The sequence below is a fragment of the Actinomycetota bacterium genome (assembly GCA_035765775.1).
In the GTDB taxonomy this organism is placed as follows: domain Bacteria; phylum Actinomycetota; class CADDZG01; order JAHWKV01; family JAOPZY01; genus DASTWV01.
In genome coordinates this window covers 1-83,296 of record DASTWV010000024.1, presented here as the reverse complement: position 1 = coordinate 83,296, position 83,296 = coordinate 1, and the positions used below count along the sequence as shown (strand labels likewise).

The following is an 83,296-nucleotide window of genomic DNA, read 5'->3' as shown; positions in this document are numbered from 1 at the left end:
GGAATTCGACAAGCTCGCCATCCCGACCGCCACCCAGCGCCAGGCCTTCGACCTCATCGGCTCGGCCATCCCCACGGTGCTCAAATGAGCTGTAGACAGAACGCTCGGTCCTTCAAAAGACAAACCCCCTGCTCAGCAAGGAGTTTGTTCACGTTCCGCCGAGCAACTCCGGTCTAAAGTACATACCGTCAACCCAGCCCGCCCACCCCTTTCTTTCTGGAGCCATGCACAGACTTCATTCTGGCGCGCTCGGGCGCGCCCATGAGCGGCATAAACCGGTTTCGCCCCGACATTCGTCACGCTATGCGGGCTCAACTACCCCTGCGGGGTTCCACGGCCGCGACCTGCGCCTTCATCCAGCAACCGCGAGGAAGGAGCTTTGGCTGTCGGGAATTCTGCTGGCAATCACCCTCATAGGTCTGGTGTTATTCGGGCGGGACGAATTGTTAGCTTTGGCGTTCAGGATAGGACGGCACAAGATATCGGATACCGTGGAACAAGCAGCCTTGATTCCGATGCTTGCCTTCCTGCTGTTCGGCAACGTTGTGTACCAGCTCGAGCGCATCGGGTACCTCTCCCGTCTCGCGGGCCACAGACCGGTCCCGCAGCGCCGCCTCACGTCCTTCGAGGGCTCGGGCCTGCCGCCACTCGTCACCTTGGTGCCTTCCTACCGGGAAGAGCCCCAGGTGGTTGCCCAGACGCTGCTGTCTGCAGCCCTGCAGCGCTATCCCAACCGGGTGGTGCTGCTGATCGATGACCCACCGGCGCACGATCCGGAAGGACAGAGGGCACTCGACCGGGCACGGTTGCTGCCCATCGAACTCCAGCGGTACCTGGAGCGTCCTGCCAGCCGGGTGCGGGCGGCCAACGCCGGTTTTCATGACCGGATGGCCAGCGGCGGCTGCGACCGCGCGGCGGAGACCATCCGGCTGGCCGGCCTGTGGGACTGGATCTCCGGCTGGTTCATGCAGGCAGCCAACGATGCGCCGGTGACCAGCCGTACCGACTCCTTTTTTGCCGAGCACATCCTGCGGGCACCGGGGCGTGAAGCTGCGAACCGGGGGGCCGAGCTGCGCGCGCTGGTACGTGCCGCAGCCCCGCTGGACGAGGCGGCTCTGCGCGCTGATCTCACCGGACTCCGCAACCGCTTCAGCTGCGACCTCACCAGCTTCGAGCGCAAGCGGTTCGTCAATCTCTCCCATGAGCCGAACAAGGCCATGAATCTGAACACCTACATCGGCCTGATGGGCCAGTCCTGGGACTACGTCGAGCGATCCGACGGGGTACATCTCGTGGCCTCGCCGGGGGATTCGGGCGATCTCGTGGTGCCCGGCGCCGCGTACGTCATCACCCTCGATGCCGACAGCCTCCTGGCGCCCGACTACGCCCTCCGTCTGGCTTACGAGATGGAGCAACCAGAAAATCAGAAGGTCGCGGTCATGCAGACGCCCTACTGCGCCATCCCCAATCCGGCGGGCACGCTGGAGCGGATCGCGGGCGCCACCACGGACATCCAGCACCTGCTGCACCAGGGCTCGAGCACCTACGGCGCCACGTACTGGGTAGGCGCCAACGCGCTCGTGCGCCGCTCGGCTCTCGACGACGTCCGCACCCTGGACTGGGACCGTGGGTTCCCGGTGGCCCGATACATCCAGGACCGCACGGTGATCGAAGACACGGAGTCGAGCATCGACCTCGTCCACGCCGGCTGGCAGTTGCACAACTACCCGGACCGGTTGGCGGTCAGTGCCACCCCGCCGGACTTCGGCGCCTTGGTCATCCAACGGCGGCGTTGGGCCAACGGGGGCCTGATCATCCTGCCCAAGCTGTTCCGCTACCTGTTCGCTCGGCCCCGAAGCGTCCGCAAGATCGCGGAGACGACGATCCGGTTCCACTACCTGTCCTCGATCGCCGCGGTGAACATCGGCCTTCTGGTCCTGCTGTCCTACTCGTTCCCGCGCGGATCGGTGAGCCCGTGGCTCCCGCTCCTGGCCGCCCCCTATTTCCTGCTGTACGCCCGGGACCTGAGCCACCTGGGCTACCGGTCCTCGGACGTCGTGCGGGTGTACGCGCTCAACCTGGCGCTGGTGCCGATAAACCTGGCCGGCGTCGCAAAATCGATCCACCAGGCCACCACACGCACGAAAGTCCCCTTCGCCCGCACCCCGAAGGTGGCCGACCGGACCCGGGTACCGGCCCGCTACGTCGTCTTCGAGCTGGCGATGCTCGGCTCCTGGAGCGTGGGTGCTGCCGGCGATGCGCTGGCCGGGCGGTGGGGACACGCGGCATTCGGCCTGGCCAACATCGCCCTCCTCGCCTACGGCCTTGCCGCCTTCATCGGCGTCCGCCCCGCCCTCGCGGACCTGATGGCTCCGCTCAGCCCGCGCCCGCGGCTGCTCCCGAGAGGAGCAGCGGACGCGGACCCCGGACCCCTCCCGCCGCGGGATGAGGACCACGCCAACGCGGACCCCGAAGCCGCCACCCGCGGCGCGGCGTAGCGGGGTGGGGCGCTTTGCCGGGGAACGTCTGCATCCAACTGCTGATCACAACGCTACCGGGGCCGAACCGGCCCCGGCTCCAGTGTCAGTTGGTTCGGGTCCCGCGGCTCGGGCCCGCGTACTACGCGCAGGCCCATCCCGGCCGCCAGGCCGGCAAAGGCGACGACGCCCAGGCCGAGTGCGACCACCTCTCCCAGCCCGGAGCCGCTCTGGGTGCCCAGGGTGGAGGCGGCGCCCAGGGGGTGCTGGTGGCTGCGCCAGGCACCCGCCGTCAGGAGGGCCAGCGCCCCAGCCAACCCCAGGAACGTCAACTGCACGACCCGCAGGGCCTTGCGCTGCCGAGGCAGCGGCGGGCTGCCCCGGCGGGTCTTGCCCGACATCGCACGCTTCATGGCGTCACCCTAGCGCGCTCAAAAACCAACGCGGGCCCGGAAGCAGCAAGGGCGGGCCCGGAGGCCCGCCCTTCACGCCAACCAGCGCCGCGGTTACTTCTTGGCCTTCGGCTTCGCCTTGGCGGCAGCCGGCTTTACCGCGGGCTTTGCCGCGGGCTTTGCCGCGGGCTTGGTGGCCGGCTTGGCCGGGGCCTTGGCGGCAGTCTTCGCCGCCGGCTTGGCGGCGGCCTTCGCAGCCGGCTTCGCCGCGGCCTTGGCCGGAGCAGCCTTCGCCGCGGCCTTGGCCGGAGCAGCCTTCGCGGCAGGCTTCGCAGCAGCTTTCGCCGTAGCCTTGGCGGCCGGCTTGGCGGTGGCCTTCTTCGCCCCGGACTTCGCTGCGGGTTTGGCGGCGACCGCCTCCTTCAAGCCCACGCCCGCCTTGAATACGGGCACGTTGGTGGCGGCGATCTTCACGCTCTCGCCCGTCCGCGGGTTGCGGCCCGTGCGGGCCTGGCGCGAACTGACCCGGAACGTCCCGAAGCTCGGGATCGTGACCCGGTCGCCTTTCTCCAGTGCATCGGAGATCGTGTCGAGGAGCGCGTCGATGACGCCCGCCACCTTGACCCTTGACTCATTGGTCGATGCGGCGACGTGGTCAACCAGGTCACTCTTGTTCATGCTTTGCCTCCCAATGTGTGCCGAGTGTCTGCCGGGAAACTACCCGCCTCAGTGAGTAAACCTCATGAACGTTGCCGAGTCAAAGATTGTCCGCCATAAATTTCGCCCACCCGGCCGCCCGGGCTAGGTCCAGAGCCCGCAGCCGACAACGGGTTCCCGGGATCAGGCCCTCGCTAGCGGGGCTCGCAGCGTCAGCTCCCGCGCTAGGTTGGGGCCGAAATTCGGCGGGCAGCACGCGGGCTACGGGGAGGTAGGGATGGGGGAATTTGCATCGGTGGGTCCGGCCGGCGGGGTCCCGGAGGGGACGATCGCCGGCTACACCGTAGGATCACGCCGGATCGCCATCGCGCGCGCCGAGGGCCGGCTCTTTGCCTTCGATGACCTGTGCACGCACGCGATGTGCTCCCTGGCCGACGGCGAGCTGGAGGGTGCCACCGTCCTCTGCCCCTGCCACTACGGCCAGTTCGACCTCGCCACCGGCGCGGTCATCGACGGCCCGCCTCCCGGGCCGATCCGGGTGTTCCCCGTCCGGGAGATCGACGGCGAGATCCAGGTGGGAACCTGAGCAGCCCCCAAGCGGGCACCTGCCGGCGGGGTCCCTACAAGCCGGCGGCGATCGCCTTCCCCAGCGCGACGGCAGCGCTCTTGAGGGCGCTCGGGTCGGCGGGGGCAGGCGTCGTTCCCTGGAACTGCCCCCGCACCAGGACGGCGCGCCCGTTGCGGATGAAGGTCAGCTGGTGCAGGGAGGCGAAGTAGTAGGCGGCATCGCCCACCCCGGCAACCGCCACGCCGCCCGGCTGCTTGCCCTGGAAGGCGCTGGCCTGCGTGTTGACCAGCGCCCAGATCTGCACGCCGGACACGCCCACCGGGGACGCGGTGAGGGCGAACTCGCAGATCGGGACCAGGGCGAAGGTGCCCCCCACCCCGGCTGCCGCCGTGCCCCCGAAGGCGGCCGACACCTGAGCGGCCGTTGCCAGGGTGCAGGCATCGGCCAGGGGCGAGGACCGCACCAGCGGAGCCGGCGACGCGACCGTCGGGGACGGGGCCCCCACCCGGGCAACCGGTTTCGCCCCCGAACAGGCGCTCAGCACGCCCGAGCCGGCAACTGCCACGGCGACCCACGCCCTTCCCGCTGCCCTCACGCGGGCAGGCTACCCGAGGGCCCGGCGGAAGAACCCCCACATGCCCACGATGCTGAAGGCCAGGACGAACGCCGACAGCACCACAATGCAGAGCCACACGTGGATGTGGGGCACCTGCGGCGTCATCGCCCCGCGCAGGCCCTCACTGACGTAGGTCAACGGGTTGACCGCAGTCACCACCTGGAACCAGCGCAGGTGGGCGAGCGAGGGCCAGGGGTACTGGCTGGCGCCGGTGAACAGCAGCGGGGTGAGGATGAGCGCAAACATGATGTTGATGCGGTTGGGCGGCACGAAGGTGCCGAGCACCAGCCCGAGGGCGGAGCCCACGATGCAGCCCAGGAGCACGATCGCCACGACCTCCGGGGCGTTCGATGACTGCCAGGGGATCGTGCCCAGGATCAGCACGCCCACCGGGAACATGACCACTGAGGCCACGAGGGCGCGCAGGGAGGCGTTCACGATCTTCTCCAGCGCCACCAGGCCCACCGGCAGGGGCGCCAGCAGGCGGTCCTCGATCTCCATGGTGTAGGAGAACTCGAGCACCAAGGGGAACGCCGTGCTCTGCAGGCCGGTCAGCACGGCGGCGAGGCCGACCAGGCCGGGGAACAAGACCTGGGCGTAGCCGTTCTGGGCGTAGCCGAGGTCGGTCAGGATCTTGCCGAAGACGAAAAGCAGGAACAGGGGTTGCAGGATCACCTGGGCGAGGAAGATGGGCAGCTCGCGCCCCGTGACGTAGGAATCGCGCCCCAGGACGGCGAAGAACGCCCGGGATGGAGTGATGGGGTGGGCCTCGGTGCTCACCGCAGCGCCCGGCCGGTCAGGTGGATGAAGACGTCCTCCAGGGTGGGCTCGCCGGCGCTGAACCCGTCCAGCGCGGCTCCCGAGCCGTCGAGCGCGGCCACGACCGGCCCGATCAGCGTCCCGGTCTGGCCCTCGACATAGAGCCGCAGGTGCTGGGCATCCCCGGCGCCATCGGCCGATGCCTGCCCGGCGCCACCGGCCGCGCCGAGCCGCTCCAACCGCACCACGCCGGGAAGGGCCTCCAGGCGGGCCTGGGCGGCCTCGGCAGCCGAGGGCGACGACACCGCAAGCGAAACGTCCAGCGTCCGCTCGCCGGGCAACTGGCGGATCAGCGCCTCGGGTGTGTCCAGTGCCAGCAGCTTGCCCCGGTCCATGATGCCGATCCGGTCGGCGAGCGACGCCGCCTCGTCCATGTCGTGGGTGGTCAGCAGGATGGTCGTGCCCGCATCCTGGAGCTCGCGCACCCGGTCCCACACGAAGAGGCGGGCGGCCGGGTCCAGACCCGTCGAGGGCTCATCCAGGAAGAGCACCGCCGGGGCGTGCATGAGCGCCCGGGCGATCATCATCCGCTGGGACTGGCCGCCCGAGAACATGGCCGGCTTCTCGTCGGCCCGCTCCCCCAGGCCGAACTGGGCCAGGAGTTCCTCCGCCCGCGCCCGGCGCACCGCACGGGGCACGCCGTGGTACGCGGCGTGGAACAGCAGGTTCTGCCTCACCGACAGCGAGCGGTCGAGGTTGTTGCGCTGCGGTACCACGCCGAGGATGCGGCGGGCCGCCACCGGGTCGGTGCGGACGTCCACCCCGCCCACCCGGGCAGTCCCCCCGGTGGCCCGGACCCGGGTGGTGAGGATGCCCACCGTCGTGGTCTTCCCGGCTCCATTCGGTCCCAGCAGCCCGAAGACCTCGCCGCGGGCCACCGTAAACGAGATGCCGTCCACCGCCTGGACTTTCGACTTCGGGTACCGCTTGGTGAGGTCGGCCACCTCGACGGCGGGTGCCTCGACGGGTGCCTGAGAGGGGTCCTGGACGACCCCGGCCACAGTGCTCATCGAGCCATGGTGCCACGGTTCTGGCCCCGTTCCGGCGCACTCCCGGTCCCAACCCGGGGGCCCATCCCCGGCCTCAGTTCCGGCCCCTCCCCGCAGCTACACTGCCGCGCATGGAGCCGCCCTTCGTCCTCGACCCCATCGGCGCGGTGGTCCACAGCCACCCGGACGACGTGCTGAAGGACCAGTGGCATTCCCTGACCAGCGAGATCCACGTCCGGGAGGACCTGGCCGATGGCCTGCAGGCCATCGACGGCTTCTCCCACCTGTTCATCCTGTTCTGGATGCACCGGCTCCCGCAGGAGGCCCGCGCCCGGCTGCAGATCCAGCCCCGGGGCCTGCTGCGCCTCGGGCTCACGCCCGAGGAACTCCCGACCATCGGAGTGTTCGCGTGCGACGCGCCTCCCCGGCCCAACCCGATCGGGCTCTCGATCGTCGAACTGATCGGCCGGCGGGGCACCGTGCTGACCGTCCGGGGGCTCGACGCCTTCGCCGGGGCCCCGGTCATCGACATCAAGCCGTACACCAAGGACCGGCTGGTGGCGGACCTGCAGGAATCGGGCTGGCACGCCGAGCTGATCGCCAAGACCGGCGCCCGCCGGGTCTGAGGACCCGCCGGCAACGACCTACCCCGGCGGTTACAGCTCCAGGGCCGCCTGGTCCGGGGCGGGACCCGGGCGCCGGCGCCGGGGCGCCACCTCCACGTCGTCGTCCGGCCCGGCGAGCGGGTACTCGACGATGGCCACCACCCGGCTGGCCATGAAGCGGGCAGAGCGGACCGCCTGGCCGGAGCGCGTCACCTCGACGACCTCCACCGTGCCCCGGGCGATGCTGACATCGACCCGCCTGCCCGCCTTGGTGGCGGTGACCTCGTAGGTGCGGGTGCCGTCACCGACATCGACCACCACCTCGACCCGGTCCCCGCGCACGCGGGGAACTCTATCGAGAGCCTACCCGTCCCTGCCATCCGGGCCCCCGTCCGGCACCCCATCCGGCACCCCTTCGGTGCCGCCATCCGGGGCGCTGGCGAACGTCTTCACGATGGCCAGCACCGCCTCGCCGTAGGCACCGGCCTTGGCGGGACCGATGCCGGGCACGGCCAGCAGGGAGGCGTGGGTGGCCGGGCGGTTCCGGGCGATGATCCCGAGGGTTGAATCGTGGAACACGACGTAGGCCGGGAGGCTGCGCTCGGAGGCCTCCCGGCGCCGCCATTCCTTCAGGGCCACCAGCAGTGGGGTCTCCGGCTCGGCGGGCCGCTTGCCGGGCGCCGGGGCACGCCCCAGAGCAGCGCGGCCTCCGGCTCCCGGCGCCTGGCCCGGCGCTTCCAACTCGGCCAGGAACGGCGAGGCGGCACCTCGCCGCCGGGGGCCGTCGTCCCGGGACGACGCCCAGGACAGCTGCAGGTGGCGGCGGGCCCGGGTGATCCCCACGTAGAGCAGCCGGCGCTCCTCTGCCCGCTCCTCGGGCGAGTCGGCCAGGGCGAAGGGCAGCTCCTTGTCCTCCAGACGGGGCAGGAAGACGGCATCGAACTCCTTGCCCTTCGACCGGTGGTAGGTCAGCAGCTGCACCCCCCGGCCCTCCTCCTCGGGGGCGAAGCGCCGGCGCAGGTCGGCCACGAAGCCCATCACCCCGCCCTCGGCACCCTCGGCGGCGTAGCCCTCGGCCAGCTCGGACAGCCGGGCGAGGTCCGCTTGGCGGGTGGCCTCGTCGCCCCGGGTCTCAGTGTCGGCTCCCGGCCGGTAGCCCACCTGGCGCAGCGCAGCGCCCACTGCGGGCACCACCGGAGCGGACGGGGATGCCCGGCGGAGGAGGTTGAGTACGGACTTGGCGGCCGGCCGCCGGAGGAACGCCGCACCGGCCACCTGGTACGGGATGCGCGCCTTGGCCAGTGCCTCCTCCAGCGGCTCTGAGCGCCCGTTGATCCGGTAGAGCACCGCCATCTCCTCCCAGGGGGTCCCGGCGGCGTGCAGCCGGCGGCACTCGGCCACGATCGATGCCACCTCCTCGGCACCGTCCGGGAACCACCGCACCGAAGGCGCCGGCCCGGCGGGTCCATCCGGCGGCGGGGCTGCCGCCCGCAGGCGGCGGGGTTCGGCGCCGAAATGCACCACCAGGCGGTTCGCCAGGGCGAGGACCTCGGGAGTCGAGCGGTAGTTGTCGGTCAGCCGGACCACCCGGCAGCCCCGGTAGCGGGCGGGGAAGCCCACCAGGTAACGAGACGTGGCGCCCGTGAACCCGAAGATGGACTGGTAGTCGTCGCCCACCACGCACAGGTCACTGCGCTCCCCCACCCAGGCCTCCAGCAGGGACTGCTGCAACAGGTTCACGTCCTGGTACTCATCCACCGAGAATGCCCGGTACCGGCTGCGGATGGCCCCGGCGGCGGCACCGCCCCCCTCGAGCAGCTCCAGGGTGCGCTCCAGGAGATCCTCGAAGTCCAGGAGGCCGCGCTCGCGCTTGCGGCGCTCGTAGGTCCCGTACAGGCCCGCCATGATCTCGGGCGGCAGCGGCGGCTTGCGGTCCCCCAGCATCTCCAGGTACCGGTCGGGCGGGATCCGGCGGTTCCGGGCCCACTCGATCTCGGTGGCCACGTCCCGCGAGCTCACGAACTTGTGCGGCGGGGGCAGCCGGGCGGTCAACGGCGCCAGCAGGGCAGCCTTCGTGGGCAGCAGCTCGGCAAAGGCGCCGGTCAGGGCGCCGTGCTGCGCCCGGGCCTCGGCGTGGAAGGTCTTCACCCGGGCCCCCGCCACTCCGAGCGCCGCCAGCCGGGACTCCATCTCCCGGGCGGCCTTGTCCGTGAAGGTGACCGCCAGGATCTCCTGGGCGGCGAACGCCCCGCTGGCGACCTGGTGGGCGATGCGGCGGGTGATGGTGGTGGTCTTGCCGGAGCCGGCGCCCGCTAGGATGCATACCGGCCCGCGGGTGGTCGCGACCGCGGCCGCCTGCTCCTCGTTCAGCCCGTCGAAGATGCCCCGACCCGGGTCCTGGCCCATGCCTGACACCCTACCAGCGGCGCCCGACATGGCAGGTACATATGTTCGGTCAGCCGGCGTGCTCCTGCACCAGCGCCAGCAGTTCGTCGCCGTACTCGCGCATCTTGGCGGGGCCGACACCGACGATGTTGCGCAGAGCCACCGGGGTGGCCGGGCGGAGCCGGGCGATCAGCCGGAGCGTCTGGTCCAGGAGCACCCGGTAGGGCGGCAACCCCCGGGCGCTGGCTTCAGCGGCGCGCCAGTCGGTGAGCGCGGCCAGCAGGGCGGCCTCCTCCGCGCTGCGCGCCACCGGCGGCCCGACCGGGGGCGGCCCCCCCGCACGGCGCTCGGTGTCGGCAGCCACCACAGCCAGCACAGCGTCGATATGGGGCTCCTTGCTGGCCCCCACGCCCGGGATGCCCCGCAGGGAGGCCGCGGTGGCCGGCCGTACCTGGGCGATCAGACGCAGCGTCTCGTCGAAAAACACGCGGTAGGGGGCGACCCCCAGGCGCTCGGCCTCGGCGCCCCGCCACTCCTGTAGGGCGGCCAGCAGCGCCTTCGAGTCAGGGCTCAGGTCGCGGCGGTCGACCGGGGCCGGGACCGGGCCGCAGTGCTCCCCGATAAGCCCCACCAGCGTCGGGCCGTAGCTTTCGACGGTGCGGGGCCCCACGCCGCCCACCCGGGCGAGCGCGTCGGTGGTGCGGGGTCGGGCCCGGGCCAGCATGTGCAGCGTCCCGTCCTGCAGGATCCGGTACGCAGGCACGCCGCGCCGGGTCGCCTCGGCCTCACGCCATGCCGCGAGCGCGGCAGTCAGATCCTCCTCGGAACGTTTGTCGTCCACCAGCGCCCCCCCAGATTCCATGTGTGCTCACGATACAGCGCGCACGGCCATCGACGACAACACGTGATGGAAATTCTTGGACACATGGTCGCCGCACGTATGCTGGAGGGGCGATGACGTGGGCTTTCGTCCTCCGCCCCCAGGAGATGGCCACCTACCGGCGGTGCCGGCGGGCGTGGGACCTGGGCGCCCGGATCCGCCAGAACTACATCCCGGCGGTTTCCTCCCGGCCCTTCGACTTCGACAAGGCGATCCATGACGCCCTCGCCGTGTACTACTTCCCGGCCATGGACGACTGGGACCGCAGCATCGTGCGCCCGCTGGCGCTCAAAGGCTTCTCGCGCTCCATGGCCGAGCAGGTGGGGCACTTCGAGGAGGCAGCCCCCCTGACGCCCGAGCAGGAGCGGGATTTCGAGGAGGCCAGCGCCCTGGGCAACTCGATGTTGAACGGGTACTTCACCTGGTCGGCGCCGCTGGACACCTTCGCCTCCATTTTCTCCGACCAGGAGTACTGGGCCCCCATCCCGGATCCGGACACACCGGGCTCCGACCTCGCCACCCACCTCGGCCGGGAGATGCGCTACCTGGGCCGGGTGGACCAGCTCTTCTCCGACCACAACGACGAATACTGGATGGCCATCCACCGCCTCGTCGGGAACCGGTGGTTGGACGACGACGACCTGTTGCTGGACCTCGATGGCCTGACCGCCCTGTGGGCCACCGAGCTCACCTACCCCCAGCTCCGCATTGCCGGGACCGTCTACAACGAGCTGCGCATGGACCTCGACACCGAGGAGGCCAGCGCCGAGGGGGCCACGACCGGGATGGCGGCCTGGGCCACCACCGATGGGCGGACGATGCGCCGGCCCCGCCACATCCACACCCGGCGCAGCCCGATCTCGCCCGACGAACCCGGGCCGGGCGCCGACGTCCCGGGAGGCGACGCCGCCACCGACCGCATCACCGAGCGCTACACCGGCGAATGGTTCCGGCGCACCTTCGTGCGCCGGGCGCGGGGGTCGGTCCGGGCCGTGGGCCCGAACGCCGCCGCCGAGGCGCGCGAGGTGGCCGATCCCGGCCTGGCGATCTACCCGAACCCGAGCCCGGACAACTGCCGGGACTGTGCCTTCCGGGCGCCCTGCCTGGCGATGAGCGCCGGCCTGGACGCCGGGCTCCTGCTGGATACCGCGTACCGGCATCGCACCGAGGAGGAGGGCGAAGAGGAGCGGCTGCGCTGGTCGATCGGCCGGGCGCAGACCCGGGCATCGATGAGCGGCAAGGATTCCCGCCCCAACACCGTCAACTTCCACTGGGGATAAGCGGGCCCCGCCAACCGAGGCGGGGGACATTCGTCCCGCAGCCCGGGACAGATGTCCCCCAGTTCCCTGTTGAGGCCGGGCGGCCCCTACTGGCTCTTCCCCTCCCCCACATCGGGGCCCGGGCTCGCGGGCGGGGCGGCGGAGGCCGGCGAGGGCTGCGGGATCGCCAGCCCCTGCCAGTTGGCGGTCGAGGGATGCGCCCGCCCCGCCGGTCCGCTCCCGAACGCCGCCAGGATGTTCTCGGTCACCCGCACCACCGTCGGCCCCGGGCAGGGGAAGGCACACGGTGTCGGGACCATCTTCGGCACCCAGTTGAGCGTCCCGCTGGCGAAGACCCCCGCCCCCGAGGGCGCCGTGTAGTACGTCATGTCGGCGTAGTCGGCCCGCTTCTGGCACACCAGCGGGGAGCGGGCCAGGACGGTCACATTCCGGGGCCCGGGCGCCTTGGGGTCGAAGTGGTCGTACTCCGTGCCGACGAGGTCGGTCAGCTGCGTTCCCTGCGCCACCCCGGTGCCGGCGAAGAGCCACGACGAGGGGTCGGTGATCACCATGTCGGCCGTCACCGGGTTGCACTGGTAGTAGTCGCCGATGATGGCGCTCTCCGGCAGGCTGTTCGGCGGGTCGCGCCAGGCCACCGGCGTCACATCGGCGTTGTCCTTGCCGTTGAGCGGGTCCTCGGCGGCGGCCTTGTAGTCCACCTCCAGCCGGTCCGGGCCGTTCGGTGAGGGCTGGAAGCGGATGTGGCGGTAGATGGCATTGGCGCCGAAGAACACCAGGTTGATCCCCTGGTTGACTGCCCCCTGCAGCCCGGTGCGCATCGCCAGGGAGTAGTACTCGTCGTGGCCGAGGGACAGGAAGGCCTTATGGGCCAGCAGCAGCTCGGGGTGCTGGTCGAGGTCGACATCGGTCGAGTAGGTCACGTCGAGGCCGAGGGACTCCATGAGCGAGACGACGTGGAGCTCGTTGCCCAGGAAGTCGCCCGAGCCCGTGCCCAGCGTGTACGGCCGGTCGAAGCTCACGATGCGCGAGCGGCTGGCATACCCGCCCGGGCCCTGGTAGAGGTCGTAGCCCCCGTAGAGGTTGTAGGCCTGCCAGGTGGTCACGTCGTTGTCGATCTCGTACGCCGCCGTCGATCCGTCGTTGCGGATCGTCAGCGGGACGTAGGACTGCCACCCGGTGCTGGCCACCAGCTTGAACAGGTAATCCCCCTCTGGCCACCCCGCACCGGTGGGCACGGTCAGCGACGGCTGCCAGGCGCACGAGACGGTGTTGACCCCGGGAGTGAGGGCGCACGCGGTCTGGGTCACGCCGGGCAGCTCGGGCGACGACCAGATGTGGCGGCCCTGCGCCCCGCTGTAGTAGCCCATGCGGTAGGCATCGACGTGGAAGGTGGGCGCGCCGGTCGAGACGAAGAGCGTCGCCGACCCGCCGGCGTTGATACTGACCGCGTTGGCGTAGCCCTCGATCTCATGGTTCTTCGCCGGCTTGGTGAGGAGCCAGTCCCGGGTGCCGGGCTGGGCGTTCTCGGTGACCACCCAGTCGGCGGTGGGCGCGCCCGGGCCGAGGGCGCCCACCCCGGCCAGGGGACCACCGCCCGACGCCCGGGCGGGCGGGAGGGCGGCCGGGGACTGCTGGGTCGGGGTGGCGCCGCCCACTTTGGCATTGGCGGGATTGTTTACGTTGGCGTCGTCGCCCGCTCCGGCGGCCGGCGTGGGTGAGACCGCGTGCGGGGCTGGTTGACCGTGCGAGCTGTTGACCACCAGTGCGCCCGCCCCGATGACTGCCACCACCAGCATGGCCAGGCCGACCGCGAGCAGGCGCCAGTAGGTCCTCGAGTCGGGCGCCCCGTCCTTGGGGCCGCCCGGCGTCGGGGGATGCAAACTCACGCCGTCGGGGCCCCTCCGGCGCCTGCCCGGCTCCCGGTACCGTTGTCGGCCGGCGCGGCGGGTCCCGCCCCGTTCGTCGCCGCCTGGTTCTTGTCGTTGTGGGTGGCGCCCTCGAGCGACCCGTTCTCGTGCGGGCCGTCCTCGTGCGAGCCGGGCAGCACGTGCACCCCGCCCTGGACCAGGACGCCCACCATGTCCCCCGGGCGGGCTGCGCCCGCCGCCCCCGCAGGGACACGGGCCACCAGGTCGGTCCCCGGGCGGGCGCCCGAGGGCTGCAGCTGGAGACGCACGACCGCCTCATGCCCGTGGTAGTCCACCCGGGAGACGGCGGCCAGCGGGCATCCCTCCGGGCAGCGCTCGGGCGGGCGGATGGCCAGCTGCTCCGGGCGGATGAGGATCGTCGCCCGCGCCCCCGCCGGCATCCGGCCGGGGCAGTCGAGGCACAGGGCGCCCAGGGGGGTGTCGGCGTTGTCGCCGTCCACCATCGTGCCCGGAAGGAAGTTGGCCATGCCCACGAAGGCGGCCACCTCGGCATCGGCGGGTGAGTCGTAGAGCTCACGGGGGGTCCCGGCCTGGACCACCCGGCCGGACCGCAGGACGGCGACCACGTCGGCGATCGACAGGGCCTCGTCCTGGTCGTGGGTCACCAGCACGGCGGTGGTCCGCTCCGCCTTCAGCACCTGGCGGACGTCCTGGCGCAGGCTCTGGCGCAGGCTGCGGTCCAGGGAGGCGAACGGCTCGTCCAGCAGCACGATGCGCGGCCGGGGCGCCAGTGCCCGGGCCAGGGCCACCCGCTGCTGCTGGCCGCCGGACAGCTCGTGCGGGCGCCGGTTCCCCAGCCCGGGCAGGCCCACCAGCTCCAGGACCTGCTCCACGCGCCGGGCCCGCTCCCGGCCCCGGGGCAGGCCGAAGGCGATGTTGGCCGACACGCTGAGATGCGGGAAGAGGAGGCCCTCCTGGGGGACGTAGCCCACCCGCCGGCGTTCGGGAGCCATCCACCGGCCGGGACCGTCGACGCAGTCCCCGCCGATGTACACCTGCCCGGCGTCGGCCCGCTCGAAGCCCGCCAGGATCCGCAGCAGGGTGGTCTTCCCGCTCCCCGACGGGCCGAGCACCGCCGTGAGGGACCCGGGCGCCACCCGGAGGTCCACCCCGGCCAGCACGGCCGTGGCGCCGAACGCCTTGCGGACCCCATCGGCCGAAAGCTCGGGCTGGTGCACGTCCACCCCGGCGTCCATCACGGGTGGCTCCCGCCGGCGAGCGCGCCCAGCCGGCGGGTCAGCAGGAAGGTGGGAACCCCGGCGACCAGCACGATCAAGGCAGCATACGGGGCGGCGGCGCCGTAGGAGAGGTTGGTGGCGTAGTACCAGAACTGGGTCGCCAGCGTCTCGGCGCCGGTCGGGCGCAGCAGCAGGGTGGCGGTCAACTCGGTCGCGGTGGTGAGGAACACCAGCGCGAACGCGGCGCCCAGGCCGGGCGCGATGGCGGGCAGCGTGATCCGGAAGAAGACCTTGGCCGACCGGGCGCCCAGCGAGCGGGCCGCCTCCTCCACCCGCTGCGACGCGGCCATGAGGGCGGACCGCACCGCCACCAGCGCCAGGGGCAGGAACAGCACGGCGTACGCCGCCAGGAGCACCCAGGAGGTCTGGTAGAGCGCGGGCAGGTAGCTCAGGGCGAAGGAGACCAGCGCGAGCCCGACGACCACGCCGGGCAGCCCCTGGGCGAGGTGGGCAACCCGGTCGAGGGCCATGCCGAGGCGAGTCCGGCGCCGCACGGCGAGCACGCTGACCGGGATGGCGAGCACGGTGGTGGCGGCGGCGGCGGCCCCGGCGTAGGCGACGGTGTGCGCTGCAGCCGACAGGATCGAGGCCGGGGGCAGGGTGGTCGAGCTCCCCTTCAGCATCCAGTAGACCAGCACCCCCGCCGGGATCCCCACCCCGAGGACCACCAGCACGCCGAAGCCCGCCAGGACCGGGATCGCTGCCCGCCCGAGGCTGGCCCGCCGGCCTTCCCGGGCGACGCCCGAGCCCAGCCGCTCGTACCGGCCGCGGTGGACCAGCAGGAACTCGCCCGCCAGCAGCAGCATGCTGAGCAGCACCAGGACCAGCGCCAGCGCCGAGGCCGCCGGCGCGTTGAAGCCCAGCTGCAGCTCGGTGAAGATCGTGGTGGTGAAGGTCTGGTAGCGCATGATGGCGAAGGCGCCGTAGTCCGCCAGCAGGTACAGGGCCACCAGGAGGCACCCCCCGAGGAGCGCCGGGCGCACCTGGCGCAGGGTCACCCGGAAGAAGGTGGCCACCGGCCCCATCCCCAGGCTGGCGGCCACCTCCTGCTGGCCCGGGTCCGCCCGGCGCAGGGCGGCCACCACGGGCAGGTACACGAAGGGGTACAGCGACAACGTCATCACCAGCACTGACCCAAGGTAGCCGTGCACCGTGCGGAACGCCGACTGCCAGGCGTAGCCCATGACGAATTCGGGGATGGCGATCGGCAGCACCACGAGCACGCCCCAGGCCCCCCGGCCGGGCAGCCGGGTGCGCTCGACGCACCAGGCGGTGGCCAGGCCGATGGCCGCCGCCAGGACCGTGACCGCCACCACCAGGCGCACCGTATTCCAGAGCAGCTGGCCCACCAGCGGCCGGAAGACGACGTGGGCCACACCCGCCCAGCCCAGCTTGGTGGTCTGGAAGACCAGGAAGGCGGGAGTGAGCAGCACGAGGGCGCCCACCGCCAGGCCGGCCAGCCCGGTCACCACCACCGGGCGCCGCATGCGCCCCGCAGGCCGGCTGACCGTGGGTTCGCCGGTCTGGGGGGCGGCGAGGGCGGCACCCATCAGAGCAGGCCCACCTGCTGCAACAGGGCGAGGGCGCCCGAGCCGTCGCCCAGGTCGGCGACCGACAGCGGCGGGGGCGCCAGCCCGGACAGCGGCGTGGCCACCTTGGTGGTGGTGACGCCGGCGGCGATCGGGTACTCGTAGCTCTCGCTGGTGGCGATGATCTCCTGGGCCGGGGCGCTGACCAGGAAGGCGAGGAAGCGCTGGGCGGCGGCCTGGTGCGTGCTGGAGGCGAGCACCGCCGCCCCCGAGATGTCCACCAGGTTGCCGGGGTCCCCGGGCTTGAAGAAGGCTAGTGCGGAGTGCATCGCCGAGGCCCCCTGTTCGTCGCGCAGGCGGTACCAGTAGTAGGTGTTGACGATGCCCACCTGGACGTCGCCCCGGTTGACGGCGGCCACCAGGGACTCGTTGTCCTCGTACCGGGTGGCGTTGGCCTTCAGCCCGTCCAGCCAGGACGTGGCGGCGGCCTGGCCGTCGACCTTCACCACGGCGGCGACGATGGGCTGGAAGTCGGTCTCGCTGGGCGCGAGGCCCACCTTGCCCTTCCAGGCCGGGTTGGCCAGGTCCAGGACCGAGCCGGGCAGCTGGCCGGGCGTGAGCCTGGCGGTGTTGTAGACCAGCGCCCCGGCCCGGGCCGAGACGCCCACCCAGTCGCCCTGTGGCGAGTCGTCGGTGCTGGACACGGCGGCCAGCGTCGGTGGGTCGACGGGAGCCAGGAGGCCCTTGGCCTGCAGCGCCTCCAGCGGTGGGGAGTTCTCGGCGAAGTAGAGATCGGCCGGGGAGCGGGAGCCCTCCTGGAGGATCTGGTTGGCCAGGATGCCCTCATCGTCGGTCCGGACGTGGACCGCCTGGCCGGTCTGGGCGGTGAACTTGTCCACCAGCGCCTGCACCGTCTGGGCGTGCTGGCCGCTGTAGAGCGTGAGGGCGGGACCCCCGGCGGCGTGGTGCGCCCCGCAGGCGGTCCCGGTCAGGGCCAAAACGAGCGCAGTTGTCAGAACCCCCGGCCCGAAGCCCCGCATTCGGCTCTCCTAAGACCATTTCTAAAGTGACCTTAACGAATTCACTTAGGCTACCCTGACCATAGAGCGGGAGGGCGCGAACGGTCAAGCGCCGGTGGCGGGTGGTGGCGGACGCGGGCGTCAGGCCAGGGGCTTCAGGCCGTGGTCGTCAGGCAGGGGGTGTCAGCTGTACAGGCGCTCGATGTCGGCGGCGTACTTCTCCATGATGATCTTGCGGCGGACCTTGAGGGTGGGGGTGATCTCCTCGGCGTCCTGGGTGAAGTCCTTGGGCAGCACGGCCCACTTCTTGATCCCCTCCGCTTTCGACAGCTCCTGGTTCAGCCGGCCCACCGCTGCCCCGACCGCGTCCAGGACGGTCTGGTTGGTGGCCAGGGCCTCGGGGTCGCTGACGCCCAGGCCGTGGTCGGCCGCCCACTTGGGAGCCACTTCGGCGTCCAGGGTGATGAGGGCCACAAGGTAGGGCCGCCGGTCGCCCACCACCAGCGCCTGGGAGATGAGCGGGTCGAACTTGAGCTTCTCCTCCAGCACCTGGGGCGCCACGTTCTTTCCGCCGGCGGTCACCAGGATGTCCTTCTTGCGGTCGGTGATGCACACATAGCCGGCCTCGTCGAACCGGCCTACGTCGCCGGTGCGGAAGAACCCGTCGGCGGTCATCGCCGCCGAGGTGGCGGCGTCGTTGTGGAAGTACCCCTGGAAGACGTTGAAGCCCTTCACCAGCAGCTCGCCGTCCTCGTCGAAGCGCACCTCGACGCCCGGAATGGGCGGCCCCACCGTCCCGATCCGGGGCCGGTCGGCGGGGTTGACCGCCAGCGGCGCCGTGGTCTCCGTGAGCCCGTAGCCTTCGACCAGGTTGATGCCCAGCGAGTGCACGAAGGCCAGCACCTCGGTGGAGATGGGGGCACCGCCGGTGACTGCGATGACGCACGCGTCCATGCCCAGCTCGTGGCGGAGCTTGGAGAGCACCAGGTGGTCCAGCCGCTTGTGGCGCTTCGCCAGGCCGGGTGGGATGGGCTTGCCGGCCTGGGTCAGGCTCACCCGTTCCTTGCCGGTGGCCACCGCCTTGTTGATGAGGAACTTCTTGACCGCCGACTGCTTGGCGATGTTGGCCTGCACCCCGGTGTAGAACTTCTCGTATACCCGGGGGACGCCCCCGAAGAGGGTGGGCCGGCAGTCCTTCAGGTTGGACACCAGCTTCTCCACCGACTCGGCGAACCAGATCTCCGCCCCCATCGACAGGCCGCCCCACTCGCCCATCAGGCGCTCGAAGACGTGGCTGAGCGGCAGGTAGGAGATCATGCGGTGCGCCGCCTGGTCGGTGTCCAGGTGCATCACCGCGATGTTGACCCCCACGGTCTTCGTGGCGTTGGCGTGGCTGAGCATCACGCCCTTGGGCTCCCCGGTCGTCCCCGACGTGTAGATCACGGTGGCGGTGTCCTCGGGCTTCACCGCCGCCATGCGGGCCTTGAGCTCGGCCGGGTTGGCCTCGCCGTACTCCTGGCCCCGGCGGCGGAGCTCGCCCCAGGACAGGACGCCGGGATTGTTGTCGGAGCCCTCGCCGGTGATGACCACCACGTGGGCCAGCTTCGGCAGGCGGTCCCGGACCTCAGCCACCTTACCCAGCTGGGCGGCGTCCTCCACGATGGCCACGGTCGACTCGGAGTCACCGATGACGTGGCCCACCTGGCGGGGTGAATTGGTGACGTAGACCGGGGCGGTGGCGGCCCCGCACAGCTGGACGGCGAGGTCGGCGATGATCCACTCCGGCCGGTTCCTGGAGAGCAGGGACACGCAGGAGCCGGCCTCCACCCCCAGGCTGAGCAGCCCGTTGGCGATATCGGCCACCTGGGCGCCAACCTCGGCCCAGGTCATCGTCGACCACGTGTCTCCAGACTTCGTCCGCATCGCCGGGCTGCTGGGGGACGCCGTGATCCGGTTGGTGAACAGCTCGACGAGTGTGGCACCTGACACTACGGACATGGCCGACCTCCTTGCTTCCGGCTCGCCATCCGGTCTGCTGTGCTCCTGCCGGAAAGCCGCGCTGACAGAAGGATTATCGCCCTTTCCCGGTGACACTGGCCGGGTGCGGGCTCAGGCGGAGCGGAGGTGCCGACCGGCGAGGGCCAAGCGCTCCGGGGGCGGCGGGTGGCTGGCCAGCAGGTAGGCCCACCGGGAGGGCGCCAGGTCGCTCAGGTTGCGCAGCGCCAGGTCCCGCTGCAGGGCGGCGAAGGCGTCGGCATCGCCCGTGAGCTCCAGCGAGTCCAGGTCCGCCTGGCGCTCCCAGGCCCGTGAGCACCACCCCAGGGCCGGGAGGGCGGCTGCCTGCAGCACCACTGCGACCGCGACCGCCACTACCAGCGCCGCCGGGTCGGTGGCGCCGCTGACCCCCAGAGCCCGCTGTGCCCCTGCTGCCGAGAGGAGCCGGTCCAGGACAAAGAGGGCGGGCCCGAGGCCCACCGCCGCCAGTCCCAGCAGGCGCAGCACGTGGCGCCGCCGCCAGTGGCCCAGCTCGTGGGCCAGCACCACGAGGGTGGCGGCCGGCTCGTAGTCGGCCAGCAGCGTGTCCCACAGGACGACCCGCTTGGTGCGGCCGAGCCCGGTGAAGTAGGCGTTGTGCTTGGCGGTACGCCGGCTCGCATCCATCACCAGCACCGAGCGGATCTCGACGCCCGCCCGGTCGGCCAGCTCCTGGGTGCGCGCCCGCAGCTCCGGGTCGTGCAGCGGGCGGAAATGGTTGAACAGCGGCGAGATCACCGCCGGGGCCACCATCACGAGGAGGGCCAGAAGCAGCGCCCCGCCCACCCAGGCGACCAGCCACCAGTGCGCCAGGCGGGTGACCCCGGCGAAGGCCAGGGCGGCTGCGATCCCCAGGACCACCGACAGGATGAGCTCCTGGATCTGGTCGCTTGCCCACTGGGCGGTCGAGGTGCGGGAGAAGCCCCAGCGGCGCTCGTAGCGGAGGCGCCAAGCACCGAACGGCAGGTCGATCAGGGTGCCGGCCAGGACGATGCCGGCGGCCACCGCCACGACGGCGAAGGCACCGTGGCCGAGGCGCAGGCGGGCAACCATCCGGGGGGCGACCCTGCCCACCACCGCCCCCGCCAAGACGGCGACCCCGATCGCGCTCTCCAGGATGCCCATGCGCCGGGCGGGCCGGCGGTAGGCCCGGGCGTGGGCGATCTCCTCCTCGCTGAAGAACGCCCGGGCGTCCGCCGGCAGGCGGCGGTAGGCGTTCAGATGACTGCCGAGAGGCGGTTCGACGTCACGAAATCCTGCGTCATGGTGAACGCCTCGCGGGTGAGCGCCCGGGTCTTGCGGGAGAAGATCACCGCCAGCTCCCGGCGGCCGTCCGGGTAGTGCAGGAAGACCTTGATCGTCGAGGCGTCGATCTCGACCTCGTTCCACGACGACGGCGTGAGGCCCCGCAGGCGCTTGGTGGAGCAGGTCCCGGAGTTGGCGATCAGGATGCCGTTGATCCCCCAGAAGAACGGGACGTGCTTGTGGCCGGACAGGATCAGGTCGATGTCCAGGGTGGTGAGCTGGGCCAGAAGGTCGCCGGCATCCATGACGATGTTGCGCTCCCGGCCGGTCCCCGGGACGGACACCAGGTGGTGGTGGATGGCGAAGATCTTGATGTCCTCCCGCATGGCGGGGGGGTCCTCGAACTGGCTGCGCATCCACTGGTAGCGATCCCGGCCGACCCGGCCCTCGTCCAGGTCGGGCTCGGAGGAGTCCACCCCCACCACGACGAAGCCGGTCGCCCGCAGGCGCTCCGCCCGCTGGGGGTCGAACGCCTGGCGCAGCCGGGAGAAGCGCTCGCCGAAGTACTGCTCGAAGTGCACCCAGCCCACGTTGCGGGCGTCGTGGTTGCCCGGGATGATGATCTTGGGGGGCTCGATCTGGGCCAGGATGGCGGCGGCTTCGACGTACTCGTCCTCGTAGCCGGCGGCGGTGACGTCGCCCGCCACCACCACCACGTCGGGGGCCATGCGGTTGATCGCCTCGATGACCTTCGCCATCACGTCGTGCTGGAAGGTGACCTCGCCGGCGTGGAGGTCGGAGATATGGGCGATGCGTAGCGGGATTTGCGAGTAGGCCACGTGGTTTCCGCAGAGGGGCGCTCCCCGTAGGATAGTCGGCGGGAACGAGGTCGGGGCGCGGAGAATGCCGCACAGTCTGGTGCAGTCCTTGCAGCGGGTGCCGGAGTTTGCACCCCTGGACGAACGCAGCCTCCTGGCCATCGTCGGCGAGAGCATGAACCTCGTCTGGCGCGACGGCAGCATCATTTTCGAGCCGGGCCTGCCCGGCGACGCCCTCTACATCGTGCTCACCGGCGAGGTCCTGATCGACGACGGGGCCGGGCAGGTGGTGGCCCGGCTCGGGGAGGGCGACTTCTTCGGCGAGATCTCGCTGCTGCTCAACACCACCCACCACCGCCGGGCCCGGGCGGTCGGCGAGTGCGAGCTGCTGGTCCTGCCCCGGGACGCCTTCTTGAATGTGCTGCAGACCAACGGGCGCCTGGCCGAACACTTCGACGCCCTGCTGCACGCCCGACAGCCCGACGGTGAGGAGGACATCACCGACCTCGCCGAGTAGCCCGGCCAGAGAACGGAGGCACCATGCCGTACCCGCGCAAGCTGCTGAACCCGGGCGAGGAGATCGCCTTCGACCTGCACCCGCACTGGTGGTACTTCTCCGGGCTGGCCCTGGCGGCGGTGGTGATCCTCGCCGGGGCGGTGGCCACCCCCATCCTGCTCAACGGCCAGACCGAGACCGTGGTCGCCCTGGTGGTGGCCGGGCTCGGCCTGCTGTGGGTGATCTGGTTCCTGGCCAAGTTCTTCGCCTGGCGTACCACCCACTTCGTGCTCACCACCGACCGGCTCATCGTGCGCTCGGGGGTCTTCGGGCGCCAGGGCCGGGAGATCCCGCTGGAGCGGGTGAACGACCTGTCGTTCCACCAGAGCCTGTTCGAGCGCATGGTGGGCACCGGCGACCTGGTCATCGAGTCCGCCGGCCGCCAGGGCCAGGACGTCTTCAGCCACCTGCCCCACCCGGACCGGGCCCAGCAGCAGATCTACACCCAGATGGAGAACAACCGCCAGCGGGTGGAGGGTGGGGGCCGCCCGGAGGTGGCGTTGCAGGACCGGACCATCCCGGAGCAGATCAGCGAGCTGGCCCGGCTGCGGGACGCTGGCGTCCTGACCGAGGCCGAGTTCCAGGCGAAGAAGGCGGACCTCCTGCAGCGGATGTAGGCGCCCGCGGGCGGACTCGTGGGTCCGAGGCGGGGGACATTTGTCCCACTGCCCGGGACGAAAGTCCCCGACCTCAGTCGAGGGGCCCCATGCCGCCCTCGGGACGGGCACGAACCCGGGAGCGAGCCGGCTTAGGTGTCCAGCAGCCAGTCGTCCGGGAGCCGCTTCCGGGCCGGCTTGCGCTGCCCCTGGGCTTGTCCCTGACCCTGACCCTGCCCCTGGCCGCCGACTGGCCGCTGGGCCGGGCTGCCCGCCTGCTGGCCGGCGCCGCCCACCCGGTTGGCCCGGGTGCGGGCCACGGCCGAGCGGAACTCGGCCTCGCTCTCGCCGGACAGCAGGCGCCGGGGCCGGCTGTTGGCCGTGCTGCGGGCGAACGAGGGGCGGTCGTCCGACGGCCCGGCCCCCTGGGGGCTCGGCGCCGTGCGCTCCGCCCGGGTGCCCCGCTCGCTCCGGTCCCCGCCGCTGCGGTCACTCCGTTCGCGGGCGATGCCCGCGGAACGCTCCCGGCCCCCTCCGGACCCAGCTCCCGGTCGACCTCCCGACCCAGCTCCCGACCCAGCTCCCGACCCGAGGCTCCCCCAGAGGTTCGGCCGCCCGCCCACCGGCTGGCGCTCCTCCGCCTCCGGCGCCGGGGGGGCTGCGCCCCGCCCAGGGGGGCCGGTGCGCGTCGGCCGGGCGGTCAGCACCGTGGGCGGGCGCGGGGGTGACAGGCGCTCCGGGGCCGGGGGGGCCTCCTCGGCGGTCCCGCCGGGCTCCGCGGCGCGCCAGGCAACTTCGGCGGTGTTGGGGGTCATGGCTTTCACCGCGCGGGTCTCGGTGTCGAAGGTGAACTGCGCCTCCCGGGCCTGGCCGCGCACCGAGTACCGGAAGGTCACCTCCCAGCTACCGTTGCGGCGGACGGCCGTCCAGCCCTCGTGGGGGCCGGTGCTCGAGGCCCCGCCCTTGCGGTCCCTGAGGTTGGCCGCGATCGCCTCGCCCACCGTGAACCCGGAACGCCCGGCCCGCGGGCGGACGATGGTCCCGGCCCGCACCGCCTCGACGATGCCCTCCCGTTCGGCCAGGATCGGCCCCACGAAGCGCTCGATCCACGCCACGTCGGTGCCCGCCATGCGGGCGACATCCTGCACGCTGCGGCCCTCGCGCAGGTGGCTCTGGATCTCCTTGGGGGTGAGCCGGCTCCGGCCGCTGCGCGCCGGCATCTCGCCGGTGGGCGCACCGGCCACGGCCTCGGAGGACAGCGCGATCTCCTCCCCGATGGGCTGGGTTTCCCTCGCCGCCGCCTCGTCCTGGCGCCGGACCACCTCTTCGACGGTCTGGAGGAGCCGGTCGTCGATGGCGATGCTGAAGCCGCCGCTCTTCACACCTTTCTGGCGGGAGAGGATCAAACTACGCAGATCAGTTGTGAATCCAACGAGATAGAGTTTTTGCACCGGCCCCCTCGGTCCGCGCGCCGCCTAGGCACGCTAATCAAACGACGGATTCTTCGCGCTTTCAAGCATCCTATGCGGGCCCGGGCAGCCCTGCGGAGCGTGGGGGGGACACCGGGCGCGTGCGCCCGGGCACAGGGGCGTTCAGCCCGCTTTGCGGCGGAAACGTAGAGGCGGGGCGAGACCGGCCCCCTGCAGGGTGCTGACGGCCCGCTCCTCCTCATCGTCGAGGACGACGGGGCCGCTCTTGGGCAGCAGCAACGCCATCACGAAGCAGTCGGTGCAGTGCTCGGATTCGTACATTTCACACTGCTGGCAGTCGATGATCATGACGCCTCCTTCCGGTCGTTGGGACTGTTGGCAGAACGGTTGCCTGGACGGTTGGGGGTGCGGTGCCCGGCCGGGACCGGGTTGCGCCGGCGGGGAACCGGCATGCCGAGTTCCCGGAAGAGCGACCCGACCTCCGGCTCGCAGAGGCCGTCGTGGTAGCCCCGCAGGTACGCCATGCGCAGGTACCAGCCGAGCTGCTCGGCCAGTTCCCCGGGCTCGCCGTCGGCGGCGAACACGCAGCTCCAGACCTCGGCCATGCGGGGGTCGATGGCCATGGCCAGCCGGAGCCCGTTGCCCAGCGCCCCCTCGGTCTCCTCGGCCCACTCGTCGCTCATCCGGCGCTCCCGTTGCTCTCGTACCGGCCCCGCCCGGTGCGGGGTGGCAGGAACGACGATACGGAGGGGGTATGACAAAAAACGGCCCCTTCTTGGCGGGGGCCGAAAAAACCTTTGAAAAGTTCCGGGCGGGTCGGGCGGCCCACGCCGGCCCGGCGTCAGTTCATCGAGAGCACGATGCCCAGCCGGCTGAAGCGCTTGAGGAAGTCCTCCCGCGGCTCGCCAGCCAGCACCGCCAGCTTGTCGACATCCCGCTGGCGGACGAACACCAGGGTCTCGGTGTCGCCCCGCTGCATCTGGATGTACTCCAGGTACTCCACCAGTGGGTGGTAGTTGGCCTCCTCCAGCTTGCGCAGGCGCTCGAGGTCGAGCCCTACCCGGGCAGTGGCGCCGTCGATGAGCCCCCGGAGCGCCTCCCGGTCGGGGTCCGACCGCCGCTCGAGCCCGTCGCCTTGCTGGGAGGCCCGCTCGGCCCCCCGGTGGGCTGGGACGCCGTCCACCGGCGAGGTCGCCCGGCCCCGGCCCCGGGAGCGCAGCCACCAGCCCAAGCCGGCGGCGCCCAGCACGCCGGCGCCGATGACCACCCAACGCCTGCGCCGTCTCACGAACTGGACCTCACGGATTCGACCTCACGGACTCGACGCTACCACCGGGGCGCTCCCGGGCGCACGGCCCGTGGGCGATAAGCTTTTCCCGAGACCCGACCAAGTACCACACCGAGTACCAGGCTGCGTGCGGGCCGCGCGGGAGGAACCCCATGGGCGCCACAGTTGTCGATCTCCTGGAGCTGCCCGTCCCCGCTGGGGGGCGGGTGCTGGTGGCCAACGACCTGCACCTCGGCGGGCATGGCTCCCACCAGCCGGTCGAGGACCTCACCGCCGCCATCGAGCGGGCCTCGGGCCCCGGCGTGCTGGTCTTGAACGGCGACATCATCGAGCTAGCCCTGGGCACGCCCCCGGACATCCGGGCGGTCCTGCAGCACGAGGGCCGCCTGACCGCCGCGGTGCGCAGCTTCGCCGCCGGCCCGGGGCGCCGGGTGGTCTACCTGCTGGGCAACCATGACTCCCGCCTCGCCTGGGACGGCGGCGCCGCCGGGGCGGTCGCCGAGGCCTTCGGCTGCGACCTGGCCCTCGCCCTCGAGCTCGAGATCGAGACCGGATCGGGCACCCGCAAGGTCCGGGTGGAGCATGGGCACCGCCTCGACCCGCCCAACGCCTTCACCGATCCCCGGGATCCCCTGGACATCCCCTTCGGCCTGCATGTCACCCGGCACCTGGGCCCGGTGGTCACCCACTACGAGATCTTCGACGACTCGGTGAACCTGGCGGATGGCCTGGCCTTCCCCCGCTACGTTGCCTCCCGGCTGACCTTCCGGCGCTTCGCCCGCCACCTGAAATGGCTGGCCCTGCCCTTCCTGGTCGCCCTGCTGCTGAAGCTGCCCCTCACGCTCACCCTTTTGTCCAAGACCGAGATCGGGGCGCGCATCGCCCGGTGGCCGAACCCGTTCCTGTTCATCGGCGGCCTGGTGGTGGCCGACCTGGTGCTGGTGGTGGCCGCCATGGCCCTGGCCGCCTACGCGGTGTGGGAGGCGACGTCCAACGTGGCCATCCTCTCCGCCCGCCGGGGGCGCAACGACGCCGCGCGTGCCGATGCCCTGGCCCGCGTCCGCGAGGGCTACGCCGGCATGATCACTGGCCATACCCACCTAGCCGAGCTGGCCCCCCTGGGTGACGGGTTTTACGCCAATGCCGGCTGCTGTGCCGAGGCGGTCGAGGAGAGCCGGAGCCGGCTGGGGCCGCTGCCCGTCTTCCGGTCCGTGCGCCAGACCTCGTGGGTCGAGCTCGAGGCGGGCTCTGACCTGCACGTCCGCCTGGTCTCCGGCCGCCAGCCGCTCCCGGCGGGCTCCGCCCTCGAGCGCCTTGCGGTGCGGCCCGAGCGCGCGAGCCCCCGCCCGGTGGTCGTCGCCTCCCTACCGGGCGGGCCGTCCTGGCCCCCGCCCACCGAGCGGGTCGGCCACCAGCGGGTGGTGCGAGCCCGGGCGGCCACGGCCATCGCCCTGGTCGGGCTGCTCAACCTCGCCTCGGCCGCCGTGCCGCCCCTCTTCGTCCGCCTGCACTGGCTGCGCACGATCGTCCCCCTTGCCGTCCCGGAGGCCGCCGCTGCCCTGGTGGCGCTCGCCGGCCTCGGTCTGCTCTTCCTCTCGGGAGGCGTCCGGCGGGGCGGGCGGCGGGCCTGGGGAACCGCACTCGTCCTCCTGGGCGGATCGGCGGTGCTGCACCTGGCGAAGGGCGTCGAGGTCGCCGCGGCGATCCTCGCCCTCGCGGTCGCGGCCTACCTGGGGAGCCAACGGGCGGCGTTCCGGGGTGGGGCGGCCCCGGGCGGCTTCCGGGTGGCGTTCCGCACCGCAGTGGCCGGCAGCATCTCGGTGATCGTGGCCGCCACCGTCGCGGTCGAGGTGGTCATGAAGCCGCGGCTGCCACTGGGGCGGGCGGTCGCCGCGGTGACCGGCCGGCTGGTGGGCGCCCAGTCCGTGGCGCTCCCCGACCGGCTCAACGACTTCCTCAGCCCGGTGATGCTGGCCGTGGCTGGCGGGCTGGTCGCCCTGGCAGCCTGGACGATCTTCCGCCCGGTGCACGCCGCCCGGCGCCGCCCGGGTTCGGGCCTCGCCCGGGCCCGCGAGCTGGTGGAGCGCTACGGCGACGAGTCCTTCAGCTACTTCGCGCTGCGCAGCGACAAGGAGCTCTTCTTCTCGGGCGACACCGTCGTGCCCTACTCGGTGGTGGGCCGGGTGTGCGTCGTGTCCCCCGACCCGGTGGGCCCGAGCTGGGAGCGGGAGCAGGCCTGGGAGGAGTTCCACCGCTACGCCGACGCCCGGGGCTGGCCGGTCACGGTGTTGGGGGCGTCGGACGACTGGCTGCCGATCTACCACTGCGCCGGGATGCGGGAGCTGTACGCCGGCGACGAGGCGATCGTGGACTGCCACCGCTTCGACCTCGACCATGCCCGCTGGGAGGACCTCCGCCGGCGCGTGGCGGGGCCCGCCGCCGCCGGGTACCACGTCGAGTTCCTGAGCCCGGCCCACCTGGATCCCTTCGTGGAGTCCGAGCTGCGCGGCCTGGCGACCGAGTCCCACCGGCCGACCAGCGAGCGCCGCTTCTCGATGACCCTCGGCCGGCTTTTCGACCCGCAGGATGACGACATCGTGCTGGCGGTGGCCGTCGGCCCGGACGGCCACCCGGCCGCCCTCGCCCAGTTCGTGCCCGCCCCGGCGATCGGCGGCTACACGCTGGACCAGGTACGCCGGACCACCCGGGCGGTCCCCGAGGAGCTGACCGACCTGCTGATGGTGCACACCATCCGGCACCTGGGCGACATCGGCGTGCGTACCCTGAGCCTCAACTTCTCCGTCACCCGGCGCACCATCATCCGCCGCGAGGCCGACGGGCTCGGCGGCCGGGCGCAGCGCTGGCTGCTGGAGCAGCTCTCCCGGGCGATGCCCGTGGAGCACCCCTGGGAGCCGGACGAGGCCTACGAGCCGGCCTGGCGCCCCCGGTATTTCGTGTACGACGGGCGCGGCCACTTCCCGGCCGCCGCCATGGCGGTGGTGCGCTCGGTGGCGAAGGGGCCCTCCCCGGTGGTGGGCCCCACCCCGGTCCCGGTGGGGCCCCGCCCGGCCGATGGCCTGTTTGAGGTCAGCGAGGAGCGAGGCGGTTGGACGCCTGGCGCAGGCGGGTGAGGCACCCGGCCGCCCGGCCGGAGTCGAGCGACTCCGCCGCCTGAGCCAGACCCTCTGCCAGGTCGGCAGCACGGTCGCAGGCCACCAGCGCGGCCGCCGCGTTCACCATGGCGAAGTCCCGGGCCGGCCCCGGCTCGCCGCTCAGCACCGCGGTGGTGACCGCGGCGTTCTGCGCCGGGGTACCGCCCTTCAGGGCCTCCCGGGCGACGGTGGCCAGGCCGAGCGCCGCCGGATCGATCACGCCCTCGTGCACCGCACCGCCCTTCAGTTCCCACACGGTGGTGGGGCCGGAGAGGGTGATCTCGTCCAGGCCGTCGCACGCGTGCAGCACCAGGGCGTGGACGCTGCCCGTGCGCGCCAGCACCTCGGCCATCTTGGGGGCCATCGCCGGGTCGGAGACCCCGAGCGCCTGGTGCCGGGCGCCCGCCGGGTTGGTGAGGGGCCCCAGGAAGTTGAAGACGGTGGGCACGCCGAGCTCCCGGCGGGGCGGGCCGGCGTGGCGGTAGGAGGGGTGGAAGACCGGGGCGAAGCAGAACCCCATGCCCGCCTCGTCGATACAAGCCGCAACGGCATCGGGCCCCAGCTCGATCCTGACCCCGAGGGCCTCCAGGAGATCGGCGGAGCCGCACGCGCTGGAGGCCGCCCGGTTGCCGTGCTTGGCCACCTTCCCCCCGGCGCCGGCCACCACGAACGCGGCCATGGTGGAGGCGTTGATGGTGCCCACCCGGTCCCCGCCGGTGCCGCAGGTGTCCACCACCGGCCCCCAGGCCGGGTCGAGCGGGACGCGCAGCGCCCGCCGGCGCATGGTCGCCACCAGGCCGGCGATCTCGTCTACGGTCTCCCCCTTGGTCCGGAGGGCAGCGACGAAGGCCCCGAAGACCGGCGGCGAGGTGTCGCCCGCCATGATCTGCTCCATGGCCCACGCGGCCTCGTCCTGGGTCAGGGCGGTGCCGGTGAACAGCCGACCGAGCACGGCCTGCCAGGTCAGATCCATGGCGGCGATTCTAGTGGTGCCTCGCGGGCCGGAGTCACCCTCGCCCGGCAGGCTCATGGCGACCGACATGGCACCGCGCCGCCGGCTTACGTCCCGCGCAGCTGTGCCAGCGCCGGGTGCAGGTCCTGGCGCCACAGCCGGGTAGGGGCGAAGAAGTCACCCCGGCCGGCGATCCGCTCGCAGGCGGTGGCGATGGTGAACTCCTCAGGCAGGAACTCTTCCTCCAGCTCCTCCCAGGCCAACGGCATCGACACCGGCGCCCCGGGATAGGGGCGCACCGAGTACGGGGCGACCAGCGTCTTGCCCTTGGCGTTCTGGTTGGCGTCGATGAACACCTTGCCCGCCCGCCGGGGGATCGACGGCTCCAGGGTGGCCTTCTCCGGGTAGACCGCGGTGATGAGCCGTCCGACCCCGGTGCAGAACTCCCGCACCTCGGGGTAGGTGTGGCCGGGAAGGAGGGGGATGAAGATCTGCACGCCCGACCCACCCGATGTCTTGGGCACCGCCCGCAGGCCGAAGCGCTCCAACACCGTATGCACCAGGCGCCCCACCGCCCGGACGTCGTCGAAGGTGATGGGCTCGTGGGGGTCCAGGTCGATCACGGCGAAGTCCGGCTGGTCGAGGTTGGGCCACACGCTGGTCCAGGCGTGGCACTCGACGCTGGCGATCTGGGCCAGCCACACCAGGGTGGCGACGCCATCGGGCACCACGAAGTCGATCGTCTTCGGCGTGCCGTCGGAGCCGCCCGACGGCACCGGCACGGTACGGACCCACTCCGGGGCCCCCTTGGGCGCCTGCTTCTCGTAGAACGCCTCGCCGTAGATGCCATCGGGCACCCGCTGCATCACGACGGGCCGGTCGCCCAGGAAGGGCAGGAGCACCGGGGCGACGGAGTCGTAGTAGGCGATGAGGTCGCCCTTGGTGTAGCCATCGTCGGGGAACAAGACCTTGTCGAGGTTGGTGAGGCGTACCTCCCGGGGTCCCTCCCGTAGGATGAACGCCGGCCCCCGCGGCTCGAGGCGCAGGGGGTGGGGAAGGAACGGCCGGGCGTAGACAACCTCGCCCGGCGCCGGCTCGCGGTCGGCTCCCGCCGCCGGCGGCTCCAGCAGCCGGGCGAAGCGGCTCCCCGCCCGCCCGGGGGCGGCCAGCGGGAGGCCCCCGGAGCGCAGGTCGGCAAGGATGGCCTGGTGTGAGGTCTCCCAGCGCTCCTCGGAGATCATCGTCATGGCGAAATCCACGTCGAAGCTCGCCTCGGCCAGGGGCCGGATGCGCACCGACCCCTCGCCGTAGGGCACATGGGTGATCTCACCCGCGGGGCCGAAGCGGTTGTCGGTGAAATGGCAGTGCAGCGGCCACAGGTGCTCGGGGCGGAACTCCCGGGCCACGAAGGCGAACAGCGCCCGGAAAGCGTCCACCGATCCCAGCCCGCCGCCCGACACCGCGTGCACGTGGGCGAAGTCGATCACCGGGCTGCAGAACGGGTGCTCGGCCACCACGAGGGCGATGTCGCCCAGGCTGCCGAACTGCGATTTGCGCCCGGGGGTCTCCAGGCCAAGGCGCACCCCGAAGCCGGCGATGCGGGGGCCGAGGTTGTCGAGGGCCGCCGACACCCGCCGGTGCACGGCGTCGGGATCCACCGGGGCATCGGTGCCCCCGGACAGCGAGCCCGGGTGGCACACGACGATCCGGGCCCCCATCAGCGACGCCAGGTGGCAGGAGTGGTGCAGCGCCCCCAGGTGCTGGGTGAGGCGCTCCGGGTCCTCGGTGGTGAGCTGGGCGAAGTAGGGGGCGTGCACCGACAGCGCCACCCCGGCATCGGCGGCGAGCGCCCCCAGGCGTTCCGCCTCGGGTTCCTTCAGGGTGAACTCCTTGACGAACTGCACCTCGCAGGCGGCGTAGCCCCCCGCCACCACCGCGTCGATGGAAGCCTGCAGGTCCTTGGTGTCCTTGAGCCCGGCGATGCCATAGCGGACCAGGCGCACTAGCCGGGCTCCCGGCGGGATTCGTAGGCGGCGATCTCCGCGATGTTGGCTGCCTCGTCGGCGTCCGGCTCGCCCACCGCCAACCAGGCGGCGACGATCTCCCGGGCGACCTCGGGCTCGGTGCGCTGGAGGCTCAACACCAAGACGTTGGCGTCGTTCCAGCGCCGGGCACCCTCGGCGATCCAGGGCTCCCAACACAGCGCCGCCCGCACGCCCGGCACCTTGTTCGCCATGATGCTGGTGCCGGTGCCGGTCCAGCACGCCAGCACGCCCAGGTCCGCCTCCCCCGCGGCCACCGCCTCGCCCACCCGGCGGGCGACCTCGGGCCAGGCCCCCGTGGGCAGCCGCTGCACCGTCACTCCCCGGCGGCCGAGCTCGTCCACGACGGCGTCCAGGACCAGCCCCTCGTCGTCGGCCCCCACCAGCGCACGCGGGTTCCCGGCGTGCGAGGTCGCGAAATCCGGGATCTCCACCCCCTCCTCCCCTATCCTCGTGGCAGCCCATGGCATGGACTCGGCCGCAGCGCCGCCGGCTACCGGCGGCCGTCACCATTCTGATGGCAGCACTGATCCTCGGCGCAACGAGCCTCCTGCTGCCGGTTGCCGCCACCGCTGCGGCGCCCTCGGCGGCCCCTTCCCCCCTCCCAGGCCCGGATGCGAACCCCCTGCCAGCGCCGCTGGGGGTGGCATCGGGCATCCTGGTGGACCCTACCAACGGCAAGGTGTTGTGGTCGCAGGACGACACCGTCGCCCGGGCGCCCGCCAGCCTCACGAAGATCGCCACCGCGCTCACCGTCCTGCGCCGCGCCAACGTGGGCGCGGTGGGGACGGTCACCAACGACGCGGTCAACGTGGGCGGGTCGGAGCTCGGCCCGCCGGCGGGGACGACCATGACGGTCGGCGACATGCTCTGGGGGCTGCTGATGGTCTCGGGCAATGACATGGCCCTGGCCCTGGCCCACACCCTCAGCCCAGACGGCACGGTGGCGGGCTTCGTAGGCCTGATGAACAGTGACGCCGCCACCGCCGGGGCCACCGGGAGCACCTTCGTGAACCCGCACGGGCTCGACGCTCCCGGGCACCAGTCCACCGCCCGGGACCTGGCCCTGCTCACCATGGAGGCCATGCGCTACCCGCTCTTCGCCCAGATCGTGGCCACCCGCCAGCACGTCCTCGTGTGGGGCGGCGGCGCCCACCTGCTCACCAACCACAACAAGATGCTGGCGCAGTTCCCGGGCACCATCGGCGTGAAGACCGGGTACACCTCCGAGTCCGGCAGCGCCCTCGTCAGCGAGGTCACCCGGGACGGGCAGACGCTCCTGGCGGTGGTGCTGGGGGCGCACACGCCGGCGGGCTACAAGGACTCCGAGGCCCTGTACAACTGGGGCTTCACCAACCTGGGCACCCTGGAGGCGCAGGCCACCGACACCATCACGCCCACCCCGCTGCCCGCCATCCCGCTCCCCCGCCCGGCCGCCGCCCCGGCCCGGGCCGCCGTCAATCCCGGTCAGGCCGACGCCGCGACGCCGTCCCGCCCGGTGCCCGCCGCCCAGCCGGTGGGGCACCCGACAGGGACCCTGGACGACGTCCTCCTGGCGGCGCTCGCCATCTCGTTCCTGGCGGCGATGGTGGTCACCCGCCGGGCCGGGGCCGAGGTCGGGTAGCCCAGAGCCCGGGCTCCGGTTCCTGTGAGCATCAAACACCGTCACGGTGGTTGAGCGTCACAAGAACGGTCCCGGCGCCGGATCAGGGCACGTACAGCGTCGCCGTATCCCCCGGGTGCACGGTGATGTCGGGTTCCGGGTCCTGCAACAACACTTTGGCGGTGGTGCAGCCCGAGCCGCCCGAGGTGTTCACCACCGTGACCGTCAGGCTGACGCCCTGGAGCTGGGTCTGCGCGGCCGAGCACGGCTGCCCCGTAACCGACGGCATCGGGAAGGGCGGCGGGCCGGAGCTGACGGTCAGCGTCACCGCCGATCCCACGGGGATGCGTACCGGGGGCAGCGGGCTCTGCGCCATCACCGTGCCCGAGGCGATGGTGGCGCTGGCCTGGTAGACCGGGTTGACCGTCAGGCGAGCGCCCTTGAGGGCACCGGTGGCGGCGGCCAGATTGGTGTTGGTGACGCCGGGGACGGCGGTCAGCTCCGGGCCCTTGGACACGTTCAGATTCACCGGCGTGCCGGCAGCCACGGAGTTGCCGAAGTCGGGGTTCTGGTCGATGACCGTGCCCGAGGGCACCGTGGGGCTGAAGGTCTGCGTCACGGTCCCCACGGGGAGCCTGGCCGCCTGAATGGCTTCCTCGGCCGCGGTAAGGGTGACTCCCTTCACCAGCGGGACCGCGCGCAGGTCCGGTCCCTTGCTCACCAGGAGCTTCACCGTGCCGCCCCGGAGGGCGAAGGGGCCGACGGCCAGCACGGATGACTTGTGGCCCACCACCATCCCCTTCGTCTCGGTGCTGAACGTCGTCTCCACCGAGGCATGGAGCCCGGCGTGCTTCAGCCGGGACACGGCCGTGGCCTGGTCCACTCCCGCCAACGACGGCAACGGCCGCACCATCACCACCCCGGCGCCGATCAGGATCACCAGGACGGCGGCGATCACGGCGATCACCCGTGGCCACCTCCGGCGCCGGCGCCCGACGGGGGCCACCACCATCGTGGCGCCCGCCCCGCCGCCCGCCTCCCCGGCCACCATCGAGGTCATCTCGGCGGACAGCTCGGACAGCGGCGGGGCGGCCGGGAGGTCCTTGGTCGCCGATGCCAGATCCGCCCGCATGGCACCCGCCGAGGTGTAGCGTTCCGCCGGGTCGATCTTCGTGGCGCCGGCCACCACCCCGTCGAGCGGAGCCGCATCCGGGGCCTCGATCGACGGGGCGGGCACCGCAGTGTGCAGGTGCTCCTGCAGCACGTGTGCCACGTTGCCCTCGAACGGCGGGGCGCCGCACAGTAGCTCGTAGAGCAGGCAGCCGGTGGCGTACAGGTCCGCCCGCCCGTCCACCGCATCGCCCCGGATCTGCTCAGGGGCGGCGTAGGCCGCGGTGCCCACCAGCTCCCCGGTGTTGGGGTCGATCTCCGAGATGCGGGCGATGCCGAAGTCCGTGACCTTGACCTGGCCGCTGGCAGTCACCAGCACGTTCTCCGGCTTGACGTCCCGGTGCACCAGTCCGGCGCCGTGGGCGGCCTCCAGGGCGGCCAGGAGCTGGTCCACGACGGCTGCTGCCTGGGCGGGCTCGAGCCGGCGCCGCTCGGCCAGGATCTGGCGCAGCGTCGGCCCGCGGACGTACTCCATGACCATGAAGTACGAGCCCTCGTCGGTCCCCGAGTCGTAGAGCGTGACGACGTTGGGATGCTGGAGGCGGCCGGCGGCGTGCGCCTCGGTGCGGAAGCGTTCGACGAAACCGGGCCGGGCCGCCAGGGCGGCCGGCAGGACCTTGACCGCCACGGGGCGCCCGAGATTGGTGTCCCGGGCCCGGTACACCTCGCCCATCCCACCGCCGCCGATGCGCGCGGCGACCTGGTACCGCCCGGCAATCATGTCGGGCAGGGGGCTGCGGCTCATCAGCCGATGCCCTTCGCTTCCAGTTTCTTCACCTCGGCGACGAACTGGGCCTGGAGAGCCGACAGCTGTTGGGTGACCGCGGTGAGGCTGACCCCGAGCTCCTTGACCTGGGCGCTCGAGGCACCGGCGGCGCTCTGCGCCTGGGTCACCCCGGTTTGCAAGGAGCTGATCGAGTGCTGGACGCCGGTGATCTGGGTGCCCAGGGCGGACAGCTGGCCGCCCAGCGACTGGCTCGTGGCGGTCACCGCCGAGCTGGCCGCCGACGCGTTCTGGTTCGCCGCCGACGCGCTCTGGCTGGTCGCGGAGACCGCCTGGGCGAGCGCGGCGACCTGGCCCCGGAGCTGGTCCATGCCGGAGGTGTCCTGCACCACCTGGGTCTTCGTGACGGTCTCGGTCACGACCTTCGGGGGCCGGGAGGCACCCACGGAGGCGCTCTGCCAGGCCACCGCCACCAGGACGATCCCCACCACGGGAGCGGCCACCATGAGCCACGGTCTGAGCGTGGTCCTCACCCCATCACCTCCGATGCCACGCTACCGTGCCGGGTCGGCCATCCCTCGGCAATCTGCGCCCATCTGCCCGCCATCTGCCCGCCATCTACGGCACCCGGGCGGCAAACCGGTCCCGCAGGGCCAGCACGTCGGCCACGTACTGCCGGGTCGCCCGGTACATACCCCGGGCGCGGACCGACGCCAACCCTTGGTAGTACCCGGCCACCGCCAGCTTCTGGTCGCCACCCCCCGCCTTCAGCAGGTAGGCGAGGAACGCCACGCCGGCCTCGACGTTCGCCTGCACGTTGGTGGCGTCCACGCTGTGGCCCACCAGATTGACGCCGGTGAAGCTGGCGGTCCCCGGCTCCAGCTGCATCACGCCGACCGCCCCGGTGGGGCTCACCACCTTCTGCTGCCAGCCGGACTCCTGCCAGGCCAGGCCCTCGGCGAGGGCCGGGTCGACGCCATCCGCCTTGGCGTAGTAGACGAGCAGGCCCTCCACGGTGCCCAACACCGGCAGCGGGATCTGCAGCACCTGGCCAATCCGGATGAAGTTGGGGTCGGCCAAGCCGTTGATCGAGGCCAGTACCTGGGTGGTGAGCTGGTTCGCCGCCGCGATCGAGCCGAGCGTCTCCCCCTTGGTCACCGTGTGGCTGGTGAACGGAAGCGGCAGCGGGGTAGCGGGCCTCGGCAGCGCGGTGGCGGGCGGCTTCGCCGGCGACGCGGCAGGCGCTGCTGGAGCCGCAGCACTCGGGATGTGCAGCGTCGTGCCGGCCAGGACCCGGTTGGGGTCGGGCAGGTGGTTGGCGGTGGCCAGCGCCTGCGGCGTGGTGGCGAAGTGCCGTGCGATGGTCCAGAGGTTCTCGCCCGGGCGCACCACGTGGCTGACATCCGACATGCCGGCAACGGCCAGCGCGGCGACCACCCCGAGTGCGGGGAGGCTGCGCAGGAGACCCCGGCCCGATCCCGCCCTGCTTCGGGCGACCGCCGGCGGTGCTGTGGGGGGACTGTCCGGCACGATCCGCCCTTCCTCCGAAAGGGATCGAAGGGTAGCAGACCTTAACAGAAGTAGTCAACTAGTGATTGTTGTTCACAGAGACCACACAGGGAGGTTTCGGCGGGACGGGAACGAGCCGCGCCCGGGACGCGTGCGGCGAGGAACTGCCGCGGCGATCCAACGACATGGTTTGGGGTCGGGGCTCAGCGCCCTACGCGTCGAGGACTTCTGCCTCGCCGTTGCGCAGGACGGGCGATTCCCGCGTGTTGAGAGTCTCGAAGGCGTAGGTCGTGAAGCCCTCCCCGGAGCCCAGGATCCAGGCACGAGTGGTGAGCGTCTCGCCCGGGAACACCGGCTTGGAGAAGCGCACCCGGATCCGGCGCAGCCGGGCGGGGTCGCTGCCGCACGCCCCGTCCAGGATCACCTTGCCGGCGAACGCCATCGTGCACATCCCGTGCAGGATGATGCCCGGCAGCCCCGCCGCCTCCCGGGCGAACTCGGGATCGGTGTGGATCGGGTTGTGGTCGCCGGAGGCTTCGGCGTAGCGGTAGGTCTGGTCTTCGTCCACCTTCTGGACCGCCGAGAAGGCGATCTCCGGCTCCGGTTGGGGCTCGGAGGCTGCCCCCTTGGCCCGGGAGCCGCTGCCCCGAACGAACATGAGGCTGCGCACCTCGGCGGCGAGCACACCGTCGGCGTTGGTGAGCGACGTGTAGATGGTGAAGGTCTCGCCGCTGTCCTTGGTCTCGGTGCTCTCCAGCGATCCGGCGACGCTCAGCGTGTCACCCGGCCGGATCGGGGCATGCAGGATGTGGTCTTCCTCGCCGTGGACCAACCGGGCGAGGTTGACCCCCAGCTCGGGGTCGAACAGGACGGCGGCCAGCACCCCTGAGGAGGGCACCACCGGGAAGGCGGGCGGGGCGACGGGCGCGTCGCCGGCGAAGGCGGGGTTGTCCTCGTTGGTGGCCGCGGCATAGGCGCGGATGGCCTCGGCGCTCACCTCGTAGGTCGACACCGGGTACGTCCGCCCCACCAGCTCCGGGTTGATCGGCATGCCACCTCCTGAGACCAAGAAGGAGGGATCTTGTCACACCTCGCGGCGGCGGAAGCTCCCCACGGCGAACCCGAACACGAGAATGCCCCAGAAGGCGGCCCACACGATGTAGGGGGTGGCGGGTGCCGATGCGGCGAAGAACGGGTTGGCCGCCGCCTGGGTCCGATCGGAGCCCAGGACCCCGGCAATCACCGAGACCGGCTCCAGGGCGTAGATGGCCCCCCGCCAGAGGCCGTCCGAGGGCATGATCAGGCGGGTCAGCGCCCCGACGTCCTGGATGCCGTGGTTGTTCAGCACCTGGCCGATCGCCAGGGCGATGCCCCCCATCCACGCCAGCATGAACCCGCCCAGGGCGATCACTCCTCCGGCCACCGGCGAGAGCCGGGTCGAGATCAGCGTGGTGAGCGTGAGCGCGGTCAGCGTCTCGGCGGTCAGGAAGACGATGAACTGGATGGGGTGGGGCGGGTGGTAGCCGGTGGTGAGGTCCACCACGATGAACTCACAGGCACTGGCGACCGTCACGTAGATCGTAGCCAGCACCCCGAGGCCCAGCCACTTGCCGGCCAGGACCTCGATGCGCCGGACCGGCCGGGTGAGCACGGCCAGCGCCACACCCGACTCCAGCTCGCCGGCGATGCTCGGAGCGGCCATGAACACCGTCGAGATGGCCAGCACGAAGCTGAAGGCGAACATGACAAAAATGAGCAGCTGGGAGATGACCAGCTTCTTCTCGGACGGCCCCAGGCGGGGGCGCCCGTTGACGACCTCGTGCGCGATGGTGTTGAGGCGCCAGAAGCCGAAGCCGGTCACGGCGATCCCGACGATGGTGATGATGGCCAGGGCGAGGACGAGCCGCTTGCGGGAGGCCTCCCGCACCGTCGCCTTGGCAATCGTCAGCACCGCGCTCACCGCTCGCCTCCGAGCAGCTCCATGAACCGCTCCTCCAGGCTCTGGTGGCGGGGCTCGACGGCGTACACCCGGCCCCCGCCCGCCACGATCTCAGCCACCACCTCGGGCACCACGTCGGGCCCGACCCCGCCGATGGCGATCCAGATGGGCTCGTGGTCGAAGACGGCGCTGCCCGCGTCCAGGGTCCCGAAGCGGGCCAGCCGCTCGACCCCCGGGCGATCCAGCCCGGCCACCCGGATGCGCACGCCCGCCCCGGCCAGCAGCGTCGCCAACGGGCCGCTGGCAATCACGGTGCCGTGGTGGACCACGGCAACCCGGTCGCAGACCTGCTCCACCTCGCTCAGGAGGTGTGAGTTGAGGAACACCGTCACGCCCCGCTCCTTCAGGTGCCTGATGACATCCCGGACGTCCCTGCGCCCCACCGGGTCCAGCGCCGAGGTGGGCTCGTCCAGGAAGATCACCTCGGGGTCGCCCAGCAGCGCCACCCCGAGGCCGAGGCGCTGCTGCATGCCCTTGGAGAAGGTCGCCACCCGGCTGTGGGCCCGCTCCGCCAGGCCGACGGTCACCAGGGCCCGCTCGATCTCGCCCTGCCACCGCGCCCGGGGCAGCTTGGCCAGCTCGCAGTGCAGGCGCAGCACCTCGTACGCCGACAGCCATGCCGGGTAGCGGAACAGCTCCGGGAGGTAGCCGATGCGGCGCCGGGTGGCCGTGTCGCCCGCCTGGGCGCCCAGGACCCAGGCCTCCCCGCCGCTGGGCCGGGCGAGGCCCAGCAGCAGCTTCACCGACGTCGTCTTGCCTGCGCCGTTGGGTCCCAGGAACCCGAACACCTCGCCCCGGGGCACGCTCATCGTCAAACCGGCGACGGCGGTCACGGTCCCGTAGGTCTTCGTCAGCCCCGACGTCGTGATGGCGTCGTCGGCAGGTGCGGGCTGCTCCACGCTGCCCGCCAGCCTACCCCCGGGATCGGCCCCCGAGGCCGGCCGGGTGCTGGTCGTGCTCAGTGCATCGACCGGGCGATCGCCACGACCGCCGAGTCGCTGAGGGCACCCACCACAGCGCACACCAGCCCGTGGCTCTGCCAGATCACGGCACTGGCGATGCCGGTGGAGTCCCCGATCAGCAGCCCGGGCGACCCGTTGATATCCACCGAGCTCGACTCGGCCAGCGACGTGGGGATCGGGATCGGCAGGGTCGAGGACGGGCTGCCGAGGGCCTTGATCTGTGCCGCCAGCGCCGGAGGCATGCCGGGGAGCGAGAGCAACGCCCGCTCGTACTCCGCCACCGACGGACCGTCGGAGTAGAGCGCCGGGGCCTTCATCTGCACCACCATCGCCTCCGGCAGGTTGCCCAGCAGGCCGGACAGCTGCCCCAGGCGCCCGCCGCCGGCGGTTCCGGACACCGACGTCGACTCCGAGCCGAAGCCCAGCGACCCCAGGTCCAGGCTGCCCACGATCTCCACCACGCCCGGCCCGGCCTGCAGCGTCAGCGTGCTCCCGTTCAGGTCGGCGGGCAGCGCCGGCAGGGTCCGGCCCAGCTGGCCGGCGGTCCCCGACGCCGTGGCGGCATTGAAGGTGAACGATCCCTGGCCCTGCGTGATCACGATGTAGTTCGGCGTGCCCTTGACGGACGGCGGCAGCGTCCCCCAGCTCAGCAGGTGCAGCCCGCTGTCCGCCTCGGCGGTGGCAGCACTCGCGGTCTCGGTCACCGATGGCGCCTTGAGAGAGTTCACCGACCCGAAGCCACTGAGGTGAGGTAGGGAGGTCAGGCTGGTGAGGTCGAAGGTCACCGGGGCGAAGGTCTCGGGCTGGAAGATCTTGATCAGGTTGCCGGCCGCACCGGTGGCCACCAGGCCGGCCATGAGGGCGGCGACCAGGCCGAGCACCGAGCCTACCCGGAGCACCCGGCGGGACTGCAGGGCCAGGCGGCCCCGCAGGGCCTCGGCGAAGCCGGGCTTGGGCGGCACCCGGGTGGGCTCGTTGGCCCGCAGGGTGCGGAGGGCGGGCAGGGGGTCGGCGGCGTCCGCCCGCGGCACGCTGAGCGCGGCCTGGGCGGCGGCCGCCTGCGCGGCCAGCGCCTCCCGTTCGGCCGAGCAGGTGGCGCACGCCTCGACGTGGCTCCGCACGTCCGCGGGAACCTCCTGGGGCTCGTCGAGCATGCGGCGCAGGTCGCCGCGGTCCGGGTGCCTACTCATGACTCCACCTCTCGCTTGAGGCGTGCCTCGGCACGCCGGAGCACGGTTCCTACCTGGCTGACGCCGATACCCAGCGCCTGGGCCACCTCGGCATACGACAACCCGCTGTGGCGCAGAGCGAGCGCGCCGGCGGCTTTGGGCGGGAGCCGGCGCATGGCCGCCCGCACCCGGTCACGGTCGAAGCGGCTCTCCACAACCACCTGGGGATCGACTCCCCACTCCCCTGCCTCCGGCCGGCGGACCCCGTCGGCCTGCTCCCGCCGCTCCCGTCGCCTGCGGCCCCGCACCCGGTTGAGGGCGGTGTGCCAGGCCGCCCGGTGGAGCCACGCCGGGGCGTAGTCCGCAACCGGTGAGTGGCTGCGGTGGAAGGCGAGGAACACCTCCTGGGCCACGTCCTCGGCCTCGGCCCGGTCACCCAGCACCCGGGCGGCGATGCCCACCACCTTGGGATATTCGGCCACGAAGAGGTCGTCGAAGGCCCGGGCCATGCCGCCCGAGGGGGCCACGGAATCAGCTCCTCCCGGGATGCTCACTGCCGCCACGTTGCCTTCCATCGCCTGATCAGCACCGCCGGGCCCGCTTTTGTGACACCGCTCATCATCTGCGGGACCAACCCAAACCCCCGCCCTCGGCCGCCGGGCAGGGACGCTCGCTAGGCCTCAGCACCCTCGACCAGGCCCACCAACCCCTTCTCGTCCAGGATCGGGATCCCCAGGACCTCAGCCCGGGCCAGCTTGGAGCCCGGGCTCTCGCCCACCACCACGTACGAGGTCTTCTTCGACACGCTCGACACCACCGCCCCCCCGGCCCCGACGATCAGCCGGGTGGCGTCGTCCCGGGACAGCGAGGGCAGGGTGCCCGTCAGCACGAAGCTCATGCCCACCAGTGGCCCGGTCACCGAGACCCGCTCCTCGGCCAGCACGACCCCCGCGGCCCGCAGCTTCTCGATGATCGCCCGGTTGCGTTCCGAAGCGAACCAGGAGGCCACCGAGGCGGCCAGCACCGGCCCCACGCCTTCCACGGACGCCAGCGCCTCCTGGTTCGATGCTGCGGCGGCCGCGATGGTGTCGATCGACCCGAACTCCCGGGCGAGGTCCCGGGCGGTGGGCGGCCCGACGTGGCGGATGCCCAGCCCGACGAGCACCCGGGTGAGCCCGCGCCCCTTGGACGCCTCCAGTGACGCCAGCACCTGGTCGGCCTTCTTGTCGGCGAACAGCGGCAATGACAGGAGCTGGTCCCGGGTCAGGAAGTACAGGTCCCCCGGGTCCCGGGCCAGCGCGCGGTCCCACAACTCGAAGATGGTCTTCTCGCCCAGGCCCTCGATGTCCATCGCCGAGCGCCCGGCGAAGTGGATCAGGGCCTCGACGCCCCGGGAGGGGCACGCCTCGTTGGGGCAGCGCCACACCTTCTCACCCTCGGGACGCACCAGGGCGGTGCCGCATACCGGACAGGCGGACGGCATGACAAACGGCCGCTCCGCACCGGTCCGCCGGGACGCCACCGACTCGACCACCTCCGGGATCACGTCCCCCGCCCGCCGGACGAGGACCCAGTCGCCGATGCGGATGTCCTTGCGGGCGATCTCGTCCTCGTTGTGCAGCGTCGCCTGGGACACCGTCGCCCCCGACAGGATCACCGGGTCCAGCCTGGCGAACGGGGTGACCGCCCCGGTGCGGCCCACATGTACCAGCACGTCCAGCAGCTGGGTGGTCTTCTCCTCGGGCGGGAACTTGTAGGCGATGGCCCACCGGGGGCTCTTGGAGGTGTACCCCAGCTCCTCGCGCTGGGCCAGCTGGTCCACCTTGGCCACCACGCCGTCCGCCTCGAAGGCCACGTCGTGGCGGTGCTGCTCCCAGTGCCGGCAGAAGTCGTAGACCCCCTCCAGGTCGGTCGCCAGCCGGGTCTCGCCCATCACCCGGAAGCCGAGGCGGGTGAGCTCGGCCATCTGCTCGGAATGCCGCTCCACCCGGGATCCACCCTCCCGGCGCCCCACCCCGTGGCACAGCAGGCCCAGGGTGCGCGACGCGGTGACCGCCGGCGACTTCTGGCGCAGCGACCCGGCGGCGGCGTTGCGCGGGTTGGCGAACACCCGCTGGCCCTCCTCGGCCAGCTGGGCGTTCAGCTCCCGGAAGCCGGATGCGGGCATGTAGATCTCGCCCCGCACCTCCAGGAACGGCGGAAACGATGTGCCCCGCAGGCGCAGGGGCACCGAGGGGATGGTCCGCACGTTGGCGGTGATGTCCTCACCCACCCGGCCGTCACCCCGGGTGGCGGCGGACACCAGGAGCCCGTCCACGTAGGTCAGGTCCACCGCCGCGCCGTCCACCTTCAGCTCGCACCAGTAGTCGGCCACGCCGCCCAGCACCTTCTCCACCCGCTTGCCCCAGGCCACCAGTTCCTCGAAGCTGAAGGCGTTGTCCAGCGACCACATCGGCGACGGGTGCTCGGCCGGGGCGAAGAGGTCGGAGGGCGCCGCCCCCACCCGCTGGGTGGGCGAGTCCGGCGTGACCAACGCCGGGTCCGCCTCCTCCAGGGCGGCAAGCTCCCGCATGAGGGCGTCGTACTCGGCGTCGGAGACCTCGGGGTCGTCGAGGACGTGGTAGCGGTACGAATGGTGCTCCAGAGCCGCCCGGAGCTCGAGCACCCGGGCGGCGGGATCCTCCTGCCCGCTCACGCCGGGCGCCCGGGCGCCGGCACGATCTCCAGCTCCCCCCACACCCCGATGTGCGACTCCGCCATGATCACCACCCCCCGCAGGCTTCTATCATCCAGGCGCCGGTGCAGCCGTATTGTCGCCTCCAGCGCCCGTTCGACATGCGTCGGGTGCAGCATGGCCAGCCCGATGGCGCTGGCCGCGGCGTCCGCCACCGCCCCGTGGTCGGCCAGCACGGCCACCACCCGGGCGTGGCCGATGCCGGGGTTGACCCGGCTGCGACCGGTGGACGAGTAGAAGGCGTAGGGCCGGCTCCCCACGATGCGCACCGCCAGCCCGGGCCGGGCTGACCCGGTGGGCGGCTCGACCACGTAGGTCTGCGGGCGGTTGTGCAGGGCGAAGGTGTCCCCCTCGGTGGAGACCACGACGTGCGGCGCCCGCTCGGCCAGGTCGCGGGCCACCGCCTCGGCCAGGGCGCCGGGGAAGGTCAGCATCGGGCCGATGCCCGCCGCCTCGGCCGCCGCCCCCATCGCCCGCACAATCGGCGGTGCGCCGGCCGCCACCGGCACCGGCACGAACGAGGTGGCGAACTCCGAGTGCGTCGCCACGTAGGCCTCCAGCTGCTCGGTGTGGTGCAGGCCCACGATCCGGGCATCGTCCTGTAGGCGCTCCCGGAAGTGCTCCGGGGCGCCCACCCGCAGCTGCAGGTCCCCCACCGGCAGTTCGAACCAGGTGAACGACCCCGGCCGGAGACGGTTGAGCAGGCCCACCGGGCCCCGTCCCCTAGCCGGACCGCTCGATGGTCCCGCCGCCCATAACCAGTTCCCCGTCGTAGACGACGGCGGCCTGCCCGGGTGCCGGCGGTGGCTGGGGCTCATCGAACAGGAACGTTCCCGCCCCCGCCCCGTCCGTAACCAGCGTGCCCGGGGCCTCCGGCCCCCGGTAGCGGGTCATGGCCGCGCCCCGGACCTCGGCCCCCCCGCTGCCCGCACCCCCCCCGGCCACCAGCGACACCCCGGACAGCTCCAGGCACCGCACCGTGGCGCCCCCCGCCGGCCCCACCACGAGGGCGTTGTCGGCCGCCCGCACCTCCCGCACGTAGAGCGGCAGCCCGACGCCGACGCCCAGCCCCCGGCGCTGGCCGACCGTGTAGTGGGCGAAGCCCCGGTGGGTGCCGATGCGCTCGCCGGCGGCGGTCAGGATCGGCCCGGGCTGCGACCCCTCGGGGACCGCCTCCCGCAGGAAGGCATGCACGTCGCCCCCGGGGACGAAGCAGATCTCTTGGCTCTCCGGCTTGGCAGCGGTGCGCAGCCCCAGGGAGGCGGCGATCTCGCGCACCTCGGCCTTGGCGTACTCGCCCACCGGGAAGCGGGCGCTCTCCAGCTCGGCCTGGTCCAGCATGTACAGCACGTAGCTCTGATCCTTGGACCGGTCCCGCGCCCGCAGGAGCTGCCGCCCGCCCGCCCCGCCCGCCACCCGGGCGTAGTGGCCGGTGGCCAGCACCGCCGCCCCGAAGGTGCGCGCCCGGGCCAGGAGGGCGGAGAACTTGATCGAGCGGTTGCAGGTGATGCACGGGTTGGGGGTCCGCCCGGCGGCGGCGGCCGCCACGAAGTCGTCCACCACGCTGCGGGCAAAGGCCTCGGCGAAGTTGAAGACGTAGAACGGGATGTCCAGGACCTGCGCCACGCGGCGGGCATCCTCGGCGGCGTCCAGCGAGCAGCACCCGCTCTCGTTGTTGGCGGCGCCATTAAGACCTACGCCGTCCCAGAGCTTCAGCATGATGCCGATGACGTCGTACCCCGCGTCCTGCATGAGGGCGGCGGCCACCGAGGAGTCCACGCCGCCCGACATGGCCACCACGGCCAGCGGGCGGGTACGCGCCGCGCTCATGCCCGGGCGCCGACCGCGCTCCCGATCGAGCCGATCCCCCGGAGGCGCTCGACGATGGGCGGCAGCACCTCCAGCACGGTGTCCACGTCCTCGTCGGTGGAGGCCCGCCCGAGCGACAGGCGCAGCGACCCGTGCGCCAGCTCGGGCCGCACCCCCATGGCCAGCAGGACATGGGACGGCTCCAGGGAGCCCGAGGTGCAAGCGGAGCCGCTGGAGGCGGCCACCCCCTTGGCGTCCAGCATCAGCAGCAGGGATTCGCCCTCGACGCCCTCGATGCAGACGTTGACCGTCCCCGGCACGCGGGGGGCGCCCGCCCCGTTGACGGTGACCGCCGGGAGGGCGGCGACGCCGGCCTGCAACCGGTCGCGCAGCGCGGCCAGCCGGGGGCCCTCGGCGGCGACCTCCGCGGCCGCCATCTCGGCCGCCACCCCCATGCCGGCGATGCCCGCCACATTGGGCGTGCCCGAGCGCAGGTCGCGTTCCTGGCCGCCCCCGTGCAGGATTGCCTCCAGCGGGGTCTTGCGCCGGACGTACAACGCCCCGGTCCCCTTGGGCCCGCCGATCTTGTGGGCAGCGAACGACGCCAGGTCCACCCCCAGGGCGCCGACATCGACCGGGACCTTGCCCAGCGCCTGCACGGCGTCGGTGTGCACCAGCGCCCGCGAGTGCCCGTGGGCCAGGGCGGCGGCTTCCGCCACCGGCTGGAGGGTCCCCACCTCGTTGTTGGCCAGCATCAGGGACACCAGGGCGGTCTCCGGGCCGAGTGCCCGCCGGAGCGCGTCGAGGTCCACCACGCCGTCGCCGTTGACCGGGAGGAAGGTCACCCGGAACCCCTGCTTCTCCAGCCATTCGGCGGCATGGAGCACGGCGTGGTGCTCGACCGCCGCGGTGATGACGTGGTTGGCGTTGGGCCGCATCGCCCGGGCACGGAAAGCTGCGCCTTTGATGGCGAGGTTGTCCGCCTCGGTGCCGCCCGCGGTGAAGACGATCTCGGACGGCTCCGCCCCGATGGCCGCCGCCGTGCGCTCGCGCGCCTCCTCCAGGCCCTTCTTGGCCTCCCGGCCTACCGCGTAGACGCTGGAGGGGTTGCCGAAGGCCGAGCGGAGGAAGGGGAGCATCTCCTCCACCACCGCGTCCAGTACCGGGGTGGTGGCGGCGTAATCGAGGTAGGGCACCGACCCATCATACGCGGTGCCCAGAACCGCCCTTGAGTGCAGAGTGGGCGCCCAGATGCGCGTCCGCCGGGATGTCCAGGCCCGCGTTCTGGCCGGTGCTGGGCGGCGGGCCGTAGGGGCCGGACGGGCCCGACCGTGGCCCCCGCTGGGCCGCTGCCGGGAGGATGACCGAGAACGTGGTCCCGATGCCGAGCGTCGAGGCCGCCTCGATGCTGCCGTTCATCGCCTCGACCAGCGAGGCCGCGATCGCCAGGCCGAGGCCGGCACCGCCGGGAGACTCCGACCGGGCCTTCGAGCCCCGGAAGAGGCGCTCGAACACGTGGGGCAGCTCGTCCGGGGCGATGCCCGGCCCCTGGTCGGCCACCTCGATGCGCACCAGGTCTCCCCCCTGGCGGGCACGGATGCCGATGGGCGCCCCCTGGCCGTGGCGCACCGCATTGGTCACCAGGTTGGTGAGCACCTGCAGCAGGCGGTCGGGGTCGGCCAGCACGCACAGCTCGGAGGGCACGTCGACGGTGACCTGCCCCGGGCTGGTCAGCATCCCGCGCAGCAGGGCCTCGCCCACCACCAACTCCACTTCCACCACGTCGCGCCCCAGGGGCATGCCCTCGTCCAGGCGGGCAAGCAGCAGGAGGTCCTCCACGATGCGGCTCATGCGGTCCAGCTCCTCCACCGCGATCGACATCGAGCGGCGGCCCGCCACGGTGCCGACATCCATCGCCAGCAGCTCCAGCTGGCCGCGGACGACCGTCATCGGGGTGCGCAGCTCATGGCTGGCGTCCGAGAGGAACCGGCGCTGGCCCTGGAAGGCCACCTGCAGCCGCCCGAGCATGCGGTCGAACGCCTCCGCCAGGCGCCCGACCTCGTCCAGGGGGCCGGCGCCGCTTACCCGCTTGGACAGGTCGTCGGTCTCGGAGATCGACTCGACCTCCCGGGACATCCGGGCCAGCGGCCGCAGGGTCCGGCGCACCGCAATGAACCCGAGGAAGGTGGCGAACACCAGCCCGATCACGCTGGCGAGGGCCACGTCCTTCAGCAGGGAGCCGAGGTTGTGGCTGATGATCTGCGACTCGGAGGCGCTCACCAGGACGATGGCCACCGGTTTCCCGCCCTCGCTCACCAGCTCCCGGTACACCCGCACGGTCCCGTGGTTGCCCTTCACCGAGAACCAGGTGTCCCGGTCGGAGGTCAGCAGCTGGCGCAGGCTGGCCGAGGGGAGGGCGTCCTTGATGTTCAGGCCCTGGGAGTACAGGAGCTGGGTGGAGGAGATGAGCACGGCAGCACCCTGGCCCTGGGGCAGGGCCTGGTCCGACAGCCACTTGCGGGTCTCGGTGGTGAACGCGGTCGGCTGGTCCTGGCCGGCGGCCAGGTCGGCGTTCAGCTGCTTGGGGACGACGCTGTTGAACGACTGGGCGACGGCGAAGAGTGCCTTGTCATCCCCCCCGGTCACCTGGGCGCGGGTGAACTGGATGGCCAGCCCGGCCACAACGACCAGGGTGGCGGTGACCAGCAGGGCATAGATGGCGGCGACGCGGAACGAGAGGGGCAGCGCCCTCTTTCGCCCTCCGCGGCCCCGCGTCACGGTCGCCACTCAACGATGCTAACGCCCTTGGAGCCCACGCAGCCCGCGCGTTCCCGCAGGTCCGGGCGGGTCGCAGCGCGCTACCGTGCGGCGCTGCGGCTCTCGGGCAGGGTCTCTTCGGGAACCACGAAGCGGTAGCCCAGCCCCCGGACGGTCTCGATGAAATCGGCGCCGATCTTGCGCCGGAGGGCGGCGACATACACCTCGACGACGTTGGAGCCCGGGTCGAAGTCCACCTTCCACACCAGCTGGAGCAGCTTGCGCCGGGAGAGGACCTCGCCCTGGTGGCGCAGCAGGTTGGCCAGGAGGGTGAGCTCACGGGCCGAGAGGAGCACCTCTCTGCCGTTGAGCGACGCCCGGTGGGCGGCGAGGTCGACGCTGAGCGGGCCGGCCTTGAGGGTGGTGCCCTCCTCGGCGATCACCCGCAGGCGGGCGCGGATCCGGGCGGCCAGCTCCTCAACCGAGAACGGCTTGGTGATGTAGTCGTCGGCGCCCGCGTCCAGCCCGCCCACCTTGGACGTGGTGTCGTCCAGCGCGGTGAGGAAGATAACCGGGAGCCGTCCCTTGATGTTGCGGAGCTCCTGCAGCACCTCGAGGCCGCCCATGCCGGGGAGGATGAGGTCCAGGAGCACCATCTCGACGTCCAGGCTGCGGGCCAGCTCCAGCCCGGTCTCGCCGTCGGGGGCGGAGGTCACCAGGAACCCGCGGGCCTGCAGTCCCTGCTCCACGATCGATCGGATGCGAAAATCGTCCTCGATCAGCAGCACATGGGTCACTCGTCGCCCCTCTTTCTCCGCTGTTGTTCCGCAGGCTTCGCCGTCAGGAAATCCCTGCGGGGTCGCCGATCCGGTCGATCGAGCCGGCCAACCGTGTGCCAACCCCACGATTCGGTTTCATCTTCGGCTGATCACGAGGATTCCTTAAACCCTAACTTAGGGTTTTTTCATCCCCCTAGCGGTGGTGAGACTCGCCGGGGGAGTGAAATATCCGTTACTGGGGGATTTGCTGCCCTCAGCGCTGCGCCTTGCGGCGGAGGATCTCCTCGGTGAGCTTGGGCACCACGTCGAAGAGGTCACCCACCACTCCGAAATCGGCGAGGGCGAAGATCGGCGAGTCCGGGTCCTTGTTGATGGCGACGATGGTCTTGGCGGTCTGCATCCCCGCCCGGTGCTGGATGGCGCCCGAGATCCCCACCGCGATGTAGAGCTGGGGCGACACGGTCTTGCCGGTCTGGCCCACCTGGGCGGCATGCGGGTACCAGCCGGCGTCCACCGCCGCCCGGGAGGCGCCCACCCCACCGTCGAGGGCGTCAGCCAGGGCCTCCACCAGGGCGAAGTTGGCCGGGTCCTGCAGGCCGCGGCCGCCGGACACGACGACGGGGGCCTGGTCCACGGCCGGGCGCCCGGCGCCCGAGGTGTCCACCCGCTCCACCACCCGGGCGCGCCGGGCGGCTTCGGGGAGGGCCACGGTGACCATCTCCTCGGCAGGGGATCCCGGCGTGGCGGCTGCCGCCTCGACCGCCGGCACGGCGTTGGGCTTCAGGCAGATCAGGAATGGGCCCGCCCGCAAGGTCTTGCGTACTACCACGGCCCCACCGAAGGCCGGATGCTCGGCCACCGGCGCCCCTCCCTCGATGGTAATCCCGGTCACATCGGCCAGCACCCCGGCGCCCAGCCGGGCGGCCACTCGGGCGGCAACCTCCTTGCCCAGGGGAACGCTGGCGAACAGCACCCCCCAGGGCTGCCGGTCGGCCACCAGCCCGGCCACCATCGCCACCAGGGGGGCGGTCTGGAACTCAACGGCCTCCTCCCCCGCCCACACCAGCACGGTGCCCGGACCGTAGCGGGCGACCACCGGCCCGGCCTGCTCCCAGCCGGGGCCGGCGAACAGGGCCACGGCCTGGCCCCCGGTCCCGGCGGCCAGCGCGCGGGCGGCGGTGAGCAGCTGGAGGGAGACCCGGGAGACCGCGCCCCGCTCGTGGTCGATGACCACCCAGACATCGGCAGCCATCAGATGAAGTGCTCCTCCTGAAGGAAGTCGGCCAGCTTGATGTGGGCATCGCCCGCTTTGTTGTCGACCACGATGGTGCGCCGGGCCGATGCCCGGGCGGCGACACCCAGCACCCGGCTCTGCGACCCCTCGAGGCCGACCCGGGCGGCATCGATGCCCGCCTCGGCGACACCCAGCACCTCCACCGGTTTGCCCTTGGCGGTCTGGATGCCCTTGAAGGACGGGTAGCGGGGCTCGTTGGCGCCCCAGTTGACCCCGATCACCGCCGGCATCGCGGCCTCGATCACGTCGTACCCGTTGTCCCGTTCCCGGTGGATGCGCACCGCCGCGCCGTCCACGGTCACCACCTTCGCCGCCATGAGCCCGGGCAGGCCGAGGAACTCGGCCAGGGCGGGCGGGACCAGGCTGGTGCGGGCGTCGGTGGACTCCGACCCGCACAGGATGAGGTCGAAGGGCCGCCCCGCCAGCACCATGGACAGGGCGTAGGCGACCGCCAGCGCGTCGGAGCCGTGCAGGGCGGGATCGGTCAGGTGGATCGCCCGGTCGCAGCCCATCGAGAGGGCCTTGCGGGCGGCCTTGACCAGCGCCCCCTCGGGTCCGGCGGTCACCACGGTCACCTCGCCGCCGTGGGCCTCCTTCAGGCGGAGGGCCTCCTCGACCGCCACCTCGTCCACCGGCCCGAGAATGGCCTCGACGCTGTCCCGGTCCAGGGTGAAGTCATCCGGGTCCAGGATCTTGTCCGCGGCGGTGTCCGGCACCCGCTTCACGCAGACCGCGATGGCCAGAGGCATCGGCGGAGTCTACCGGCCCACGAAAGTGGCTTTGCCCGGCCCCTGCTGCGTGAAGCTGGTGGCCCCGCGGTGCCAGTCCTCGGTCCCGAACAGCATCGAGAAGAGGCTGCGCTCCAGGTCGAGCCCGGCCGTGGTGGCGCCGGTGGCGGCGTCGATGGCCTGTTTGGCGGCCCGCAAGGCGATCGTCGGCCCGTCGGCGTAGCGGGTGGCGGCTCCGAGGGCCTGGTCCAGGAGCTCGCCTGCCGGGAACACCGCGTTGGCCAGGCCGATGGCCAGCGCCTCGTCGGCCTTCACGTGCCGCCCGGTAAAAATCAGTTCCTTGGCCCGGCCCGCTCCCACCAGCCCCGGCAACCGCTGCGTCCCGCCCGCGCCCGGGATCAGCCCCAGCTGGATCTCGGGCAGGCCGAAGGTGGCCCGGTCCCCGGCGAGGCGCAGGTCGGCGGTGAGGGCCAGCTCGCACCCGCCGCCCAGCGCGTACCCGTTCACCGCGGCAATTGTCACCTGGGGCAGCCCGGCGAGGCCGCGGAAGGCGGCGTCGAGGTCGGTCCCGTAGGCATGGACCTCGGCGACGGTCATCGCGGCGAACTCCTCGACATCGGCACCCGCCGAAAAATGGCGGCCGCCCCACAGCACCACCGCCCGCACCTCCCCATCCCGGGCGAGCGCAGCGGCTGTGGCGGCCAGCTCCACCACCATCGCCCGGCAGAGGACGTTGAGCGGCGGGCGGCGCAGGTGGACGACGGCGACCGCGTCCCGGCGCTCGATCTCGACGAACTCGGCCACCGCTTCCCCCTCTACCTCGAATCGCCTATCTCAACTCGCCGGGCTCTATGATCGCCCGGTGGCTGGCCCGCCGACGGGGGAACCCGATCTCGACGCCCTCCGTCGCCGGCTCCTGCCGGCCGAGCCGCCGCCCGCCGCGGCGAGCGGCGGGATCCCGGCGGCGGTCCTGGTCCCCATCGTCGCCTCGCCGGAAGGATCGTACCTAGTGTTCACCGTGCGCAGCAGCGCCCTGGGGGCGCACGCCGGCGAGGTGTCGTTCCCGGGCGGGCGGGTGGAGCCGGGCGAGACCACCCGGGATGCCGCTCTGCGGGAGGCCAAGGAGGAGTTGGGGATCGTGCCCGGGAGCGTCGACCTCCTGGGCACCCTCCCGTCGGCTGGCACCCGGGTCAGCGGCTTCCACATCACGCCCTGGGTGGGCGCCCTGGCCCTGGCGGGCGGGAGCCCGCCCCTCCTGGTACCCGACCCGGGCGAGGTCGCCGAGGTGCTGCGCATCCCGATCCACGCCCTCCGCGCCCCGGGGGTCCGGCGGGTGCAACGCTTCATCCTGGGTCCGGCGGTGATCCACTCGCCCGCCTTCGACGTGGGCCAGGTGACGATCTGGGGGGCCACAGCCCGGATCCTGGACAAACTGCTGCCGTTGCTTGTTGCCTGATGGAGCTGGCTATTCGGTAGTGTTTGCCCTGCCTATGTGCCGGAACCCTGTGCGACGATGCCGGAAGCTGCTCGCGCTGGGCGCGCTGCTCGCGCTCCTGGTGTCACCGCTCGCCGCAATGTCGGCGGCACTGGCCGCCACCCCGCCCGCCACCCATGACGTCACCCTGAGCGAAACCGCCTACAGCCCGGCCTCGCTGCAGGTCACCGTCGGCGACACGGTGAACTGGACGGTCCCCTCCGCCCTGGCCGGCGGCTCGCACACCGTGTCGTCCGACAATGGACTGTTCGGGTCCGGAACGCTGTGCACCGGCCTGCTGTGCCTGGGCGGGGCACAGAGCTTCTCGCACCAGTTCACGGCGGTCGGCACCTTCCACTACCACTGCAACTTCGTGCCCGGGATGGTGGGCACCGTCGTGGTCGTGGCGCCCCCGTCGCCCTCGCCGTCGCCTGTCCCCTCCCCCTCGCCCACGCCGGCTCCGTCGCCCTCGCCGAAGGTGACGGCCACAGCCACCCCGTCGCCGTCGGTCTCCACCACGGCCACGCCGAGCGCCACGGTCACGCCCACCTTCAGCCCCTTGCCCACCGACTCTCCGGTCCCCGTGCAATCCGTGCTGGGCGCGCCCCCGGCCACCACCAAGAAGGGGAAATCGGCGGCCTCGGTCGTCGCCTTGGTGGCGGCGGCCATCGCCATCGTCTGCGCCGTCGGCCTGCTCGCCCTGCGCCGGACCGGCGGCTGGTGATGCGCCGGGCGCGCCGCGCCCTGCTGGCCGTGGTGCTGAGTGCGTGTCTGTTGAGCACGGCTTCCGCCCTGGCCGCCACGCCCAGCCCCGGCCCGGGTACTCCCAGCACCACGGTCACGCCCTCGGTCATCCACGGCGGCGCCCCACCCGGCGAGCGCAACCCGCTGGAGGGTGCCCTGGCCGTCCTCGCCATCGTGGTGGTGGCGGCGGCCGGCGTCTTCGTCTACGGGGTGATCCGCAAGGGCCTCTGACCGATCCAGGCGGCGATCCCGGCCACCACGGTGGCACCACGGTGGCATCGAGGGAGATCCCAGGTTTACGACCCGCTCGCCTCCAGGCTGGTCTGGCCCATCATCCGGGCCACCTGGCGGGCGGTCGAGACCTGCACCGCCTCCTCCATCTGCTGGGCGAACACGGTGTCCATCGAGCTCGACGCGGCCGGCCGCATCCGCTGCAGGGACTCGGTGATCTCCGGCAGGCGCTCCATCGGCATGCCGGCCTGGACGAAGGGCTCCCAGACGTACTCCTCGAACACGGTGACGAACCGCTCGGCGATGTGGCGCAGGTCGGCGGCCAGCTCCTCGTACTGGTTGAGGACCGTGGCGAGGGGCACGCCGGCGGAGGCCAGCTCGGCGCCGTTGCGGATGAGCCGGGGGCTCGGCGCCACGTAGCCGTCCTGGTCCGGGCGCAACAGGCCGAGACCGATGGCCCGCTGCAGGAGGGCGGGCTGGTCCACCACTTCCGGGAACATCTCCTGCAGGCGCTCGATGTTGAAGTGCCCGGGCTCCTCATCGCTCCAGGGCGCCATGAGCGCCTCTTCGAAGCCCAGGACGTCCTGCAGGCTGCGGCCCTCCTCCCAGGCGTCCAGCAGGCAGGCGATGGCGGCGAGGGAGAAGCCCCGGTCCTGCAGGTTGTCGGTGTACTTCAGCCGGGCGAGATGGCCTTCGTTGTAGTAGCCCACCCGGCCGACCATGCGGGGCGGCGGCAGGATGCCCCGGGTCTGGTAGGAACGGATATTGCGCGTGGTGGTCCCGGCCTCCCGGGCCAGGTCATCGATCGTCCACTCCTTCTCCATGTCGCACCCCTCCTTCCCGCGGCCACCCAGGACGCGGGCGACACCTACCAACGTAACATGTTTCCATGTTACCGTGCCCCCCTGGACTCGGCACGCATTTCCTACCGCCCGCAATGACTCTCTCAGCCGATTGTGAGGATCCCGTCTCAGGATGCGCTCAGGGGATCCTCAGCCCAGCCGGCTCAATTCGTCGGGCGAGAGGCGCACCACCCGACGTCCCCGGGCGCGCAGCGCCTGCAGGTCGCCCAGGGCCTGGGCGGCGATGAGGTCCCCGAAGCTGTAGGGCTGCCCCGGGATCGGCAGGTCGACGGCGTGGGTGTCCTCCACCACCTGGAGGAACACGCCGGTGTCGGGGCCGCCCTTGTGGAGCTGGCCGGTGGAGTGCAGGAAGCGGGGGCCGAAGCCCACGGTGGTGGCCACATGGCGCTGGTCGCGCAGGGCCAGCCGGGTGGCCTGGAGGCCGGCAGCCCGCTCGGGCGTGCGCTGCAGGTAGGCCTGGATGCCGAGGTAGTCGCCCGGACCGGTCTGGCCCTCCTTCGCCACACTCCCCGGATCCACCTGCCCGGCCGCCGCGGCGCCCCCCGCGGCCAGGATGTCCCGGGTCGCCTGCTTGGCCTCCTCGACATTGGGCTGATCGAAGGCGTTGATCCCCAGCACGTAGCCGGCGACCGCAGTGGCGAACTCGAAGCGCAGGATCTCCGCCCCCAGCCGCTCCGGGCTCCCCGCCTCCAGGCGCACCACCGGGTGGCCGGCCGCCTGGAGGGGTTCGAGGGCGGGGTGGTCCCCCAGGGCCACGAAGAGCCGGTCGGAGCCATAGACCGACGGGTCGCCGAGGGTCTCCCCGGGGACCGGGACGATGCCCTTGCCCTCCTTGCCGGTGGACTCGGCCACCAGCTGCTCCACCCAGTCGCCGAAGGTGTCGATGGCCGCCGGCAGCACGAAGGTCAGCTTGTCGCGCCCCGCCCGGGCAGCCTCTCCCATCACCGCCCCCAGCCAGGCGCCCGGATTCTCCGCTGCGGCCCGGTCACCGGCCAGTTCGCCTGCCATCGCCCCCGCCGAGCCGAGCAGCGCCTCCAGATCGGCGCCGATCAGGGCGGCGGGCACCAGGCCAAACAGCGAGAGGGCCGAGTACCGCCCCCCGAGATCGGTCGGGTTGCGGAAGACCGCCCGGAACCCCCGATCGGTGGCCAGCTGGTCCAGGCTCGTCCCGGGATCGGTGATGGCCACGAAGCGGTCGCCGATGGTCGGCGTCGCCCCCAGCCGGGCCCAGAAATGCTCCATCTGGGAGCGCGTCTCCAGCGTCCCGCCGGACTTGCTGGCAACGATGAACAGGGTGGCGGACAGGTCCAAAGCGTCCTCCACCGCCCGGATGGCGGCGGGATGCGTGGTGTCCAGCACGGTGAGGTCCAGAGCCCCGGCGGCGCTGCCGAAGGTCCGGGCGAACATCTCGGGGGCCAGGCTGGAACCCCCCATGCCCAGCAGCAAGGCGTGGGTAAAGCCGTCGGCGGCCGCCTGCCGGGCGAACGCCTGCAGCTCGCCCACCTGGCCGCGCATGGCCGTGGGCAGCGTCAGCCAGCCGAGGCGGTTGGCGATCTCGGTGGGATCGGGCTTCCAGACGGTGTGGTCGTAGCGCCAGATCCGGGCGGTCACCTGCTCGGCGTCCATCCGGTCCAGCCGGTGCTGCACCGCCTCGGCGAGGGGCCCGAGGGGGCCGAGGGGGCCGAGGGTGGCGGGGTCAAACGGGGCCATAGTTGTCCTCCTCAGGATCTCGATGGTGCCGGCCCGGCCGGCCTGGCGGGGCCAGTCCGGGCGGTCGCTGGATCGACGGTCCGGTTCCAGGCCCGGATCACCGGGTAGTCGTGCTCGTAGCCGAGGGTACCCACCCCGGCGGGGTCGAGCGCCAGGTGCTGCCCGGCGCTGGCCGGCATCCCGATCCAGCGGGCGGCCAGGATGCGCAGCACGTGGCCGTGGGCGAACAGGGCGACGTCGCCCCCGGCCGACCGGGCCTCGGCGATCACCCGATCCGCCCGCTCCCCCACCTCGTCCACCGTCTCCCCACCCGGCACCCCGTCCCGCCACAGCGACCACCCGGGCCGCTCGGCGAGGATCTCATCGGTGGTCCGCCCCTCGTAGGCGCCGTAGTTCCACTCCTCCAGATCGGGGCACAGCTGGGCGGCGTCACCGAACCCAGCCAGACGGCAGGTCTCCTCCGCCCGCTGCAGCGGGCTCACCAGCACCCGGGCAAACTGCCGCCCGGCCAGCAGCCCGGCCAGGGCGGCGGCCTCCCGCCGGCCCTGCCCGGTCAGGGCCACATCGGTGCACCCGGTGTGGCGTCCGTGGATCGCCCATTCGGTATCGCCATGGCGCACAACGACCAGTTCGCTCGTGAAGGGCACGGCCTGAGGCTACCGCGGGTCGTTTAGGGTGGGCACATGGCGCCCGACTACATCCTCCCCGAGGGGGAACCCGGCGAGCTCCGGCCCCAGGTGATCTCGGTGACCCCCACCCGGTACCCGCAGATCGCCGAGGCGGTCCTGCGCTCGGGGGCGGTGCTCGGCCCACCGGGGGCGGCGGACGGCCTGATCTGGACCGATCCCGACGACACCGAATCGCTGGCGTCGATCCTCATCGGCTCGCCGGCCCGCTGGGTGCAGCTGCCCTACGCCGGCGTGGACCGGGTGGCCCGGGAGGGGCTGCTGGACCACGAGCGCACCTGGACGTCGGCCAAGGGCATCTACGGCCCGGCCGTGGCGGAGCACGCCCTGGCCCTCATCCTCGCCGCGTCCCGGGGCCTGCCCCAGTACGCCCGGCGCCACTCCTGGGCAGAACCCGGAGAGGTCCCTGCCAGCCGCCTCGCCGGCCGCAAGGTGCTCATCCTCGGCACCGGCGGCATCGGCCGGGCGCTGTCCCGCCTGCTGGAGCCCCACGAGCCCATCATCCTGGCCGTCAACCGCAGCGGCACACCGATGGCGGGGGCATCGTCCACTACGCCCGTCGCCGAGCTGCCCGGGCTCATCGGCCAGGCCCATTTCGTGGTCATCGCCGCCCCCCTGACCGAGGAGACCGAGGGCATGTTCGACGCCGGGCTCCTGGGCGCCATGAGCCGCCAGGCATGGCTCATCAACGTGGCCCGGGGGAAGCTGGTGGACACCGCGGCCCTGGTGGAGGCCCTCGCCGGGCGGCGCATCGCCGGCGCCGCCCTGGATGTCACGGACCCCGAGCCGCTCCCCGACGACCACCCGCTGTGGGCCATGGACAACGTCCTCATCACGCCACACGTGGCCAACACGTGGGACATGGCGCTCATGGACCTGGCCGCCCGGGTGGAGCGCAACGTCATCGCCTTCATCCACGGCCAGCCCCTGGAGGGCGTGGTCGACGTGGACCTGGCCTACTGAGCGGTGCCGGAACTCGTCGTCCTGCTGGACGAGGACGGGAGGGCCATCGGTACCGCCCCCAAAACCGCGGTGCACCACCGGGACACGCCCCTCCACCTGGCGTTCTCGTGCTACGCCATCGACGCCGCCGGCCGGGTGCTCCTGGCCCGCCGGGCAGAGAGCAAGGCGACGTGGCCGGGCGTGTGGAGCAACAGCTGCTGCGGCCACCCCCAGCCTGACGAGCCGCTGGTACGCGCCGTCCGGCGCCGCCTGGCGGATGAGCTGGGGATCGGGGAGGCGTCGGTGGACGCCATCCTCCCCCGGTTCCGCTACCGGGCGGCGATGCCGTCGGGAGTCATCGAGTACGAGGTGTGTCCCGTGTTCCGCGCCACGCTGGCGGCGGGAGTTGCCCCGTGGCCGAACCCAGACGAGGTCGCTGAGACCGCGTGGGTGCCCCTGACCGCGCTCGCCGCCCGCCCCGAGAGCGACATCAGCCCATGGTGCGCGGCCCAGGTACCCGAGCTCCTGGCCCTGGGTGACGACCCCCGGGCGTGGCCCGCAGCCCGTCCGGCCGACCTCCCGTTCGGCGGTGACCCGGCCTACCCGTGCTCCTGCGGCACTAAGGGTTTGAACACGTCCGCGAAGAGAACTGGGGACTAATTTCCGTCTTTTTGGCGGAAATAAGTCCCCAGAACTTACGACAATCGCGCCGAAGGTCGCCCTCAGATCGCCGGGGCCTCCCGGTAGATGCCGAATGGCCGCTTCAGGGCGGCCACCATCTCGCCCAGCGTGCACTCGGCCCGGGCGCAGTCCAGCAGCGGCCCCATTAGGTTCCCGCGAGGGTTGCCGGTCCCCCGCGCCGCGGCACCCAAGGCCAGGAGGGTCCCCTCGACCGCCCGGGGCTCCCGGCCCGCCTTGCGCTTGGCCAGCGCCTCCACCTGACGCGCCTCGGTGTCCGGTGGGATCTCCAGGAGCCCCACTTCCCGGCCCCGCTCGGCCCGGGTGAAGCGGTTCACCCCCACCACCACCTTGCGGCCCTGCTCCACCAGGCGCTGGTAGCGGAAGGCGGCGTCGGAAATCTCGGCCTGGAAGAAGCCGTCCTCGATGCCCCGCAGCATCCCCGGGAGGATCGCCCCCTCCCCCATCTCCTCGATCCGGCGGAAGTACCGCTCGGCGTCCGCCTCCACCCGGTTGGTCAGTGCCTCGACGAAGTACGACCCCCCGAGGGGGTCGGCCACGTTGGCCACCCCGGTCTCGTAGGCCAGGATCTGCTGGGTGCGCAGGGCCAGCTCGACCGCCTCCTCAGTGGGCAGGGCCAGCACCTCGTCCAGCGAGTTGGTGTGCAGGGACTGGGTGCCCCCCAGCACCGCGGCGAGGGCTTCGAACGCGGTCCGCACCACGTTGTTGTAGGGCTGCTGGGCGGTCAGCGAGCACCCGGCGGTCTGGGTGTGGAAGCGCAGGCGCAGCGCCCGCTCGTCGGTCACGCCGTAGCGCTCCCGCATCCACCGGGCCCAGATGCGGGGGCGGCCCGGAACTTGGCGATCTCCTCGAAGAAATCCATGTGCGAGTTGAAGAAGAACGACAGATGCAGCGCCACCTCGTCGGGGGTCATCCCCGCCTGCACGCCCAGCTCGACATGGGCGAACCCCGACGCCAACGTGAACGCCAGCTCCTGGGCGGCGGTCGAGCCCGCCTCCCGGATGTGGTAGCCGGAGATCGACACCGGGTGGTAGCGGGGCACCTGGTCCCGGCAGAAGACCATGAGGTCGGCGGTCAGCCGCAGGTGCGGCTCCGGCGGGTAGATCCACTCCTTCTGAGCGATGTACTCCTTCAGGATGTCGGTTTGCAGGGTGCCCTGGAGCCGGTCCCAGGGGATCCCCCGGCGCTCGGCGACCACCAGCCACATCGCCAGCACCATCGCCGCCGGGCCCGAGATCGTCATCGAGGTGGTGACCTCGTCCAGGGGGATGCCGTCGAAGAGCACCTCCATGTCGGCGGCCGAGTCCACAGCCACCCCGCAGCGCCCGACCTCGCCCTCGGACTGGGGGTCGTCGGAGTCCCGGCCCATGAGCGTCGGCATGTCGAAGGCGACCGACAGCCCGGTCTGGCCCTGCTCCAGCAGGAAGCGGTAGCGGCGGTTGGTCTCCTCCGCCGTGCCGAAGCCGGAGAACTGCCGGAACGTCCAGAGCCGGCCCCGGTACATCGTCGGGTAGACGCCCCGGGTGAAGGGGTACTCGCCGGGCGAGCCGAGGTCCCGGTCGTACTCCAGCCCGGCGACGTCCGACGGCGTGTACAGCGGCTCCAGCGGTTCTGACGAGATGGTGTCGAAATCGGCGTCCCGCCAGCCCTCCTTCGACGCGTCCATTTCCTCCAGTGTAGGAGTCAGCCCGTTCGCAACCCCAGCTGCTCGAGCAGCTCCCCCGCCGCCGTTGCCGGGTCGATCTCCCGGCGCTGCGCCCTGAGCACCAGGTCCTCCAGCAGCGGCGCGGCGTCCGCCTCCAACGTGTGGCGCACCCGCTCCGCCGCCACCGAGGCGATCTCCCGGCCCAACCGGGCCTTCCGCCGCCGCTCACCTTCGCCGGACGACTCGAGGAACGTCCGGTGGGCACCGATCGCCGCCCATACCTCGCCAATGCCGGTGCCGGCCGAGGCCACCGTCTCCAGGACGGGCGGCCGCCAGGCCGTGTGCGCCCCGATATCGAGCATCTGGTTGAGATCCCGCACGGTCTCCCGGCTGCCATCCCGGTCGGCCTTGTTCACGCAGAAGACGTCGCCGATCTCCAGCAGGCCCGCCTTGCCGGCCTGGATCCCATCCCCCCACCGGGGCGTGACCACCACGACCACGGTGTCGGCGGCGTGCATCACCTCCACCTCGGACTGGCCGACCCCCACGGTCTCGATCAGCACCCACGCCGCCCCGGCGGCATCGGCGATCCGCACCGCCTCGGGAGTGGCCAGCGCCAGGCCCCCGAGATGCCCCCGGGCCGCCATCGAGCGGATGAACACCCCGGCGTCGGTCGCATGCGCCTGCATGCGCACCCGATCACCCAGCAGGGCGCCGCCGCTGAAGGGCGACGTCGGGTCGACCGCCAGCACCGACACCGACTCCCCACCCGCCCGGATCCGGCCGATCAGCGTCTCGACCAGGGTGGACTTGCCCGCGCCCGGCGCCCCGGTCATCCCCACCACGTGCGCCCGCCCGGTATGCGGGAAGATCGCCGCCATCGCTTCGGGCAGCTCCGGCGACCCCTTCTCCACCAGGGAGATCAGCCGGGCGATGGACCCCCGGTCACCCTGCAGCGCCCGCTCGACGAGCTGGTTGATGCGACCCCCGACCGCGCTCATGAGCCCCAGAGGATACGGCGCGGTGCAGGCGGGAAGGTCAGGCGTCCACGGCGACCACGCCGCGGACCTCGGGGACCTCTTCTCGCAGGATGCGCTCCACCCCGGCCCGCAGGGTCACGGGGGACATCGGGCACCCGTCGCAGGCCCCGAAGAGGCGGATGGTGACGACGCCGTCGACCACACCGACGAGCTCGAGGTCCCCGCCGTCGAGCCGTACCGCCGGCCGGATCTTGTCCAACGCGCGACGTACCGCCTCCTCCACAGCTTCATCCTAACTCAGGGAGTGTGTGTTCCCAGCGCTCCGCCTCCAGCTCCGCTGTCACCCCACCACGGTGAGCGGCTCCCCGATGGGGGCGAGGCCGTTGTCCCAGATGAAGTTCATCGCCTCGACGCTGACCCGCACGCAGCCGTGCGAGACCGGAGTCGGCGGCACCAGGGTGTCCCCGTGCAGGGCGAAGCCGCCCACGAAGAAGCGGGGCCGCCACATGAGGCCGAGCGGGCTGGTGTGCCAGCCGTTGATGCCGTACTCGATGCGGAAGGACCCATCCGGGGTGATCGCCACCGACCGCACCCCGCCCGAGTAGTACGTGTACCCGCCGCCGGTCGAGGTGTTGAACACCCAGGAGACGTAGCCGCCGTTGATGAGGTAGACCAGGTCGGGCCCCTTGGCCACCAGGATCAGGCTGCCTGACCCCACGGCCGGGAGCCGGGGCGCCTGCGGCCGGGTGGCGATCGCCAGGTCGATGAGGCCGGCGGCATCCAGCGTGCCGGTCCGGGGCAGGCCGGCCACCTTCTGGAACGCCCAGATGGCCTGCTGGGTGGCGTCGTTCAAGGCCCCGGTCGACCCGCCGTCCCAGAACCCGAGGCTCTGCAACCGTTGTTGGACCGCCGCCAGCCCCGGTCCGGGCGCCATCGAGTACCGGTTGGCGGCGTCGCCCTCCAGCAGCCAGTAGCCGTCCGTCCCGTCCGGGGCCATCCCCACCACCGGGGGCGAGCCCGGCACGGCAGTGCCATCGCCCAGGGCGGGCGCCTGGTAGGCGTACACATGGCCGTCGTGGCCGGCGAGCCAGTACCCGCTGCCGTTGGGGTCGGCGGCGATGCCGGCCACCTGCACCCCGAGCGAGCCGGCGGAGCCGTCGAAGGCCGCGTCGCCGAAGTTGAACACCCCACCGTCGGCGGCGACGAGCCAGTACCCCGCGCCATCGGCCGTGCCCGCGATGCCCACCACCGGGGCGTTGAGCGGCCTCCCGCCCATCGAGCCGTAGAAACCCGCGTCGCCGAAGTTGAAGATGCCGCCGTCAGCGGCCACCAGCCAGTACCCCCCACTGTCGGGTGTGGCGGCGATGCCCACCACCGGGGCGTTGAGCGGCCTCCCGCCCATCGAGCCGAGGAAGCCGGCGTCGCCGTAGTTGAAGATGCCGCCGTCAGCGGCCACCAGCCAGTACCCGTTGCCGTCGCGCACCGAGGCGATCCCCACCACCGGGGCGTTGAGCCGGAGGCTGGCGAGCGACCCCAGCCAGGGCGCCGCCCCGTAGTTGAAGATCCCGCCGTCGGCGGCGGCCAGCCAGTACCCCGAGCCATCGGGCCGGGCTGCGATCCCCACCAGCGGCTGGTTGAGGGCAAGCGGCTGCGCCGGCCCGAACTGGGCAGCCGTGCCGAAGGCAGAGACACTGTCGCCGCCCGGCGCCAGCACCGTGCCCGACGCCCGGGCGGTGGCGGTCGGTGCCGCGGCCGGCGCTGGAGAGGCCGGCGGCGGCGGCGCATCGCCGGGCGCGCCAGCCCGGGGCCCCGCCCCGGCCCGGCCCGGGAGGACCGCCAGGAGCGGGAGGGCGGCTAGCAGCACCAAGGCGCGGAGGCGCCACGTCATCGGGAGCCGGGCAGCGGGCAATCTAGACCAAATAAGGGTTTGTTATGAATCGGTGCGTCAGGATACTCCGTCGGGCCGGAAACCGGATGCCGGCCTGCCCGGCACCTCAGCCGCACGGCTCAGCCGGTCGTGGCCCCTCCGGTCATCGCCTCAGCCTCCCGGATGTCCACCACGCCCCAGTCAGAGGCCTCGACCTCAGCACCCAGGGCTACCAGCTTGGCCGGCAGGTCCTCGTAACCCCGCTCCACGTGGTGCATGTCTCGCACCTCGGTCACCCCGTCGGCGTCCAGGCCGGCGATCACCAGGCCCACCCCGCCCCGCAGGTCATGGGCCACCACCGGGGCGCCCTCCAGGCGCCAGACCCCGCGCACCACGGCCTGGTGGCCCTCCACCCGGATGTCGGCCCCCATGCGCCCCAGCTCGGCGACGTGGGCGAAGCGGGACTCGAAGACGTTCTCGGAGACGATGCTGGTGCCCTCGGCGGTGCAGAGGTAGGCCAGCATCTGGGCCTGGAGGTCGGTGGGGAAGCCCGGGTGCGGCAGCGTGGCGAAATCGACCCCCAGCGGGCGCCGGGCCAGTGCCACTTCCAGGCCCCGGTCGGTCGGTGCCCAGTGCACCCCGGAGGCGGCCAGCTTGCCCAGGAACACCTCGAGATCCGCGGGCCGGGCGCCGATCAGCTCGGCTTCCCCCTTGGTGGCCAGCACGGCGAGGGCCAGCGAGCCCGCCTCGATGGGGTCGGAGGGCACCCGGTACTCGGTGGCGTGCATGGCCCCGACGCCCTCGATCTCGATCGTCGAGGTCCCCGCCCCCCGCACACAGGCGCCCATCTGGTTGAGGAACCCGGCCAGGTCCACGATGTCAGGCTCCCGGGCGGCGTTGTCGATCACCGTCCGGCCCTGGGCCAGCACCGCGGCCGTGAGCACGTTCTCGGTGGCCCCGCGGCTGGGGTACTCCAGAACGATCCGCGCCCCCCGCAGCGCCGGGGCCACGCCCTCCAGGTACCCGTGGTCGAAGTGGAAGCTGGCCCCCAGGCGCATGAGGGCCTGCTCGTGCAGGTCGATCCCCCGGGTCCCGATGTTGCAGCCGCCGGGCATGGCCACCCGGCAATGCCCCTGGCGGGCGAGCAACGGCCCGAGGACATTCACGGACGCCCGCATCTTGTGCACCAGCTCGTAAGGGGCCTCGGAACGGAGGTCGCCGGAGGTGTCGATCCGCAGCGTCTGGCCCTCGAAGCCGACCTTCGCCCCGACGTGGCGCAGTACCTCGGTCATGGTGAAGACGTCCATGATCCGGGGAACGTTGGTGAGGGTGGTTTCCCCCCGGGCAAGCAGCGTGGCCGCCATCAGCTTGAGAGCGGAGTTCTTGGCGCCCGAGATCGTCGCCGTGCCGGACAGGCGGCGCCCGCCGACGATGGTGAGGGAACTCATCGAGGGCGGATCATACCCCTGCAGCCCAGCTCTACTGCGGCTTGTCGTAGGGTGCCTTCCATGCCACCCATGTCGGAGGCCGAGTGGCGGGCCTTCCTCACCGAGGGCACACGCACCGGCAAGCTGGCCACGGTCCGCACGGACGGCCGGCCGCACGTGGCGCCGGTCTGGTTCGTCCTGGACGACGACGGCACCGTCGTCTTCACCACCTGGCACGCCTCGGTGAAGGGGCGCACGCTGCTGCGGGATCCCCGGGTGGCCATGTCGGTGGACGACCAGGCACCGCCCTACTCCTACGTGATCATCGAAGGCACCGCCACCATCAGCCGGGACCTGGACGACCTCGGGGCGTGGGCGACCCGGATCGCCCGGCGCTACATGGGCGACGACCTCGCCGAGTCCTACGGCGCCCGCAACGCCGTGCCGGGCGAGCTCCTGGTGCGGATCCACCCCACCCACGTGATCGGCCAGTCGGCGATCAGCGGCTGAGCCCGACCGGCACGGCGCGTTCGGGCGGCTGGAGAGCGGATGCCATATCATGGGCGAAGTGTCATGGACGGACGGTTCGGCAGTCGCCGCGTACGAGAGGTGCTCGGTCTACTTGCGGTCGCCTTTCTCGCCGTCCCGGGGGTCATCACCCCGCCCGCTGCCGCGTTGGGTCCACCCCGGGGGCCTGCACTCATCCCCAACGCCCTGCGCTTCTCCGTGACGCCCACCTTGGTTGCCGCCGGAGCCAAGGTGACCGTGACGTCGGTCGACCCCTGCCCCGCCCCCGCCACCACCGCCACGGTAGGGGAATTCCCGGAAGTCTTCGCCAACGGCATCCCCGGCCCCCCTCCCGCAAGCGCCACCCTCACCCCAGCCCAGGGGCCGATCCCTCCGGCCGCCATCCCCCAGCCGGCCCCAACCCAGATCCCTCTGCGCCCCGACGGGTCGTGGAGCGGGACCGTGCGCCTCGGCCCCCAGACCGGATCCGTGACGGTCGCTGCGTCGTGCACCACGGGCGGCAACCCGTTGACCGGGGCCTACGCCAACGACACCCTCACCGTGCGGACCGCCGGGGCCGGGTACTGGTTCGGTTGGGGTGACGGTGAGGTTTCGGGCGCGGGCGACGCTGGCCAGGCCGGGGAGCGCATCTCCCTGAACGCCCCACTGGTCGGCATCGCCGCCCTCCCCACCACCGGAGCGGGCTACTGGACCGCCGGGGCAGACGGCGGCGTCTTCGCCTTCGGCGAGGCGGGCTTCTTCGGCTCGGCGGAGCCGCTCACGCTCAACGCTCCCGTCGTAGGCATCGCTCCCACCACCGACGGCGGCGGCTACTGGCTTGCGGCTCGGGATGGAGGGGTGTTCGCCTTCGGCGACGCGCCGTTCCTTGGATCGGATGCCTCCAGCCCCAAAGCCAGCCCCGTCGTGGGCATAGCCGAGACGCCAACCGGCAGGGGATACGGGCTGGCGCATGCGGACGGGTCAGTCAGTGAGTTCGGCAGTGCCCCGGCCTTCCGGGCACCCGCCCACCTCAACGGGCCGATAGTGGGGATAGCCCCAACCAAGGACGGCCAGGGCTACTGGCTGGCGGCATCCGACGGCGGCGTCTTCTCGTTCGGCTCGGCGGCCTTCTACGGTCCCAGCACCGGCACGCGCACGTGCGCCTGCCGGGCGCTCCTAGGCCCTCCCCCTCCGCCGCCGCCCGTGGTCGCCCTCGCCGCCACCCCGGGCTGACTGGGGCGACTTAGGCAAGGGATCCCAACGGCAAGTCACACAGGATGGCGGCGTCGGGCCGCCGCCTCAAGCGACGGCGTCGCCACCCCCAGGTCGGCCCGGTTGACCGTGTGCCCGGGCGCCACGATGGCGTCCACTGCATCCAGAGTCTCTTCCGCCAGGGTGACCTCCGCCGCCGGCAGGAGCCCCGCCAACTGCTCGGAGGACCGGGGACCGATGATCGCCGCGGTCACTGCCGGGTGGGTCAGCACCCAGGCCACGCCGAACACCGGCAGGGTGACGCTCTCGGCCGAAGCCAGCGGGACCAGGGCCTCCACCACCTCGAACTTGGCTTGGTTCTCCGGCTTGGCCGGGTCGAAGCGGGCCGGGATCCGGGCCGCCCGGCCCGTGAGCTCCACCGGCCGGCCCGCCCGGAACTTCCCGGAGAGCCATCCGCCGCCCAGCGGGCTCCACGGGATCACCCCCATGCCGTAGGTGGCGCAGGTGGGGAGCACCTCCCGCTCGACGTCCCGGGTGAGGATCGAATAGGGGGGCTGCTCGCAGACGAAGCGCTCCAGGTTCCGCCGTTGCGCCGCCCACTGCGCCTCGACGATGGCCGACGGCGAGAAGGTGGACGAACCGATCCAGCGCACCTTGCCCTGGTGCACCAGGTCGGACAGCGCCCCCAGGGTCTCAGCGATGTCGGTCGCCGGGTCGGCGCGGTGGGCCTGGTAGAGGTCGATGTAGTCGGTGCCCAGCCGGCGCAGCGAGCCCTCGACCGCCGCGAAGATGTGCTTGCGGGAATTGCCCCGGTCGTTGGGGCCCGGCCCCATCGTGGCGTGGAACTTGGTCGCCAGGACCACCTCGTCCCGGCGCCCCTTGAGAGCCGCCCCCACGATCTCCTCGCTCTCCCCCGCCGAGTACACATTGGCGGTGTCCACGAAGTTGATGCCGGCGTCGAGGGCCTCGTGGATCGTGCGGATGCACGCGGCGTGGTCCGGGTTGCCCCAGGCCCCGAACATCATCGTCCCCAGGCAGAGGGGGCTGACGGAGACGCCGGTGGTGCCGAGGGTGACGTAGCGCATTGACCTACCTCCGCTTCTCCCGGTACATCGCCTCATCGGCAAGGCGGATGAGGTCTTCCGGGCTGTCGGTTTCCCGGGCGAACGCCGCCCCGATGCTGGCCGTCACCCGCCGGGCGCCACCCTGCTGATCCTGCGCCATCGGGTTCGCCACGGCATCCGCCATGCGGGCCAGCAGCGAGTGGATCTCGGCGTCGGCGGGGAAGCCGTCACACAGTACGGCAAACTCGTCACCCCCCATGCGGGCCACGGTGTCCTGGGGGCGCACCACCGAGCTCAGGCGCCGGGCCACCTCCACCAGCACGGCGTCGCCCGCCTCGTGGCCGAACTGGTCGTTGATCGGCTTGAAGCCGTCCAGGTCGAGGTAGAGCACCGCCACCCGCTCGCCGGTGCGCCGCGCCCGGGCCAGGGCGGGCCCCAGCCGGGCCAGCAGCAGGGTGCGGTTGGGCAGCCCGGTCAGCGGGTCGTGCAGCGCCTGCTGGGCGAGCTGCGCCTCGAGGGACTTGCGTTCGATGGCGTAGCGCACCGCCCGGGCGAGCACCGCCGGGTCCACCCCTTTGACGACGTAGTCCTGGGCCCCTCGTTGCACGGCGGCCACCGCCAGGGCCTCGTCATCGCGCGAGGTGAGCACCACGACCGGGATCCCGGGCGCCAGCGCCAGCACCTGGGTGAGGGACTCCAGGCCCTCCCCGTCGGGCAGCGACAGGTCCAGCAGGATGCACACGAACCGCTCTCCGGCCAGGGCACTCCGGGCTGCCCGCAGGTCGTTCACCCGGCACAGCTCGAAGGAGACCTGCTGGAGGCTGGCCGCCACCAGGGCGGCGTGCTCGTCGCTGTCTTCCACCAGGAGGACCCGGGGGACCCCCGGCGGTCGCGCCTCCACCCCTGCACCCCCATCCTTGGCCGGCTCGCCGGCCACAGACACCGCACCACCGCCCGCCGCGGGGGCAGACTCAGGCTCCCCCGAGAGCGCCGGCAGAGCCCCCGATGGTGCCGACGCGTCGGGTACGACCGGTGCAACCTCCGGGATGGTGAAGGATACCCGGGTGCCACCCCCGGCCCCGTCGGTGATCGCAATGGTCCCGCCCCATCCCGCCACCAGGCGGCGGCAGAGCGCCAGACCCACCCCGGCCGAGCCCGACAGCGGAGCGCCAGACAGCGGAGCCGCAGGCGGAGCGCCGGACGCCGGAGCCGCAGGCGGAGCGCCGGACTTCGCGGCCCCAGGCTGGGTGACGAAGAGGCCGAACATCCGCTCCCGCTGCTCGGGGGCGATCCCCGGCCCGTTGTCCTCGACGCTGACCTGGGCTCCGCCGCCCCCCGCGGCCGCCCGCACCGCAACCCGGTGAGGGGTCCCCGCCCCCCAGGTGAGGGCGTTGTGCACCAGGGCGGTGATCACGGCGGCGATCTGGGCGGGGTCCCCCACCACCTCGCCCGTGGCGTCGGTCGTCACGAGCGCTCCAGACGAGGCGATGTCGGCCTCCATCCTGGCCAGTGCCCCGGCGACCACGGCCGGCAGGGACACGGCAACCGCCGCAGGCGGGGCGGCGATCCCCCGGCTGTAGACCGAGAGCCCTTCCACCATCGCCGCCATCCGGACCGTGGACGTGATGATCGTGTGCACGAACTGGCGACCCTGGTCATCCAGGCGGGCCCCGTAGAGGTCCTCCAACAGGTGGGCGAAGCCCAGGATGGCCTGCAGCGGCGACTTCAGGTCGTGGGCGGCGGCCTTGCCGATCGTTTCCAGATCGGCGGCACCCAGCGCCGGGCGCGCCGTAGACGCCGCCCCGCCCGGCTGAGCCGCCCCGCCCGGCGCAGCGACTCCGCCCGGCCGACCCCCTTGCCGTCCGGCCGCCTTCCGCACCGCCTGCAGGATTTCCCCCGGGGGCCGTCCCTTGGGCAGGACGGCGTCGGCTGCCACCCCGGCCTCCCCCAGCTCCGCCCCGTCCTCCCCGGACAGGAGCACGATCCGGGTCGCCGGGGAGGCCTGCCGGATCAGCGGGAGGGCTTCCCGGCCTCCCATGCGGGGCATGAGCAGGTCCAGGAGCACGAGGTCCGGCCGGAGCTCGCCGGCCAGGCGGACGGCGGCCACCCCGTCTTCCGCCTCGCCCACCACGGCAAAATCCCCCGCCCCGTTCAGGACGGCACGCAGGAGCAGCCGGATGGGCGCGGAGTCGTCGACCAGCACCACGCGCACGGGCCCCGGGAGCGCCGCATTCATAGCCGCATCCATAGAAGAACCCATGCTGGAAATAGGCTAATGGGCACCGCGGGAAACGGTCGGCGAACATATCCTGGCACGATAGGTATAGACCCGGCCGCAGCGGGGTATCCAGCCAGTGAGATGGGCGCAATCAGCCGCATTGTCGTAGGGCTTGACGGATCCGAGGGATCCGCGGCAGCCGCCGCCTGGTGCGCCGAACTGGCGGCGCCCACCGGTGCCCAGGTCCTGGCGGTGCACGGCGCCGGCAAGCTCCCCGAGGTCTTCCGCGGGGCCCCCGATGCGGTCGCCGCCGGCCTGGATCTCTCCGGCCACCGCCACCCGGGCTGGAAGCGGGACGCCGAGATCACCCTCGAGCGCTGGTGCGAGCCGCTGCGCACCGCCGGGGTTCCCTACCGGTCGGCGGTGGTCGAGGACGACGCCGTCCACGCCCTCCTCCACGTAGCCGCCCACGAGCACGCCGACCTCATCGTCGTGGGAGCGCAGGGCCACGGCGGCATGGTCGGGCGGATCCTGGGCGGGGTCACCTACAAGCTCGCCCACCACGCCCACGTGCCGGTGGTGATCGTCCCGGGAGGACTCGCCGAGGGTTGAGCACATGCCACCGGGAGCCCCCCGCAACCCCGACCCGTCAACTCGGGCCGCTGCTATAGTACGGCCCGCAAATTCGTACACACATCTAGGGCGGATGTCGTCGCTGCTCCAGCTTCGCGGCTTGGGGCGGCTGCGCGCGTGGGCGAGGGGACGTGGGGTTTATGGGTACGGGCGGCTACACTCTCACCGCGTCCCCAGAAAGGAGCCCCGGCATCGCCCCGGACGACGGAACCCACAACCGGGCTCACGACCGGGCTAGGCACACCGAGCGCAGCTACCTGCGCTTCGTCGGCGTCGGGATCCAGTTCGCCATGTTCCTGGTGCTGCCCACCCTGCTCGGCATCTGGCTCGACGGGCATTTCCACGCCTCGCCTGTGCTCACCATCGTCGGGTTCCTGCTCGGCTTCGCGGCCGGGACCTGGAATCTGCTCCACACCAACTTCAGCACGGGCAGCGATTCCGGACCCGACGACCGGACCACCCCCCCGGATCGCAGGGCATGACGGCAACCGCGCAGCGGGCACTGCTGCTCACCGGGACGTTCATCGTGATCCTGCTGGCCGTAGCGGTGGCCTTCGTCCACAAAGACGCCAGCGGCCTGCGGGGCGCGGCGATCGGCGCCGGGGTGGGGCTGGCCAACCTGGGGGTCGGGGCCCTCGTCACCCGCCGTTCGCTCCGCAAGGGGATGCGCAGCACCATGACCATGCTCATGGGTGGGTTCCTCGGCCGGCTGCTGGTCCTGGTGGGTCTCTACCTGGTCTTCGAGCAGACGCCGTCGATCGACCCGGCCGCCTTCGCCCTCACGTTCCTGGTGTTCTTCTTCGTCTACCTGGGCCTTGAGCTGCTCATGGTGGAGCGGCAGCGGGCCACGGCACCGCCGGGGGCCCCGCCGGCGCCCGACATCACCGGGAGTGCGGCCTGATGGTGCTCGCGGCGGACGTCACCAACGACCTGCTCGACTTCAATCTCGGGCCGATCAGCGCCCACCAGATGCTCCTGGTGGTGTGCGGGCTGTTCATGATCGTGGTGTTCGGCATCGCCGCCCGGCGGATCACGCCGGGAGCCCCGAAGAAGGGCGGGCCCATCGCCCTGATCGAAGTGGGCCTGATCTGGGTGCGCGACGAGGTCGTCTACCCCTGGCTGGGACCGGAGCGGGGCCGCAAGTACCTCCCGCTGCTCTGGACGATGTTCTTCTTCATCCTGTTCTCCAACGTCTTCGGGCTGCTCCCCTCGCCCTTCTACCCGGGCGACCACACCGATGCCCTGGTGGTGGCCACCGCCGACCTCGCGGTCACCGGTGCCCTCGCCCTGATGGTGTTCATCCTGGTGCAGGTAGCCGGCATGCGGGAGCACGGCATCGTCAAGTACTGGGCCACCCTGGTACCCAAGGGCGTGCCGAAGCCCATCGCCCCGATCGTGTTCCTGGTGGAGTTCCTGGGCCTGTTCACCAAGCCTTTCGCCCTCACCGTCCGTCTCTTCGCCAATATGCTGGCCGGCCACGCGCTGTTGGCCATCCTCTTCGGGTTCCTTATCGGCGTCGAGCACTTCGCCCACCCGCAGTCGGGCATCCTGCAGACCGTAGCCTCCGCCGGATTCATCCTGTTCATCATGTTGTTCGAGACGTTGATCGCCCTGATCCAGGCGTACATCTTCACCGTCCTGTCTGCCATCTTCATCAGTCTGTCGGTAGCCCACGAACACTAGTTAGGTACGTACCGGAAAGGAGATCTATGCACCCTGTCCTCGCCACCCTCCTCGTCGTCGCCCAGGCCTCGGCCAGCACGGCTTCCCAGAACTGGGGTATCGGCCTCATCGGTGCCGGCGTCGGCGCCGGTCTCGCAGCCATCGGCGCCGGTCTCGGCATCGGCCTCGTCGGTGGGCGGGCCACGGAGGCCATCGCCCGCCAGCCTGAGGCCACCGGCGACATCCGAGGCGTCACCATCATCACGGCCGCCTTCATCGAAGGTGTCGCGCTGTTCGCCATCGTGGTCTGCCTGCTCGTGCAGGGTACGGCAGGGAAGCACTAGGCGGTCGCCGTGATCCTCGCCGCAGACAGCATCACCGCCATCCACCCGGCGACCGCGCTCTGGACGTGGGGGGTCTTCATCGCCACGCTCTTCCTTCTGAGCAAGATCGCCTGGCCGATGCTCATGAACAAGATGGAGGAGCGCGAGGTCCGCATCGAAGAGGGCCTCAAGAAGGCCGAAGAGGCCGAGGCCCGGGCGCGCGAGCTCGCCGATCGGCAGGAGCAGGTCCTCGCGGAGGCTCGGCAGGAGGCGCAACGCCTCCTCGCCGAGAGCCGCGCGGCCGCTGAGAACGCCCGCAACGACCTGCTGGCCGCGGCACAGGAGGAGATCGCCGCCCAGCGCGAGCGGGCCAAGAGGGAGATCAACCAGGAGCGCGTCAAGGCTATTGACGACCTGAAGAAAGCCACTGTCGACCTCACCCTCGAGGCCTCGGCCCGGCTCCTGCGGCGCGAGCTGCAGGACGAGGACCACCGGCGCCTCGCCCGCGAGGTCGTCGAAGAGGTCGCCTCCCGCCTGTGAGGATCTCGTGAGCATCTCGCTGGCCGCGGCCCGGGTCTACGCCAAGGCGCTCTTCGACCTCGCCGACGCCGGGGGGGGCCTCCGGCAGGCGGCGGGCGAGTTGAACGCCGTCCGGGACGCCATCGCCGGGCTCGAACCGGAGCTCCGGGGCTTCTTCGAGATGCCGCTGGTGCGCCGGGAGGACAAGAAGCGGCTGATCGGGCAGGCCTTCGCCGGCAAGGTCGGCCGGCCGGTGCTGGGCCTGCTGAACGTGCTGGTGGACAAGCGCCGGGAGCAGCTGCTGGACGCAATCGTCATCCAGTTCAACGACCTGATGGACCAACACGAGGGCCGCATCCAGGCCAGCGTGACGTCGGCCCGGCCCATTGGCCCGGACCTGGCGGCGGCCCTGCAGGCGGCGCTGGAGCAGCGGCTGGCCCGGCCGGTGACGCTGACGCAGAAGGTTGACCAGAGCCTGATCGGCGGCATCAAGGTCAACGTCGGGGACCGGGTGCTGGACGGCACCCTGCGCCGGGCGCTCCTCGATATGCGGCGGACCCTGACCGCCCCCCGGTCATAAACGAGGGGCGGCGCCCACCAGGTACCTTGGACCCACCGGCACCACCGACGAGACCACCGACGAGATAGGACACGGGACAGAGCAATGGACATCAGGACCGACGAGATCAGTTCGATCATCCGCCAGCAAATCGAGTCCTTCGATGTCGATCTGCGCGTCGACGAGGTAGGCACCGTCCTCGAGGTCGGCGACGGCATCGCCCGGGTCTACGGCCTGGAGAAGGTCATGGCCAGCGAGATGGTGGAGTTCGAGAACGGCTCCTTCGGCCTGGCCCTCAACCTCGAAGAGGACTCGGTGGGCGTGGTCATCCTGGGCGACTACATCACCATCCGGGAGGGCCAGAGCGTCAAACGCACCGGCCGGGTGCTCTCGGTGCCCGCCGGCGACGGCCTCATCGGCCGGGTGGTCAACCCGCTCAGCCAGCCGATCGACGGTAAAGGCCCGATCGAGACGACCAGCCTCATGCCCATCGAGGGCCGTGCCCCCGGCATCGCCGACCGGCAGCCGGTGAAGGAGCCGCTGCAGACCGGCATCAAGGCGATCGACGGCATGATCCCCATCGGCCGGGGCCAGCGCGAGCTGATCATCGGCGACCGGGAGACCGGCAAGTCCTCCATCGCCCTGGACGCGATCATCAACCAGAAGGGCAAGGACGTCATCTGCGTCTACGTCGCCATCGGCATCAAGGCCTCCACCGTCGCCGGCTTCGTCGAGCTCCTCCGGGAGAACGGCGCCATGGACTACACCATCGTGGTCAGCGCCACCGCCAACGACTCGGCCCCCATGCAGTACATCGCCCCGTACGCCGGGTGCGCCATGGCGGAGTACTTCATGTACGAGAAGGGCCGCCACACGCTGTGCGTGTACGACGACCTGTCCAAGCAGGCAGCGGCCTACCGGCAGCTGTCGCTGCTGCTCCGGCGCCCTCCCGGTCGCGAGGCGTACCCGGGCGACGTGTTCTACGCCCACAGCCGCCTTCTGGAGCGGGCAGCCAAGCTGTCCAACGAGAAGGGCGGCGGCTCTCTGACCGCACTCCCCATCATCGAGACCCAGGCGGGCGACGTGTCGGCCTACATCCCCACCAACGTGATCTCGATCACCGACGGCCAGATCTACCTGGAGCCGGACCTGTTCTACGCCGGCGTGCGCCCGGCGGTGAATGTGGGCATCTCGGTCAGCCGGGTGGGCGGCAATGCCCAGACCAAGGCGATGAAGAAGGTGGCGGGCACGCTGCGGCTGGACCTGGCGCAGTACCGGGAACTGGAGGCGTTCGCCCAGTTCGCTTCGGACCTGGACGCCGGCACCAAGGCGCAGCTGGCCCGGGGGGAGCGCACGGTGGAGATCCTCAAGCAGCCCACGGCCGCCACCTGGCCGATGGAGGAGCAGGTGGCCATCATCTTCGCCGTGGGGAAGGGACTCATGGACGACGTGCCAATAGAGGAGGTCCAGCGGTTCCAGAACGAGATGGTCGAGGCACTACGGGCGCTGCCCAGCGCCGGCCTGAAGGCCATCCAGGACACCGGCCAGCTGGACGACGACACCGCCAACACCCTGCGCCAGGAGATCTCGAACTTCAAGGCCAACCTCTGGAAGCCCGCGTCCGCCGGTCAGGCAGCCAAGGCCTCCTAGCCCATGGCCGAACAACCGAAGGTCATCCGCAAGCGCATCCGGAGCGTCTCGTCCACCAAGAAGATCACGCGCACCATGGAGATGGTGGCGACCGCGAAGCTGAAGTCCGCCCAGCAGCGGGTGGCCTCCTCGGGGCCCTACCTCGAGAACCTGACCCGCCTGATGCGCAACATCGGCGCCAGTGGGGTGGACGTCAGCCGGTGGCCGTTCTTCGAGGCGCGCGCGGGCACCTCCACGTTGATCCTGCTGGTCACCGCCAACCGCGGCCTGTGCGGGGCCTTCAACGCCAACCTCGTCCGCCTCGCCCGGGAAACCTACGAGGCGAAGAAGGCAGCCGGCCATGAGGTGCGCCTCTTCGTCGCCGGCAAGAAGGGCAACCAGGCCCTCCGGTTCCGGGGCTACACCCCGGAGCGCACCTTCATCGACGAGTTGAGCGACCGGCCCACCATCGAGAACGCCGAGTTCTTCATCAACCAGGTCGCCCCGCCCTTCCTGGCCCGGGAGGTGGACGAGGTGCTGGTCATCTACGCCCACTGGGAGAGCCTCGGGCGGCAGCCCCCGACGGTGCTGCGCCTGCTGCCCATCGCCCCTGAGGAGAGCGAGGGCGGCACGGGCGGGTCGCCGGCGATGTTCGAGCCGTCGCCGGAGAAGATCCTGGACCGGCTCCTGCCGCTGTACGGGCGCCAGCTGATGTTCTCGGTCCTGGCGGAGTCGGTGGCCTCGGAGCAGGTTGCCCGCCGGATGGCCATGAAGCTGGCCAGCGACAACGCCTCCGACATGGTCACCGACCTGACCCGCCAGTACAACAAGGCCCGGCAGGCCGCCATCACCAAAGAGATCTCCGAAATCCTGGGCGGAGCCGAAGCCCTCAAAGAGTAGAGAGGAATCCCGCAATGGCCGACACGATGACCGACACACCGCCGCGCACCAGCACCGACCAGGGCCGGAACGGCAAGGTCGTGCAGGTGATCGGGCCGGTGCTCGACGTGGAGTTCGAGAGCGAGCAGGCCCTCCCCGAGATCTACACCGCCCTGACCATCGAGATCGGCGAGGGCGACGACCGCCGCACCCTGGTGGCCGAGGTCCAGCAGGAGATCGGCCGGGACCAGGTCCGGGCGGTGGCCATGTCCACCACCGACGGCGTCGTGCGGGGTACCACGGTGTTCAACACCGGCCAGCCCATCACGGTGCCGGTGGGCGAGGAGTGCCTGGGCCGGGTGTTCAACCTGCTGGGCGAGCCCGTGGACTACCGGGGCCCGGTCAACGCCAAGCAGCGCCGCCCCATCCACGCCGCCGCCCCCAACTTCCAGGCGCTGTCCACCCGCACCGAGATCTTCGAGACCGGCATCAAGGTGGTGGACCTCCTGGCTCCGTACGCCAAGGGCGGCAAGACCGGCCTCTTCGGCGGCGCCGGGGTGGGCAAGACCGTGGTGATCATGGAACTCATCAACAACGTCGCCCAGCAGCACGGTGGGTACTCGGTGTTCTGTGGCGTGGGCGAGCGCACCCGTGAGGGCAACGACCTCTGGCTGGAGATGCAGGAGTCCGGGGTCATCAACAAGGCCATCCTGTGCTATGGCCAGATGAACGAGCCGCCCGGCGCCCGCCTGCGGGTGGCACTGTCGGGCCTCACCATGGCCGAGTACCTCCGGGACGAGGGCGGCCGGGACGTCCTCATGTTCGTGGACAACATCTTCCGGTTCTCCCAGGCCGGCTCCGAGGTGTCCGCCCTGCTGGGCCGGATGCCCTCCGCCGTGGGCTACCAGCCCACCCTGGCCACCGAGATGGGCGCCCTGCAGGAGCGGATCACCTCCACCGACAACGGCTCGGTCACCTCGGTGCAGGCCATCTATGTCCCCGCCGATGACCTGACCGACCCCGCCCCAGCCGCCGCCTTCACCCACCTGGACGCCAAGACCGTGCTCTCCCGCCAGATCGCCGAGCTGGGCATCTACCCGGCGGTGGACCCGCTGGACTCCACGTCCCGGGTGCTGGCCCCGCAGTACGTCGGCCAGGAGCACTACCAGGTGGCCCGGGACGTCCAGCAGATCCTGCAGCGCTACAAGGACCTGCAGGACATCATCGCCATCCTGGGCATGGACGAGCTCTCCGAGGAGGACAAGGTCCTGGTCAACCGGGCCCGCAAGATCCAGAAGTTCCTCAGCCAGCCGTTCTTCGTCGCCGAGCAGTTCACCGGCCTGAAGGGCCGCTACGTGAAGCTGTCGGAGACCATCCGGTCCTTCAAGGCGGTCGTCGCCGGCGAGTACGACCACCTGCCGGAGCAGGCGTTCTACATGAAGGGCGACATCGAAGAGGTCGTCGAGGCCGCCGAGGCGATGAAGGGCTAGAGCGATGTCCGTTCCCGAGCATCCCCCAGGCGCCCTCCGAACCGGCAACATCGCCGACGAGCTGGCGCGCGGCCAGGTCGACCTGCACGTCACCGTCGTCAGCCCCACCGCGCAGATCTACGCCGGCGCAGCGCACTGGGTGAAGGCCCCGGGCGTGGACGGCCTCTTCGGCATCTGGCCCCGCCACGTCGCCCTGGTGGCGGCTCTGGGAGGCGGCATCCTGACTATCGGGCTGCCGGGCAACCAGCGGCTGGAGTTCGCCGTGGGCGGGGGCTTCCTCGAGGTGTCCTCCAACACCGTCACGGTCCTGGTGGACCACGCGGTCACCGAGGCCGAGGCCCCGGCGCACACCGCCGAGGCCCAGGCGGAGCTCGAGGAGGTCATCGCCGAGCTCCACCACCCCAGCTCGGACGCCGAGTTCGAGGAGCTGCAGGAGCGCCGGTCGTGGTCCCAGGCCCGGCTGAAGCTGGCCGGGAGGAAGTAGAGCCCCGGGCGGCGCTACTGGGTGGGGATGCCCATCGGGAAACCGAAGAGGTTTCCCGGGTCGTACTGCCTCTTCACCTGCATCAGGCTTTTGAGGTTGTCGGCGCCGTAGTAGGCGACCAGCGGGAGATCGCGGTCCGGGAAGTTGATGAAGGACCCCTCCGTGAACCCGCCGTGCTCCAGGGTCAGGCGGAAACCCCGGACCCAGTCCAGGCAGCGTTGTTCCAGAGCCTTGTCCGCGGGGTCGCCCCACCACGCCTGGTACTGGAGCATGAACGCCTTGTCCCGGAAGGCATAGCAGCTCCGCCGACTCGCCTGGGGGTTGCCGACGGCTCCGCCCAGGCCGTGCAGGCTGAGGTAGCGCCGGGCTGCGGGCTCCGCCGGCTGGCCGTCAAGAAACTCCGTGATGACGCGGGTCCCCTCGGCGGAGAACGTCGAGCGCGGAAAGCAGGAGGAGACCTTGTGCGGGTAGTACCCGCCGTCGCAGGTCTGGGCGGGCGGCCCCTCGACCGCCGCGGCCATGCCCCCCGCCGCGAGCCGCGGGGGCCCGGGCTGGTACTGCGGGTGGTGGAACGCCCGGCGGGCGGCTGGTGTCAGTGGGGTCGTCGCATCGGACGGTTGGGTGGCCTCTGAGGCCTCGGCGGCCTCCGGGGCCGCGGCGAGCACGGGGCTGATCTCCTGAGTGCACCCCAGGAAGGTCCTGGGCAACAGGCGCGCCAAGGTCTCCACGAGCCTGGCCTCATCCCCCAGGTAGTTGCCGGCGACGATAATCGGCGGATCATCCGAGCGCACCGCGCTCACCCGGCAGAAGGTGGTCAACCCGGCATCGGCGTCGGGGAAGTTTGCCCGCCAGTCTTCGATCACGGGCTGACGCCAGGCCGCGTGGTCCCAGGTGAGCGTGAACTGCCAGAAGGGAGACGGGACCTCGGCAAGCTTGATCTCGAACTCGGTGACGACGCCGAAGTTGCCGCCCCCGCCGCCGCACACAGCCCAGAAGAGGGTTCCGGGCGCCGCACCATCGGCTCCTACGTCCCGCACCTCCCCGCTCGCCAGGAAAATCCGGAAGCCGAGGACGTTGTCGCAGGTAAGGCCCAGGGCGCGGGCGTAGAGACCCCAGCCGCCGCCCTGCACCAGCCCTCCCACCCGGACGTCGCCGCAGCCGCCACCCGGCAGGATGCGGTTGCTGGCCAGCAGCGCCGCGTACACGTCGCCCAGCTTGGCGCCCACACCGATCCGCGCGCTCCTCCGGTCACCGGACAGGGTGATGGTGTTGAGCTTCGAGAGATCGATCATCAACACGCCGTCGCCCGAGCACATGCCCTCATGGTGATGACCGCCGGAGCGGATGCGGATGGCGAGTTTCTCTGTCTTCGCCTTCTGGAGCGCAAGCGGGACGTCACCTGGCGTGTCGCAGTAACAGATGTAGCGGGGCCGGTAGTTGAACCGGGCATTGGCGATACGCCGGTCTGCCTCGTAATCCGGGTCCCCTGGCTGGACGCATCGCATGCCGACCTCCAGATCGCAAAGAGATCATGTCGTGGTACCGGGACATGGAACATACCTTCGCGACCGTGGGTTGGCAATCCTTCCGCTCAGCCCGCCCCGCGGTTGGCGACCCGGGGCAGGGCGGTGTACAGGAAGATCCCGATCGCCGCCGCCACGAAGGGCAGGGTGAAAAACGGGTTGGGGGCGAAGGACAGCGCCAAGCCCGCTCCCCCCACCACCGCCGTCCAGCCGTACATGATCAGCACCGCCTGGCGGTGCCCGTGGCCGATCTCCAGCAGCTGGTGATGCAGGTGGCGTTTGTCGGCGTGGAAGATGTGCTTGCCGCCCCGTGCCCGCCGCACGACCGCCAAGGCGGTGTCGAGGATGGGGATCGCCAGGATGATCAGGGGGATGACCACCGGCAGGTAGAAGATCACCGTCTCGGCCTTGAAGTTGATCGGCGCCGTCCGCCCCACCCCCGCCACGGTGGCGGTGGCGAGCAGGAACCCTAAGGTCATGCTCCCGGAGTCCCCCATGAAAATCTTGGCAGGGTGGAAGTTGTGCGGCAGGAACCCGGCCGCAGCCCCGAGCACGACCACCGAGATCAGGGGCGCGGTCTGGTCGGGCAGCGCCAGGCCCCGGCCCAGCTCGAAGAGGTAGATGAAAAACGTCGCCGCCGCGATCGCGGTGATGCCGGCGGCCAGCCCGTCGAGGCCGTCGATCAGGTTCAGGGCGTTGACGATCACCACGATCCACACGATGGTGGTGACCGCCGAGTCGCTGGCGCCCAGCGACAGGGTCCCGAAGGGCGGCAAGCGGAACCATTCCAGGCTGACCCCGCCCAGGTAGACGAAGGCCGCGGCCAGGATCTGCCCCGCCAGCTTGGTGGGGGCGCTGAGCCCCTTGACGTCGTCCACCAGGCCGAGCACGAACACCACCGCCGTGCCCACCGCAATGGCGATCGGCTCGGTGGGCGGCCACTTCACCAACGGCCGGAAGCTGGCATGGAAGGCGCCGAGGCCGGCGGCGACCGCCAGGCCGAACATGGCGGCGAGGAAGATGGCGATGCCACCGAGCCGGGGGGTGGGCACCTCGTGGACCTTGCGGTCGTCGGGGATGTCCACTGCCCCCAGGCGCCTGGCCAACCGCAGGGCGACCGGCGTCAGGGCGTAGGCCGGGATGAGGCTGGCCACCATCACGAGGAGATAGGCGTCCATGCGGGGCCCATTCTGGCCGGGAACGCCGCCTACTGCCAGGAGCCTCAGTGAAGGCGGTGGAGCGCCTCCGGGGGAGCGGCCGGTTGCGGTTGACCAGGATGGCGGTGAGCCGGGGACCCACGAAGTACCAGGCGGCACGCCCGACGCCGAGGCCAAGGTGGCCCGGTTTTGCGCGATCCGCAGTGTGCCGGCAGTGCCTCGGCGCCTGCGGTGCTTGACGGGAGCGCCGCCTGCCCGTACCGTGCGCCGCACGATGGCTGACCTCTTCGCAGTGCTCCAGGCCGAGGACCCCGAGATCGCCGCGCTCATCTCTGCCGAGGAGCGCCGGCAACGGGACAAAGTGCGCCTGATCCCCTCGGAGAACTACGTTTCCAGCGCCGTCCTGGCTGCCACCGGCACCGTCCTCACCAACAAGTACTCCGAGGGCTACCCGGGCCGCCGGTACTACGAGGGCCAGCAGGTCATCGACCCGCTGGAGAGCCTCGCCCGGGACCGGGCCACATCCCTGTTCGGCGCCGACCACGCCAACGTCCAGCCCTACTCGGGCTCCCCCGCCAACCTGGCGGTCTACCTCGCCTTCCTGCAGCCGGGCGACACCGTGATGGGCATGTCGCTCCCCCACGGCGGGCACCTGACCCACGGCTGGAACGTCTCGGTGACCGGCAAGTGGTTCCGCTCGGTGAGCTACGGCGTGCGCAAGGAGACCGGCCGCATCGACTACGACGAGGTCCGGGACCTCGCCCGCCGGGAGCGGCCCAAGCTGATCTGGGCGGGCGGCACTGCGGTCCCCCGCATCATCGACTGGGCCGCCTTCGCCGAGATCGCCCGCGAGGTGGGCGCCGTCTTCGCCGCCGACATGGCCCATCTCGCCGGCCTGGTGGCGGGCGGGGCGCACCCCTCGCCCGTGCCCCACGCCGACGTGGTCACCACGACGACGCACAAGTCGCTGCGCGGCCCCCGGGGGGCGATGATCCTGTGCCGTGCCGACCACGCCAAGGCAATCGACCGGGCGGTCTTCCCCGGCCTGCAGGGCGGCCCCCATAATCACACCACCGCCGCCATCGCCGTGGCCCTGCGGGAGGCGGCGGCCCCGTCGTTCGCCGGGTACGCCAAAGCCATCGTGGCCAACGCCGCCGCCCTGGCCGAGGGCCTGGTGGCCCGGGGCTTCGACCTGGTGTCGGGCGGCACCGACAACCACCTGATCCTGGTGGACCTCACCAGCAAGCTGGTGGGCGGCAAGCCCGCCGCCCAGGCCCTGGACCGGGCGGGCATCGAGCTGAACTACAACACGGTGCCCTTCGACCCCCGCAAGCCTTTCGACCCCTCCGGCATCCGCATCGGCACCCCGGCGGTCACCAGCCGGGGCATGGGCGCAGCCGAAATGGACCGCATCGCCGGCTGGATCAACGATGTGGTCGCCGCCCCCGCCGACGAGGATCTCCTCGACCGGGTGGCCGGCGAGATCAAGGAGCTGTGCGCCGCCTTCCCGGCCCCCGGGATCCTGATCGGGGACTGAACTCCCGCTCGGCTGGGCGGCGCGGGCCCACACCCAGTCAGGGTGGGTGAGGGCACTAGCTGAGCGTCGCTCCCGTCATGGGGTCGAGGCTGACCAGCTTGGAGCCGTTCCACTGGAACCGGGCGGTGGACACTCCCCCGGAGGGGCAGCAGACGGCGTCGCCCGGCTTGTAGGCGGCGTAGGTGACGGAGAACTCGGTTGAGTTGACCGGCGCGGCCTGCTCCGACTGGGTGAACATGTACTGGCCTACGAGTGCGCCGTTGACGAAGAAGTAGAACGTGTCCCCACCGGCCCCCGCCGCCCCTTGCGGCGTGGCGTGGAGGACGTGGAGCGTGTTGGCGTCCACCCAGGTCGACCCGGGATCGACGAACCCCAGGGTGCCCCCGATGGTGTTGTTGGCCTGCACGTAGGCCTCGGCACTCTGCAGGGTTTTCCCGGGTGTCTCCGGGGGGCTGCTGGACGTGTGCGGCGCGGTAGACGCCGGCGGGCTGGCGGGCGTGGGGGTCAGCGTGGCCGTGGGCATGGCGGTGGCGGTGATTGGTGGCGTGCCGGGCAGGCCGCTTGCGGTGGCCGTGGCGGTGGGGGCGGCAGAGGCGGGGGGCGTCACCCCCGGCCCCGGCTTCTGGGACGTGTGGCAGGCCGTCAGCAGCACCGCCAGGGCGGCGGCGACGGCGAGAACCCGGCTCAGCCCCCGCACTCTTCCTGCTCGATGGCGGCGATCTGCTCCAGGCGGCCCTCGTGCCGGCCGCCCTCGAAAGGGGTGTCGATGAAGACCTGCAGGATCTCGTAGGCCAGTTGTGGCGCCACGATCCGGCCGCCCATGGCCAGCACATTGGCGTTGTTGTGCTGGCGGCCGAGCCGGGCGGTGAACAAGTCGTTGCACAGGGCGGCTCGCACTCCGTGCACCTTGTTGGCAGCGATCTGCTCGCCCTGTCCGCTGCCGCCCAGCACGATGCCGAAATCGGCCTCCCCCCGGGAGACGGCCCGCCCGGCGGCGGCGCAGAAGCCCGGGTAGTCCACGGGCACCTCGGAGTCGGTCCCGAGGTCCAGGATGTCGTGGCCCTGCCCCGAAAGCCGCTCGATGAGCAGGGTCTTCAGGGGGAATCCGGCGTGGTCGGCGGCAATGGCGATCTTCACGGCCGGGATCATACCCGGGGCTCGGCACAGGGCCCCGGTTCTGCTCTACCCCTTGGCGGGCAGCGACCGGGCATAGGCGACGCCGATGCGCACCCACCCCTGGAGCTCTTCGTCGGTTGCCAGCGCCTCCGCCCCCACGCGCAGCCAGCCGTCCATCGCACGGCCCCGCATGACCGCCCGCTCGACATGCGGCCGGGCACAGATCTCGTCGGAGGCTTCCGGATCACAACGCAGGAGGAGTCCCCCCTGACCGCTGGCGCTGACCGCCATGTTCCCGTTGATGAGGAAGGCAAGGCCGCCGAACATCCGCTTCTCGGAGACCCCGCTCTGGCCCTCGAGGAGGTCGCGCACGCGCTCGGCCACTGCTTCGTCGAAGGCCATGGTCCATAGTCTCGCGCCGCAGGACTTCAGGACCGACATCGAGCGGGAGTCAAGTCCCGGCATCTCGTCCCTCAAGCCCATAGTTGGCGGCGTGGTACAGCCCCTGGCTGCTCCACGCGTGCAGGTTGGGAAGGCGCCGGCCCGGACCGGGCGGGGTGCACGCGCCAACGGGCGCCGCAGCAGTGACGCGCGGCGCCCGTTCTAGGTGGTGGTGGTGGTGGTTTGTGCAGCAGTTGGGCCGGCAGTTGGGCCGGTCGAGCTGGCCCGGGGCTGCACTAGCCCGGCGGGAATTCCCAGTCGTAGTGGGCGGGGCCGAGCTCGAAGGTCTCGGTTTGCTCCTCGTACAGCCAGGCGTCCTCCGCTGGCGGCCCCGTGCTGGGGG

The 83,296-nt window shown here is 71.8% G+C and carries 80 protein-coding genes and 1 pseudogene; 27 read left to right on the top strand and 54 right to left on the bottom strand.

Annotated elements, in window-relative coordinates; all coding sequences use genetic code 11:
* The first annotated feature begins 515 nt into the window (after nt 1–515).
* Nucleotides 516–2,498, top strand: coding sequence for a glycosyltransferase family 2 protein (locus tag VFW71_04945; protein ID HEU5002109.1), 1,983 nt, complete (start codon nt 516–518; stop codon nt 2,496–2,498).
* Nucleotides 2,499–2,551: 53 nt separating this feature from the next.
* Here VFW71_04945 and VFW71_04940 read toward each other — a convergent pair whose 3' ends face one another.
* Together VFW71_04940 and VFW71_04935 are read right to left on the bottom strand one after the other, a co-directional pair.
* Complete coding sequence (locus tag VFW71_04940; GenBank protein ID HEU5002108.1) at nt 2,552–2,890, bottom strand: hypothetical protein; 339 nt, start codon at nt 2,888–2,890, stop codon at nt 2,552–2,554.
* 93 nt (nt 2,891–2,983) lie between these two features.
* Nucleotides 2,984–3,547, bottom strand: a complete 564-nt coding sequence (locus tag VFW71_04935; protein HEU5002107.1) for an HU family DNA-binding protein — start codon at nt 3,545–3,547, stop codon at nt 2,984–2,986.
* A gap of 256 nt (nt 3,548–3,803) precedes the next feature.
* Here VFW71_04935 and VFW71_04930 point away from each other — a divergent pair, with 256 nt between their 5' ends.
* Nucleotides 3,804–4,112: a Rieske 2Fe-2S domain-containing protein gene (locus tag VFW71_04930; protein HEU5002106.1), complete on the top strand. Its 309-nt coding sequence runs from the start codon at nt 3,804–3,806 to the stop codon at nt 4,110–4,112.
* A gap of 34 nt (nt 4,113–4,146) precedes the next feature.
* Here the strand turns inward: VFW71_04930 and VFW71_04925 are convergent, their stop codons facing one another.
* Genes VFW71_04925 through VFW71_04915 form a run of 3 tightly spaced genes read right to left on the bottom strand, consistent with a single transcriptional unit; the run spans nt 4,147 to nt 6,539 of the window.
* Nucleotides 4,147–4,689, bottom strand: a complete 543-nt coding sequence (locus VFW71_04925) for a hypothetical protein (protein HEU5002105.1) — start codon at nt 4,687–4,689, stop codon at nt 4,147–4,149.
* Nucleotides 4,690–4,698: 9 nt separating this feature from the next.
* The gene (locus tag VFW71_04920; GenBank protein HEU5002104.1) at nt 4,699–5,490 is read right to left on the bottom strand and encodes an ABC transporter permease; all 792 of its coding nucleotides are present in this window, start codon (nt 5,488–5,490) and stop codon (nt 4,699–4,701) included.
* On the bottom strand, nt 5,487–6,539 hold the full coding sequence (locus VFW71_04915; GenBank protein ID HEU5002103.1) for an ABC transporter ATP-binding protein: 1,053 nt from the start codon (nt 6,537–6,539) through the stop codon (nt 5,487–5,489). Before VFW71_04915 ends, VFW71_04920 begins: the two co-directional genes overlap by 4 nt.
* A 110-nt stretch (nt 6,540–6,649) precedes the next feature.
* Between VFW71_04915 and tsaA the strand changes: the two genes are divergently transcribed.
* Nucleotides 6,650–7,144 carry a tRNA (N6-threonylcarbamoyladenosine(37)-N6)-methyltransferase TrmO gene (gene tsaA, locus VFW71_04910; GenBank protein ID HEU5002102.1) on the top strand — a complete coding sequence of 165 codons (495 nt, stop codon included), beginning with the start codon at nt 6,650–6,652 and terminating at the stop codon, nt 7,142–7,144.
* A 30-nt stretch (nt 7,145–7,174) separates the two neighbouring features.
* On the opposite strand, the gene VFW71_04905 is transcribed toward tsaA, so the two are convergent.
* The 3 genes from VFW71_04905 to VFW71_04895 are packed head-to-tail and all read right to left on the bottom strand — an operon-like array spanning nt 7,175 to nt 10,370.
* The gene (locus tag VFW71_04905; protein HEU5002101.1) at nt 7,175–7,465 is read right to left on the bottom strand and encodes a hypothetical protein; all 291 of its coding nucleotides are present in this window, start codon (nt 7,463–7,465) and stop codon (nt 7,175–7,177) included.
* A 21-nt stretch (nt 7,466–7,486) separates the two neighbouring features.
* On the bottom strand, nt 7,487–9,529 hold the full coding sequence (locus VFW71_04900) for an ATP-dependent DNA helicase UvrD2 (protein HEU5002100.1): 2,043 nt from the start codon (nt 9,527–9,529) through the stop codon (nt 7,487–7,489).
* A gap of 49 nt (nt 9,530–9,578) precedes the next feature.
* The gene (locus VFW71_04895; protein ID HEU5002099.1) at nt 9,579–10,370 is read right to left on the bottom strand and encodes an HRDC domain-containing protein; all 792 of its coding nucleotides are present in this window, start codon (nt 10,368–10,370) and stop codon (nt 9,579–9,581) included.
* A gap of 92 nt (nt 10,371–10,462) precedes the next feature.
* On the opposite strand from VFW71_04895, the gene VFW71_04890 reads away from it, so the two are divergent.
* The gene (locus VFW71_04890) at nt 10,463–11,668 is read left to right on the top strand and encodes a hypothetical protein (GenBank protein ID HEU5002098.1); all 1,206 of its coding nucleotides are present in this window, start codon (nt 10,463–10,465) and stop codon (nt 11,666–11,668) included.
* 86 nt (nt 11,669–11,754) lie between these two features.
* Here the strand turns inward: VFW71_04890 and VFW71_04885 are convergent, their stop codons facing one another.
* From VFW71_04885 to VFW71_04855, 7 genes are all read right to left on the bottom strand, one after another.
* Nucleotides 11,755–13,554: a N,N-dimethylformamidase beta subunit family domain-containing protein gene (locus VFW71_04885; protein HEU5002097.1), complete on the bottom strand. Its 1,800-nt coding sequence runs from the start codon at nt 13,552–13,554 to the stop codon at nt 11,755–11,757.
* Entirely contained in the window at nt 13,551–14,792 is a 1,242-nt protein-coding gene (locus VFW71_04880; protein ID HEU5002096.1) for an ABC transporter ATP-binding protein, read from the bottom strand. The genes VFW71_04885 and VFW71_04880 overlap by 4 nt, the downstream gene beginning before the upstream one ends.
* Entirely contained in the window at nt 14,792–16,384 is a 1,593-nt protein-coding gene (locus VFW71_04875; protein HEU5002095.1) for an iron ABC transporter permease, read from the bottom strand. Before VFW71_04875 ends, VFW71_04880 begins: the two co-directional genes overlap by 1 nt.
* Entirely contained in the window at nt 16,384–17,403 is a 1,020-nt protein-coding gene (locus VFW71_04870) for an extracellular solute-binding protein (GenBank protein HEU5002094.1), read from the bottom strand. Before VFW71_04870 ends, VFW71_04875 begins: the two co-directional genes overlap by 1 nt.
* A 162-nt stretch (nt 17,404–17,565) precedes the next feature.
* The gene (locus VFW71_04865; protein ID HEU5002093.1) at nt 17,566–19,380 is read right to left on the bottom strand and encodes a long-chain fatty acid--CoA ligase; all 1,815 of its coding nucleotides are present in this window, start codon (nt 19,378–19,380) and stop codon (nt 17,566–17,568) included.
* Nucleotides 19,381–19,491: 111 nt separating this feature from the next.
* Nucleotides 19,492–20,580: a M48 family metallopeptidase gene (locus tag VFW71_04860; protein HEU5002092.1), complete on the bottom strand. Its 1,089-nt coding sequence runs from the start codon at nt 20,578–20,580 to the stop codon at nt 19,492–19,494.
* Between the two features lie 53 nt (nt 20,581–20,633).
* On the bottom strand, nt 20,634–21,500 hold the full coding sequence (locus VFW71_04855) for a metallophosphoesterase (protein HEU5002091.1): 867 nt from the start codon (nt 21,498–21,500) through the stop codon (nt 20,634–20,636).
* A gap of 64 nt (nt 21,501–21,564) precedes the next feature.
* Between VFW71_04855 and VFW71_04850 the strand changes: the two genes are divergently transcribed.
* Together VFW71_04850 and VFW71_04845 are read left to right on the top strand one after the other, a co-directional pair.
* A complete protein-coding gene (locus tag VFW71_04850; GenBank protein HEU5002090.1) occupies nt 21,565–21,996 on the top strand; it encodes a cyclic nucleotide-binding domain-containing protein in 432 nt (143 codons plus the stop codon).
* A 23-nt stretch (nt 21,997–22,019) separates the two neighbouring features.
* Nucleotides 22,020–22,652 carry a PH domain-containing protein gene (locus tag VFW71_04845; protein ID HEU5002089.1) on the top strand — a complete coding sequence of 211 codons (633 nt, stop codon included), beginning with the start codon at nt 22,020–22,022 and terminating at the stop codon, nt 22,650–22,652.
* A gap of 131 nt (nt 22,653–22,783) precedes the next feature.
* Here the strand turns inward: VFW71_04845 and sepH are convergent, their stop codons facing one another.
* The 4 genes from sepH to VFW71_04825 all read right to left on the bottom strand — a co-directional run bounded on the left by sepH (nt 22,784) and on the right by VFW71_04825 (nt 25,349).
* Nucleotides 22,784–24,082, bottom strand: a complete 1,299-nt coding sequence (sepH, locus tag VFW71_04840; GenBank protein ID HEU5002088.1) for a septation protein SepH — start codon at nt 24,080–24,082, stop codon at nt 22,784–22,786.
* 141 nt (nt 24,083–24,223) lie between these two features.
* Nucleotides 24,224–24,409, bottom strand: coding sequence for a hypothetical protein (locus tag VFW71_04835; GenBank protein ID HEU5002087.1), 186 nt, complete (start codon nt 24,407–24,409; stop codon nt 24,224–24,226).
* A complete protein-coding gene (locus tag VFW71_04830; GenBank protein ID HEU5002086.1) occupies nt 24,406–24,744 on the bottom strand; it encodes a hypothetical protein in 339 nt (112 codons plus the stop codon). The genes VFW71_04835 and VFW71_04830 overlap by 4 nt, the downstream gene beginning before the upstream one ends.
* 158 nt (nt 24,745–24,902) lie before the next feature.
* Nucleotides 24,903–25,349: a hypothetical protein gene (locus VFW71_04825; GenBank protein ID HEU5002085.1), complete on the bottom strand. Its 447-nt coding sequence runs from the start codon at nt 25,347–25,349 to the stop codon at nt 24,903–24,905.
* Nucleotides 25,350–25,501: 152 nt separating this feature from the next.
* Here VFW71_04825 and VFW71_04820 point away from each other — a divergent pair, with 152 nt between their 5' ends.
* Nucleotides 25,502–28,480 carry a phosphatidylglycerol lysyltransferase domain-containing protein gene (locus tag VFW71_04820; GenBank protein ID HEU5002084.1) on the top strand — a complete coding sequence of 993 codons (2,979 nt, stop codon included), beginning with the start codon at nt 25,502–25,504 and terminating at the stop codon, nt 28,478–28,480.
* On the opposite strand, the gene trpD is transcribed toward VFW71_04820, so the two are convergent.
* The 3 genes from trpD to VFW71_04805 form a co-directional block, all read right to left on the bottom strand.
* Complete coding sequence (gene trpD / locus VFW71_04815; GenBank protein HEU5002083.1) at nt 28,437–29,474, bottom strand: anthranilate phosphoribosyltransferase; 1,038 nt, start codon at nt 29,472–29,474, stop codon at nt 28,437–28,439. The two genes, VFW71_04820 and trpD, sit on opposite strands and share 44 nt — an antisense overlap.
* Nucleotides 29,475–29,560: 86 nt before the next feature.
* A complete protein-coding gene (gene ligD, locus VFW71_04810; GenBank protein HEU5002082.1) occupies nt 29,561–31,456 on the bottom strand; it encodes a non-homologous end-joining DNA ligase in 1,896 nt (631 codons plus the stop codon).
* Entirely contained in the window at nt 31,456–31,929 is a 474-nt protein-coding gene (locus VFW71_04805) for an RpiB/LacA/LacB family sugar-phosphate isomerase (GenBank protein HEU5002081.1), read from the bottom strand. The genes ligD and VFW71_04805 overlap by 1 nt, the downstream gene beginning before the upstream one ends.
* A gap of 83 nt (nt 31,930–32,012) precedes the next feature.
* Here VFW71_04805 and VFW71_04800 point away from each other — a divergent pair, with 83 nt between their 5' ends.
* The gene (locus tag VFW71_04800; protein ID HEU5002080.1) at nt 32,013–33,119 is read left to right on the top strand and encodes a hypothetical protein; all 1,107 of its coding nucleotides are present in this window, start codon (nt 32,013–32,015) and stop codon (nt 33,117–33,119) included.
* Nucleotides 33,120–33,201: 82 nt separating this feature from the next.
* On the opposite strand, the gene VFW71_04795 is transcribed toward VFW71_04800, so the two are convergent.
* The 17 genes from VFW71_04795 to VFW71_04715 form a co-directional block, all read right to left on the bottom strand.
* Nucleotides 33,202–35,013 (bottom strand): PASTA domain-containing protein, encoded by a 1,812-nt coding sequence (locus VFW71_04795; GenBank protein ID HEU5002079.1) that lies wholly within the window; start codon nt 35,011–35,013, stop codon nt 33,202–33,204.
* Entirely contained in the window at nt 35,013–35,525 is a 513-nt protein-coding gene (locus tag VFW71_04790; GenBank protein HEU5002078.1) for a hypothetical protein, read from the bottom strand. Before VFW71_04790 ends, VFW71_04795 begins: the two co-directional genes overlap by 1 nt.
* 85 nt (nt 35,526–35,610) lie before the next feature.
* Nucleotides 35,611–36,522, bottom strand: coding sequence for a LysM peptidoglycan-binding domain-containing protein (locus VFW71_04785; GenBank protein ID HEU5002077.1), 912 nt, complete (start codon nt 36,520–36,522; stop codon nt 35,611–35,613).
* A 190-nt stretch (nt 36,523–36,712) separates the two neighbouring features.
* On the bottom strand, nt 36,713–37,552 hold the full coding sequence (locus VFW71_04780) for a MaoC/PaaZ C-terminal domain-containing protein (GenBank protein HEU5002076.1): 840 nt from the start codon (nt 37,550–37,552) through the stop codon (nt 36,713–36,715).
* 33 nt (nt 37,553–37,585) lie between these two features.
* A complete protein-coding gene (locus tag VFW71_04775; protein ID HEU5002075.1) occupies nt 37,586–38,461 on the bottom strand; it encodes an ABC transporter permease in 876 nt (291 codons plus the stop codon).
* Complete coding sequence (locus tag VFW71_04770; protein HEU5002074.1) at nt 38,458–39,399, bottom strand: ABC transporter ATP-binding protein; 942 nt, start codon at nt 39,397–39,399, stop codon at nt 38,458–38,460. Before VFW71_04770 ends, VFW71_04775 begins: the two co-directional genes overlap by 4 nt.
* A gap of 59 nt (nt 39,400–39,458) precedes the next feature.
* Nucleotides 39,459–40,652 carry a hypothetical protein gene (locus VFW71_04765; protein HEU5002073.1) on the bottom strand — a complete coding sequence of 398 codons (1,194 nt, stop codon included), beginning with the start codon at nt 40,650–40,652 and terminating at the stop codon, nt 39,459–39,461.
* Nucleotides 40,649–41,206, bottom strand: a complete 558-nt coding sequence (locus tag VFW71_04760) for a sigma-70 family RNA polymerase sigma factor (GenBank protein ID HEU5002072.1) — start codon at nt 41,204–41,206, stop codon at nt 40,649–40,651. Before VFW71_04760 ends, VFW71_04765 begins: the two co-directional genes overlap by 4 nt.
* A 98-nt stretch (nt 41,207–41,304) precedes the next feature.
* Nucleotides 41,305–43,326: an NAD-dependent DNA ligase LigA gene (ligA, locus tag VFW71_04755; GenBank protein ID HEU5002071.1), complete on the bottom strand. Its 2,022-nt coding sequence runs from the start codon at nt 43,324–43,326 to the stop codon at nt 41,305–41,307.
* Nucleotides 43,323–44,075: a hypothetical protein gene (locus VFW71_04750; protein HEU5002070.1), complete on the bottom strand. Its 753-nt coding sequence runs from the start codon at nt 44,073–44,075 to the stop codon at nt 43,323–43,325. Before VFW71_04750 ends, ligA begins: the two co-directional genes overlap by 4 nt.
* Nucleotides 44,076–44,088: 13 nt before the next feature.
* Nucleotides 44,089–45,195, bottom strand: coding sequence for a tRNA 2-thiouridine(34) synthase MnmA (gene mnmA, locus VFW71_04745; protein ID HEU5002069.1), 1,107 nt, complete (start codon nt 45,193–45,195; stop codon nt 44,089–44,091).
* Nucleotides 45,192–46,370: a cysteine desulfurase family protein gene (locus VFW71_04740; GenBank protein HEU5002068.1), complete on the bottom strand. Its 1,179-nt coding sequence runs from the start codon at nt 46,368–46,370 to the stop codon at nt 45,192–45,194. The genes mnmA and VFW71_04740 overlap by 4 nt, the downstream gene beginning before the upstream one ends.
* Nucleotides 46,371–46,377: 7 nt before the next feature.
* Nucleotides 46,378–47,961, bottom strand: a complete 1,584-nt coding sequence (locus VFW71_04735) for a HAMP domain-containing sensor histidine kinase (protein HEU5002067.1) — start codon at nt 47,959–47,961, stop codon at nt 46,378–46,380.
* Between the two features lie 71 nt (nt 47,962–48,032).
* Complete coding sequence (locus VFW71_04730) at nt 48,033–48,728, bottom strand: response regulator transcription factor (protein ID HEU5002066.1); 696 nt, start codon at nt 48,726–48,728, stop codon at nt 48,033–48,035.
* A 235-nt stretch (nt 48,729–48,963) separates the two neighbouring features.
* A complete protein-coding gene (locus tag VFW71_04725) occupies nt 48,964–49,962 on the bottom strand; it encodes an electron transfer flavoprotein subunit alpha/FixB family protein (protein ID HEU5002065.1) in 999 nt (332 codons plus the stop codon).
* Nucleotides 49,962–50,753: an electron transfer flavoprotein subunit beta/FixA family protein gene (locus VFW71_04720; GenBank protein ID HEU5002064.1), complete on the bottom strand. Its 792-nt coding sequence runs from the start codon at nt 50,751–50,753 to the stop codon at nt 49,962–49,964. The genes VFW71_04725 and VFW71_04720 overlap by 1 nt, the downstream gene beginning before the upstream one ends.
* Nucleotides 50,754–50,762: 9 nt before the next feature.
* The gene (locus VFW71_04715) at nt 50,763–51,536 is read right to left on the bottom strand and encodes an enoyl-CoA hydratase/isomerase family protein (protein ID HEU5002063.1); all 774 of its coding nucleotides are present in this window, start codon (nt 51,534–51,536) and stop codon (nt 50,763–50,765) included.
* A 58-nt stretch (nt 51,537–51,594) separates the two neighbouring features.
* Between VFW71_04715 and VFW71_04710 the strand changes: the two genes are divergently transcribed.
* Genes VFW71_04710 through VFW71_04700 form a run of 3 tightly spaced genes read left to right on the top strand, consistent with a single transcriptional unit; the run spans nt 51,595 to nt 53,181 of the window.
* A complete protein-coding gene (locus VFW71_04710) occupies nt 51,595–52,188 on the top strand; it encodes a CoA pyrophosphatase (protein ID HEU5002062.1) in 594 nt (197 codons plus the stop codon).
* Between the two features lie 49 nt (nt 52,189–52,237).
* On the top strand, nt 52,238–52,930 hold the full coding sequence (locus tag VFW71_04705) for a plastocyanin/azurin family copper-binding protein (protein HEU5002061.1): 693 nt from the start codon (nt 52,238–52,240) through the stop codon (nt 52,928–52,930).
* Nucleotides 52,931–52,980: 50 nt separating this feature from the next.
* Nucleotides 52,981–53,181: a hypothetical protein gene (locus tag VFW71_04700; protein ID HEU5002060.1), complete on the top strand. Its 201-nt coding sequence runs from the start codon at nt 52,981–52,983 to the stop codon at nt 53,179–53,181.
* Between the two features lie 65 nt (nt 53,182–53,246).
* Here the strand turns inward: VFW71_04700 and VFW71_04695 are convergent, their stop codons facing one another.
* The 3 genes from VFW71_04695 to VFW71_04685 form a co-directional block, all read right to left on the bottom strand.
* Nucleotides 53,247–54,005: a MerR family transcriptional regulator gene (locus tag VFW71_04695; protein HEU5002059.1), complete on the bottom strand. Its 759-nt coding sequence runs from the start codon at nt 54,003–54,005 to the stop codon at nt 53,247–53,249.
* 168 nt (nt 54,006–54,173) lie between these two features.
* Nucleotides 54,174–55,754, bottom strand: coding sequence for a glucose-6-phosphate isomerase (locus tag VFW71_04690; GenBank protein HEU5002058.1), 1,581 nt, complete (start codon nt 55,752–55,754; stop codon nt 54,174–54,176).
* An 11-nt stretch (nt 55,755–55,765) separates the two neighbouring features.
* On the bottom strand, nt 55,766–56,401 hold the full coding sequence (locus VFW71_04685; protein ID HEU5002057.1) for a histidine phosphatase family protein: 636 nt from the start codon (nt 56,399–56,401) through the stop codon (nt 55,766–55,768).
* 36 nt (nt 56,402–56,437) lie between these two features.
* Between VFW71_04685 and VFW71_04680 the strand changes: the two genes are divergently transcribed.
* Both VFW71_04680 and idi read left to right on the top strand, forming a co-directional pair.
* Complete coding sequence (locus VFW71_04680; protein HEU5002056.1) at nt 56,438–57,403, top strand: NAD(P)-dependent oxidoreductase; 966 nt, start codon at nt 56,438–56,440, stop codon at nt 57,401–57,403.
* 3 nt (nt 57,404–57,406) lie between these two features.
* Entirely contained in the window at nt 57,407–58,042 is a 636-nt protein-coding gene (idi, locus tag VFW71_04675) for an isopentenyl-diphosphate Delta-isomerase (protein HEU5002055.1), read from the top strand.
* A gap of 62 nt (nt 58,043–58,104) precedes the next feature.
* Here idi and VFW71_04670 read toward each other — a convergent pair.
* The 5 genes and pseudogenes from VFW71_04670 to murA all read right to left on the bottom strand — a co-directional run bounded on the left by VFW71_04670 (nt 58,105) and on the right by murA (nt 64,021).
* Nucleotides 58,105–59,747 (bottom strand): annotated as a pseudogene (locus VFW71_04670) (methylmalonyl-CoA mutase family protein).
* Between the two features lie 17 nt (nt 59,748–59,764).
* The gene (meaB, locus tag VFW71_04665; GenBank protein ID HEU5002054.1) at nt 59,765–60,727 is read right to left on the bottom strand and encodes a methylmalonyl Co-A mutase-associated GTPase MeaB; all 963 of its coding nucleotides are present in this window, start codon (nt 60,725–60,727) and stop codon (nt 59,765–59,767) included.
* Between the two features lie 37 nt (nt 60,728–60,764).
* A complete protein-coding gene (locus tag VFW71_04660) occupies nt 60,765–60,989 on the bottom strand; it encodes a NifU family protein (GenBank protein ID HEU5002053.1) in 225 nt (74 codons plus the stop codon).
* 57 nt (nt 60,990–61,046) lie between these two features.
* Nucleotides 61,047–62,594 carry a peptidoglycan-binding protein gene (locus VFW71_04655; protein ID HEU5002052.1) on the bottom strand — a complete coding sequence of 516 codons (1,548 nt, stop codon included), beginning with the start codon at nt 62,592–62,594 and terminating at the stop codon, nt 61,047–61,049.
* Nucleotides 62,595–62,713: 119 nt separating this feature from the next.
* Complete coding sequence (gene murA / locus VFW71_04650; protein HEU5002051.1) at nt 62,714–64,021, bottom strand: UDP-N-acetylglucosamine 1-carboxyvinyltransferase; 1,308 nt, start codon at nt 64,019–64,021, stop codon at nt 62,714–62,716.
* A gap of 60 nt (nt 64,022–64,081) precedes the next feature.
* Between murA and VFW71_04645 the strand changes: the two genes are divergently transcribed.
* Together VFW71_04645 and VFW71_04640 are read left to right on the top strand one after the other, a co-directional pair.
* Nucleotides 64,082–64,510, top strand: a complete 429-nt coding sequence (locus tag VFW71_04645; GenBank protein ID HEU5002050.1) for a PPOX class F420-dependent oxidoreductase — start codon at nt 64,082–64,084, stop codon at nt 64,508–64,510.
* A gap of 99 nt (nt 64,511–64,609) precedes the next feature.
* Nucleotides 64,610–65,740 carry a hypothetical protein gene (locus tag VFW71_04640; protein HEU5002049.1) on the top strand — a complete coding sequence of 377 codons (1,131 nt, stop codon included), beginning with the start codon at nt 64,610–64,612 and terminating at the stop codon, nt 65,738–65,740.
* Between the two features lie 35 nt (nt 65,741–65,775).
* On the opposite strand, the gene VFW71_04635 is transcribed toward VFW71_04640, so the two are convergent.
* Nucleotides 65,776–66,804: an aldo/keto reductase gene (locus VFW71_04635; GenBank protein HEU5002048.1), complete on the bottom strand. Its 1,029-nt coding sequence runs from the start codon at nt 66,802–66,804 to the stop codon at nt 65,776–65,778.
* A 4-nt stretch (nt 66,805–66,808) separates the two neighbouring features.
* Nucleotides 66,809–69,019: a diguanylate cyclase gene (locus tag VFW71_04630; GenBank protein HEU5002047.1), complete on the bottom strand. Its 2,211-nt coding sequence runs from the start codon at nt 69,017–69,019 to the stop codon at nt 66,809–66,811.
* 123 nt (nt 69,020–69,142) lie between these two features.
* Between VFW71_04630 and VFW71_04625 the strand changes: the two genes are divergently transcribed.
* The 11 genes from VFW71_04625 (at nt 69,143) to atpC (ending at nt 77,179) form a co-directional block, all read left to right on the top strand.
* Nucleotides 69,143–69,613: a universal stress protein gene (locus VFW71_04625; protein ID HEU5002046.1), complete on the top strand. Its 471-nt coding sequence runs from the start codon at nt 69,143–69,145 to the stop codon at nt 69,611–69,613.
* 161 nt (nt 69,614–69,774) lie between these two features.
* Complete coding sequence (locus VFW71_04620; GenBank protein ID HEU5002045.1) at nt 69,775–70,116, top strand: AtpZ/AtpI family protein; 342 nt, start codon at nt 69,775–69,777, stop codon at nt 70,114–70,116.
* Nucleotides 70,113–70,535 carry a hypothetical protein gene (locus tag VFW71_04615; GenBank protein ID HEU5002044.1) on the top strand — a complete coding sequence of 141 codons (423 nt, stop codon included), beginning with the start codon at nt 70,113–70,115 and terminating at the stop codon, nt 70,533–70,535. The genes VFW71_04620 and VFW71_04615 overlap by 4 nt, the downstream gene beginning before the upstream one ends.
* Nucleotides 70,535–71,317, top strand: a complete 783-nt coding sequence (atpB, locus tag VFW71_04610; protein ID HEU5002043.1) for a F0F1 ATP synthase subunit A — start codon at nt 70,535–70,537, stop codon at nt 71,315–71,317. Before VFW71_04615 ends, atpB begins: the two co-directional genes overlap by 1 nt.
* Nucleotides 71,318–71,343: 26 nt before the next feature.
* Nucleotides 71,344–71,640 (top strand): ATP synthase F0 subunit C, encoded by a 297-nt coding sequence (atpE, locus tag VFW71_04605; GenBank protein HEU5002042.1) that lies wholly within the window; start codon nt 71,344–71,346, stop codon nt 71,638–71,640.
* 9 nt (nt 71,641–71,649) lie between these two features.
* Nucleotides 71,650–72,159, top strand: coding sequence for a F0F1 ATP synthase subunit B (atpF, locus tag VFW71_04600; protein HEU5002041.1), 510 nt, complete (start codon nt 71,650–71,652; stop codon nt 72,157–72,159).
* Between the two features lie 7 nt (nt 72,160–72,166).
* Nucleotides 72,167–72,718, top strand: coding sequence for an ATP synthase F1 subunit delta (atpH, locus tag VFW71_04595; protein ID HEU5002040.1), 552 nt, complete (start codon nt 72,167–72,169; stop codon nt 72,716–72,718).
* A gap of 84 nt (nt 72,719–72,802) precedes the next feature.
* Nucleotides 72,803–74,347 (top strand): F0F1 ATP synthase subunit alpha, encoded by a 1,545-nt coding sequence (gene atpA / locus VFW71_04590; GenBank protein ID HEU5002039.1) that lies wholly within the window; start codon nt 72,803–72,805, stop codon nt 74,345–74,347.
* A 3-nt stretch (nt 74,348–74,350) separates the two neighbouring features.
* Nucleotides 74,351–75,226 (top strand): ATP synthase F1 subunit gamma, encoded by an 876-nt coding sequence (gene atpG / locus VFW71_04585; GenBank protein ID HEU5002038.1) that lies wholly within the window; start codon nt 74,351–74,353, stop codon nt 75,224–75,226.
* 26 nt (nt 75,227–75,252) lie between these two features.
* Nucleotides 75,253–76,695: a F0F1 ATP synthase subunit beta gene (gene atpD, locus VFW71_04580; GenBank protein ID HEU5002037.1), complete on the top strand. Its 1,443-nt coding sequence runs from the start codon at nt 75,253–75,255 to the stop codon at nt 76,693–76,695.
* A 4-nt stretch (nt 76,696–76,699) separates the two neighbouring features.
* Complete coding sequence (atpC, locus tag VFW71_04575) at nt 76,700–77,179, top strand: ATP synthase F1 subunit epsilon (GenBank protein HEU5002036.1); 480 nt, start codon at nt 76,700–76,702, stop codon at nt 77,177–77,179.
* Between the two features lie 14 nt (nt 77,180–77,193).
* On the opposite strand, the gene VFW71_04570 is transcribed toward atpC, so the two are convergent.
* Both VFW71_04570 and VFW71_04565 read right to left on the bottom strand, forming a co-directional pair.
* Complete coding sequence (locus VFW71_04570; protein HEU5002035.1) at nt 77,194–78,684, bottom strand: FAD-binding oxidoreductase; 1,491 nt, start codon at nt 78,682–78,684, stop codon at nt 77,194–77,196.
* 86 nt (nt 78,685–78,770) lie between these two features.
* Nucleotides 78,771–79,880: an MraY family glycosyltransferase gene (locus VFW71_04565; GenBank protein HEU5002034.1), complete on the bottom strand. Its 1,110-nt coding sequence runs from the start codon at nt 79,878–79,880 to the stop codon at nt 78,771–78,773.
* A gap of 253 nt (nt 79,881–80,133) precedes the next feature.
* Here VFW71_04565 and glyA point away from each other — a divergent pair, with 253 nt between their 5' ends.
* Nucleotides 80,134–81,396, top strand: a complete 1,263-nt coding sequence (gene glyA / locus VFW71_04560; GenBank protein ID HEU5002033.1) for a serine hydroxymethyltransferase — start codon at nt 80,134–80,136, stop codon at nt 81,394–81,396.
* A gap of 55 nt (nt 81,397–81,451) precedes the next feature.
* Here glyA and VFW71_04555 read toward each other — a convergent pair whose 3' ends face one another.
* From VFW71_04555 to VFW71_04545, 3 genes are read right to left on the bottom strand one after another with little or no spacing between them, the layout of a single operon-like run.
* Complete coding sequence (locus VFW71_04555) at nt 81,452–82,093, bottom strand: LppP/LprE family lipoprotein (protein HEU5002032.1); 642 nt, start codon at nt 82,091–82,093, stop codon at nt 81,452–81,454.
* Nucleotides 82,081–82,533: a ribose 5-phosphate isomerase B gene (gene rpiB / locus VFW71_04550; protein ID HEU5002031.1), complete on the bottom strand. Its 453-nt coding sequence runs from the start codon at nt 82,531–82,533 to the stop codon at nt 82,081–82,083. The genes VFW71_04555 and rpiB overlap by 13 nt, the downstream gene beginning before the upstream one ends.
* A gap of 45 nt (nt 82,534–82,578) precedes the next feature.
* Nucleotides 82,579–82,914, bottom strand: coding sequence for a TfoX/Sxy family protein (locus VFW71_04545; GenBank protein HEU5002030.1), 336 nt, complete (start codon nt 82,912–82,914; stop codon nt 82,579–82,581).
* Between the last annotated feature and the right edge of the window lie 382 nt (nt 82,915–83,296).

Coding starts and splice junctions, on each gene's coding strand:
- VFW71_04890 (HEU5002098.1), top strand. CDS start 10,463: ATGACGTGGGCTTTCGTCCTCCGCCCCCAGGAGATGGCCACCTACCGG.
- VFW71_04655 (HEU5002052.1), bottom strand. CDS start 62,594: ATGACGTGGCGCCTCCGCGCCTTGGTGCTGCTAGCCGCCCTCCCGCTC.
- trpD (HEU5002083.1), bottom strand. CDS start 29,474: ATGGATCTGACCTGGCAGGCCGTGCTCGGTCGGCTGTTCACCGGCACC.
- VFW71_04725 (HEU5002065.1), bottom strand. CDS start 49,962: ATGGCTGCCGATGTCTGGGTGGTCATCGACCACGAGCGGGGCGCGGTC.
- VFW71_04800 (HEU5002080.1), top strand. CDS start 32,013: ATGGCAGCACTGATCCTCGGCGCAACGAGCCTCCTGCTGCCGGTTGCC.
- atpA (HEU5002039.1), top strand. CDS start 72,803: ATGGACATCAGGACCGACGAGATCAGTTCGATCATCCGCCAGCAAATC.
- VFW71_04900 (HEU5002100.1), bottom strand. CDS start 9,529: ATGGGCCAGGACCCGGGTCGGGGCATCTTCGACGGGCTGAACGAGGAG.
- VFW71_04835 (HEU5002087.1), bottom strand. CDS start 24,409: ATGATCATCGACTGCCAGCAGTGTGAAATGTACGAATCCGAGCACTGC.
- VFW71_04765 (HEU5002073.1), bottom strand. CDS start 40,652: ATGAGTAGGCACCCGGACCGCGGCGACCTGCGCCGCATGCTCGACGAG.
- VFW71_04930 (HEU5002106.1), top strand. CDS start 3,804: ATGGGGGAATTTGCATCGGTGGGTCCGGCCGGCGGGGTCCCGGAGGGG.
- VFW71_04895 (HEU5002099.1), bottom strand. CDS start 10,370: ATGGAATCTGGGGGGGCGCTGGTGGACGACAAACGTTCCGAGGAGGAT.
- VFW71_04830 (HEU5002086.1), bottom strand. CDS start 24,744: ATGAGCGACGAGTGGGCCGAGGAGACCGAGGGGGCGCTGGGCAACGGG.
- VFW71_04870 (HEU5002094.1), bottom strand. CDS start 17,403: ATGCGGGGCTTCGGGCCGGGGGTTCTGACAACTGCGCTCGTTTTGGCC.
- VFW71_04565 (HEU5002034.1), bottom strand. CDS start 79,880: ATGGACGCCTATCTCCTCGTGATGGTGGCCAGCCTCATCCCGGCCTAC.
- VFW71_04615 (HEU5002044.1), top strand. CDS start 70,113: ATGACGGCAACCGCGCAGCGGGCACTGCTGCTCACCGGGACGTTCATC.
- VFW71_04570 (HEU5002035.1), bottom strand. CDS start 78,684: ATGCGATGCGTCCAGCCAGGGGACCCGGATTACGAGGCAGACCGGCGT.
- VFW71_04545 (HEU5002030.1), bottom strand. CDS start 82,914: ATGGCCTTCGACGAAGCAGTGGCCGAGCGCGTGCGCGACCTCCTCGAG.
- VFW71_04630 (HEU5002047.1), bottom strand. CDS start 69,019: ATGAATGCGGCGCTCCCGGGGCCCGTGCGCGTGGTGCTGGTCGACGAC.
- VFW71_04915 (HEU5002103.1), bottom strand. CDS start 6,539: ATGAGCACTGTGGCCGGGGTCGTCCAGGACCCCTCTCAGGCACCCGTC.
- VFW71_04935 (HEU5002107.1), bottom strand. CDS start 3,547: ATGAACAAGAGTGACCTGGTTGACCACGTCGCCGCATCGACCAATGAG.
- VFW71_04945 (HEU5002109.1), top strand. CDS start 516: ATGCTTGCCTTCCTGCTGTTCGGCAACGTTGTGTACCAGCTCGAGCGC.
- atpD (HEU5002037.1), top strand. CDS start 75,253: ATGACCGACACACCGCCGCGCACCAGCACCGACCAGGGCCGGAACGGC.
- VFW71_04680 (HEU5002056.1), top strand. CDS start 56,438: ATGGCGCCCGACTACATCCTCCCCGAGGGGGAACCCGGCGAGCTCCGG.
- VFW71_04940 (HEU5002108.1), bottom strand. CDS start 2,890: ATGAAGCGTGCGATGTCGGGCAAGACCCGCCGGGGCAGCCCGCCGCTG.
- VFW71_04795 (HEU5002079.1), bottom strand. CDS start 35,013: ATGAGCCGCAGCCCCCTGCCCGACATGATTGCCGGGCGGTACCAGGTC.
- glyA (HEU5002033.1), top strand. CDS start 80,134: ATGGCTGACCTCTTCGCAGTGCTCCAGGCCGAGGACCCCGAGATCGCC.
- VFW71_04820 (HEU5002084.1), top strand. CDS start 25,502: ATGGGCGCCACAGTTGTCGATCTCCTGGAGCTGCCCGTCCCCGCTGGG.
- VFW71_04645 (HEU5002050.1), top strand. CDS start 64,082: ATGCCACCCATGTCGGAGGCCGAGTGGCGGGCCTTCCTCACCGAGGGC.
- tsaA (HEU5002102.1), top strand. CDS start 6,650: ATGGAGCCGCCCTTCGTCCTCGACCCCATCGGCGCGGTGGTCCACAGC.
- atpE (HEU5002042.1), top strand. CDS start 71,344: ATGCACCCTGTCCTCGCCACCCTCCTCGTCGTCGCCCAGGCCTCGGCC.
- VFW71_04760 (HEU5002072.1), bottom strand. CDS start 41,206: ATGGAAGGCAACGTGGCGGCAGTGAGCATCCCGGGAGGAGCTGATTCC.
- VFW71_04780 (HEU5002076.1), bottom strand. CDS start 37,552: ATGCCGATCAACCCGGAGCTGGTGGGGCGGACGTACCCGGTGTCGACC.
- atpC (HEU5002036.1), top strand. CDS start 76,700: ATGTCCGTTCCCGAGCATCCCCCAGGCGCCCTCCGAACCGGCAACATC.
- VFW71_04880 (HEU5002096.1), bottom strand. CDS start 14,792: ATGGACGCCGGGGTGGACGTGCACCAGCCCGAGCTTTCGGCCGATGGG.
- mnmA (HEU5002069.1), bottom strand. CDS start 45,195: ATGAGCGCGGCGCGTACCCGCCCGCTGGCCGTGGTGGCCATGTCGGGC.
- murA (HEU5002051.1), bottom strand. CDS start 64,021: ATGAGTTCCCTCACCATCGTCGGCGGGCGCCGCCTGTCCGGCACGGCG.
- VFW71_04850 (HEU5002090.1), top strand. CDS start 21,565: ATGCCGCACAGTCTGGTGCAGTCCTTGCAGCGGGTGCCGGAGTTTGCA.
- VFW71_04690 (HEU5002058.1), bottom strand. CDS start 55,754: ATGGCCCCGTTTGACCCCGCCACCCTCGGCCCCCTCGGCCCCCTCGGG.
- VFW71_04620 (HEU5002045.1), top strand. CDS start 69,775: ATGGGTACGGGCGGCTACACTCTCACCGCGTCCCCAGAAAGGAGCCCC.
- VFW71_04720 (HEU5002064.1), bottom strand. CDS start 50,753: ATGCCTCTGGCCATCGCGGTCTGCGTGAAGCGGGTGCCGGACACCGCC.
- VFW71_04845 (HEU5002089.1), top strand. CDS start 22,020: ATGCCGTACCCGCGCAAGCTGCTGAACCCGGGCGAGGAGATCGCCTTC.
- VFW71_04625 (HEU5002046.1), top strand. CDS start 69,143: ATGGGCGCAATCAGCCGCATTGTCGTAGGGCTTGACGGATCCGAGGGA.
- VFW71_04695 (HEU5002059.1), bottom strand. CDS start 54,005: ATGGAGAAGGAGTGGACGATCGATGACCTGGCCCGGGAGGCCGGGACC.
- VFW71_04875 (HEU5002095.1), bottom strand. CDS start 16,384: ATGGGTGCCGCCCTCGCCGCCCCCCAGACCGGCGAACCCACGGTCAGC.
- VFW71_04865 (HEU5002093.1), bottom strand. CDS start 19,380: ATGTCCGTAGTGTCAGGTGCCACACTCGTCGAGCTGTTCACCAACCGG.
- atpG (HEU5002038.1), top strand. CDS start 74,351: ATGGCCGAACAACCGAAGGTCATCCGCAAGCGCATCCGGAGCGTCTCG.
- meaB (HEU5002054.1), bottom strand. CDS start 60,727: ATGAGCGCGGTCGGGGGTCGCATCAACCAGCTCGTCGAGCGGGCGCTG.
- atpB (HEU5002043.1), top strand. CDS start 70,535: ATGGTGCTCGCGGCGGACGTCACCAACGACCTGCTCGACTTCAATCTC.
- VFW71_04635 (HEU5002048.1), bottom strand. CDS start 66,804: ATGCGCTACGTCACCCTCGGCACCACCGGCGTCTCCGTCAGCCCCCTC.